General features: G+C 40.7%; 91 protein-coding genes and 1 riboswitch (1 of these 92 running past the window's edge). Of the genes, 47 read left to right on the forward strand and 44 right to left on the reverse strand.

Annotated elements, in window-relative coordinates; all coding sequences use genetic code 11:
• Positions 1-117 precede the first annotated feature (117 nt).
• Positions 118-849: a LytR/AlgR family response regulator transcription factor gene (locus tag ACFSKL_RS10650; RefSeq protein WP_376886089.1), complete on the reverse strand. Its 732-nt coding sequence runs from the start codon at positions 847-849 to the stop codon at positions 118-120.
• Positions 850-1484: 635 nt separating this feature from the next.
• Here ACFSKL_RS10650 and ACFSKL_RS10655 point away from each other — a divergent pair.
• Both ACFSKL_RS10655 and ACFSKL_RS10660 read left to right on the forward strand, forming a co-directional pair.
• Positions 1485-3413, forward strand: a complete 1929-nt coding sequence (locus tag ACFSKL_RS10655; RefSeq protein WP_376886091.1) for an ABC-F family ATP-binding cassette domain-containing protein — start codon at positions 1485-1487, stop codon at positions 3411-3413.
• 239 nt (positions 3414-3652) lie between these two features.
• Positions 3653-4921, forward strand: a complete 1269-nt coding sequence (locus ACFSKL_RS10660; RefSeq protein ID WP_376886093.1) for a type IX secretion system plug protein — start codon at positions 3653-3655, stop codon at positions 4919-4921.
• A 252-nt stretch (positions 4922-5173) separates the two neighbouring features.
• On the opposite strand, the gene cas6 is transcribed toward ACFSKL_RS10660, so the two are convergent.
• The 5 genes from cas6 to ACFSKL_RS10685 all read right to left on the reverse strand — a co-directional run bounded on the left by cas6 (position 5174) and on the right by ACFSKL_RS10685 (position 9316).
• Positions 5174-6049 carry a CRISPR-associated endoribonuclease Cas6 gene (gene cas6, locus ACFSKL_RS10665; RefSeq protein WP_376886095.1) on the reverse strand — a complete coding sequence of 292 codons (876 nt, stop codon included), beginning with the start codon at positions 6047-6049 and terminating at the stop codon, positions 5174-5176.
• 97 nt (positions 6050-6146) lie between these two features.
• Positions 6147-7244: a redox-regulated ATPase YchF gene (gene ychF / locus ACFSKL_RS10670; protein WP_376886097.1), complete on the reverse strand. Its 1098-nt coding sequence runs from the start codon at positions 7242-7244 to the stop codon at positions 6147-6149.
• A gap of 10 nt (positions 7245-7254) precedes the next feature.
• Entirely contained in the window at positions 7255-8337 is a 1083-nt protein-coding gene (locus ACFSKL_RS10675; RefSeq protein WP_376886099.1) for an AI-2E family transporter, read from the reverse strand.
• Positions 8338-8461: 124 nt separating this feature from the next.
• Complete coding sequence (locus ACFSKL_RS10680) at positions 8462-8791, reverse strand: DUF3276 family protein (RefSeq protein ID WP_376886101.1); 330 nt, start codon at positions 8789-8791, stop codon at positions 8462-8464.
• A 177-nt stretch (positions 8792-8968) separates the two neighbouring features.
• Positions 8969-9316 carry a 4Fe-4S binding protein gene (locus ACFSKL_RS10685; protein WP_376886103.1) on the reverse strand — a complete coding sequence of 116 codons (348 nt, stop codon included), beginning with the start codon at positions 9314-9316 and terminating at the stop codon, positions 8969-8971.
• A gap of 151 nt (positions 9317-9467) precedes the next feature.
• Between ACFSKL_RS10685 and ACFSKL_RS10690 the strand changes: the two genes are divergently transcribed.
• Positions 9468-10481 (forward strand): acyl-CoA reductase, encoded by a 1014-nt coding sequence (locus ACFSKL_RS10690; protein WP_376886104.1) that lies wholly within the window; start codon positions 9468-9470, stop codon positions 10479-10481.
• On the opposite strand, the gene ACFSKL_RS10695 is transcribed toward ACFSKL_RS10690, so the two are convergent.
• Positions 10436-12229: a sensor histidine kinase gene (locus tag ACFSKL_RS10695; RefSeq protein ID WP_376886107.1), complete on the reverse strand. Its 1794-nt coding sequence runs from the start codon at positions 12227-12229 to the stop codon at positions 10436-10438. The two genes, ACFSKL_RS10690 and ACFSKL_RS10695, sit on opposite strands and share 46 nt — an antisense overlap.
• A gap of 407 nt (positions 12230-12636) precedes the next feature.
• On the opposite strand from ACFSKL_RS10695, the gene ACFSKL_RS10700 reads away from it, so the two are divergent.
• The 3 genes from ACFSKL_RS10700 (at position 12637) to ACFSKL_RS10710 (ending at position 19092) form a co-directional block, all read left to right on the forward strand.
• Positions 12637-14898 carry an aconitate hydratase gene (locus ACFSKL_RS10700; protein ID WP_376886109.1) on the forward strand — a complete coding sequence of 754 codons (2262 nt, stop codon included), beginning with the start codon at positions 12637-12639 and terminating at the stop codon, positions 14896-14898.
• A gap of 231 nt (positions 14899-15129) precedes the next feature.
• Positions 15130-16353 carry a porin gene (locus ACFSKL_RS10705; RefSeq protein WP_376886111.1) on the forward strand — a complete coding sequence of 408 codons (1224 nt, stop codon included), beginning with the start codon at positions 15130-15132 and terminating at the stop codon, positions 16351-16353.
• 195 nt (positions 16354-16548) lie between these two features.
• Positions 16549-19092, forward strand: coding sequence for an ATP-binding protein (locus tag ACFSKL_RS10710; protein ID WP_376886113.1), 2544 nt, complete (start codon positions 16549-16551; stop codon positions 19090-19092).
• An 83-nt stretch (positions 19093-19175) separates the two neighbouring features.
• Here ACFSKL_RS10710 and ACFSKL_RS10715 read toward each other — a convergent pair whose 3' ends face one another.
• Together ACFSKL_RS10715 and ACFSKL_RS10720 are read right to left on the reverse strand one after the other, a co-directional pair.
• Positions 19176-20108 carry a tetratricopeptide repeat protein gene (locus ACFSKL_RS10715; RefSeq protein WP_376886114.1) on the reverse strand — a complete coding sequence of 311 codons (933 nt, stop codon included), beginning with the start codon at positions 20106-20108 and terminating at the stop codon, positions 19176-19178.
• The gene (locus ACFSKL_RS10720; RefSeq protein ID WP_376886116.1) at positions 20101-21186 is read right to left on the reverse strand and encodes an AI-2E family transporter; all 1086 of its coding nucleotides are present in this window, start codon (positions 21184-21186) and stop codon (positions 20101-20103) included. The genes ACFSKL_RS10715 and ACFSKL_RS10720 overlap by 8 nt, the downstream gene beginning before the upstream one ends.
• Before the next feature lie 105 nt (positions 21187-21291).
• Here ACFSKL_RS10720 and ACFSKL_RS10725 point away from each other — a divergent pair, with 105 nt between their 5' ends.
• Positions 21292-22305: a cation diffusion facilitator family transporter gene (locus tag ACFSKL_RS10725; RefSeq protein WP_376886432.1), complete on the forward strand. Its 1014-nt coding sequence runs from the start codon at positions 21292-21294 to the stop codon at positions 22303-22305.
• Between the two features lie 341 nt (positions 22306-22646).
• Here the strand turns inward: ACFSKL_RS10725 and ACFSKL_RS10730 are convergent, their stop codons facing one another.
• From ACFSKL_RS10730 to ACFSKL_RS10740, 3 genes are all read right to left on the reverse strand, one after another.
• Positions 22647-24674, reverse strand: a complete 2028-nt coding sequence (locus ACFSKL_RS10730; RefSeq protein ID WP_376886118.1) for a M3 family metallopeptidase — start codon at positions 24672-24674, stop codon at positions 22647-22649.
• A gap of 269 nt (positions 24675-24943) precedes the next feature.
• Positions 24944-26293 (reverse strand): tetratricopeptide repeat protein, encoded by a 1350-nt coding sequence (locus tag ACFSKL_RS10735; protein WP_376886119.1) that lies wholly within the window; start codon positions 26291-26293, stop codon positions 24944-24946.
• 203 nt (positions 26294-26496) lie between these two features.
• Positions 26497-27144, reverse strand: coding sequence for a sulfate ABC transporter permease (locus ACFSKL_RS10740; RefSeq protein WP_376886121.1), 648 nt, complete (start codon positions 27142-27144; stop codon positions 26497-26499).
• A 79-nt stretch (positions 27145-27223) separates the two neighbouring features.
• Between ACFSKL_RS10740 and ACFSKL_RS10745 the strand changes: the two genes are divergently transcribed.
• The 5 genes from ACFSKL_RS10745 (at position 27224) to ACFSKL_RS10765 (ending at position 31741) form a co-directional block, all read left to right on the forward strand.
• The gene (locus tag ACFSKL_RS10745) at positions 27224-28426 is read left to right on the forward strand and encodes a tetratricopeptide repeat protein (RefSeq protein ID WP_376886123.1); all 1203 of its coding nucleotides are present in this window, start codon (positions 27224-27226) and stop codon (positions 28424-28426) included.
• A 211-nt stretch (positions 28427-28637) separates the two neighbouring features.
• Positions 28638-29120 (forward strand): Lrp/AsnC family transcriptional regulator, encoded by a 483-nt coding sequence (locus ACFSKL_RS10750; protein ID WP_376886125.1) that lies wholly within the window; start codon positions 28638-28640, stop codon positions 29118-29120.
• A 71-nt stretch (positions 29121-29191) separates the two neighbouring features.
• A complete protein-coding gene (locus ACFSKL_RS10755; RefSeq protein WP_376886127.1) occupies positions 29192-29731 on the forward strand; it encodes an NUDIX domain-containing protein in 540 nt (179 codons plus the stop codon).
• A gap of 25 nt (positions 29732-29756) precedes the next feature.
• The gene (locus tag ACFSKL_RS10760; protein WP_376886128.1) at positions 29757-31106 is read left to right on the forward strand and encodes an MATE family efflux transporter; all 1350 of its coding nucleotides are present in this window, start codon (positions 29757-29759) and stop codon (positions 31104-31106) included.
• Between the two features lie 86 nt (positions 31107-31192).
• Positions 31193-31741: an acyl-CoA thioesterase gene (locus ACFSKL_RS10765; protein WP_376886130.1), complete on the forward strand. Its 549-nt coding sequence runs from the start codon at positions 31193-31195 to the stop codon at positions 31739-31741.
• Here ACFSKL_RS10765 and ACFSKL_RS10770 read toward each other — a convergent pair.
• The 18 genes from ACFSKL_RS10770 to pdxA all read right to left on the reverse strand — a co-directional run bounded on the left by ACFSKL_RS10770 (position 31738) and on the right by pdxA (position 48582).
• Positions 31738-32487 carry a lysoplasmalogenase gene (locus ACFSKL_RS10770; RefSeq protein WP_376886132.1) on the reverse strand — a complete coding sequence of 250 codons (750 nt, stop codon included), beginning with the start codon at positions 32485-32487 and terminating at the stop codon, positions 31738-31740. The two genes, ACFSKL_RS10765 and ACFSKL_RS10770, sit on opposite strands and share 4 nt — an antisense overlap.
• A gap of 183 nt (positions 32488-32670) precedes the next feature.
• The gene (locus ACFSKL_RS10775) at positions 32671-33855 is read right to left on the reverse strand and encodes an MFS transporter (protein ID WP_376886134.1); all 1185 of its coding nucleotides are present in this window, start codon (positions 33853-33855) and stop codon (positions 32671-32673) included.
• 412 nt (positions 33856-34267) lie between these two features.
• A protein-coding gene (prfB, locus tag ACFSKL_RS10780) for a peptide chain release factor 2 (RefSeq protein ID WP_376886136.1) occupies positions 34268-35369 on the reverse strand; the annotation gives its coding sequence in 2 pieces (ribosomal slippage) (positions 34268-35308 and positions 35310-35369; 1101 coding nt in all).
• 61 nt (positions 35370-35430) lie between these two features.
• Complete coding sequence (locus ACFSKL_RS10785; protein ID WP_376886138.1) at positions 35431-35949, reverse strand: hypothetical protein; 519 nt, start codon at positions 35947-35949, stop codon at positions 35431-35433.
• 119 nt (positions 35950-36068) lie between these two features.
• Positions 36069-37136, reverse strand: coding sequence for a branched-chain amino acid aminotransferase (locus ACFSKL_RS10790; protein ID WP_376886139.1), 1068 nt, complete (start codon positions 37134-37136; stop codon positions 36069-36071).
• A gap of 5 nt (positions 37137-37141) precedes the next feature.
• Complete coding sequence (locus ACFSKL_RS10795) at positions 37142-37690, reverse strand: cob(I)yrinic acid a,c-diamide adenosyltransferase (protein ID WP_376886141.1); 549 nt, start codon at positions 37688-37690, stop codon at positions 37142-37144.
• Between the two features lie 81 nt (positions 37691-37771).
• A complete protein-coding gene (locus tag ACFSKL_RS10800; protein ID WP_376886142.1) occupies positions 37772-38494 on the reverse strand; it encodes an ABC transporter ATP-binding protein in 723 nt (240 codons plus the stop codon).
• Between the two features lie 77 nt (positions 38495-38571).
• On the reverse strand, positions 38572-41385 hold the full coding sequence (locus ACFSKL_RS10805; protein WP_376886144.1) for a tetratricopeptide repeat protein: 2814 nt from the start codon (positions 41383-41385) through the stop codon (positions 38572-38574).
• Positions 41382-41669, reverse strand: a complete 288-nt coding sequence (gene gatC / locus ACFSKL_RS10810; protein WP_376886146.1) for an Asp-tRNA(Asn)/Glu-tRNA(Gln) amidotransferase subunit GatC — start codon at positions 41667-41669, stop codon at positions 41382-41384. The genes ACFSKL_RS10805 and gatC overlap by 4 nt, the downstream gene beginning before the upstream one ends.
• A 13-nt stretch (positions 41670-41682) precedes the next feature.
• Positions 41683-42420: a lysophospholipid acyltransferase family protein gene (locus ACFSKL_RS10815; RefSeq protein ID WP_376886147.1), complete on the reverse strand. Its 738-nt coding sequence runs from the start codon at positions 42418-42420 to the stop codon at positions 41683-41685.
• Position 42421: 1 nt separating this feature from the next.
• Positions 42422-42793, reverse strand: a complete 372-nt coding sequence (locus tag ACFSKL_RS10820) for a globin domain-containing protein (protein WP_376886149.1) — start codon at positions 42791-42793, stop codon at positions 42422-42424.
• Between the two features lie 76 nt (positions 42794-42869).
• Positions 42870-44219, reverse strand: a complete 1350-nt coding sequence (gene accC, locus ACFSKL_RS10825; protein ID WP_376886151.1) for an acetyl-CoA carboxylase biotin carboxylase subunit — start codon at positions 44217-44219, stop codon at positions 42870-42872.
• Positions 44220-44249: 30 nt separating this feature from the next.
• The gene (accB, locus tag ACFSKL_RS10830; RefSeq protein ID WP_376886152.1) at positions 44250-44723 is read right to left on the reverse strand and encodes an acetyl-CoA carboxylase biotin carboxyl carrier protein; all 474 of its coding nucleotides are present in this window, start codon (positions 44721-44723) and stop codon (positions 44250-44252) included.
• Between the two features lie 101 nt (positions 44724-44824).
• On the reverse strand, positions 44825-45388 hold the full coding sequence (gene efp / locus ACFSKL_RS10835; RefSeq protein ID WP_376886154.1) for an elongation factor P: 564 nt from the start codon (positions 45386-45388) through the stop codon (positions 44825-44827).
• A gap of 25 nt (positions 45389-45413) precedes the next feature.
• On the reverse strand, positions 45414-46412 hold the full coding sequence (locus ACFSKL_RS10840) for a beta-ketoacyl-ACP synthase III (RefSeq protein ID WP_376886157.1): 999 nt from the start codon (positions 46410-46412) through the stop codon (positions 45414-45416).
• Between the two features lie 284 nt (positions 46413-46696).
• Positions 46697-46888 carry a 50S ribosomal protein L32 gene (gene rpmF, locus ACFSKL_RS10845; RefSeq protein WP_188441423.1) on the reverse strand — a complete coding sequence of 64 codons (192 nt, stop codon included), beginning with the start codon at positions 46886-46888 and terminating at the stop codon, positions 46697-46699.
• A gap of 17 nt (positions 46889-46905) precedes the next feature.
• A complete protein-coding gene (locus ACFSKL_RS10850) occupies positions 46906-47481 on the reverse strand; it encodes a YceD family protein (protein WP_376886159.1) in 576 nt (191 codons plus the stop codon).
• A 78-nt stretch (positions 47482-47559) separates the two neighbouring features.
• A complete protein-coding gene (gene pdxA / locus ACFSKL_RS10855; RefSeq protein WP_376886160.1) occupies positions 47560-48582 on the reverse strand; it encodes a 4-hydroxythreonine-4-phosphate dehydrogenase PdxA in 1023 nt (340 codons plus the stop codon).
• A gap of 141 nt (positions 48583-48723) precedes the next feature.
• Between pdxA and rsmA the strand changes: the two genes are divergently transcribed.
• The 12 genes from rsmA (at position 48724) to ACFSKL_RS10915 (ending at position 65257) form a co-directional block, all read left to right on the forward strand.
• The gene (rsmA, locus tag ACFSKL_RS10860) at positions 48724-49506 is read left to right on the forward strand and encodes a 16S rRNA (adenine(1518)-N(6)/adenine(1519)-N(6))-dimethyltransferase RsmA (RefSeq protein ID WP_376886162.1); all 783 of its coding nucleotides are present in this window, start codon (positions 48724-48726) and stop codon (positions 49504-49506) included.
• Positions 49494-50861 (forward strand): magnesium transporter, encoded by a 1368-nt coding sequence (mgtE, locus tag ACFSKL_RS10865; protein WP_376886164.1) that lies wholly within the window; start codon positions 49494-49496, stop codon positions 50859-50861. The genes rsmA and mgtE overlap by 13 nt, the downstream gene beginning before the upstream one ends.
• A gap of 619 nt (positions 50862-51480) precedes the next feature.
• Positions 51481-52020: a DUF1572 domain-containing protein gene (locus ACFSKL_RS10870; RefSeq protein WP_376886433.1), complete on the forward strand. Its 540-nt coding sequence runs from the start codon at positions 51481-51483 to the stop codon at positions 52018-52020.
• A gap of 229 nt (positions 52021-52249) precedes the next feature.
• Positions 52250-53200, forward strand: coding sequence for an NAD(P)-dependent oxidoreductase (locus ACFSKL_RS10875; RefSeq protein WP_376886166.1), 951 nt, complete (start codon positions 52250-52252; stop codon positions 53198-53200).
• A 270-nt stretch (positions 53201-53470) separates the two neighbouring features.
• Positions 53471-53944 carry a transcription elongation factor GreA gene (greA, locus tag ACFSKL_RS10880; protein WP_376886167.1) on the forward strand — a complete coding sequence of 158 codons (474 nt, stop codon included), beginning with the start codon at positions 53471-53473 and terminating at the stop codon, positions 53942-53944.
• 49 nt (positions 53945-53993) lie between these two features.
• Positions 53994-54386 (forward strand): HIT family protein, encoded by a 393-nt coding sequence (locus tag ACFSKL_RS10885; protein ID WP_376886169.1) that lies wholly within the window; start codon positions 53994-53996, stop codon positions 54384-54386.
• 891 nt (positions 54387-55277) lie between these two features.
• On the forward strand, positions 55278-57503 hold the full coding sequence (locus ACFSKL_RS10890) for a sodium-translocating pyrophosphatase (protein WP_376886171.1): 2226 nt from the start codon (positions 55278-55280) through the stop codon (positions 57501-57503).
• Positions 57504-57748: 245 nt separating this feature from the next.
• The gene (locus ACFSKL_RS10895; protein ID WP_376886173.1) at positions 57749-60952 is read left to right on the forward strand and encodes a SusC/RagA family TonB-linked outer membrane protein; all 3204 of its coding nucleotides are present in this window, start codon (positions 57749-57751) and stop codon (positions 60950-60952) included.
• Between the two features lie 17 nt (positions 60953-60969).
• Positions 60970-62415 (forward strand): SusD/RagB family nutrient-binding outer membrane lipoprotein, encoded by a 1446-nt coding sequence (locus tag ACFSKL_RS10900; protein ID WP_376886175.1) that lies wholly within the window; start codon positions 60970-60972, stop codon positions 62413-62415.
• Between the two features lie 26 nt (positions 62416-62441).
• Positions 62442-62858 (forward strand): hypothetical protein, encoded by a 417-nt coding sequence (locus tag ACFSKL_RS10905; protein WP_376886178.1) that lies wholly within the window; start codon positions 62442-62444, stop codon positions 62856-62858.
• Between the two features lie 178 nt (positions 62859-63036).
• The gene (locus ACFSKL_RS10910) at positions 63037-64182 is read left to right on the forward strand and encodes a geranylgeranyl reductase family protein (RefSeq protein WP_376886180.1); all 1146 of its coding nucleotides are present in this window, start codon (positions 63037-63039) and stop codon (positions 64180-64182) included.
• A gap of 439 nt (positions 64183-64621) precedes the next feature.
• The gene (locus ACFSKL_RS10915) at positions 64622-65257 is read left to right on the forward strand and encodes a response regulator (protein WP_376886182.1); all 636 of its coding nucleotides are present in this window, start codon (positions 64622-64624) and stop codon (positions 65255-65257) included.
• A 337-nt stretch (positions 65258-65594) separates the two neighbouring features.
• Here the strand turns inward: ACFSKL_RS10915 and ACFSKL_RS10920 are convergent, their stop codons facing one another.
• The gene (locus tag ACFSKL_RS10920) at positions 65595-68654 is read right to left on the reverse strand and encodes a sensor histidine kinase (protein ID WP_376886183.1); all 3060 of its coding nucleotides are present in this window, start codon (positions 68652-68654) and stop codon (positions 65595-65597) included.
• A gap of 493 nt (positions 68655-69147) precedes the next feature.
• Here ACFSKL_RS10920 and ACFSKL_RS10925 point away from each other — a divergent pair, with 493 nt between their 5' ends.
• From ACFSKL_RS10925 to ACFSKL_RS10985, 13 genes are all read left to right on the forward strand, one after another.
• The gene (locus ACFSKL_RS10925; protein WP_376886185.1) at positions 69148-69453 is read left to right on the forward strand and encodes a hypothetical protein; all 306 of its coding nucleotides are present in this window, start codon (positions 69148-69150) and stop codon (positions 69451-69453) included.
• 3 nt (positions 69454-69456) lie between these two features.
• Positions 69457-70434, forward strand: coding sequence for a PorP/SprF family type IX secretion system membrane protein (locus tag ACFSKL_RS10930; RefSeq protein ID WP_376886186.1), 978 nt, complete (start codon positions 69457-69459; stop codon positions 70432-70434).
• 1 nt (position 70435) lies between these two features.
• Complete coding sequence (locus tag ACFSKL_RS10935) at positions 70436-72790, forward strand: OmpA family protein (protein WP_376886188.1); 2355 nt, start codon at positions 70436-70438, stop codon at positions 72788-72790.
• Positions 72787-74367, forward strand: a complete 1581-nt coding sequence (locus tag ACFSKL_RS10940; protein WP_376886189.1) for a T9SS type B sorting domain-containing protein — start codon at positions 72787-72789, stop codon at positions 74365-74367. Before ACFSKL_RS10935 ends, ACFSKL_RS10940 begins: the two co-directional genes overlap by 4 nt.
• Positions 74368-74435: 68 nt before the next feature.
• Positions 74436-79337 carry a collagen-like domain-containing protein gene (locus ACFSKL_RS10945; protein WP_376886191.1) on the forward strand — a complete coding sequence of 1634 codons (4902 nt, stop codon included), beginning with the start codon at positions 74436-74438 and terminating at the stop codon, positions 79335-79337.
• Positions 79338-79447: 110 nt separating this feature from the next.
• Positions 79448-80230 carry a hypothetical protein gene (locus ACFSKL_RS10950; RefSeq protein WP_376886193.1) on the forward strand — a complete coding sequence of 261 codons (783 nt, stop codon included), beginning with the start codon at positions 79448-79450 and terminating at the stop codon, positions 80228-80230.
• Between the two features lie 83 nt (positions 80231-80313).
• Positions 80314-81045, forward strand: coding sequence for a hypothetical protein (locus ACFSKL_RS10955; protein WP_376886195.1), 732 nt, complete (start codon positions 80314-80316; stop codon positions 81043-81045).
• 7 nt (positions 81046-81052) lie between these two features.
• Positions 81053-81754 (forward strand): hypothetical protein, encoded by a 702-nt coding sequence (locus ACFSKL_RS10960; RefSeq protein ID WP_376886198.1) that lies wholly within the window; start codon positions 81053-81055, stop codon positions 81752-81754.
• A gap of 3 nt (positions 81755-81757) precedes the next feature.
• A complete protein-coding gene (locus ACFSKL_RS10965) occupies positions 81758-82567 on the forward strand; it encodes a hypothetical protein (protein ID WP_376886201.1) in 810 nt (269 codons plus the stop codon).
• Between the two features lie 72 nt (positions 82568-82639).
• Entirely contained in the window at positions 82640-82960 is a 321-nt protein-coding gene (locus ACFSKL_RS10970; RefSeq protein ID WP_376886202.1) for a hypothetical protein, read from the forward strand.
• A gap of 135 nt (positions 82961-83095) precedes the next feature.
• Positions 83096-84124, forward strand: coding sequence for a hypothetical protein (locus ACFSKL_RS10975; protein WP_376886203.1), 1029 nt, complete (start codon positions 83096-83098; stop codon positions 84122-84124).
• 118 nt (positions 84125-84242) lie between these two features.
• Positions 84243-85283: a hypothetical protein gene (locus ACFSKL_RS10980; protein WP_376886205.1), complete on the forward strand. Its 1041-nt coding sequence runs from the start codon at positions 84243-84245 to the stop codon at positions 85281-85283.
• A 591-nt stretch (positions 85284-85874) separates the two neighbouring features.
• Complete coding sequence (locus ACFSKL_RS10985; RefSeq protein ID WP_376886207.1) at positions 85875-87089, forward strand: sensor histidine kinase; 1215 nt, start codon at positions 85875-85877, stop codon at positions 87087-87089.
• Between the two features lie 41 nt (positions 87090-87130).
• Here the strand turns inward: ACFSKL_RS10985 and ACFSKL_RS10990 are convergent, their stop codons facing one another.
• Both ACFSKL_RS10990 and ACFSKL_RS10995 read right to left on the reverse strand, forming a co-directional pair.
• Positions 87131-88273: a 1-acyl-sn-glycerol-3-phosphate acyltransferase gene (locus ACFSKL_RS10990; RefSeq protein ID WP_376886209.1), complete on the reverse strand. Its 1143-nt coding sequence runs from the start codon at positions 88271-88273 to the stop codon at positions 87131-87133.
• Between the two features lie 1048 nt (positions 88274-89321).
• A complete protein-coding gene (locus ACFSKL_RS10995; RefSeq protein ID WP_376886212.1) occupies positions 89322-94067 on the reverse strand; it encodes a chitobiase/beta-hexosaminidase C-terminal domain-containing protein in 4746 nt (1581 codons plus the stop codon).
• A gap of 340 nt (positions 94068-94407) precedes the next feature.
• Positions 94408-94501, forward strand: a riboswitch (TPP riboswitch).
• A gap of 76 nt (positions 94502-94577) precedes the next feature.
• On the opposite strand from ACFSKL_RS10995, the gene thiM reads away from it, so the two are divergent.
• The 8 genes from thiM (at position 94578) to ACFSKL_RS11035 (ending at position 105022) form a co-directional block, all read left to right on the forward strand.
• Entirely contained in the window at positions 94578-95369 is a 792-nt protein-coding gene (gene thiM / locus ACFSKL_RS11000) for a hydroxyethylthiazole kinase (protein ID WP_376886214.1), read from the forward strand.
• A complete protein-coding gene (thiE, locus tag ACFSKL_RS11005; protein WP_376886216.1) occupies positions 95369-96013 on the forward strand; it encodes a thiamine phosphate synthase in 645 nt (214 codons plus the stop codon). Before thiM ends, thiE begins: the two co-directional genes overlap by 1 nt.
• A gap of 2 nt (positions 96014-96015) precedes the next feature.
• Entirely contained in the window at positions 96016-96843 is an 828-nt protein-coding gene (thiD, locus tag ACFSKL_RS11010; RefSeq protein ID WP_376886218.1) for a bifunctional hydroxymethylpyrimidine kinase/phosphomethylpyrimidine kinase, read from the forward strand.
• Complete coding sequence (gene tenA / locus ACFSKL_RS11015) at positions 96830-97486, forward strand: thiaminase II (protein ID WP_376886220.1); 657 nt, start codon at positions 96830-96832, stop codon at positions 97484-97486. Before thiD ends, tenA begins: the two co-directional genes overlap by 14 nt.
• A gap of 528 nt (positions 97487-98014) precedes the next feature.
• Positions 98015-102316, forward strand: a complete 4302-nt coding sequence (locus ACFSKL_RS11020; protein WP_376886222.1) for a DUF7507 domain-containing protein — start codon at positions 98015-98017, stop codon at positions 102314-102316.
• Between the two features lie 166 nt (positions 102317-102482).
• Positions 102483-103811 (forward strand): Gfo/Idh/MocA family protein, encoded by a 1329-nt coding sequence (locus ACFSKL_RS11025; RefSeq protein WP_376886223.1) that lies wholly within the window; start codon positions 102483-102485, stop codon positions 103809-103811.
• 205 nt (positions 103812-104016) lie between these two features.
• On the forward strand, positions 104017-104352 hold the full coding sequence (locus tag ACFSKL_RS11030; RefSeq protein ID WP_376886225.1) for a zinc ribbon domain-containing protein YjdM: 336 nt from the start codon (positions 104017-104019) through the stop codon (positions 104350-104352).
• Between the two features lie 262 nt (positions 104353-104614).
• The gene (locus ACFSKL_RS11035) at positions 104615-105022 is read left to right on the forward strand and encodes a LytR/AlgR family response regulator transcription factor (RefSeq protein WP_376886228.1); all 408 of its coding nucleotides are present in this window, start codon (positions 104615-104617) and stop codon (positions 105020-105022) included.
• A 12-nt stretch (positions 105023-105034) separates the two neighbouring features.
• Here ACFSKL_RS11035 and ACFSKL_RS11040 read toward each other — a convergent pair whose 3' ends face one another.
• Positions 105035-106255: an S-adenosylmethionine:tRNA ribosyltransferase-isomerase gene (locus tag ACFSKL_RS11040; RefSeq protein WP_376886230.1), complete on the reverse strand. Its 1221-nt coding sequence runs from the start codon at positions 106253-106255 to the stop codon at positions 105035-105037.
• Between the two features lie 220 nt (positions 106256-106475).
• Here ACFSKL_RS11040 and ACFSKL_RS11045 point away from each other — a divergent pair, with 220 nt between their 5' ends.
• Together ACFSKL_RS11045 and ACFSKL_RS11050 are read left to right on the forward strand one after the other, a co-directional pair.
• Positions 106476-107561 (forward strand): o-succinylbenzoate synthase, encoded by a 1086-nt coding sequence (locus tag ACFSKL_RS11045; protein WP_376886232.1) that lies wholly within the window; start codon positions 106476-106478, stop codon positions 107559-107561.
• An 84-nt stretch (positions 107562-107645) separates the two neighbouring features.
• Positions 107646-108485 carry a mechanosensitive ion channel family protein gene (locus tag ACFSKL_RS11050; protein WP_376886235.1) on the forward strand — a complete coding sequence of 280 codons (840 nt, stop codon included), beginning with the start codon at positions 107646-107648 and terminating at the stop codon, positions 108483-108485.
• A gap of 92 nt (positions 108486-108577) precedes the next feature.
• Here ACFSKL_RS11050 and ACFSKL_RS11055 read toward each other — a convergent pair whose 3' ends face one another.
• The 10 genes from ACFSKL_RS11055 to ACFSKL_RS11100 form a co-directional block, all read right to left on the reverse strand.
• On the reverse strand, positions 108578-108769 hold the full coding sequence (locus ACFSKL_RS11055; protein ID WP_014773567.1) for a cold-shock protein: 192 nt from the start codon (positions 108767-108769) through the stop codon (positions 108578-108580).
• 107 nt (positions 108770-108876) lie between these two features.
• On the reverse strand, positions 108877-109911 hold the full coding sequence (gene asnA, locus ACFSKL_RS11060) for an aspartate--ammonia ligase (protein WP_376886238.1): 1035 nt from the start codon (positions 109909-109911) through the stop codon (positions 108877-108879).
• Between the two features lie 110 nt (positions 109912-110021).
• Entirely contained in the window at positions 110022-111173 is a 1152-nt protein-coding gene (locus ACFSKL_RS11065; RefSeq protein ID WP_376886239.1) for a lactonase family protein, read from the reverse strand.
• 167 nt (positions 111174-111340) lie between these two features.
• Positions 111341-111739 carry a monovalent cation/H(+) antiporter subunit G gene (gene mnhG, locus ACFSKL_RS11070; RefSeq protein WP_376886241.1) on the reverse strand — a complete coding sequence of 133 codons (399 nt, stop codon included), beginning with the start codon at positions 111737-111739 and terminating at the stop codon, positions 111341-111343.
• Complete coding sequence (locus tag ACFSKL_RS11075) at positions 111732-112007, reverse strand: cation:proton antiporter (protein ID WP_376886243.1); 276 nt, start codon at positions 112005-112007, stop codon at positions 111732-111734. Before ACFSKL_RS11075 ends, mnhG begins: the two co-directional genes overlap by 8 nt.
• Positions 112004-112483: a Na+/H+ antiporter subunit E gene (locus ACFSKL_RS11080; protein WP_376886246.1), complete on the reverse strand. Its 480-nt coding sequence runs from the start codon at positions 112481-112483 to the stop codon at positions 112004-112006. Before ACFSKL_RS11080 ends, ACFSKL_RS11075 begins: the two co-directional genes overlap by 4 nt.
• Positions 112480-114003 carry a proton-conducting transporter transmembrane domain-containing protein gene (locus ACFSKL_RS11085; protein ID WP_376886249.1) on the reverse strand — a complete coding sequence of 508 codons (1524 nt, stop codon included), beginning with the start codon at positions 114001-114003 and terminating at the stop codon, positions 112480-112482. The genes ACFSKL_RS11080 and ACFSKL_RS11085 overlap by 4 nt, the downstream gene beginning before the upstream one ends.
• Complete coding sequence (locus ACFSKL_RS11090) at positions 113996-114352, reverse strand: Na+/H+ antiporter subunit C (RefSeq protein WP_376886251.1); 357 nt, start codon at positions 114350-114352, stop codon at positions 113996-113998. Before ACFSKL_RS11090 ends, ACFSKL_RS11085 begins: the two co-directional genes overlap by 8 nt.
• Positions 114353-114355: 3 nt before the next feature.
• The gene (locus ACFSKL_RS11095) at positions 114356-114766 is read right to left on the reverse strand and encodes a Na+/H+ antiporter subunit B (protein ID WP_376886252.1); all 411 of its coding nucleotides are present in this window, start codon (positions 114764-114766) and stop codon (positions 114356-114358) included.
• A 121-nt stretch (positions 114767-114887) separates the two neighbouring features.
• A protein-coding gene (locus ACFSKL_RS11100) for a putative monovalent cation/H+ antiporter subunit A (RefSeq protein ID WP_376886255.1) crosses the window boundary here: on the reverse strand, positions 114888-115343 show its 3' portion. The gene runs 1851 nt beyond the window's last position; 456 of the gene's 2307 nt are visible here — the last part of the coding sequence; its start codon lies off the right edge, out of view; the stop codon is at positions 114888-114890.

Genomic DNA, 115343 nt, shown 5'->3' on the forward strand with positions numbered 1-115343 from the left:
GACACGGAAGGCGAGAGGCGGGAGTTTGTGGACTACATGGGCATCAGCATCGGAAAGCTCGACGATGAGATCAGGATGGTCTACGACAGGATCGAAAGCGTGGACTAGCGGGCTGGGTCAGGAATTGATCTTGGTGATCCTGTTTTGAAGCTCCGCATAATGGTTCTTCCCTATCGGGATGTTGTGGTTGCCGATTATCAACTCCTTCGAATTGATGGCATCGATGTTTTTTAGGTTGATGATAAAAGATTTGTGAACCCTTAAGAAAACCCCACAAGGCAAATTGCTGATAATATCTTTGATAGGACTTCTTAATGTGAATTCTTTGTCTTTGGTGATTACTCTGGTATAACTACCTTCAGTTTTTATAAAATCAATTTCAAATACTTTGATTTTTTTCAACCAGCCCCTATCCCTTATATAAAGAATTTCATTATCTATTTTATTTTCAGGCTCTTGATTGACTGTACTTTTGACATAGTGGTTGTTAAGAATGATCTCTATCGTGATGATAAGGGTTTCTTTACTGAACGGCTTAACGATAAAAGCTTCAGGGTTTACATCCTTCACCCTTTCTATTGTTGCTTTATCATTGAATGAAGAGATAAAAATTATTGGTGTAGCAGTAATTTCCCGTATCCTTGTTGCTACCATTATACCATCTTTTTCATTTTGAAGCTTGATGTCCATCAAAAATAAATCAGGCTCGAAAGATTCGATTTCCTCCTCTATATTGATTCCATTGGGCAAAACTTTGATGTTATCAAAACCGCTGATCACGAGCAGTTCCTTAATGGTCTCTGCCAAGATTACATTATCTTCAATTAGCAATATCTTATTTCTCTTCATTTTTTTGTTTTTTTAACCCTAGCCTCTTAGAAATGCAAGCGAATTATATAATTGAGTATAAGTTACCAAAATTAATAAATGATTAACTTAAATTCTGATATGTGAAGCAGTTTTTTGTTAATTATTGGTGTAATCTGTAGGATATTTTTTCATAAACTGTGTTTTTTTTATTTTTAGTGTAATTACTCCTTAATGTATGATTAATTTTAATCAAAGTCAATTACAACCAGAAGTATATTAATTGTATAATTTATTCAATTATATATTTTACCATAATAGATAATGCTATAGACCTGCACCAAAATTACCCATCTTAAGGCTTCGAAAAAATACCAAGTACTTGGTATTTTTCATGATAATGACGTGAAATTTTGCTTTATGTTCTAGCGTTTTACCTGAAACCACACCTGTTTTTCTTTAATTTAAATGACTATCCGCTTTCTTGCACGTAGCCAAACAAAATATTGATGGGTGAGCGATTTGAGTTTCTGTTGTCTATGCCACGGCGCACAAGTTATTGACGAGTATCCGCATAGGATAAAGTCATTTCTATCACAACGTGCAACATTGCGGATACTCATATTAATTTATCAAGCTTCTTTCTATATCATTGGTAGATTGTCTATTTTTGCGCTATGTTATCTATCAACAATCTATCGTACTTTATCGGAGGCAGGGCACTTTATGAAAATGCTTCTCTACATATAAAACCAAAAGACAAAATAGGGCTCGTCGGTCTCAACGGGACGGGAAAGTCAACTTTACTGAAAATCATCAATGGAGATTACCAACCTTCCTCAGGCGATGTGCAAAAAGCAAAAGACTGCACGATCGGATTTTTGAATCAGGATTTGCTTTCTTATCAATCGGAGGACTCGATTTTGGATGTTGCATTGGAAGCTTTTCAGGAGACACTCCGCCTGCAGGAAGAAATAGATGCTGTCCTCAAGCAGATGGAAACAGACTATTCTGATGAGATCATCAATAAATTGGCAAAACTTCAAGACCAATTTGAAGCCAATGAAGGCTACACCATCAAAGCCAAAGCAGAAGAGGTTTTGGAAGGGATTGGGTTTAATACCAAGGATTTGCAAAGACCTTTGAAGACGTTTTCCGGAGGATGGAGAATGCGGGTGATGTTGGCAAAATTACTGCTGGAAAAGCCTTCCTTGTTGATGCTCGATGAACCTACCAACCACTTGGATTTACCTTCGATCCAATGGGTAGAGAATTACCTAAAGACTTATGAAGGGGCTGTGGTAGTAGTTTCCCATGATCAGGATTTCTTGGACAATTGCATTGATTCGACGGTTGAGGTATCCAATGGTAGTTTGACACTTTATTCGGGAAACTACTCTTTCTATAAGGAAGAGAAGAAAGAAAGAATGGAGATCCAGCAGAATGCTTATGAAAACCAACAGCAAATGATCAAGCAGACTGAAAAGTTTATCGAGCGATTCCGAGCCAAAGCAACCAAATCCAACCAAGTTCAGTCAAGGGTAAAGGCTTTGGATCGGTTGGATCGGGTCAATGAGGTGGTGGATGACAACATTTCTGTGAATTTTAAATTCAAATTTTCCCAAAAATCAGGTCGTGACATTGTCTCTTTGGAGCATGTGTCAAAGGCATACGGTGATTTGGTGATTTTGAAAAATACTACAGCCCGTATAGAGCGTGGTGATAAAATAGCACTTATTGGTGCCAACGGTAAGGGTAAATCAACCTTGCTTAGGATTATTGATGGTACTGAGCCGATTGAAGGAAAGCGCGAGCATGGTTACAATGTGATCAAATCTTTCTATGCCCAGCATCAGTTGGAGGCTTTGAATGTCAACAATGAGATTCTGCAGGAAATGTCACAAGCCGGATCTTCGAAATCTGAACAGGAATTGAGAACTGTACTTGGATGTTTTCTGTTTTCCAATGATGATGTGTTCAAAAAAATCAAAGTACTCTCAGGTGGTGAAAAATCCAGGGTGGCTTTGGCAAAAACCCTGATTTCAGAAGCCAATTTCCTTTTGTTGGATGAACCTACCAACCACTTGGATATGCAGTCAGTAAATATCCTGATCCAAGCACTGGAACAATATGAAGGTACTTTTATTACGGTTTCCCATGATAGGCATTTTATCAAGGGTGTTGCCAATAAAATTTGGTACATAGAAAACAACGAAATAAAGGAATACTTGGGTACATATCAGGAGTTTGTAGACTGGAAAGCAAAGCAGGAAACTGTAGCTACTCCAAAGCAAGAAAAGATAGAAGTTCCAAAAGTTGAGAAAAAAAAACGTGAGGATAACAGTTTCGAATCCACCCTCTTGAAAAAAGAGTTGAAGAAAAAAGAACAGGATTTGGAGAGGATTGAATTGGAGATAGGGAAGCTCGAAGAGATAAAATCCTCATTGGAGATAGAAATGGCAAAACCTGAAGTGTATTCCGATGTTGAAAAATTGGAAAAATTGAACCAAGATTATACCAAACTGAAATCAAAAGAATCCCTACTAAACAAGGATTGGGAAAAGTTGGCGGAAGTTATAGAAGAACTTCAAGGACAAGTTTCTTAAGGATTTGGATGTTGATTTGTAATACAAACTGGATTTTAATCAAAATAAAACCCCAATGCCAAACTCCTAAATTGGAGTTTGGCATCGTTTTTTAGGGGATTGGTTATTACTTAGGTTTCAAAATATTGCCATAAATCAAACAAATGATTACCTTGAGTTATGCGGTAAATTAATTGAGGTGTCGATTTGTAGACGCAGCAGGATTTTAAAAAAACAATACCAATCAAAATTGAACGATAATGCTAAAAAGAATTCTATTATTCACTTTTTCCATTTCCTTCATTGCGCAGGGATATTCCCAAAATGTACTGGTGGATAAGGTTTTTGAAGATAATATCCAGTCGGTGCGACTTTTTCCCAAGACCCAGGATTTCGGAAGCCAGATGAGTTCCCCAGCGATCTCTTTACAAGCCGCCACGCCCTTGCTACTTTCTTTTGATGACATTGCCTATGATCCTGACATGTATTCTGCAAAGATCATCCATTGTGATATGGATTGGACACCATCGGATTTGAAGGAAAATGATTACTTGGATCAGTTCAATGAATTCAATGTCAACGATTATAATTATTCGATAGATACAAGGATTCCATATATCCATTTCAATTTTGTATTGCCTCGGGTCACCAAAAGTGGAAATTATGTGGTACAGGTTTATAGGGCAAGAGACACTGACCAGACAATTATTACGAAGAGGTTTATGGTTTTCGACAATTCTATCCAAGTAGGGGCAAAGGTAGTCCCACCCAGCCAAACCGAGTATAGGAGAAAACAACAACAGATCAACCTGAACATCAATTATAAAGCGAGGGAGGTTTTAGACCCAAGGAATAGCCTTAAGGTTTTGATTCGTCAAAACCAGAGATGGGATAATCAGAAATCAGACCTTGTTCCAACAATGGTTAGAGAGGATTTGAAGACTGTAGAATACCAACTTTTTGATGGTTCAAATTCATTTTTTGCAGGGAACGAATTCAGGTTTGTAGACCTTCGCTATGTCCGAGCGAGAGGGAATAATGTTGCCAAGGTTGAAATGGAGGAAGATGTGGTCTTCGCAGAAGTGATGACAGAAAAAGCAAGGCCAAATGCGGCCTATTCCCAGTATCTAGACCTTAATGGCCAGTATGCAATATTTAATTTTGAAAGGCAAAACCACGACCTTGAAGGTGAATATATATTGGCGACATTCAATCTAAGTGCTGAAGGGATAAAAGAAACGCCATATTTGGTGGGGAGTTTGACAAATTGGGGGTTTCATCCTGACGCCAAAATGACTTTGAATTCAAAGACTAAGACCTATCAATCCACATTGTTGCTCAAGCAGGGATGGTATGATTATCAATTTGCCTACAAGTCATCAGAAGGTTGGGACATGTCGCCTATAGAAGGGGATCATTTTGAGACAGAAAATGAGTACGAAGTATTTGTTTATTTTAGAGACGTTGGCTCAAGATACGACGAGCTGGTTGGGTATATCAATGTCAACCCGAATAAAAGAAGACTTTAAATATAAGACACAAGATGCAAGAGTCAAGCCATGAGACACGAGAGTCAAGCCGTGAGATTCAAAACATCAAGATGTATTTAACCACGAAGTGCCTGCCTGTTGCAGACAGGGTTGAACTTCTCTAACTAAAAGAAAAAAAGTGTCAACTAATTTCAGGACGTGACAGGTTTTAGAATTCAATATATTATTGTGGATTTTTACCTCAATCAAAAAAATAGCCCAATCAATCGATTGGGCTATTTAAGTTAGCAATTAAGCTTCTTCAGTTCCTTGTTCTCCTTCACCTTCTTGAGGTTTTTGTCTCTCATGGGACTTGTAAGGAATAAATCCTTCCCTCTTGAATTTGTAAGGTTCTGTTCTTTGGTTATGGCCGTGGTTTGCAAGGTCAAGCATTCCAAAGCCTTTGTGGGTAAATGCACCCAAACCACATTTGAACACGAAATCCTGTACTTCCGGTGCAGCATACAAAGTAAAAGGAAGTGTATATCCTCTCACTTCATATTTGACATCCATGTCATATACAGAATAGATTCTAGCAAATTTCTTTTGCTGTTCTCTTAGCTTATTTACATAATTCATGTCCGGTACCACTTGGAACTTGTAGAACGATTCCATCTGCTCTTGGGAATACCAACCGGATCTTTCCATTCTGGTCAGGGTAGATTCATATAGCAGATCAGAAAATTCATCTGAATCTGGATTGATAAATCTTTTGCCTGACTCATCATTGAAGGATGGGGTCAATAGTACCAAAGGCGAGATACAAACGAACTTGTTTGAAGTCTCCAATTCTGGCTCTGTCTCTTGCTCTGTGTATTCAGGAGAGATGACAAGATTTCCTAACTCAATTTTCGGAGTTGCGAATACTTGCTCAAGTAGATAGTCAATAAAATCTTCATTGGGTGATGAAAGCACTAGAGTGACTAAACTCGAGTAATAGTGTAATCCGCTTCTACTTACTTTGGTCTGTCCTTTGAGGCCAGAGAAGTTGAAGTAATTGTAGTTGAAAAACTCCTCACGGCCACCTTTTACGATCAGCCCCTTGAGAAATTGCGCCAGAATGTACTGGTGGTGAAATGGTAAATATGCACCTTTGTTTTTTAACGAAAATATTAATCTTATTCTCACAGTTTTTAAAAATAAAATTGAAACAATTAATTAAATTATTTTTTTGTTGTGTTTTTTACGGGTTCTTGCAAAAGTACAAATTTTTTTCAAAGTTTTATCATACATTGAACCTAAAATGCATAATATCACCATCTTGGACTACATATTCTTTGCCTTCGATAGAAATCTTGCCATTTTCCCTACATGCTGCCTCTGTTTTAAACTTTTCATACTCAGGTAGTTTTATAACTTCAGCCTTGATAAAACCCCTTTCGAAGTCTGTATGGATTACGCCGGCAGCCTGAGGTGCTTTCCAACCTTTTTTAATCGTCCAAGCCCTAACTTCCTGAACTCCCGCCGTAAAATAGGTGATTAAGTTGAGCAATGAATAAGCCCCGGCGATCAGTCTGTTCAATCCACTCTCTTCAAGTCCATATTCGGATAGAAACATGGCTTTCTCATCTGCATCTTCAAACTCAGCGATTTGGGCCTCAAGAGCAGCGCATAGTATGATTACCTCTGCATTTTCCTCTTTTACATCTTCCTTCAGTTTCTCAACAAACTCATTGCCAGTCAAGATGCTTTCTTCATCCACATTTGCGACATACAATACCGGTTTGATTGTCAGTAGATGCAGGTCTTTCACCGCTTCCAAATCTTCTTTTTCAACATCGACTGCACGGGCATTTTTGCCGTTGACAAGGGCATTCTTGAACAGCATCAATGTCTCCAGTTCTTTTCTTGCCTTTGCATCGCCTGATTTGGCTATTTTTTCGACCTTTTGGATTTTCTTATCTACAGATTCCAAGTCTTTTAACTGCAATTCCGTATCGATCACTTCTTTGTCAAATACAGGGTCAACTCCGCCTGCCACGTGGACGATATTGTCGTCGTTGAAGCACCTGATCACATGGATGATTGCATCCACTTCCCTGATGTTTGCCAAAAACTTATTTCCTAACCCTTCACCTTTACTGGCACCTTTTACTAGACCTGCAATGTCCACAAACTCGATTACCGTTGGCAAGACACGTTGGGGGGAAACAAGATTTTCGAGGATTTGAAGTCTTCTGTCAGGGACGGTTACCACACCGACGTTTGGTTCGATAGTACAAAAAGGGAAATTTGCCGCCTCCGCTTTTGCACTTGATAATGCGTTGAATAAGGTTGATTTCCCAACATTGGGTAATCCTACGATGCCACACTGTAAAGCCATTATGAATTTTTTATAATTTGAATATTTTATATGCCTTATACCCTTTGTAGAATTCCATGATGGCAACCCTAAAAACGGTATAGACTGGTATTGCGAAGATCATACCGGGGATGCCGGCGATTTTTGCTCCGGCAAAGATAACAACAAAAATCTCAAGTGGATGTGCTTTTACAGATTTAGAGAAAATCAAAGGTTGCAGGATGATATTATCGGCCAGCTGAACTATCGAAAATACAGAAAGTATTTTGATGATAAACAAGGTGACCTCTGTAGTTTCCCCAAAGCTCGAAGTAGTCAAACCAACCAATACTCCAAATGTAGCTCCCAAAAGAGGTCCCGCATAAGGGATAAGGTTGGCTACGGCAGCAAAGAACGCGATGGTTAAGGCATATTCAATGCCCAAAATTGACAATCCTACTGAGGCAATCGTGAATATTGCAGTCATTTGGATCAATAAACCGATAAGGTAATTCGACAACAATGTCTCTATTTTATTGAAAGTAGATACATAGAGCTCAAAATAGGCATTTGGTACCAAGTTGATAATATTCCTACGCAATAGGCCATTTTCCAACAAAAGAAAAAAAGTGATGAACGTGATGGCCATCACCCCTATCAAAATATTGCTGGTGGTATTGACCACTGTATTGACAAAACCCTGGATGTTGATGATGTTGAAACTGGAGATGAGGTTTTCCCTTACCTGCAGGATCAAAAATCCAGGCTCACTTTGGATTAATTTGTATCTGATGAGAAAATCTTCAATTTTGCCTGCCGGATTCTGGATTTGATCATAAAGAAATTCCAAATCATACGTAGCAATTATCTGTATTTGGGTACTGATCAGTGGTACAAAAAGCAAACCCACTATGACGATAAAATTAACGATCACAAAAAAGGAAACCAGTATGGCAAACCATCTGGGAACATGTCTCCCCATCAGGTGGATGGCATTGATTCTATTGGTGAGTGGGCGTAATACGGCCGATAATATAATTGAAAAGATGATATAGAAGGCAATATTGGAAAAGTACCAACCTATTATGAGAAATAGAATGGTGATGATTGAAACATAAATAAATACCTTTTTCATGGATCAAAATAAAAAAGAGAAAGAAACAAAATGGGAAGATGAGGGTACACCGTCCTGTTTTGGGTATTTTACAATGCCCAATTGTGTTTCTTTCTCGGTTATGGTCAATGTGAATTGAAGGGGACTATTCCCACTTCAATTCATCATCATACTCTGACTCTGTTTCTTCTTCATCAAACTGAGAAAAATCAAAATCAGGTAAAAGATCATTTTTTACATGGTCTACCGCACCCTGTAATGCTTCAATAAATTTACCGAAATCCTCTTTGTAAAGAAAAATCTTGTGCTTTTCAAAAGTAAATGAATCACCATTCATTCTTCTTTTACTTTCGGTGATGGTGAGATAATAGTCATTCGATCTGGTTGATTTTACATCAAAGAAATAGGTTCTTTTACCAGCCTTTACTCTCTTTGAGAAGATTTCTTCTCTGTCATTTCCTCTGTTGTCTTCCACAGCCCTAAGTTTTTTTGTTCGTATAAGGAATTAAATCAGAAGGCAAGATAATCGAATTCATCAAAGAAATTCAATAGACGATTCAGTTTTTTTTTGGAAGGGGATTAAGTGTTTGGGTTTATCTCCTTGTTTTTCAAGGAGATAAGGTTAAAAACAATAAAGAGGGATATACCCTCTTTATTCTCCATGCATGAAAATTTTCTTTTCCAAAAGGGTCTCTTCGGATTCTTGATGGTCGGGATCATCTACACAGCAGTCTACTGGACATACAGCAGCACACTGTGGTTCTTCGTGAAAGCCCGTACATTCTGTACATTTTTCAGTTACAATATAGTAGAATTCATCTGATACTGGTTCTTGCTTTTCTGAGGCATCCACTACAGTTCCATCTGGTAGGGTAACTTCTTTGAGTGTAGTACCACCAGCCCACGTCCACTCTATTCCACCTTCATATATTGCTGTATTCGGACATTCTGGTTCACATGCACCACAATTGATGCATTCATCCGTAATCATTATTGCCATGGCTAATTTTTAATTTTTATTTTGGTTCCAAAATTAATACGCAAATAGCATAACCACCAAGGAAAAGTTGTTATGCTAAATAATTTATATTTAATCTAACTAAGATTTTTTTCTCCTAAATAAGATAACTTTGCAGCTCAAAGATAGTGAAATGACATTAGAAGAAAGAATTTTAGCCTTTGTTCAGTTAGGAAAATTAATATCAAGCCTCAATTCAGATGAATTTGATGCGCTTGCTTGGCGGGTGGAGAATAACAATAGCTGGTTTACACCGGAGCATACTAAGTCTGCCCTGAATGGCTTGGAGGTGTTTTTGGATGAAAAAAAACTTAGGGAATGGACGGCAAAGTACACTATAAACGAGAATGCCTCACCTAAGGAAATTGGGATATTGATGGCTGGAAATATTCCTGCAGTAGGGTTTCATGACTTGCTATGTGTTTTGATTGTCGGACACAAGGCATCTGTCAAATTGAGCACTTCCGATACTGTGTTGATCCAGTGGTTGGCAAATGAGCTGGTAGCAATCCAGCCAGAGTTCGGCAAATTGATCAGTTTTGAAGAAATGCTCAAGGGAAAGGATGCCTACATTGCTACCGGAAGTGATAATTCGGCACGATATTTCAATTACTACTTTGGTAAATACCCCAGTATTATAAGGAAAAACAGAACTTCGATTGGGATTTTGGATGGAAAGGAAAGTCCTGCTGATTTTGTGTCCCTGGCAAAAGACATTTTCCAGTATTTTGGATTGGGCTGTAGGAATGTGTCCAAGATATATGTCCCACATAAAGAAGTCTTGGTTAAGTTTTTGGATGCAATCGATGGATTCCAAATTCTCGCCAGCAACCATAAATACATCAACAATTACGATTACAACAAATCGATATACCTTGTAAATGGGGAAGAGCATTTGGACAATGGCTTCCTGCTGCTGAGACAAAGCAAAGATTTGGTGTCTCCTATTTCGGTGGTCTATTATGAAACCTACGATTCTTTGGAGTCGTTGGAAAATGAAATTTCTACAATCAGTGAAAAGATTCAGTGTATAGTCAGCAAAGATGCCTGGTATGCCGGCAGTAGTGGATTTGGGCTGGCCCAAACACCGGCTTTGGATGATTATGCCGATGGGATCGATACATTGGAGTTTTTGATCGGGTTGTGATTTGAAGGAAGCAAAATCTCAAATTTGCTTCCTTGATTCGGATCACTTTGTATGTTCAAGGAGCCTCCGTGTTTTTTGATGTAATCTTTGACCAATAGCAATCCAAGCCCTGTCCCTGTTTCGTTGCTCTTTCCTACGGTGGTGAAGCTCACACCATCTTCTAATTTCTTTAGGTTCTCTTCACTGATTCCTGATCCAGTGTCCATGATCTTTACTTCAAGTTCATTGTCTTTTTGGACAGCATAAATGGCTACATGGTCTCCAGAACCCGAGAATTTCAGCGCATTGCTTATCAGGTTTCGAATCACCAAATCGATCATATGTTTGTCTCCGAATGCGTAAAGGTCTTTCTCTACCTTGACCTCAAATTTTATGTTTTTTTCTTTGGCCAAATTTTCAAATAGAAGATATTGCTGGTTGATCAGGAGAGACAGGTTAAACCTTTTTTTGTCCACAAATTCACCCTTTAGCTGGGTAGAAGTCCAAGCCAATAGATTTTCCAGTAACAATGAAACAGAATCCATGCTTTTGGATACTTCCGGGAGGATATTTTGAAACTCTTCTTGGCTGATGCTGCCATTGGCAGTGAGTTTGATCAGTTCATTTGCACCTAGGATAGGGCCTTTTAGGTCATGTGACACAATGGAAAACAGCTTGTCCTTTAAGTTGTTTAATTTCAGGAGCTCATGAGTTTGGTCGATTAGTTTTTCCCTTATTTTTTTTTCTTCCGTAACGTCGTCAAACTGAAGCATCAGCCCACTAAAAATACTTTTTTTGTTCAAGAGTGGAATTACTTTCAAATTGAAATCTTTTGGACTGTTGGAAAAATACATTTTTAAATCCAAAGAGCATTTGGTTTGTGCATACGAACTTTTGAGGATATCTTCATAGTCGCCAAATATTGAGCTTATGGATTTTCCAATTAGGTTTGTTTTTGGATTTCCGAGAATTCGCAGCATGGAAGGGTTGAAATCTATCACCCTGTTTTTAGGGTCAAGGACCAAGATGCCTGTTGTCATTGCCAATATAACCCTGTCTCTGGCAATTGGTTTGATGTCAAACAAGTCAAATTTGAGGAGTCCAATTCCAATAATGATGTAGAGAAACAAAAATGAGTAGGGGGTCAAGTCTATGTGGCCAAATGGCCTGTATCCCAAAAGATACATGAGGTTGATAATCCAGGGTAAAAATCCACTAGCTATAATTATGTAAGTTTGGTTTTTGAAAATAGGGTCTGTGTTTTTGAATCTCTTAAACAAAATAAGGTTGCCGAATGCCAGCGTAATGTAGAAATAGACCATGTGAACGTAATACCATACACCCCGTGTAATATCCAAAAGTGGAAATGGTCCAGAATACGAAACGTCTACGTTTTTGTAAAACAGATAATGGTGATGGTTGGTAAATACCAATATATAGGTCACCAAGGGTATCAAAAACAGGAATATGAATACACCTTTGGTCAGCCACTTTTCCAAGCCAGCGTATTTTAGACAAAACCAAATCCAAACGCCTGGCACAAATGCAATACCAATATATTCAATTTTGATCCAGAAAAGCATGTCTTCAAGGGTTGTGCTTGCCAGCTCGAAACCATATGCAAGCGACCAAAGGGAAACAAAAAGCATTGTGAACGCAAACCATTTTACATAGTCGTTCAGCCTAAAGATGATTATACTGGATAAGACTGTTACAATAAAGCCAGACACCAATAGCGTTAAAGAAAAGACATTGAATTCTAAGTTCATCTACTTCTTTTTAGGATACATTGAGTTAATCTGTCCCTTTGCCACGAAATATTTGAAGCCAGGTAGTTTTAGGGGCAAATAAAATTGAGTTATGATTTGATGGGGTGATTGGTACTTTTGTTACTTCAACTTAGAAGTCGCAATCCATATTTCCAAAAGAAATGGTTGATATTATTGCAAAAGCTGACATAAGTCATGATTTTCTACTTTGGTTGAGACAGACAGTGACTATAAGATGCATATTGCAGAACAAATATAAACAAAATGGCATCTAGATATAAAGCCTTTTTTAAAGTCTATATAAATTACCAACTCATATTTTATTTTGCTTCTATTTTTGCCCTTATTTTTTATCTTTGCGATCGATTTAAATAAACCTTATCAACACTCTAAACCATACATTTCCAATGGCATTTGATATAGAAATGATTAAGGCGGTCTACGAAAAATATCCAGCAAGGATAGAAGCTGCAAGAAAAGCGGTAGGTAGGCCACTTACATTGACAGAAAAAATATTATACGCACATCTTACCGAAGGTGAAGCAAATACAGCATATGAAAGAGGTGTTTCGTATGTTGACTTTCAGCCAGACAGGGTAGCAATGCAGGATGCGACTGCCCAAATGGCACTTTTGCAGTTTATGCAAGCCGGTAGGGATCAGGTAGCTGTACCTTCTACAGTACACTGTGACCACTTGATCCAAGCAGAAGTTGGGGCTGTGGCAGATTTGACAAAAGCAAAAGACAAAAACAGGGAGGTATATGAATTTTTATCTTCTGTTTCCAATAAATACGGTATTGGTTTCTGGAAGCCTGGAGCTGGTATCATCCATCAGGTAGTATTGGAAAACTATGCATTCCCTGGAGGTATGATGATCGGTACAGATTCCCATACTCCAAATGCAGGTGGCCTTGGAATGATCGCAATTGGTGTTGGTGGTGCAGATGCCTGTGATGTAATGGCAGGTCTTCCTTGGGAACTGAAATTCCCGAAATTGATAGGTGTGAAGCTGACTGGGAAATTGTCCGGTTGGACTTCTGCAAAAGATGTGATTTTGAAAGTTGCAGGTATTTTGACCGTAAAAGGTGGTACTGGTGCAATTGTAGAATATTTTGGTGAAGGTGCAAATTCCCTATCAGCCACTGGCAAGGGTACCATTTGTAATATGGGAGCTGAAATCGGTGCAACGACATCTATTTTTGGTTATGACGAAAAAACTGCCGCTTACCTAAAAGGTACTGATAGAGCTGATATTGTAGCATTGGCAGATGGCATCAAAGAGCATTTGAATGGAGATGATGCTGTATATGCGACTCCAGAGAAATATTTTGACCAAGTAATCGAGATCAACCTTTCTGAATTGGAGCCACATGTCAATGGTCCATTTACCCCAGATTTGGCTTGGCCTTTGTCCAAATTTGCTGCAGCTGTAAAAGAAAACGGTTGGCCTGCAAAATTGGAAGTGGGTTTGATCGGTTCTTGTACAAACTCTTCCTATGAAGATATTTCCCGTGCTGCTTCATTGGCACAGCAAGCAGTTGATAAGAAATTGATTGCCAAGTCAGAATATACCATTACACCGGGTTCTGAGCAGGTAAGATTTACGGTAGAAAGAGATGGTTTCTTGAATATTTTCGACCAAATGGGCGGTGTCGTATTGGCGAATGCTTGTGGTCCTTGTATTGGCCAGTGGGCCAGACATGGTGCAGAAAAGCAGGAAAAGAACTCGATCATCACTTCATTCAACAGAAACTTCGCAAAAAGAGCTGATGGCAATCCAAACACACACTCTTTTGTAGCTTCTCCAGAGATCGTTACTGCATTGGCTATTGCCGGTGATTTGACTTTCAACCCGATGACTGATTCTTTGACAAACGAAGATGGTGTACAGGTGAAGTTGGAAGAGCCTTCAGGATTGGAATTGCCTACCAAAGGTTTTGCCGTAGAAGATGCAGGTTATCAAGCGCCAGCTGAAGATGGCTCTTCAGTAGATGTTATAGTAGATGCCCAGTCTGAAAGACTCCAGTTGTTGGAGCCATTCGCTCCATGGGAGGGAAGTGATTTGACTGGCTTGAAACTTCTGATCAAGGCGAAAGGAAAATGTACTACTGACCACATTTCAATGGCTGGCCCATGGCTGAGATTCAGGGGACATTTGGATAATATCTCCAACAATATGCTGATTGGTGCGGTAAACTTTTATAATGAAGAGACCAACAAAGTCAAAAACCAATTGAATGGCGAATATGGTGAGGTACCTGCCGTACAGCGTCAATACAAGCAGTTTGGGGTTGGTTCTATTGTGGTAGGTGATGAAAACTATGGAGAGGGTTCTTCAAGGGAGCACGCAGCGATGGAGCCTAGATTCCTTGGTGTGAGAGCTATTTTGGTGAAATCATTTGCCAGAATCCACGAGACCAATTTGAAAAAACAAGGGATGTTGGCTTTGACTTTTGCAAATCCGGCTGATTATGATTTGGTCCAAGAAGATGACAATATAGATATCGTAGGTTTGGATTCTTTTGCTCCAGGCAAGTCATTGACAGTGGTATTGAACCATGCTGATGGAAGTAAAGATGAAATCAAAGTGAACCATACCTATAATGCAGGACAGATTGGCTGGTTCAAGGCAGGCTCTGCTTTGAACTTGATCAAAGGTGATGCATAATAAATAGTTGCATGTATTTCCGATTTCATACCAATAGCCACCTAAAATAATGTATCCATATTATTTCCAGGGGAAGTTGACAATTATCCGCATGATTTCAGATGCATAATTTAACAACTGGTATCATTGCGGGTAATCATGATAGTTATTTAATGATATGATAAAAAAGCTGTGGGGTCCCACAGCTTTTTTATTTGCCTATTTGCTTTAAATTTGGAAAAAAATGCAACCATGGGAAAAATTGTTTTTAATGTTATATTCTTGGGAATTGTTTCCTTATTTTTTGTAATCTCCAATACCAATGACCTGTATGGACAGACTGTTGAGTCAGATGAAAGGGCACTTTTGAATGTCGATGAAGGGATCAGGTTTTCAAAAGATTCACTTTTCTTGATGAACCTGAGGTTTAGGATGCAGAACCGTGCTGGATTCAACTCGGTCTACAATGGGAGTGACCTGAGTGTAGAACAATTTGAAATGAGGGTAAGGAGGCTCAGACTCAGGTTGGATGGCTATGTCTTGAATCCTAAATTCCAATACTATATCCAGTTGGCATTTTCTAAAGCTGATTTGGATTTGGAGACTGGGGACATTGCCCAACCTATTAGGGATGCGATTTTATATTATACGGTAAACAGGAATCTGTATTTTGGATTCGGGCAATCTAAATTGCCCGGAAACCGGGAAAGGGTAATAAGCTCTGGGAATCTCCAGTTTGCTGATAGGTCGATAGCAAACAGTCTATTTACATTGGACAGGGATTTTGGGATGTTTGGATATTATACATTAAGGACAAAGGGTGAGTCTGTTTTTCTCCTCAAAGGTGCAGTGTCCACTGGTGACGGGAGAAATGCATCAGCAGTAAACAATGGCCTTTCGTACACAGGGAGAGTTGAGGCATTGCCATTTGGATTGTTTGGCAATAGTGGGGATTATTCGGAAGGCGACCTGGAGTTTGAGGTCAATCCTAAGCTATCGATAGGATTGACACTTTCGGAGAATCAGAAAGCTATCAGGACTGGTGGACAATTGGGCGCAGAGCTATACCAGGCAAGAACATTGAACAGCTTGATTATAGATGCGATGTTTAAGTATAGGGGCTGGGCAGTCATGTCTGAATATATGGGAAGATCAGCCCATGATCCGATCACTACGAATGATTCCGGTGATGTTAGGTTTGTAGTAGTGGGAAAAGGCATGAATACCCATCTGAGTAAAATGGTTAGTCCCAAATCGGAATTGGCGCTTAGGTATGCATTTGTAATTCCCGATGAATCCATCAGTATGTATTTGGATAGGGTAGATGAATCGCTTTTGGGGTTCACCCATTATTTGAACGGTCATAGGATAAAAATTCAGGCAAACATCGGTTATCGGTGGCTTGAAGGATTGTACCAAATAGAGAATTCCGGGAATTCCTGGACAGGGATGTTTCAGGTAGAATTTGGGATTTAAGGAAATTTAGAATATTAATCAATATTTATAAAGCAAAAAACTTGCTATGAAAAACAAATAGATGTATGTTTACGGATCGGAATACGATAATGCTTAATATCACTAGACTAAGTATTTGGTTTTTTCTGATCTGGATCTATGAAGGAAAGGGGTATAAATAGTACATTCAAAAAGATAATATATGAATCTTCCGAGATGGTATTTCTAGCGGATGATACTTTTCCATATAATATCTTTTACACAAACCAACTGTTTGATGAGCAGATTGGGAATGGGCTATTGGAGATGAATCTCTTGGGTTTGGGTTTGGATATCAATTCTTATATTTTTAAGGAAGAATTGATCATCAAGTTTGAAGGAAAGGAGTTTTCATTCAATTTGGAACTTCCCCAGCAGAATGGATCAAATTACTTCCTGTTTTACAAGGGAAGGGAGATTCGGGAAAAAGGACTGCCATCAAGAATGGAAGCCCAACAGTTTTTTCAAAACAGTACAGATCTAATAGGGATTGGTCAAGATAGTTTTTTGACTTGGGTAAGCGATTCATTTACAGATGTTTTGGGTTATGTTCCGGATGAATTGGTCAATTTGGATTTATGTCAATTTTTCCATGAGGAAGACTTAACGCTTGCGAAAGACTTTCTTTTCCAGGCCAAGAATGGCGGGGGAAACACCCGGTTTACGGCAAGGATATTAGGCAAAGATGGCCTGTATAAACACATTGATTGGCATATCCGATCCAATAACAATAAGTTTTACGCTACGGGAAGGGTTGTCCCAGAACAGCAAATCAAGCGGGCACAACAAGAGAAGCAGCTCTTGGAAGAGTTGGGCTTGTTCAAAGAACTTTTTGACCTTTCCCCTGAAGCGATATTGATTACAGGCGTTTCGGGAGAGATTGTTTTTACCAACCAGCAGGCGCAGGAGCGATTGGGGATTTTTGATGGGATTGTTTCACGCCCTATGATCAACACATATGATTCCAAGTTCACGACTGATGCTGCTTGGATATCCCATGTCAAGCAACTCGAACAGGAAAAGAGTATCAGGTATAGGAGCGAATTGATCCATACGAAAGGCAAGGAATTTCCGGTAGAAGTAAGTTGCAATTTGATTGAGGTACATGGGGAAAAGTATATCATATCATTTTCCCGGGATATTACAGAAAGGATTCAGTTGGAGAAGTCGCTCCAGGATTCTTCTGATTTTTTACTTCACCTAACAGAGCAGGTTCCAGGGGCACTTTATCAATTTGTATTGGATAGAGCAGGGGAGATGAAGTTTTCATATTTGAGTCCAGGGATAAAGACGATCTTTGATTTGGGAGAAAATGAGATCAACAGCGTGAATGACATTGGCTTGATCATTTCCAAAATCCATCCGGAGGATATTGCGAAGGTTTTGATGACTTCGGTTGCATCTGCCAAAAAATCAACCCCATGGTCTTGTCAATTTAGGGTAAGGAATAATGGAGAAGGAGGCTACAAATGGGTGATGGGTGCTGCAAAACCTGAGTGTATGGAATCAGGAGATGTAGTATGGTATGGTTATCTTTCGGATATTACTGAGCAAAAAGAGTTTGAAGAATCCCTAAAGCATGCAAGGGAAGTAGCAGAAAAGGCAAGCAGTGTCAAGTCTGAATTTTTGTCTATGATTAGCCATGAATTGCGGACACCTCTGAATGCCATCTCTGGCTCGGTCTACTCATTACTCCAAGATGATCACACGAGTGCCCAAAAGTCAGCTTTGACCACCATTAATTTTGCAGTAGACAATTTGATTATCATGATCAATGATCTGTTGGATTTCCAAAAAATTGAAGCCGGAAAATTGAACCTTGAAATGAACCCTTTGAATGTGGAAGAAGTAATTCGCCAAGTGGTCAAAGGTTTGGAATTCCACGCCAATGATACCCAAAATGAGCTGAATATGCATCTTGATGAAGCTATCAATATGCATGTTTTGGGTGATAAGGTGAGGCTTGCACAGATTATGAACAACCTGATTACGAATGCCTTGAAATTTACCCAGAAGGGAAAAGTAGATGTTTTCGTAAAACTAAAATCCATTATAGGGAATAAAGTGAACATTTATTTTGAAGTAAGGGATACTGGGATTGGGATTGCCAATGAGCATTTGGGTAAGATTTTTGATGATTTTGACCAAATCCATCATTCGTTTAGCAAAAAATACGGTGGTACTGGGTTAGGTCTTTCGATCACAAAGAAGCTGTTGAACAGAATGAACAGCAATATTCAAGTAGAATCAGAAATTGGGGTAGGAACAAGCTTCTATTTTGAAATTGAATTTGAGAAAGTTTCTCTATTGGAAACCAGTATTGTAAATAATGTTCCAAAGCATGAAGCAGACTTGTCTTCATTGAAGATTTTAATGGCGGAAGACAATGATGTCAACGCTTTGGTATTGGGAAAAATCATCAAAAAATGGGGTTTTCAGCATGATAGGGTGGTGAATGGGAAAGAGGCGATAGATGCCGTGGAATCAGGCGGGTATGATGTTGTATTGATGGATATTCAAATGCCTGTCATGGATGGTTTTGAAGCCACGTCGAACATTAAATCCTTTTCTTCCATACCTGTGATTGCCTTGACTGCTGCGGCAAAACTGGAACTCATCGATGATATTTCCAAAATCGGATTTGATGGTCTTGTTTCCAAGCCTATTGATGCAGAGGAATTGTTCAAAAAAATCAAAGAGGTTTTGATGTTGGAAATCTAGTGTTGGTATCAGTTGACAGATGAGCGCCAACTGTTGAGTCTATCATTTTGGGATTCTTAAACCCCATGTTGTTGGGATACACATTATAGGTTTTGTGCCAGTCCATAGAATTTGTTTGCAAGAGGCATGTCTGGATCGTTTTTAAGGGCATCTTCCAAGTATTTGGTAGCAAGACTTTTGTCACCTTTGAAATAATAATATATCCCTTTGTTTCTCCAGGCGAAAGCGTTTCTGGGGTTTTGTTTCAAACTGAAATTGATATCCTCCAATCCCAAATCCAAATCACCCAAAAACAAGCGGTATAATCCTCTGTTATTGTAATAAAATGACTCTTTGGGGTTGATTTTGATGGCTCTTTCCACCCAATTAAGAGCTTCATTGTAGTTTCCTTCTTCAAAAACAACCATAGATCTCAGATTGTAGATATTGGCTTCATTGGGGTTGTCTTTTTCTGCTTTTTCAAGAAGTTCCACCGCTATGTCCAAATCATTTTGGTAGTAATGGATGGTCGCTTTGTTGACCAATAGGTCGTTGTTGTTTGGATTGAGTGAAATCCCCTTTTCAAAAGCCGCTAAGGCCAATTGATGGTCTTTGAGTTGCTCATGGACTAGCCCGAGAAGAAAATATGTCTTCCAGCTTTTAGGATTGGTCTTTTCCAGGTTTTTGGCATCGTCCAAGGCTTTGTAATATTCCCCGTTGTCCAAGTAGGCAATGCCTCTTTGGAAATATACAAGTGTGTCCATTTCAGAACCTATGGAAATGATCTTTGAATAATCTGATATGGCCAGTTCAAAATTGTTTTGCTTTTCATAGACGATAGCTCGGTTGAGTAGGGCATCCAAGTATCCTTCGTCTATTTTCAATGCTTCCGAATAGTAGTCTAATGCTCCTTGGAGATCATTCTCTTTTAGCTTTTCATTTCCCTTCAACAAAAACCTGCCCTTTTTGTCTTCAATGGAGTCACATGATGTACAGATGCACAGCATGAACGTAAGAAACAGGGTATATTTAATCAAGTTGTTTATCGACATCTTCATTTGATTTCTCTTCTCCAAAAAGGAAGGCATAAGGGTTGGTAGCTTCACTCAATTCAAATATTTTTCTCAATACCGCCAATGTAGGTATAATCAAAATCATTCCAATGACTCCCCAGATAGAAGCACCTACCAATAAACCGATAAAGGTGATGAATGCATTGAGGTTTACATTGTTTCCAACAATTTTTGGTGTCAAAAAATTACTCTCTATCAATTGTATGATCAGAAAAGCAACTACCACGGCAGCGGGATAGAACAGGCTATCTTTGGTCAGGAAAGCGAATATGGTAGGCAATACTGCGCCAAGGACAGGGCCAAGATAGGGGATAATGTTCAGCAATGCAGCGAATACGGCAAAAAACACGGCATGTTTGATGCCCAAGCCCAAAAGGATGGCAACATTCAATACTGCCAAAATCGCCATTACCTTAAATATCCCGATTATGTAGTTTTGGACGAGTTTTCTTAGTTCCCTGATCTCACTTTTGATATGGGCTTGTTTTTTTTCTTTGAACAATTGCACAATGAAATCTGTCAAGTGATCTCTATACAATAAAAAGAAGAAAGTGAATACAGGCAAAAGTACAATTCCTGATAGAGAGCCTACAGTATTTAAGATGGATTCTGCCAGATTAGAGCTGTTCGATTGTAAGAGTTCGATGATATATTCCTGGTCTATCCCTTGGCCCACACCGGTCTCTACCTGAAAATTCTCCAATACCCAAGAGTCAAAATCACTCAGGTATTTATTCAATTTATCACCAACATTTTCCAGGTCCTTTGTGAAACTTGCTACCTGCAAAATAATAAAAGTCAAAAAACCGAGTAATATGATCAGCCCCGAGATAAGTGAAATCAATGCACTGAGCACTCTGGATACTTTTTTCCCTTCGAGCCAATTGCCAATTGGTGTTAATAGTATAGCAATGAAACCACCTAGGAACAAGGGAACTAATAGGCTCTTTCCAATAATCAGGATATAAACTATGGTAATGATCAGCATCAATACCAATAAAGCTTTGATATATGACGGTATTACTAGCTTTTGTTCGTTCATAGAATGAATGTACGCCTAAGTGAAATGTTTATAAAGAACCCTAATATTGGAATTATTGATGAGTTTACAATAAAATAAATCCTATTTTTGGAACTCAAATACAATATGATTAAAGTGAATAGAGAAAAATCAAGGTGGATAATTATTTCTTTCGTGGTGAGTGTCATTTTGTTGATAGTGAAATTTTACTCCTACTATCTGACCAATTCTACGGCGATATTGACGGATGCGTTGGAAAGTATTGTCAATGTAGTCACTGCAAGCTTTGCATCATATAGTATTTATTTAAGTTCGATACCCAAAGATGACAACCATCCCTATGGGCATGGCAAGATCGAGTTCTTCAGTGCAGGAATAGAAGGGGTTTTGATCATGATGGCAGGCTTATTCATCATTTATCAAGCAGTGTATAATTTCTTCTTCCCTCATGAATTGGAAATGCTTTTGGAGGGGATGGCTTTGATAGGTTTTTCGGGCTTGGCGAATGGCTTTTTGGGCTTGAAGCTTAAAAAAGAAGGGAAAAAGCTCAACAGTCTGACCTTGGTAGCCAACGGGAAGCATTTGATTACCGATACCATCTCCAGTTTTGTTTTGATTGTTGGTGTGGCTATTATATTTTTCACGGGGTTTTATGTGCTGGACTCCATCCTGTCTATTTTGTTCTCATTCTATATTATATACTCTGGTTATTTTTTGGTGAGGAAATCAGTCGCTGGATTGATGGATGAGACTAATCCTGTGGCAGTATCAGAAACAGTCGGTGTTTTGAATAAGGAAAGAAAAGATTCTTGGATAGATATCCATAATATGCGTGTCCAACAATACGGTGGGGACCGACATATTGATTTACACCTGACGCTCCCTTATTACTTCGATTTGCGCGAAGTGCATGAAGAAGTGGAAAAAGTGGAATCTGCATTGGAAAATGAGTTTTCGGGTGTATTGGAAGTGTTTGTGCATTCTGATCCATGTATTCCCGAAAAATGTTGTCATTATTGCCAGATGAAATCCTGCCCTGTCAGGCAATCAGAAATCAGAACAAAGATCCATTGGACGGCAGGAAATATGTCCAAGAACCAAAAGCATTATCATGAATTGGCAGATGGCCAATCCTCCTAAGTGTTTCCTGATTGCATGGTTTCGGCAACGAAGCTGGGTTGCAATTATTTTATTTTCGTGGTATTTTCTGTAATTTAATTGCGGAAATTGTTGAAAATCAGCAGATAATAATGTATATTCAACAAAAAAACGATCATGAATGAGGATAAACAATTTAGGATACTATTGGCAATATCTTCAATAGTATGGTTAGTCTTGGTGGGATTCATTATTGTGATGTAGGACTTAGACTATAATGCTCAAAGGTCTGTTTAAATGCAGTAGATTTTTTAGATAAAAAAATAGGATGTAAAAGCATACATCCTATTTTTTGTAAAAGGGTTATCTATCCAGTTTATTCCTCAAATCAAACCAGCCCTTTTGAGCAAAGCCTCTGGTTTCGGATCTCTTCCCCTGAATCTTTTATAAAGGATAGAGGGATGGACTTTGCCACCTGCAGAGAGAATATTGTCCCTGAATGACTTTGCTGTTTGCGGATCGAAAATCCCTTTCTCCTGGAAAAGCTCAAAAGCATCCGCATCCAATACTTCAGCCCACTTATAGCTATAGTAACCAGCTGCATATCCCCCTTGGAATATATGAGAGAAAGAAGTGCTCATCAGTGTCCCTTCCACATCAGGCAATAGGGAAGTGTCCTTCATCTGTTTCTTCTCAAATTCTACTATATCTGCAATCAAGCTTGGGTCGGTACTGTGGTAAGCCATGTCCAGCAATGCAAAACTAATCTGTCTTACAGTTTGATACCCTTGTTGAAAGTTTGATGCATTTTTGATTTTGTCGATCAGTTCAGTCGGGATTTTTTCTCCGCTTTCATAGTGTTTTGCAAAAAGATCCAAACACTCTTTTTCATAACACCAATTTTCAAATATTTGGGAAGGAAGTTCAACAAAATCCCAGTAGACACTTGTGCCGGATAGCGATTCGTAAGTTCCGTTGGCTAATATGCCATGTAGCGCATGCCCAAATTCGTGGAAAAGTGTGGTGACTTCATTGAATGTCAGCAAAGCAGGCTTCGTCTTTGTTGGTTTTGAGAAGTTACACACAATCGATATATGTGGCCTTTGGTCTTTTCCATCGATCAGTTTTTGACCTCTATAGCTTGTCATCCAGGCGCCATTTCTTTTTCCAGCCCTAGGAAAAAAGTCAGCGTAAAAGACCGCTACATGATTGTCCTGCTGATCTTTTACTTCATATGCAGTTACGTCTGGATGGTAGACTTGGATTGCTTTGTTTATCTCGAATTTCAATCCATAGAGTTTTCCTGCGGTCTCGAAGACACCGTTGATTGCATTTTCAAGTTTGAAATATGGTCTGAGCAACTCGTCGTCCACCTCATACTTTTCTTTTTTCAATTTCTCGGAATAATATCCAAAATCCCACTTTTCCAACTTGTCGATTCCGTCAAGTTTTCTTGCGAAATCGGCGACTTCTTCGACTTCTTCGATGGCTTTTGGTTTTGCTTTTCCCAACAGGTTTTTCAAAAAATCAAGTACTGAAGCACCATTTTTTGCCATTCTTTCTTCCAACACGAAGTCTGAATATGATTTGTAGCCCAATAAAGCAGCACGTTCTGATTTTAACTCCAGCATTTCTTTGATGTATTGTTTGTTGTCCAATTCATCATTTTTGGATGCCTTTGTGTTGTATGCCAAAAAGAGTTCTTTTCTTAAATCCCTGTCATCAGCATAGGTCATAAATGGGACATAGCTTGGGAAGTCCAGTGTAAAGATCCATTTTTCGGGCATTCCCTTTTCTTCGGCAGCTTGGGCAGCAGCTTCTTTGATGGAATCAGGCAAGCCTCCGAGTCTGTTCCCATCTTCTACGATCAGCTGATATTTATTGGTCTCAGCCAATACATTTTCACCAAACTTCAAACCTAGCTGGGAAAGCTTGTTGTCAATGTCCCTCAGTTGGGATTTTTGTTTTTCATTCAATTTTGCGCCATTTCTTACAAAGGATTTGTAAGTTTTGTCAAGAAGAGTTTCCTGTTCCTCATTAAGGTTAAGCTGTTCTTTTTGGTCATAGACCTGTTGGATTTTTTGGAATAGTTCTTCATCCAGCAAAACATCATTGCCATGTGCTGTGAGCAGAGGGGATATTTCCCTTGCCAAAGCTTGTATTTGGTAGTTCGTTTCGGCTGAATTGAGATTGAAGAAAATACCAGAGATGATGTTCAGCTTATCTCCGGCATGGTCCAATGCTACAATGGTATTCTCAAAATCTGCGGTAGACTTATTTTTGATGTTTTCTATTTCCGCTTTTGCCAATTGAATTGCCTCTTTTACAGCTGGTAAAAAATCCTCGTTTTTGATTTTTTCAAAAGGAGCTGTCTCAAAAGGTGTATCGAATTTTTCCAATAATGGATTCATATTGTTTTTATGATTTTGTTAATTGTAAGACTAACGATTCTAAGGTCGCAAAGTTAAAAATATTCAAGCCAATGACCCTAAAATTTAAAACCACATTGTTTTTATGGTTAGCTGCATTTATTTTTATGTATCTACGCTACTTTACCACAAGCCAAACAAAGTTTCTCCAACATCGGATTTTCATTTCTGTTGACTGTCCTCCGTAGACGATTATCCGCAACATTATGCCTTGCTTATTTCCTTACTAGCAAAGTAGCGGATAATCATATTTATTTATCTGTATATCCGATATTTTCCCTTTGTTCCATATTGAATCGATATAATAGTTGGTTTACAAATTTAAGTTCAGTCTGGACATCTTCCCCTGAATTTTCCAGCTCAACCAGATTTGATTTGTAACGCTGAAAAGCATCCCTTGCATTGTCAAAATCATCCATTCGCATGTATATCAGCCCCGCTTCCAAATCAAGTTCCTTCAATTTCTTAGGTGCTAGTTTTTCTGCTTCTTTGACGTATGTCAAGGCTTGTAGGTTAGTGTCCAGGTCATTTCCCAGCTTTCTGTATAGTTTGCTCAACAACAAATACTCTTCTTCGGTAGCCATTCCAAATGACTCCATTTTATTTGCAAGCTTCAAAGCATACTCATAGTTTTTACTATGGAATTCCTGCCAGGCAGTATAACTTACCGCATTTGAGATTTTCGCCAGAAACAATTTATTGTTGTCATTGAATAGCCCTGCATTCTTTGACCAATATTCTTCCGAAACCTTGGACACGAGCTTGTTTTGCGCATCATTATATTTTGCTCCTATTCTCTGGAGGTTTTCGACTGTCATGTAAGAGGCAGCCAAGCCTAAATTCAGAGCATCATCAAAGTTATAATAGGTGCCATTCTTTTCGTTGCCATAAGCGATTACAGCTGCTGAGGCAAAGGTGGCAATTGCCCCCCAAGTCCTTGCCCTGTTTTCAGTTTTTATGGCATGGTTTAAGTTCACAAGATTGTGTTCCAATACGATATGGGAAATACATTCTGTTAGCATTTGGGTAAGTTCTTTTTCGGAGTTGGCCATAGAAATAGCACCTGTAGTCATGACTATCATCCCATTTTCAAAAGAAAAGTATTGTGGTTCGGTAGATTTGAGAATTATCAGATTGAAAACCCTGTTTTTATCCTTCATCAAATGCTCAGGGTGGATCTTGAATATCAATTGGTAGATATAATCGTATAAAAGCTCATCTTCAAAGATGAGATTGTTGCCTTTGACCTCTTCGAAGAATACCATTGCATCCTCATACAGTGCCTGCCTATTTTCACTTTGCCAGCCTTTTTCACTTATATCCAATGCCCTGCTTTCAAACCATAGGTTTTCCCAAAAGTTGAAATCATTTGTGAATAAATCCACCCGGTCTTCATTGACAAAAATATTTCCAAAAGAGGTCTTTACAAGGTATTGTGTCTTTCCCGAAAAGTCGTTGGATTTCAGCCCATGTACTTTCACAGTATCACCTACTTGGAATAAGTCAAATTTCCTGTTGACGATGCCTTCTTTATACAATTGTGCAAAAATGGAACCAGTGAAAATGAAAATGGCCGAGAGGGTAAGCAGAGATTTCTTCATGGCAATAAATTGGAAGTTAGTTAATGTCCAAACGTCAAAATATTGATAAAGGTTGATGCTTTAGGTCAATAAAAGCCAAAATAGGTACGATTTCAATCATTCGGGTGGTTGCAAAAAAGGAGGTGCCTTCCATGGCTTCTTCGGTATCAGATACGCATATGTCGAAATAGGGTAGAGATGAAGCCAAGGCTGCCACCTAGAGGTTACTTATAAACCAATATATAGAATCCCAACCAGAGAAATAACATCAGCACATACCCTACAAGAACAATCATGCCTGACTCTTTGAGACTTCTCTTGCTATAGGTATGGACACCAAGTGTCAATGCCACCCAATATAGGATTTCGAATAGATTGATTGTTTGAAGTGGATACAGGTATTTTCGGTCGATTTCCGATGTGTCCAAAAGATGCTGCAAAGAAAATGGATAGAAATCCTTGATTTCCTGAAAGGTCACATTGTCTGAAGGTGCCAGAAAAACAAATAGTTTGATCAGCTCAGGGAAGATAAAGATGGTTTCAGCTACCAATGCAAATGTCCATAGTTGACGGAAAGAGATTTTATAACCAAGAGCAAACGATCCAGTCCAAAGAACAAAGGTGGTCAGGGTAAACTTCCACAGCAAAGCAAATGGAGTCCATATGTAATGAAGTGCATTGAAAATATGGAAGAAGGTAAGTGACCCATCTTGGGATAATTGTTCGTGGCCAGGGATAGCTTCCAGGATGATTTCGTTGGTGAGGTACCTGATGATGATAAATATTGCAACGACAAAGACAAAAAATATCCTTTTATCGAAATTAATTGCCTCTTCAATGCGTTGTGCAAGTTGAGATTTGGGTTTTACCATCAAATGAAAATTAAATATTCCCAAAATTAATTTTTTGTTTGGAATACCTGATAGTTTTGCAGTTAAATTAACAGTGAAGATGAAGTTGAAAGTATTTATATTCAGTTTGCTCATTCCAATAATACTGGGAAGTGCAAATGCCCAACAAAGTGAGGAGATGGATCTTACTGCAGAAAAATCTGCGGCATCAGAATATTTGCTGTTGGATAAAGGACTTCAATTTAGGATAACAGAAGCGGTAAACAGTCTCTATAATTTTGATTTTGAAACAGCAGAGAGGGGGTTTAGGGTTATGCAATACCAATATCCGGATCATCCTTTGCCCTATTTTTTGCTGGGGCTGAGTACTTGGTGGAAAATCACGCCAGATCTTGAAAACAAGCGGTACGATGCGCTGTTTTTCAAGCAGATGGATTTAGCTATCCAAAAGGCTGAGGATTTGTACAAAAAAGATCCCACAAATAAAGAAGCCTCCTTTTTTCTTTCTGGGGCCTATGGGTTTCAGGGCAGGTTACATAGCGAAAGAAGGAACTGGACCAAAGCAACATTAGCTGGAAAAAATGCCATGAAATACCTTAACTTGAGTAAGGGTGATGATGAATTGAATCCGGAATTGCTTTTGGGAGATGCGTTGTTCAATTATTTTTCGGTTTGGATTCCAGAGCATTACCCATTGTTGAAGCCTGTTTTGGCATTTTTCCCAAAAGGAAACAAAGCCTTGGGTTTGCAGCAATTGGAAGATGTGGGTAAAAATGCCTTTTATGCGCGGGTTGAAGCCCAATATTTTTTGTTTAGGCTTTATGCTTCGGAAGAAAAACAACCATACAAGGCATTGGCAATTACTGAATATCTTGTGAATAAATATCCAAACAACCCCTATTTCCATAGATCCCATGCAAGGCACCTATATGCCGTAGGCCGGATCAATGAATCCAAAGATGTATCTGAAGAGATACTCCGGAGAATAGACGATAAATGGACTGGTTATGAATCCAATAGTGGTCGTTATGCTGCTTTTTATATTGCCCAGTACAATGAAAGGGTGAACAATAAAGCTGAGGCAAAGAAATACTACGAGAAAACTTTGTCTTATGGAGAGGAATCTGAGAGCCAGGAAAGCGGTTATTATCTGTATTCGCTGATTGCTTTGGGAAAGATTGCAAATGAGCAAAAAGACAAGAAAAAAGCGAAGCAATATTTCAATTTGGTAAAAAAATATGCAAAGAGAAAACACCCTGCGCACAAAGAAGCTAGAGATTATATCAAAAAGAATAAACTTTAATTAAAATTCTACGTTAAGCTTATTTTAAAATCAAGAGATAATTTGAATATTATCAAGTTCTCATGGTTTATCAGTTGATTTGTTTTATTAAAATACGTTAAGAAATAACAATATTTTGTAAGAGCGGTCGTTTTTTGTTGAAATAGTCTTTAAAATAAATTCAAATTATATTAACTTTGCGCAACATAAAATTTTGCAAATTCTTCATATTATGGATAACAGCATTAGAATTAAATTTGATAAGATAGATAGGAAGATTTTAGAAATCCTTCAAGCAAATGCCAAAATTACCAATGCACAGCTTTCAAAGGATATAGGTCTTTCTCCAGCACCTACATTGGAAAGGGTAAAAAAATTAGAACAATCAGGAATCATCAAGAGCTATCATGCCAAATTGGATCCGGAGAGGATCGGTCTTGGTGTGAGTACATTTGTTTTGGTAAGCCTTATTGGGCACAACAAAGGAAATATCGATGCTTTTATGAAAGAGATCAATGGTATCCAAGAGGTGATCGAATGTCATCACATCACTGGTACTGGGGATTTTATCTTGAAAATCATAGCAAAAGATATCACGGCATATCAGAAGCTCATGCTTGAGAAAGTAAGTGAAATCAGAGAAGTTGATTCTATGCAATCAATGGTTATCCTTTCTACATTTAAGGACAGTAAAGTATTGCCTATCCCGGTTTAAGTTTTTTGGAAAACCAATCAAAAGGGAGGCTAGCAATAGCCTCCCTTTTTTATTGAATAAATAGATAAACAATGAAAAACCCTTGGACTACAAAAAGTATCAAGACAATCCATGAGAATCCTTGGATCAGGTTGGAGCACCATGAAGTAACCATCCCTTCTGGCAAAGATGGGATATATGGGAAAGTTTGTTTCAAAAACAAAGCAATCGCAATTATCCCGGTAGATCAAGATGGGAATACTTGGCTTGTCGGACAATTCAGATATACCCTCAATGCCTATTCGTGGGAAATCCCAATGGGTGGTGGATTACTGGAACATGACTTCTTGGACAGTGCAAAGAGAGAGCTAAAGGAAGAAACAGGCTTATCTGCTGCGAAATGGACCAATATAATGACACTACATACTTCTAATTCTGTCACAGATGAGGAAGGTTTTGTATACTTGGCAGAAGACCTGACTCCAGGGGAAACAGAATTTGAAGAAACAGAACAAATAGAAGTCTTGAAATTGCCATTGCGTGATGCAATCCAAAAAGTCATGAACGGTGAGATAACAGATGCAATATCCATTGCGGGTTTGCTCAAAGTTGCCAGAATTTTCAATATTTGAAACCAGTATAATTTGATTTTAAAAGATGTCTAATTTTAACTTTAAAGACCATTTTTCCAAAACTTTTATCCTTGCTTATCCAGTGATGTTGAGTCAGTTGGGACAAGTTTTGGTTGGGGTGGCGGATAGTATGATGGTGGGGCGTTTGGGGGCAGAGCCTTTGGCAGCAGCTTCCCTTGCAAACAGTATTTTCTTCGTTTTGTTGATGTTTGGGATTGGTGTGTCCATGGCCGTAACACCTTTGGTGGCAATGGCAGATGGAAAAAACAAAAGCAATAGGATTGGTAGATTGTTTAGGCATGGTTTTACGATCAATATGGCAACCGGTTCGGTATTGTTTCTGGTGATTGTTTTATTCTCCCCCTTGTTGAAGTACATGAACCAGCCTGAGCAAGTTGTGGAATTGGCGATACCATATTTGGCAATCATCACCCTTTCTATCCTTCCATTTATGTTTTTTCAGACTTTCAAGCAGTTTGCTGAGGGGCTTTCACAAACAAAACAGGCTATGTTTATTACCCTTGTCTGTAATGGGCTCAACGTTTTTTTGAACTGGGTGATGATCTATGGGAACTTGGGGTTCCCTGCACTTGGGCTGAATGGTGCTGGTTGGGCGACATTGATTTCCAGGGTTTTGATGGGGATCATTATAGCCTATTATGTATTTAAGTCGAAGAGATACCGATCGTACAATATTGGGTTTAGGATAAAAAGTTTTTCTTTCCCAATGATCTCTAAGATGTTGAGAATAGGGGTGCCTACTGGTTTTCAGTTCATTTTCGAAGTGGGGGCATTTAGTACGGCAGCCATTATGATGGGATGGATAGGGGTGACAGCCCTTGCAGCACACCAGATTGCCATCAACTTGGCTTCCATTAGTTATATGATGGCTTCTGGATTATCGGCGGCTGCCATGGTACGGGTTGGCAATCAGTTGGGAAGGAAAGATATCAAAACCTTAAGGGAGGCTGGTTTTACCGTATTTGGGATGACAGCAATATTCATGCTCTGCTCGGCGGTGTTGTTCATTGCATTTAGGGAGTTTCTCCCATCTCTTTACATAGACGATGATACGGTGATTCAGATGAGTGCGAGTCTACTGATTATAGCTGGTCTTTTCCAGTTGTCAGATGGTATCCAGGTGGTAGGCTTGGGTGCACTTAGGGGAATGGCAGATGTGAGGATACCAACTGTAATCACCCTGATAGCATATTGGGTTATAGGGTTGCCTTTGGGATATGTTTTTGCTTTTGTATTTGATATGCAGGCGAAGGGTATTTGGTATGGCTTGTTGATCGGATTGACCGTCACCGGGTTTATGCTGCTTTATAGATTCCATGCTTTAAGTGCAAAACTCCTCAAGAAAACAGAATAATGTTTGGGTTTGAAACCTGATTGAATGTTAGTGTTTCAGCCATTTTTTTTTGTGCTACCATTGTACGTATTTTGAAAAAAAAAAATATGATAGCAGCACGACCATCCAGTTTTTCAAGGGTAATCATCACAGAATTGATGATACCTTCATATGCTAATTTCGGAGGTAAGATCCATGGGGGGATATTACTTTCTTTGATGGATAAAGTAGCATATGCCACTGCTTCCAAACACAGTGGGGCATACTGTGTCACCGTATCTGTAGATACAGTGGATTTTTTGCAGCCTGTTGAGGTAGGGGAGTTGGTGTCTTTGATGGGATCTGTGAATTACGTCGGAAACAGTTCGATGGTGATAGGTATCAAGGTGATTTCGGAAAATGTAAAGACCGGAGTAGTCAAGCATACCAATACCTGCTATTTCACAATGGTTGCAAAAAATGAGGAAGACAGGCCTACCACTGTCCCTGCCCTGATATTGGAGAATAAAACCGACGTAAGGAGATTTATTGAAGCGATTTTCAGAAAAGGCTTCAAGAAAGACTATGAAACCAACCTGAATAAAATCAAAAAAACTTGGGACAAGCAAGAGATAGCCAGCCTACTTGAAAAGGAGCGTTGTATCAACCAATCCTAATATTTATACGAGTTCAGGGATTTTAGGAATTTGGTATTTTGTTTTTGTGATCTTTTCTTTTTTGCCTCATTTTCTATTTGGAGCATCATACCACAGATGATCAATAAATGCCCGAGGATGTAGGTTAACAAAATCAGAAAATGGTTGAAGGTATTTGCTAAATACAAATCTCCTCCCATCAAGGTGTCCCCGATAAAAAAGGATGAAACCCCCAGGATTGTAATGATAAAGCTTATTTTGGAGACATAGAATCTTCTGTTCAGAGCAAGGATGATTGTAGTCGTACTTATAATGGCGTATATGATCGCCGGAACCGCATAAACTCCCAGGTTTGGAAATGCCATAAGCGTAGCCAAAGTGGCGAAAATAACGGTAAGGGCTTCTGGCCAGCGGTTAACCAGCTTGATTTTTTTTTGTTCGAAGTTTTGTACTGAAGAATAATACAGATAACCGTAAGCGGTTTGGGCTACAATGTAGGTGCACAATCCAATCATCTTGAAGAGGGATTCATCTACTTTAAGCATCAATAGTATATCACCAAGAAAGGAAAAAAAAGTAGCCACCATCAATGGAGGGATCAGTTGGTGTTTTGTGAGCTTGAACCTGATGATCAAAAACAACAAAATAATAGGCACGATCAAAGGTTTGGTGATCAAAAATCCCAATTCAATTTCCATGGCAAGAAATGAGAGACATAGAATGGAAACCAATATGTAAATCAGGAATAGTCTTGGGTGGATGGTCATTTTGAAACCAAATATGCGTAATGTGAAAATGAATTTAAATCAAATAATCGAAATTATTAATAAATATTATTAATAATTTGTTAGCTTTTATTCTGAAATGAAGATGTAAATTTTGTTTTTGATTTTCCTCATTGGAAACTATAAAAATTTAACTTTGTCATACTAAAATTGCACTTTTATGATTTAGGAATCCTTTTCTAGAATTATTGGTTTTTTGGATAATGTAAATAAATAGATTATTGCTAAAAATGAAGTTATTGAGCCAAGGGAAAACACCAGGAAAAAATTCTCAGGCTTGTTGTTGTACACAAAACCGGAAACCAATGCACCTATTCCAATCCCAGCTTCCAATGCGATATACATCGTAGCCAATGCCCTTCCCCTGAACTTGTCCAAGGAAAGATCTATCGTCCAGGCTGTGATTGTCGGGGAGTTCATCCCTACAGATGCACCAAAGATAACTGCTCCAAAAAGCAACGTTCCCTTTGTCTGGGCCAGCGCTATGACCATCATGGCAATAGACATAGACAATGTAGCCACTTTCATTACTGGGACTCTTCCATATTTGTCGGAAGCTTTTCCTGCGATTACCCTGATCCCCAAAGATGCCAATGTAAATACAGCAAAGAATAACCCCTTGTTTTTTATCCCGAGAAATGCCGAATAATCTGGAATGATGGTCAAAACAATGCCAAAAGAGAATACAGTCAGGAATAATACAACAGATGGGGTGAGAACCCGCTTTTCTATGATTTCGTGTCGGTTGAGCTTGAAATGATCCAAAGAAAGGTTTTCTCTTTCTTTTAGTGTTTCTTTTAGTCTCAAAAGAATCAAAATGGACAGAATGGCTGTAAATGCCGATGTATAAAATAGTGGATTTATACCCCATTCGGCAGCAATGTATCCTCCTAGTGCCGGTCCTGCAGCCATCCCCATGGAGCCAAATAGAGATTGTATCCCCATGGCTTCTCCTCTTTTGTTGAAGGGAATGATGTCTGCCACATATGCCGAAGTTCCTGTCGGGGTGAAGCCAGTAGAAAAGCCATGGACAAAACGCAAAAACAAGAAGCCAATAACAGATGTGATAAAGGGGTAAAGCAAACTGACCAAAAAACATACAATTGCACCAAAAATCATCACTGGGATTCTTCCGATTCTGTCTGCCAACTTACCACTGAATGGTCTAGATAACCCTGCAGTAAGTGTAAACAATGAAATGATCAGCCCTTTGTAATCTTCTCCTCCCAAAGATGAAAGATAGGAGGGGAGCTCAGGGATGATCATATTGAAGCTCGCAAAAAATAGAAATGAACTCAAGCAAAGCGTGAAAAAATTAAGGTCGAAAAAGGGAGGTAATATCCTTCGCATGTCTTTGCCTTTTACTTCTGATTGGATAAATGAAGAAACCTCTCAGGGAAAATACTTGATACAGCTTTGTATATCATGTATCCCTAAGAGGTTTTTTTGTTTTGGATAGAGTTATATACAATATCTCCACTCTGAATATAAGCTACTTGCCGCTTACAATCTTTAATAGATAACCCTGGGGGAAAATCCTTCGCCTTTAGGTGAAGACTTTTTTTAATATTTTTGTGTCCTTTGTGTATTCATAGTGTTCCGTGTGGTTAAGTTTTTTCACCACAAAGCACACAAATGTTTCACAAAGTCCAGCTTTTGTCTCTAATATTGGATGAATCTTTTTCGGCTTTAGTCGAAACAAAACTACTATCGGTTTTTAATCGATAGTAGTTTTGTTGGTTTATTCCAGATTCAACCACCCTTATTCTTTGTTGGCCTCTTCTTCGCTTTGGGCAAGTAGGAAAGCCTTGATGAACTCATTGACATTACCATCCAGTACTGCTTGGGCATCAGATGTTTCGTGTCCTGTCCTTGCATCTTTTACCAACTTGTAGGGATGCAGTACATAGTTTCTGATTTGGGAACCAAAGTCAATCCGCATTTTTCCAGACTCTACTTTTGCCCTTTCAGCATTCCGCTTTTCCATTTCCATCTGATAAAGTCGGGATTTTAGCATTTGCATGGCTTTCTCCCTGTTGGCTAGCTGGGATCTTTCAATCTGGCAGACTACCACAATTCCTGTAGGTTTGTGCGTAAGCTGGACTTTCGTCTCCACTTTGTTTACATTTTGTCCACCTGCACCACCTGATCTGGAAGTATGCAGCTCCACATCACTTGGGTTGATTTCAATCTCTATGGTGTCGTCTATTACGGGGTATACATACACGGAAGCAAAGGATGTGTGCCTTCTTCCACTACTGTCAAAAGGTGAGATCCTCACCAATCGATGTACTCCGATTTCAGATTTCAGGAACCCATAGGCAAGAGGACCATCAAACTCCAAAGTCACTGATTTGATGCCTGCAACTTCACCTTCTTGCAAATCCACTTCCCGAACCTTGTATCCGTTTTTTTCACCCCACATGATATACATCCTCATCAGGATAGATGCCCAGTCATTGCTTTCTGTACCACCTGCCCCGGGATTGATTTCCATGAGTGCGCTCAGCTGATCTTCCTCACTGCTGAGCATTTTTTTCAACTCCAAATCCTCTACATTCTGATAGACTTTGCTGTATTCAGCTTTCAGCTCCTCTTCAGGAACTTCATCCATAGAATAGAATTCATACAGTACATCCAAGTCTTGAATTCCGGTCTCCACCTTTTCATAGGCATTGGTCCAGGATTTTTTCCCTTGGATTACTTTCATTGTTTTTTCGGCTTCTTCGGGATTGTTCCAAAAGTCAGCCTGTGCCGATACGGCCTCTAAATCTTCTATCTCTGCAATCTTACGATCGTAGTCAAAGATACCTCCTCAAAGCCAAAACGCGGGCTTTCAAGTCTTTCAACTGGTCTGATGTCATAAATTTATTTAGTTTTCGAATGCAAAAATCGGAAAAATTAATCTGGAAACCTATTCATTTTCTAATCTCCGTACAGGATTACCAATTGGATTTTATTCCTTTTCGTGTTTTTAAAATGTCTGTATCTCAATTTGGAGAGTACAAACCCTGTGGCAAACAACGTCCCTGTACCAACCAGAACCCCTGAACTTATGCTTAGGGATTTATCGTGGTAGACTGAATTGATGGCTTCTGCCGACAGCAAAATTACACCAGCTCCATAGCTCATGTAACTGAGGTTCTGAAGTGTACCATTTCTGGTGTCTTTGTTCAATACATCAACAGCGGTGATGTCCTCTGGCTTGAGGATGTTCTCCGAAAGGACAATGATGTCTAGCTGGATATCTTTGATTACATCTGTAATATAATAATCATTGTTTTTGCTTTTATAAGTGAAAAGCTCACCGATTTCATATTTTAAGCTTGTTTTCTGCCTAGAACCTTTTTGGAGTAAAATGAATTTTTGGGCGCAGATATTGTCAACACTAACTATGAAAATTAGGAGAGTACTTGCCAATATTTTGAAAACAGACAACTTCATGTTTTTTTAGTTTGTAGATATCCATTTATCAAACGAAAATCTAAGGCATAAGGGTTATAAAAAAAGAAAAGTGTCAAAATTGACCTTTGACACTTTTCCAATTGAATATTTGGTTGGGATTATACTTTGATGATCCAATTATGTTTGTCTTCGATCTTCCCGTATTTGATACCATCCAGCATAGCTAAAACCTTGTTGCTGAATGCTGTTTCGTCTTTTTGTGGCAATTCATAATCATTGCCATTGATATGGATTTTGGCAATATGTGCGATGGTGGCCGCTGTACCGGTACCAAATGCTTCAGCCAATGTCCCACTTCTCAAGGCATCTTCCAGTTCCGTCACCCTGAGGAATCTTTCCTCTACTTTCACTCCCATTTCCTTTGCAAGGGTCAGCACACTGTCCCTGGTGATTCCCTTGAGAATCGTTCCAGTAGAAGTTGGTGCAGTGATCAGTGTATCATTGACCATGAACATCACGTTCATGGTCCCACTTTCCTCAATATGTTGGTGTGACTTGCCATCTGTCCAAAGCAGTTGGTCATAACCTTGCTTTTGGGCTTGGAGGGCAGGGTAAAGTGACCCAGCATAATTTCCGGCTGCTTTTGCGAATCCGGTTCCACCTTCAGTCGCTCTAGTATATTGACATTCTACTTTGACAGATACAGGCTTTGAGTAATAATTGCCTACTGGGCAAGTGAAAATCATAAACTTATATTTCTCCGAAGGTCTGATTCCCAGATAATCATCTGTAGCGAAGACAAAGGGCCTAATGTAGAGAGAGCAACCAGGCTTATTTGGGATCCAGTCTTTATCTATTTCCAAAAGTTGGAGAAGTCCATCCATAAAGATGTGCTCGGGAACTTCTGGTATACACATTCTTTTGGCAGATTCATTGAGCCTTTTCTGGTTTGCATCAGCCCTGAAAACCAAAGTCTCACCAGCCTCATTTTTATAAGCCTTCATTCCTTCGAATACAGACTGTCCATAATGCAAGGTGGCATTGGCAGGGTTAAGCTGAAGTGGAGCGTAAGGCTCGATTCGGAAATCCCCCCATTCTCCATTTTCATAATCTGCTACAAACATGTGGTCACTGATAGTCTGACCAAATTTCAGGTCTTCAAAATCGGTTTGGGTTAATTTTGAAGCATTCGTTTTGTTGATTTCTATGGTTAAAGTTGTGTTCATAACATTTATGATCTTGGATTCCATGTTACTTCTTCTACTTCTAGTTCTACCGCCATAAGCCGTCCCAGAACAAAGAGATAATCTGAAAGCCTGTTTAAATAACTCAAAATTGTTTCTTCTACGGGTTCTATTTCCATCAGGGTAATGACACAGCGTTCCGCCCTTCTACAGACCGTTCGTGCCAAATGGCAAAAAGAGATAGATTGATGACCTCCGGGAAGAATGAAATTCCGCAGTGGCGGAAGTTTTTCTTCCATGAGATCAATCTCTTTTTCCAAAAGCGCTATGTCTTCATGGTGAAGGTCAGGCTTTTTTACATTTGACTTCCCATGTTCAGTAGCCAACGTAGCTCCCAAGGTAAACAACCTGTCCTGAATTTTTTTCAGGATGAAGTTTCTTGATTTGTTGATTTCCTGATCCCTGAGCAACCCAATGTAAGCATTCAGCTCATCCACGGTTCCATACGCATCGATTTTGATGTGCCCTTTGGATACACGTTTTCCTCCAAGGAGAGATGTAGTTCCGGCATCACCGGTCTTTGTATAAATCTTCATTAATTACACGAGATAAGCTTCCTGTCGGTAAAAATGTACCTTTATACAAAAGTAAGAATCTATTTATAAAAAGATGCTTTTTTACTCGTCTAATTCTACTGTGACGGCCCTTGTCGGATTAAGGTTGACTTCATCTGATTCTACCAGTCCATCCCTGAGCCTGATCACCCGATGGGCATAGTGGGCAATGTCATCCTCATGTGTAACCATGATGATGGTATTGCCTTTTTGATGCAATTCATGGAAAAGCTCCATGATACTGTAGGAGGTTTTGGTATCCAAATTCCCCGTTGGTTCATCGGCAAGTATTATACTGGGGTCATTGACCAATGCCCTGGCAATGGCTACCCTCTGTCTTTGGCCACCCGAAAGCTCATTGGGTTTGTGGTGGACCCTGTCTGCCAACCCAACATTCTTCAGTGCCAAAAAAGCCTTGTCTTCCCTGTCAGACTTGTTGTATCCTGCATAAATCAATGGCAATGCTACATTCTCAAGACATGTGGCTCTCGGGAGAAGGTTGAAAGTTTGGAAAACGAAGCCGATCTCTTTATTCCTGATTTCTGCCAATTCATTTTCGGACATGTCACTGACATCCTTCTCGTTCAAAACATAAGTTCCTGCAGTTGGGGTATCCAAGCATCCAATGATATTCATCAAAGTGGATTTGCCTGAGCCGGAAGGTCCCATGAAGGCTACATATTCCCCTTTGTTGACCGAAATAGAAACTGACTTCAAAGCCCTGACTACTTCAGCTCCCATTTTGTATGTCTTTTGAATATCGCTTGTTTCTATGATTCTTTTCATGGTCAATTTGTTTGGATGCTTGAATTTAGTTTAAATGATTAAAAAGCAAAAATTAATTTGACTAACGGTGAAACTATTTATAGGTTTTCCATCATTAATTTTTCCAATTCCTCATATGTGAGCCATTCTGACATGTCTTCTATCGCTTTGGTACCATAATTTCCCAGGCCATTATTACGGCTCTCCCTAACAAATGCCATCCATAGCAATGGATCTTTGTTGAATTGGATGGCTTCTTGGAGAATTTCATAGCGTTTGAGGGATTCTTTTTCCCGAAGGGCTGCCTGCAATACCATTGGTGTCAGGTAAGCATTCTTTGTTTTAGGAAGTTGAGGTTTCAATAGCCTCTCAATTTTTTCTGATTGGACATGTTCGTTGCCTTCCTGAAGTATTGAGAGCAGTTCCTGAAATTCTTCCTTTGTCCAGGTGGCCTGACTTCCATTGACCAATATTTTTTCCAATTCATTGACCTCATGTTGGTTCAGTCCGTGGCATTTATATAGGATAATATAATTGGCCAATTCAGTTTTGAATGTTTCGGTAGTCAAACCACGAAGTGTCTCCAATAACCTATCCGTTGTACTTTGGTGGAATCTGCTCAGAATCCTGTATAGTTTAGTCTGGTCATTTTCTATCAATCCACCATTTTCGTCCCATTTCATCCAATTTGGAAATTGCAAACTTGCTTTTTGTTGCAATCCCGCTGCTACCTCTGGTTTTCCGTTGAAATAGAGAATGGCTAAGTGATGCGGTTTGAAATGAAGGTAGCCATCCGATGCGGCGACTGTCAGGTCGACGGCTGCCTTTCTGAAATCCAACTGGCTTGCCAAAATATCTGCTGATATCACGTGGTACTTTGCAGCATCATTGGGGAAGGTATAGGATGCACCTGACAAATACTTCAGGGTTTCGTTGATTCTATTCTCTTGGTATACCCTGACCAATCTGGTTTCCCAATAATTCCGTTCCTCATAACTCGTCTGTTGCTGGCTGATCAGATTGTTTAGGATGCTTAGGTCTTGGTCAAAATCGGTGACTGCTTGGTTGGAAAATTGGTTCCGAAGCAGGGATGAAGTGATGACAAATTGATCAGGTAGTTTTTCCGTGTCTAGAACAAATTCCGCAAAATCCCCCAATTTGTTTGCTTTTGCCAACTGGTTTATTTGTACTATAAGGTTTTTGGATGCATTCTCTGGTGTTTTGCTTTCCAAATTATGCTTGACCTCCAATGCCAACATATTGGCATGGATTGCATGGTCTTTCGAATCGATCTTTCCCAAGGTTTCCATTGCCTTCCCGGCTTGGTCGGTTTTTGAATAGAGCAAGGCCAAATTATTCAACAGCATAGGCTGGTTTGGATAATATTCCAATCCTTTTTCCAAATAGAAAATTGCATCAATGGTTTTGTCTGCCTGATGCAGTCTTGAGCTTATCAAAAGGATATTGGGGATATTTGGAGCATAGTCGAAGCTTTCTTCCAAGTGCCTCAATGCGGTATTTTGTTGTTTGTCCTGGAGGTATAGGTGGGCAACGGTGTTTTTTGCACGGTCATTTTTGAAATAATTCATCCAAGAATCTTCATAAAGGATCCTTGCGTGCTGAGGCCTACCCGATTGGTAAAAATAATCAGCCGTCAAGTTTGAGGAAGCTGCTTTCAACTGTAATGCAATGACTGCATCCGCAAAGATCACCAAGATGACTATGAACATGGTTGCTCCAATCCGCATGTGGAAATATGCAAAAAACTGCGGTTTGAAAATCACTTTTTCAATGGCTTCCCCACTGTTCAAAATGCTGGAAAAATTGGTCATGATGTAAGCAAAGAACAGAAGGGAGAGCGAAATTTGTCCGTACAGAAATGTATGGTTGAAAAACTCAATCAATGGCTCATTGTAGGTGTGGATTGCCTTGCCCCAGGTCCAAGTGGCAATCCCAAACCCTACCAGATAAAATGACTTCCCGATCAGTGGATCCCCATAAACCTGTTGTGTTTGGCTGATTTTGTAATCCAAAACAAAATATCCGATAATACCTGCAATAAGCATGAGTATTATTGGAGGGATCGTTGGGAAGGGGAGGTTCACTTCCCCCATTGTCGCCAGTAATGTGTAGAGAACCAGCAAGAAATAGAGGATTGAAATTGCTGTGATGTGCAAACTGATTTTAAGTTTGACATCTTGGTTGAGTTTGATTAGAAAAATACTGCTGCCGGATACAACGGCATGGCCGATATGCAGCATAAAGAGTACAGCAATAAATGCAATCGGCAATGTTATGTTTTCTGACAGAAATAGTTTGGAAGCTTCCATGTTAGTCAAATACAAAAGCAAGGAAAGGGTGCCTATGAGGCTGGGTAACACAACCAGTAAGCGTTTGGAAAGATTCCAGTCTTCACAATAGAAATGGATGATTGTCATTGGAATCAATGTTCCAATGAGAAGAATAATCAATGGGTAGTTTGTGGAAAGTCCCCCGATGTTCAATCCATTGACTCCTGAAAATGTAAAAAAAAATATAATCCCAGCACTTCCTGCGATAAAGTACATTTTCTTCAAGGTACTGATCAATGCCAAACCCAAACCTACAAACAGAACCATCAAAGCTCCAAAAAACAAGCTGAATGTACTGCTGAGGATTGGGGGAAGGGATTCGTAATTTTGGAAAAGGAGGAAGTTCTCAATCTCCAGATTGATGATATCAGTGCCTACCTTGAAATAGGATAGGGGGATGTTGATTTTTTCTGCGAAAACCCCCGGTAGGATCGTCATGCCTCCATTATCCCAGACAAACAGGTGCAACAACAGGAAAAGGCCTCCCAGTGCTGCTAACAAAGCGGGAAGGCCTTTGAATAAGATAGTATCTAAATTCCTGGAGAGTTTCAATGACATCATTCCATCACCTTAGGAACCCTGAAATAATCTGAGTCACGTTGTGGGGCATTCTTAAGACCACTTTCATGGGAAAGGTGTTCTCCGACTTTGTCTTCCCTCAATACATTCACCTCAGAGGACATGGTTGTGATTGGCTCAATATTGTCTGTGTCCAATTCGTTTAGTTGCTCCACCCAATCCAAAATCTGACTCATGTCTTGGGTCATTTTTTCAGCACTTTTTTCGTCAAATTCCAATCTAGCAAGGTGTGCTATTTTTTTCAGTGAATCTACGTCTATTTTCATATTATCTTAAAGCTTATTTTTCTGTTTTATTGTCTTTCCAAAGTTGATTTTGAATGATGTGGTAGGCTTGCTCCCTTATCATCGGAATATCTTTGGAAGTCAGGCCATCTGTAAGGATTGGTTTATGAAACACGATTTTACCTGCTTTGAAATTCAGAAGCAGTTTTTTTTCGTCGGGCAAAATTAAATGATTATAAGATAAAGTTACAGGAATTATAGGGATTTGTTTGTCAATCGCCAAAGTAAATGCTCCATCCTTGAACCTGTTGAGTAGTGGTGGTTGGGCAGAAGTCATCCCCCCTTCGGGGAAAATCACGATACTGCTTCCATTGTCTATTGCTTTTTTTGCCCTGATCAAGACTTCCCCCCGGCTTCTAACACTCTCCCGGTTGACGGCAATGTGGAGATTTTTGAAATAATAACCGAATAGGGGGATTTTTCTCAGGGAACTTTTGCCGATAAATACCACATCACCTGGGACGAAACCCATCATGGCGATATCTATATATGAAAAATGGTTGGCGATAAATACATATGGCTGTCCTTTTTTGACATGTTTTTTTCCCTCAAATCTCACTGGAAGGCAAATCAGTACAAAATATAGATTTGCCCAAAATCTATTGATCTTCCTGCCGTATTTCTGCTGTCCCGGTATCCATATCGTAATCAGCAACAGCGGAAACAAGAGTAGAAAACTCACGCAGAATGCAATGAAGGCATAGATGGTATAGAGTGTCCTAAGGAAATGCATCTTACTTATTGATCATATGGTTGGCGACTTGCACAAAATAACGCATCATGGCCTCTTTGGTATTTTGGTCCATTTCAATTTTCTCCATTGCCGCAAACATGCAGTTGAGCCAACTGTTTCTCAAGTCTCCACCTATTTCCCATTGAAAATGCCGTTTTCGAAGCATGGGATGGCCACGTTGCTCTGAATAGGTCTGTGGTCCACCGAATACTTGCTGCAAAAACAAGAACAACCTTTCTTCCGCAGGAGCCAAATCCTCCGGGTATAGTTTCAACAAACTGGGGGTGTTGGATACACCTTCATAAAAATAGTGTGCTAAATCCCTGATTTTATCCTCGCCTAGCGCTTGATAGATCGATTGAAATTCATGCATTGGGTGACAAGTATGTTTAGTTTATAAAAAAAGACTGCCATGAAGACAGTCTTTTTGTTATTGCTTGTTGCGTAAATCACTTTTTGATAACAGAGAAATCAAAGTCCTCCAAAAACTTGGTTGTAAAATCACCAGCTTTGAATTTTTCGTCATCCAAGAGTGCAATATGGAACGGAATGGTGGTCTTGATTCCATCAATCACAAACTCCTCTAAAGCTCTTTTCATCCTGACGATTACCTCTTCCCTAGATTGGCCACTTACGATTAGTTTGGCAATCATAGAATCATAATTGGGCGGAATGACATATCCTGCATACACATGGCTATCAATTCTTACCCCTCTTCCACCAGGAAGATGTAGGTTTACAATCTTGCCCGGGCTTGGCCTGAATCCGTTGGCAGGATCTTCGGCGTTGATTCTACATTCCATGGCATATAGCTTGGGGAAGTAGTTTTTGCCGGAGATTTTTTCTCCTGCAGCTACTTTGATCTGCTCTTTGATCAAGTCAAAGTCAGTGACTTCTTCTGTGATCGGATGCTCTACCTGGATACGGGTGTTCATTTCCATAAAGTAGAAGTTCCTGTTCTTGTCAACCAAGAATTCTATGGTACCTGCGCCTTCGTAGCCAATCGCTTCTGCCCCTTTGATGGCAGCAGCACCCATGGCTTCTCTCAACTCGTCTGTGATGAAAGGGGAGGGGGTTTCTTCTACCAGTTTTTGGTGTCTTCTCTGGATCGAACAGTCTCTTTCAGATAAGTGACATGCTTTGCCGTTGCTGTCACCTACGATTTGGATTTCTATGTGTCTTGGTTCTTCTACAAACTTTTCCAAGTAAAGGCCATCATTTCCAAAAGCTGCACCCGATTCCTGACGTGCGTCATCCCATGCTTTTTTGAATTCACTTTCTTGCTTGACGATACGCATACCACGACCACCACCACCAGCCGTAGCTTTTAGGATCACAGGGTAGCCCATATCATTGGCAAGTTTGATTCCCTGTTCGATGGATTCAAGCAATCCTTCTGAACCGGGGATGGTAGGTACACCAGCTTCTTTCATGGTTGCCTTGGCCGTAGCTTTGTCACCCATTCTATTGATCATGTCGGGGCTTGCTCCGATGAATTTGATCTTGTATTCTTCACAGATTCTCGAAAACTCAGCATTCTCGGAAAGGAATCCATAACCTGGATGGATTGCATCTGCATTGGTGATCTCTGCCGCTGCGATTATTCTGGGAATATTGAGGTAAGATTCCTTGCTTGGTGCAGGGCCGATGCAAACTGCTTCATCTGCGAACCTGACATGCAAGCTGTCTTTGTCTGCCGTAGAATATACTGCTACAGTTTTGATCCCCATTTCCTTACAGGTACGGATGATCCTGAGTGCAATTTCCCCTCTGTTGGCTATTAGTATTTTTTTAAACACAATTAATCAGTTTTGTGAAACAAAAAGAAATTATCCTGCTGGATCAACCAAGAATAATGGCTGGTCATATTCTACAGGTGTAGCGTTGTCAACCAATATTTTGACAATCTTGCCCGAAATCTCAGATTCAATTTCATTAAAAAGCTTCATTGCTTCTATGATGCAAACAGTCTGCCCAGCTTTGACACTATCCCCAACATTGACAAAATTATCAGAATCAGGGTTTGGTGTTCTGTAGAAAGTCCCAATCATTGGAGATTTTATTTCCAGGTACTTAGAAGTATCTTCTTTTGGGGCTGCAGCCGGTGTAGGTGGAGTCACCGGAGGGGCAGCTTCTACAGCTGCAGGGGTTGGAGCTGGTGCTGATACAGGTACAGAAGAAATGATCTGGGTTTCACTGTTTTTTTTGATTGAGAGTTTGAACTCGTCAGTCTCAATTTTTACCTCGGCTAGGCCAGAATTTGATATAAAATCTATTAAATCTTGAATTTCCTTTGCTTTCATAAGTTATCTAGTTTTCGGAAACCATTTATAGGTTTCTGTTTTTGATTGGGTCAAAAATCGTATTGATATGTAATTTAGCTAAATCAAGCAGTTTTACGAAATTATTTTACTCTTTCGGAATAGGAGCCATCTCTCGTGTCCACTTTGATCATAATATCTTGCTCCACAAAGAGCGGCACCATCACTGTGGCACCCGTCTCAACGATAGCAGGCTTTAGGGCATTTGTAGCAGTGTCTCCCTTGATGCCAGGTTCGGTATAAGTAATCATCAATTCCACAAAAGGAGGGAGCTCGACAGTCAATGGAGTCTCGGTCTCGGCATGGATAAGTACATCCACCATTTGTCCTTCCTTCATCAAATTGGCCCTTTCGATCAATTTTTCATCAATCCGGATTTGCTCGTAGGTATCATTATCCATAAAATGTAAGCCCATATCATCGGCATACAAATATTGATGGGATCTTTTTTCCACACGGGCAGTTGTGACTTTTTCACCGGCGTTGAAAGTCTTATCCAATACTTTTCCATTGGTCAGACTTTTCATTTTGGTTCTGACAAATGCAGCACCTTTACCTGGTTTGACGTGCTGAAATTCTGTGATGGTATAGATGTCATGATTGAATTCAAGACATAATCCATTTTTAAAATCTGCGGTACTTGCCATTATTGATTAACTTATAGGTTTAAATTTATTTTGGGTCGTAGCCCCATTTCAGGTAGATAGAACCCCACGTGAATCCACCACCAAATGCGGCTAGGATGATATTGTCTCCTTTTTTCAATTGGGATTCATAGTCCCAAAGACACAATGGTAGGGTGCCTGCGGTAGTGTTTCCATACTTTTCGATGTTCATCATTACCTTGTCAGGGCCTACACCCATCCTATTGGCAGTGGCATCGATGATTCTTTTGTTTGCTTGGTGCGGTACGAGCCAGGAGACATCTTCCGGGGTTAGCCCATTTTTCTCCATGATTTTGGCACTCACTTCAGCCATATTGGTCACGGCAAATTTGAATACCGTAGAGCCTTCTTGAAAAGCAAAGTGTTCTCTTGCATTCACTGTTTCTATTGTCGCGGGTTTTCTGCTTCCTCCAGCTTTCATGTGAAGGTAAGGTGCACCGGATCCATCTGCATGTAGCATGCTGTCCATGATTCCGACATCTTCGGTGGTAGATTCCAAAAGTACAGCGCCACCACCATCTCCAAAAATAATACAGGTTGCCCTGTCTGTGTAGTCTATGATAGATGACATTTTATCTGCACCTACGATGATCACTTTTTTGTGCATGCCTGTTTCGATAAACTGACTCCCCATCGTCAAGGCATATAAGAAACCAGAGCAAGCTGCGGAAATATCGAAACTGAAGCTGTTTTTTGCGCCTACGTTATCTGCGATGATATTTGCAGTAGCGGGAAATGGCATGTCTGGAGTGACTGTGGCACAGATGATAAGATCGATGTCTTCTGGGTTGGTATTGGTCTTCTTAAGCAATCCTTTTACAGATTCGCTTCCGATGACAGATGTGCCTTGATTTTCCCCTTTTAAAATTCTCCTTTCTTTGATTCCTGTTCGGCTGACAATCCATTCATCGTTGGTGTCCACCATGGTTTCCAATTCTTGATTGGTCAGGACATATTCAGGGACCCAGCCATGGACTCCGGTAATTACTGCTCTTGTTTTTTTCATTAAGTGTATGGTTTAGACAGCCCATTGATGTTTTGGGTACATTTATGGTGCTGACTTACAAGTTTTTGTCTTGTTGGAAAAGGTTTGTCAAGACATTCTTGCTCTGTTTAAGGTTTCAAAAATATTTAAAATGTGCTGTACCACCAAGCTTTTTGAATTTTGAATTGGATTGTTACACGGTTACTTCCTTATAATCAAGGGTATATCCCCTCAATTAAAAGAAAAAATCCATTCCGATGCTTCGAAATGGATTTTCTATAAAAGGCCTTTTATATTGATATGAATTATGCGAGAACTTCCTTCTCCATAATTACCTGTCCTTTGTAATAAAGTTTACCGTCAAGCCAAAAAGCTCTGTGTGGTAAATGGAATTCACCAGTAGTAGGACACTGTGCCAATGCAGGAGCAGTTAGCTTATAATGTGTTCTTCTCTTGTCTCTTCTGGTTTTCGAAATTTTTCGTTTAGGATGCGCCATCTCTATGTAATTTTAGATTAATCTTTTTTCTTTAAATTTTTTAATTTTTCCCACCTGGGATCTGTGTTTTCATCTGAGTCATCTTCCGTTTCATTTTCGTCCGAAAATTTCCCGTCAGATATTTCATTTGAGATATATACCAACTCACCGTCTCCTTCAAAATCCTCTTCATCCATTTCTTCTGCATAATCTGGATGAATTTTCTTTGCCGGTATGGCAAGTAAGATAAATTCGTATATCAATTGGGCTACATTGATACTAGGTGTATCTCTTGTAATCATCAATACGTCATCAGTGATTTCAATTTCCTCGATACCGTACTTATAGATGATCTTTGCTTCTGTAGACAATGGAAAACCAAACTCTTCCAGACTTCTATCACAAGTCAATATGACATCACCTTTGATTTCAAATGTTGCCTCCATCAGAGAAGTTAGCTTGTCTAGATGAACCGTTGCTTGGAGCGTTCCCCCATGCAAAAATTCAGAAGCTTCGAAATGCTCGAAAAACTCTTTGTCAACCGCAAAGGTAAATTCATGCTTACCTTCTTTGAGTTTGATGATGTCTATGTTATAGTTTTTCAAGAATTTCATCTGACCTCCCCTTATTTCAAGACCGCAAATTTAGGCATTCCTTTTAGAAATATGAAATTTGCCATCAAAATATTTTCATTAATCTTCTTCTTCCCAATTACCTTTGTTTTTGATGATGTCATATGCCTGCATGATAGCTGCCCGCATGGAGCCTTCATCTGCCATGTTTTTTCCTGCTATATTATATGCTGTGCCATGATCTGGCGATGTCCTGACGATCGGAAGGCCTGCCGTGAAATTGACACCTGTCTCAAAAGCCAGTGACTTGAAGGGGATCAAACCTTGGTCATGATACATGGCCAATACCCCATCAAATTTCTTCTGATGCATCATCCCAAAGAATCCGTCCGCAGAATATGGCCCAAAAACCAAATGACCTTTGTCTTTGAACTCCCGGATGACAGGTTGGATGATACTGATCTCTTCATCACCCAGCAAGCCTTCTTCTCCAGCGTGTGGGTTGAGTCCGAGTACTGCGATCCTGGGCTTGTTGATCGCAAAATCATCCGTCAATGACCTGAGCATGAGGTTGAGTTTTGTCCGTATACTCTCAGTATTGACATGCTGGGCCACATCTTTTAAAGGGATGTGTCCGGTGACTATACCCACACGGACATCTTCGGCCACCAAAAACATCAAGCTGTCTTTCGCGCCAAAGGAAGCAGTCAGGTATTCAGTATGGCCGACAAATTTCAGTTCTTTTGTATTGATGTTGTTTTTGTTCAGCGGTGCAGTTACCAAAGCATCAATTTTGTTGGCTTTCAAATCTTGGATTGCATGATCCAAAGCAGCTAAGGCCAATTTCCCAGCCTCATGTGTTTCTACCCCGGGTAGTACCTCGGGGCTTTCGTCCACGACATTGATCAGGTTTATTTTTTTGTGGTGGACTTCATCGATGGATTTGATTTGCATGAAATTGAAATCCTCCAATTCCAGTTGCTTTCGATAAAAAGTAATTGCCTTTCCATGGGCATATATCACTGGAGTGACCAATTTTTGTATTCTATTGTCAAGAAGTGCTTTCATGGTGACTTCTGCACCGATACCATTGATATCTCCAATACTGATTCCTATGACGGGCTTATTTTTCCTTTGATTCATCTATTCGAGGCTTACCTTATTTATATTTGTTCCTACATTCGACATGTGCCACAAGACTTCCTCAATCAAATAATTTTAGACCTTTGTGATTATTGTCGTATTTTTGACCTGCAATTTATATAAAAATATTAGAGATAACGCATGGAAAAAGTCAAACCTAAAAAACACCTTGGTCAGCATTTTCTTACTGATCTGAGTATAGCGGAGAATATCGCCAAGGCAGTCACTGGGCATGGAGGGGTTAAGAAAGTCCTCGAAATAGGCCCTGGCATGGGAGTGTTGACTGATTTTCTGTTGGTTCAAAACTGGGATTTGTATTTGGTTGATATAGATAAGGAATCTATCGCATACCTAAACCTCAAATATCCGCAGCTCTCTGATAAGATCATTGATGGGGATTATTTGAAGGAAAATTTCGAACCGATCATGAATGGTCCCTATGCTGTTGCAGGAAACTTTCCATATAATATTTCTTCACAGATATTTTTCAAAATACTGGAAGTGAGAAATCAGGTGACAGAAGTGGTATGTATGTTGCAGAAAGAAGTGGCAGAGCGGATTGCTTCGCCAAAAGGGAACAAAAGCTATGGGATCTTGTCTGTGTTGCTTCAGGCATTTTATGATATAGAATATCTATTCACAGTTCCCCCAGGTGTATTCAACCCTCCACCCAAGGTGAATTCCGGGGTGATCAGGCTTACAAGGAATAGTACAAATAAATTAGATTGTGACGAAAAACTCTTTTTTAGAGTCGTAAAACAAGGTTTTAGTACCAGGCGAAAGACATTGAGAAATGCCATCAAAAGCATGGGGATCTCTGATGAGCTCAAAGCAGATCCGGTTTTGGATCTGAGGGCTGAGCAGCTTGGGGTAGAGGATTTTGTCGCATTAACCAATAAAATTCAGGAATCTTGGAACCAATAAAAATTTTTGAGTTATCAAAAGAGTACTTGGAAAGCCTCCGGGCTGCCATAGAACTCGAAGACAATGATTTCATCAAGGAATCTCTTGATGGGGTCAATGAGGCTGATATTGCTGCACTTCTGGATGAGTTGAATATAGATGAGGCGCTCTATGTGCTGCGCTTGTCTGAGGCAAATGTAGCAGCCGACATATTGATTGAGTTGGATGAGGACTCTTTGATCAAAGTTGTCCGGGAAATGGAAGCCCCTGAACTTGCGCATTATATAGATCAAATGGACTCTGATGATGGGGTTGATATCTTGAATCTGTTTTCTGTAAGGGAGCGGGAAGATATCATCAGCTATTTGCAGGAAAAGGAAAAGTCTGCGCATATTCTTGATCTCCTCCGTTATGATGAGGATAGTGCGGGTGGTTTGATGGCAAAGGAATTTATAAAAGCCAATCAAAACTGGAATGTGATCCAGACAATCGAAGAAATAAGAAGGCAGGCGGAAAAAGTTGAGAAAATCTTTTCGATCTACGTGGTAGACAACAAACAGCACCTGTTGGGAAGGGTTTCTTTGAAAAAAATCATCTTGGCTTCTTCAGAAACAAAAATAGCGGATATCTATGAACCTGAAGTTGTCTCCATTCCGACACACATGGACGAAGAAGAGGTAGCTGAAATCATGCGGAAGTATGATTTGGAATCTGTTCCGGTGGTAAACTCAAAAAACAAATTGGTTGGAAGAATTACTGTCGATGATATCTTGGATGTGATCCGTGAGCAATCCGAAGAGGACATACAGGCAATGACCGGTATTTCTTCCGATGTAGAAGAATCGGATAGTATTTTTAAGATTTCCAAAGCTAGGCTTCCTTGGCTTCTGATAGGGGTAATAGGGGGCTTGTTGGGATCTCAGATTATAGATATTTTCGAGGATGGATTGCGAGAATACGTGACGCTTGCAGCATTTATCCCTCTTGTAGCAGCTACCGGAGGAAATGTAGGTATCCAATCCTCTTCGTTGGTCGTACAGACACTGGCTACCAAGTCGGTATTCGATGATACGCCTTGGCAGCGGTTTATCAAAGGCTTTTTGATAGCCTTGTTGAATGGGGTCGTGTTGGGGGTTTTTGTGTTTCTGGTAGTCGTTTTTGTCCTAGGCAATGAGCGGATATTTGGATTGACGATAGGGTTTTCCATGTTTTGTGTGGTGCTGATGGCTTCATTTATGGGGACTGTGACACCACTTGTGCTGAACAGGTTTGGTATTAACCCAGCGATGGCATCAGGCCCATTTATCACCACAGCAAATGACCTTCTTGGATTGGCAATCTATTTTGGGATAGCGATGTGGTTTTTGAAGCTCTAGGGAGAGAAGCAAGAGACAAGAAGCAAGATTCAAGACAGGGAAACCACGAAGTGCCTGCCTGCTGCAGGCAGGGTTAAATTTCGATTAGCCCTGTATGAAATGCAGGGAAAATGATATGAATATTCCATCATGGTTCATTCAACCCTGAAAGGGTTGAATTTCTTCAATTCCAAGTAAAAGTATCAAGTAAAATCAGGACGTGACAATCTCGCAAAGGTCTCAAAGGTGCAAGTTACTCTAAGTAAATAGTAATAAGATGTGAGACAGAGACACAAGAAACGAGACACAAGTGACAATCGAGAGAGAAAAAGGGATACAAACCCCGAATGGGGTTAAACCTTGAGTAGCCCCGTATGAAATGCGGGGAATTTGGAAAGAGTACCCTTCATGGTTTTATCAACCCCGAAGTGGGTTGAACTTCTTCAATTAAATGAAAAAAAGTGTCAAGTAAAATCAGGATGTGACAGAGACGAGAAGCAAGATGCAAGACACAAGACGTGAACCCAATACGAGAATAGACAGATTGCTTTTGCCCTGAAGGAGAATTTGAATGACATTTAGATTTAATAGGTGAACAGACATATAAAACGAAGGACTGGATTTGGAAACCGGAAAAGATATGCCAAGTGATTATCTGGAAAGTGTAAAAAAACAATTTGAGTATTACAAAATGCTTGGGGAAAAGATTTTTGCCCAACTTTCTGATGAACAACTTTTCTTGCAGCTAAATGAAGAAAGCAATAGCATCTCGACAATCGTTAAACACCTGTCAGGAAACATGCTTTCACGTTGGACGGATTTCTTGACTACAGATGGTGAAAAAGAATGGAGAAAAAGAGATGGTGAATTTGAGAATGATATTAAAACCCGAACTGAACTTGTCTCAAAATGGAATGAAGGTTGGACTTGTCTTTTTGATACAATAAAGTCATTGACAGAAAATGACCTGACCAAAAAAGTTTATATCAGAAATGAAAGACATTCAGTTGTGGACGCTATCAATAGGCAGTTGGCCCATTATCCTTATCATATAGGGCAGATAGTTTTCATCGGAAAAATCCTGCTCAATGATAAATGGGAATCACTATCCATACCAAAAGGGAAATCAAAAGAATATAATGCCAAGAAATTTTCACAATCAAACAAAAAAGAAGATTGAACATCATGCCTTATAAATGATAGTAGGTGAATTCTTGATTCATCATTTGGAGTTCTAAATTATTGATTTTAGAAAAACATCGAATTTCGACTATTAAATATCGAATTGCAAAAAAAAAACAAGTGTTAGGTATTAAGATCAAGGATTTGCCAACAACCTTCCAACCTTTCAACCTTAATAACTCATTCAACCACTATTCCAACTATACAACACAACCCGATCAAAAAGAATGACCCAAAACAATAAAGTACTGATTATAGATGAAATGCACCTCTCAATCATCCCACTATTGGAAGCAGAAGGATATGAGGTGGACTATAGGCCTGAGATCAAAAGAGAAGAGATTATTGGCAAAGTGGCTGATTATGTAGGTTTGATTATCCGTTCCAAGACACCTATGGATAGAATGCTTTTGGAAAATGCTGTGAATTTAAAATTCATAGGCAGGGCAGGGGCAGGTTTGGACCAGATTGATTTGCCCTATTTGGCAGAGAGGGGAATCAAACTGCACAACGCACCGGAAGGAAATAGAGATGCTGTAGGGGAACATGCGATTGGAAGTCTATTGGCACTTTTCAATCATGTAAATAAAGCTGACCAAGAAGTCAGAAGAGGGGTTTGGGATAGAGAAGGCAATCGTGGAGAAGAACTTTCTGGGAAAATAATCGGAGTGTTTGGTTATGGGAATATGGGGCAGTCATTTGCCCGAAAGCTGAAAGGTTTTGATGTCAAAGTCTTGGCTTTTGACAAATACAAGCATGGTTTTGGAAAAGGAGATGTAGAGGAGTCAACTTTTGAAGAAATCCAAAATGAAGCCGATGTCCTGAGTATACATGTACCGTTGACACTTGAGACAAGAGGTTTTTTTACATTGGATATCCTTAAAGGTTTTTCGAAACCCATCTATCTTATCAATACGGCAAGGGGAGAAGTGATTTCTTTTGAGACGCTCAACCAAGCATTTGATCTGGGGTTGTTGAGCGGGGCTGTGTTGGATGTTTTGGAAAATGAAAAATTCAAGACATTTACTACCCAGCAAAAGGCATTGTTCGAAAAACTTGCTGCCAGGGAAAATGTAATCTTCAGTCCCCATGTGGCTGGATGGACTTTTCAATCCTACGAAAAGATCAACCAGGTGCTTGTAGAAAAGATAAAGGAAGGAAACGGTTTCCTTGAATGAAGCAAGGCTATATGATTTCAGTTTTAGCCAATTGCTTGATGGTTAGGCCTAGGTTCATCAGGTTATTGTAAGTGCTTGAACATGAATTGAAATATGAAATATGCGAAAGTTGACCTAGAATCATATTCATTTTTCTTTTTGTCCTAAAATTGCTTTCTCTCCTCAAACTTTATATATTTGCATCATACATAGCGAAAACAGCATAGGAGAAACGGTTTCAGAAATGAGACCGTTCTTTTATTTTTCATAGCCATAGTAAAATTTAATGACATGGGAACGATACAATATTACACAGAAGAAGGTTTGAAGAAATTGAAGGATGAACTTCAGGAACTGAAAACCAAAGGCAGACAAGATATTGCCAAGCAGATCGCAGAGGCAAGGGACAAGGGGGACTTAAGTGAGAATGCAGAATATGATGCAGCCAAAGATGCCCAAGGATTGTTGGAACTTAAAATAGCCAAATTAGAGGGGGTTGTAGGGAATGCGCGTATTATGGACAGTTCAAAGATGGATGCGTCCAAAGTAGGTATTCTTAGCACCGTAAAGATCAAGAATGTCAAAAACGGCATGACAGTCACCTACACATTGGTGTCTGAAGAGGAAGCTGATCTGAAAGCTGGAAAAATCTCGTTGGCATCGCCGTTTGGTAAGGGGTTGAATGGAAAAGCAGTAGGTGATATTGCCCAGATCAATGCCCCGGCAGGTGTATTGGAATTTGAGATTTTAGATATTTCTTATTAATATTATTTTATCCCGATGGTTTTGCCTCGGGATTTTTTATTTTTGGACTATGGCTACAATTTTCACAAAAATCATCAACAAAGAAATCCCGGCAGAAATCATAGCCGAGGATGATCATTACATAGCATTCTTGGATATCATGCCTTTGGTCAAAGGGCATGTATTGGTGGTACCCAAGCAAGAAGTGGATTATATTTTTAATCTGGAAGATGATGTATTGGCAGGATTACATGTTTTTTCCAAGAAAGTAGCAAAAGCTATAGATAAAACCATCAAGTGTACAAGAGTTGGCGTTGCAGTGATTGGCTTGGAAGTTCCCCATGTCCATGTTCATTTAGTTCCACTGAGGACTATGGACGACATCAACTTCACCCGTCCAAAACTTAAATTGACTTCGGAAGAATTGAAGGAGATAGGAGATGTGATTAGAAGTGGCTTTTAAGATTCGAGAAGAGAGAGACGAGAAGCGAGAGACAGAGATACAAGACAAAAGAATCGATATAAGCTTCGCGATATAAATAGATAAAAGCCTCTTCCTGACGGAAGACAAGTTCGGCGATATATATAGGGTCGAGTTCAAATAACGATTGTGATTACAAAAAGTGTCAACTATTTTCAGGGCGTGACAGGTTATTTGTGTGGATGGAACACTGGTGACGCAGATTGGGCTGATGCCCACAGATAATAGGTTAGTAAGGTAAGTAAGATACTGGTATAAGTATAAAATCAGTGATGTCCCACCATTCTCACAATCTTCCAAAACCTTTTAACTTTTAAACTTACTAACCTTTTAACCTATACTAAACCTTCCCAACTTTCCAACAATCGATCCAATGGTTCAGGTCTTTCCATTTGTACCTAAGGCTTTTCGGTATTCAAATTGAAGACCATAACAATTTTAAATCTGCAAGGATGGAACACTGGTGACGCAGATTGTGATGTTGAGCGCAGATTTAGTGGGTGATTTTTTACCACAAGGGACACGAAGGTTTTCACAAGGTGCACAAGGATGACGCTTTGTTTTTTTGATTGGATTATCAGAGATCGTTTGTGATCATAGGTAGTTCACGCGGTGGCCGCAACGATTTTCGTTGTGAGACATGCCAAAAAAATCACCCCTCAACTCTATGAATTTTAAATTAATTCAGGAACAATGGACAACCTTCCAACCTTTCAACCTTAATAACCTTATCAATCCGCCATGGCGGACAAGTTCTTAAAATCTTCCATTCACTGCCTTATACACCAAAGATTATTTGCTGTTTGTTGCTTGCTAATTGAATAATAATATATTTGTTGGATAGTATTAAAAACAATAAACCAAAATAAGCTTATGGAAGAAGTATTAATTTACTTAGTCCCCGTATTGGGGATAGTCGGCCTGATTGTGATGGCTATAAAATCTGCATGGGTCACCAAGCAGGAGACAGGAGATGAGACAATGGTCGAATTGGCAGGTCATATTGCCAAAGGGGCCATGGCATTTCTAAAAGCAGAATGGAAAGTGCTGTTCTATTTTGTAGTAATTGCAGGGATTATTTTGGGATGGTCGGGAACCTTGGTAGCTAATTCAAGCTGGATCATCGCTGTATCTTTTGTTATTGGGGCGTTTTTATCGGCATTTGCTGGATATTTGGGGATGAACATCGCTACTAAAGCGAATGTAAGGACTACCCAAGCAGCCAAAACAAGTTTGAAGAAAGCACTGAGTGTGTCTTTCACAGGTGGATCGGTAATGGGTATCGGAGTTGCTGGATTAGCTGTGCTCGGGATGGGGTCTTTGTTTATAGTATTTTACAATATGTTTGTAGTCTCTACAGGAGGAGATGTCAATGGAGATGCCATGGCAACAGCTTTGGAAGTTTTGGCAGGCTTCTCTCTGGGTGCTGAATCCATAGCACTTTTTGCGAGAGTAGGTGGAGGCATATATACAAAAGCTGCTGATGTAGGTGCTGATTTGGTTGGAAAAGTGGAAGCAGGAATTCCTGAAGATGATGTAAGAAACCCAGCGACAATTGCTGACAATGTTGGGGACAATGTGGGTGATGTGGCAGGAATGGGGGCTGACCTGTTTGGTTCTTATGTCGCTACTATTTTGGCATCCATGGTTTTGGGGAGAGAGATAGTTTCGAATGATAATTTTGGTGGTATAGCCCCGATTTTATTGCCATTGGTGATCGCTGGTATGGGATTGATGTTTTCCATATCTGGGACGTTTTTCGTCAAGATTTCCAAAGACACCGATAGTGTACAGGCAGCATTGAACAAGGGGAATTGGATTTCTATTTTATTGACTGTAGGAGCATCTTTTTTCTTGATAGACTATATGCTACCAGATGGAGAGTTGGTTCTTTCCAGGGGAGGGTCAATCTCATTTACAAAAATGGGTGTCTTCGGTGCTGTGGTCATTGGCTTGATAGTAGGCGCGTTGATGAGTATTATTACAGAGTATTATACCTCTATGGGTAAACGACCAGTGAATTCCATTATCAAGCAGTCGTCCACGGGGCATGCTACCAATATCATTGGTGGACTTTCTGTTGGGATGGAATCGACAGTATTGCCGATTTTGGTATTGGCAGGGGGGATATACGGATCGTTTATGGCAGCAGGACTTTATGGAGTGGCAATAGCGGCAGCAGGAATGATGGCGACTACAGCCATGCAGTTGGCCATTGATGCCTTTGGTCCGATTGCAGATAATGCGGGAGGTATTGCCGAGATGTCAGGATTGCCAAAAGAGGTCCGTGAGCGGACGGATATTTTGGATGCGGTAGGGAATACGACCGCCGCAGCAGGCAAAGGTTTTGCGATTGCTTCTGCAGCTTTGACTGCATTGGCATTGTTTGCCGCCTATGTGGGTCTGGCGGGAATTAGTTCCATAGATATTTACAAGGCAGATGTGCTTTCCGGTTTGTTTGTTGGAGCGATGATTCCGTTTATTTTTTCTTCTTTGGCGATAGCTGCCGTGGGAAGGGCAGCGATGGATATGGTCAACGAAGTGAGGAGACAATTCCGTGAGATACCAGGAATCATGGAATACAAAGCCAAGCCTGAATATGAGAAGTGTGTAGAGATCTCTACCAAAGCTTCGATCAGGGAAATGGTGGCGCCTGGGGCTATTGCTATTCTGTCGCCGATCATTGTAGGATTTGCCTTTGGTCCAGAGGTGTTGGGTGGTTTGCTTGCGGGGATTACAGTGTCGGGTGTATTGATGGGGATTTTCCAAAACAATGCAGGTGGTGCATGGGACAATGCCAAGAAGTCATTTGAGAAAGGTGTTGAGATTGATGGGGTGATGCAATACAAAGGTTCTGATGCCCACAAAGCTTCAGTGACTGGAGATACTGTCGGAGATCCTTTTAAAGACACCTCAGGACCTTCCATGAATATCCTCATCAAGTTGACTTCAATAGTTGCGTTGGTGATTGCACCACATATTTCAGAAGTGCCACATGGCAGTGTAGCAGCATTGGAAAAGGAAGAATTGAAAAAGGAAATCACTTACGTGGAAAGCAAAGTAGCAGAAAAATCACCAAAGGTTGAAATGATAAAATAAGGTCGTTCTAGCTTGTTGTCAATAAGGCTGTTTTCGAAAGGAAGCAGCCTTTTCTTTTCTAAAAAAATCATTAAACTTTCTGATTTTGTGAGAAAAATATTTTAAGATCAATGGTAGAATATTTCGGTTTTCTTTCATTATTAAGTATCTTTCTTGTGTAGATGTTCGGATTTTAATCAAATAAGTAATATATGGTTGGATTTGACAATCTATGTTGCTATCGCTAACCCTATAAACAATTTTACATGATCAGAAAATGTACTAGTAGATTATTCTTCCTGTTATTGCTGTTTGGTATGAGTTCATTGCATGCCCAACAGCTGACTGTATCAGGAAAAGTGACATCACAGGAAGATGGAGGACCACTTCCCGGTGTCAGTATTTTGGTTCAAGGAACAACTATTGGAGCAGTCACGGATATTGATGGTACATATACCATACAAGTCCCTGCCGGAGTTGAAACGTTAGAGTTTTCTTATATTGGATTTGTAAGACAAAATATTGCTATCCGCAACAGGAGTACCATCAATGTTGAAATGGCACCTGATATATCACAGCTATCAGAGGTAGTGGTTACGGCATTTGGGTTGACACAGGAAAAAAAGAAACTGGCTTTTTCGCAGCAGGAAGTAGGTTCTTCTGAAATTGTGGCATCTAGGGAACAAAATGTGGTGGATGCATTGAATGCTAAAGTTGCAGGTGTTCAGGTTACTCGTCAAGGAGGCTCGGCTGGTGCAGGTTCGAGCATAGTAATTCGTGGGATTCAGTCGATTTCAGGGCAAAATCAACCTCTTTTTGTAGTAGATGGGGTTCCCGTCAATAACTCCTTTAGGGCTTCGATAGGTACTTCTGGGGGTGTGGATTATGCGAATAGGGCTATTGATATCAACCCAAATGATATCGAAAGTATCTCTGTATTGAAAGGTCCCGCCGCCACTTCCCTTTATGGTATCCAAGGAGCAACAGGTGTAGTATTGATAACTACCAAGAAGGGCTCTAGGAAAAAAGGGTTCTCAGTGGATATCACCTCCAATACTTCTACTGACCGGATAATGAACTATTTTCCAGCACAACTTCGGTACAGTCAGGGAGATAATGGTGTGTATAGTGGAGGGACTACATTCAATCACTATGGTGCACCTATATCTACTTTGAGATATGATGAAAACACCCCTTTCGCCAAGGATCCACGGGGGACAATTGTAGACATGAATCATCCGAATGCAGGAGCTAGAGTCCCTGTTTATGATAATCAGAAATTGTTTTTCCAAAATGGATTTACCAATGATACCCATGTCTCTGTATCAGCCTCCAATGACAAGTCCAATTTTTATCTTTCTGCTGGAAACATGTATCAGGAGGGTATTATCCCAAACAACACATTCAACAGGACATCCTTCAAACTTTCGGCAGATTCAAAGCTGAGTGATATTGTGAAAATAGGTGGTTCTGTAAACTATATCAACAGTACAAGTACAAAGTTTGGTAGGGGAGACAATTTCTCAGATGCTATTCAAGGCTTATACAGAACCCCTCCATCATTTGATAATTCGGCTGGCTTTGTATATCCAAGTGGAGTGCAAAGAAATTTTAGGGGAGTATTGGATGGCTCAGCTCCATTCAGTCCAGACAACCCCTTTTGGACTGTCAACAATAACCCTTACAATGATAACGTCAACAGGTTTATTTCCTATTTGCAAACAGACATAACTCCTGCTTCATGGTTGACAATCACACACAGGCTGGGATTTGATTTTGCACATGATGAAAGGACACAGATTTGGGCACCATCTTCTTCAGGTGGCGCTGCAATTTCCGCAAGCGGTGCATTGGGTGGCAGAATGTATGAAGATACCTATACGGACAGAATCCTCAACTCAGATTTGATAGTTTCTGCGACCAAAGACTTCAGTGAAAGTTTCACTTCAACATTTTTGGTGGGACACAATATGTTTTCTTCCAATACAGCAAGCCTATTCATGAACGGGACTAATTTTGCTATTCCTGGGTTGTACAATATCGCCAATACCCAAGAGAATCCTATTTTCACCAAAAATGATACTAGAAGAATGACCCAAGCTGTATTTGGAAGGGCAAATTTCGGATATCTCAATTCCATTTTCTTGGAATTGTCGGTGAGAAACGAATGGGCTTCAACACTTCCTGCCAACAATAGGTCATTTACTTATGGGAGTGCAGGCTTGAGCGTAGTCTTGACGGATTTGCTGAAAATAGAAAGCAGTACTTTTAGCTATGCCAAAATAAGAGGTTCGTATGCCGGTGCGGGAAATATTCCTCCAGCATATACTACTGAGACGTTTTATAATATCGCTACTACAGGTACCAGATATGCAGGTGGTATAAGATTCCCATTAGACGGTATTGGTGGGGTGTTGTTAAGTCCATCTGCTGGAAATTCAAATTTAAGGGCAGAATTTACCAACACTTTCGAAATAGGTACAGATATCCGGTTGTTTGAAAATAGGGTGGGTTTGGATGTGACTTATTACAATGCAATAAGCCGTGACCAGATAGTTTCTGTGCCAGTGCCGGCCTCTACCGGGTATACTACCCAACTGATCAATGCAGGTGAAATCCAAAATAGAGGAATTGAGGCAGTATTGACAAGTACAGTTCTGGACAGGGGTGATTTTTCTTGGGACATGATTGTCAATTTTACAAGAAACAGAAATTTCGTAAATGCCTTGCCAAATGATGAGCCAATTGTAGATAATTTATTCGGTGCAAGGATACAAAGGAGATTGGTTCCCGGAGAGCAGTTTGGGCTGTTTTATGGCAATGGTTATCTGAGAAATGACAATGGTGATATTTTGATAAATCCCCAAGGATTCCCAATTATGGATTCCCAGCAAAAAATGTTGGGAAATCCAAATCCAGATTACCTGATTGGTTGGAGGAACAATTTCAACTACAAAAACTTCAGTCTTTCCATGTTATGGGATGTGCGGAAAGGAGGGGATGTTGTGAATGTAACCGCATATTGGATGGGGAATGGTTCTGGTGTAGCAGAACATACATTGGATAGAAACAAAGTAGTAATCTTCAACGGAATAATTCAAAATCCCGGAGCAGACAATGACGGGCAGCCCAACAATATTCCGGTTACATTGAATCAAGCTGCATTCCAAGGAACAGGGGCAGCAACATCATTTGGTAGGGAATTGGCCGAGAGATGGGTACAAGATGGTTCCTGGATAAGACTACGGGACATTACATTGTCTTACAGCTTGTCACCTGATGCAGCAAGAAAATTAGGCATGAGTAGGGCCTCGCTTGGTGTTTATGGTAGGAATCTACTGTTATTTTCAAATTACGGAGGCATCGATCCGGAAACAAACCTGGCTGGACCGAATAGCGTAGTTGGCCTGGATGCGTTCACTACTCCGAACATGAGGAGTTATGGTGTTACCTTAAATATGTCCTTCTAACCTTTAACATGAAAGCAATGAAAAATAAAATATTCCCATTCATACTTTTGCTCTTTGTGTTGCTCTCCTGCGAAAGTTTTGACGAAATCAATACCAATCCAAATCAAGCAACAGATGCATCCATCCAGGTAATTTTTCCTGCGGTGACAGCTTCTTTTGCTTATGGGTTGAATGGAGAGTCTGCACAATTTACAAGCATATTGATGCAATACCTCACAGGGGTATTAGGTGATCAGCAACAGGTTAATAATTATGCGTTTATAGCTGATATGAGTGACGCAACTTGGAATAGATTCTATACAAACTGTCTTCTCAACATCAATAATATCAAATTGAAGTCGACAGAAATAGGTGCTACCGATTATTTAGGTGCGGCAAAAATCATGGAGGCGATCATTGTTGGTTACTCAATAGATCTTTGGAATGATATTCCCTATTCTGAGGCCTTACAACTGGATGAAATCCGCCAGCCAAGCTTTGATGATGCAGCAACACTATACCAAAGAGTCCAGCAGCTTCTTGACGAGGGGATCGCTGACCTCAATGCGGAAAGCTCAACGAGTCCAAGTACCAATGATTTGATTTATAACGCGGCCAACGAAACCCAGTGGAGAGCAAATTCCAAACCTAAATGGATTATGCTTGCCCGGGCTATGAAGGCAAGGTATCACAACCATTTGAGTAAAGTAGACCCCCAAGGTTCAGCTACTGCCACACTTGCTGCCATAGACGCTGGTACCTTCGCTTCCAATGCAGACCAACCAAATGTATTGTTTGGTTCTGAGTTTGCAGGTCCCTGGTTTCCTTTCTTCCAAACTACATTTGGAGAAAATAATGTGGCCATAAGCCAAAGGATTATTGATTTGCTGAGAGATAGAGTAGCACCGGGGGTGGATGATCCCAGGCTGCCTTTCTATGTGTCGGCGACTACTGGTGGACTCTATCTAGGTACACCAAATGGATCTGCGTCTAAGCCACAGGGCTCTGTGATACCCGGGCCTTACCTTAATAGAAGGGAGGCTCCAACCCCAATTTTGAACTATTCAGAACTGAAATTTATCGAAGCTGAGGCAGCATTGAGAGCAGGTCAGGCTGGTAGGGCAGCTACAGCCTACAACGCAGCCGTTTCAGCCTCTTTGCAAAGAGTTACTGGGACTGCCAACCCACTTTATATACTATTGTATGGTAGTGAAACAGGCATCACTTTGACATTCGAAAAAATCATGACCGAAAAACACATAGATATGTTTCTTCAGGCAGAAGCCTGGACAGATTGGAGAAGGTCTACACCTGAGGGAGCAGCAAATACAGTTTCGGGAATTCCGATGCTTGAACCGTCTCCTTCCAATTCTACACAGGGGGCGTTTCCAAGAAGGTTTATTTATCCGAATAGGGAAGTAGTGAACAACTCTTCAAATGTACCGAATGTGACCAATCAAGACAGAGTCTTTTGGGATAGGTAATTGCAAACATCTAAATGAATTACAAAATGAAAAAGATACTAAACATAATAGCCATATTTCTTATGATTGGATTCACTAGCTCGTGCATCTTGGAAGATGTCGAGCCAGAATATGATGTGGTAGGTGCAGTAGGGACTATTTCGGCATTGTCTGTATCCAATACGAGCCCATCGGAAGGTCAGACAGTGACATTCTCAGTGACGATCTATTCGGAACATGAAAATGCAACAGAACTTCGAATGAATAGGATCTCAGGTGGTAACCCTACCAATATTACAACGAGGACTTTTTCCAGCTGGAACAAAGAAGATTCTTATGTGGAGACATTTCAGTATGAAATACCCACAGGTACTTCAGGAACGGCAATCACCATTCAATTCGAATTGGTAACTGAAAGTGGCTTTTCTGCCACAAGGAATATTGTAGTAAATGTACAAAGCTAAGTTAGGAGCTTGTTTCTGATATAAAAAAGACCGCCCAGCTGGGCGGTCTTTTTTATACTTTGATTTTTCGGGAATAAAGCATTTTACTGATGAAATTTCACTGTAATGTTATTTGTTGATTCTCAGATATATCAAAAATTCATCTTTTTCCCAATCCAATACTTTCATATCTTTCGGCATGAAACATTTCGACGTGGTAGTGGTAGGTTCTGGCCCTGCGGGTGGCATGGCAGCCTACGAAGCTTCAAAGGCTGGGTTAAAAGTAGCGATTCTTGAAAAAGAAACCTTGCCTCGGTACAAGACATGTGGAGGTGGATTGGTCTTCAGGGGTAGGGAAATGTTGCCTTTTGACCTGTCTACTGTTATAGAAAAGGAATATGATGATTTATTCATTTATTTTGACCACTTGGATGAGCCACTTTTTGCCAAGAGAAACTATCCGATAGTCACGATGGTGATGCGAGATAAATTTGACAAGCTTATAATAGATGAAGCAAAAAATAAAGGTGCGGTCTTGCTGGAAAACCACCAACTCAAAAAAATAGATTTTTCCGAAAACATCCTGCTTTCCACTTCACAGGGAGAGATTTCAGCTACCTATGTCATCGCAGCAGATGGGGTTTTGGGACCCACAGCCAAATTGGCGGGATGGTCTGAGACAAGACAGTTGATTCCTGCCTTGGAATACGAATTGGAAGTAGATGAGGACACCTATGCGCGCTTATCCAAAGAGGCAAGGTTTGACATTGACATTATCCCAAAAGGTTACGGCTGGTGTTTCCCTAAGAAAAACCATCTTTCAATAGGGGTGGGGACTTTCAAAAAACGAAAGATCAACCTGAGGGAACATTATCAAAATTACCTGGAAGTATTGGGCATAAATGAAATAGTGTCTGAGCAAGCCCATGGATTTCAAGTGCCTATTTCCCCTAGAACCGATGGATTTGTGAAAAACAATGTTTTTCTAACAGGCGACGCTGCAGGATTTGCAGATCCCTTGACAGCAGAGGGGATTACAAATTCTCTTTATTCTGGGGCACTTGCAGGCAAAGCCATTGCAGATAATTTTGCCAATGAAGAGAAAGCTGCAAAACAATATTTGGAAAGTCTGAATGAAAGGCTCTTGCCAGAACTGAAATTTGCTGGATATTTGGCACATTTATTTTACAATCAAAAAACAATCAGAAACTATATAATGAAATCCAATGGCCAAAGGTATTGTGATAAAATCACCGATATCTATACCGGACATTTGGAGCTGAACAGGGATATCAAAGATCGGATTATCAAAAATCTGGGCTTGGGTTTCTTGGTAAAGAATTAAGGTTTTGAGATTTTTATTTTGCAAGATTTTGTTTCTGGCAGATCATTTAGATTCATAGCTTATCGTTTAGGCAGATGTGAATTCACCCACCATAATTTTTCTGTGTGAGACATGATATTGATTTATATAAAGAATTGATTGTAATTCTTATTTTATATGGGTTTCGGTTTGCAATTAAATCCAGAAATTATATATATTGCCAATAGACACCCAAAATCCCCACCTATTTGTTTTTGAATGAATGGGTTAATTACTCTTTAGAAAAGCATGGGGTGATATTCATAATATATTTTAAAAGAGGTTACTGATTGTGTCCTCCTTTTTTGGGAATAACTGTTTAATTGATAAATTACGTTATTGATTAAACAATTATCCAATATCTACTTATTTTAAAATTGACAATTTATAATTTACAGAACATAGGAAATTCATATTGGACATGAAAAGAAGTTTTTTGGTAGTGGATGATCATGCAATTGTACGGTATGGAGTGGCGTTGTTATTGAAAAAGTGGTATTTGAACCCTGTTATATACCAGGTAGGCAATTTGAAAGACGCATTGGGAATATTGGGGGGAAAGCAAGTGGATCTGGTCTTTTTGGATATCAATATCCCCGATGGCAGAGGGACTGATATGGTGCATGATATTAAGAAAGTTAATGATCTGACGAAAATCCTTGTGTTTTCAGCATTGGATGAAGAGCATTTCGCTTCCAGATATTTATTGGCAGGAGTGGATGGGTATGTCCATAAATTTTCCGAAGAAAAAGTGATACAGATTGCCATAGACATCATATTGCGTTCTGGAAAATACGTAAGTGCGAAGGCCAAAGAGGCATTGCTCGGGGCTGTACTCAACCAAGAGATTGCGAATCCACTTGACAGGCTTTCGGCTAGGGAATTGGAAATTGCGAGCCTTTTGGTAAAAGGATTTGGTAATTTGGAGATCAGCAACAGGTTCAATATTCATGCGTCAACAGTAAGTACTTATAAGTCAAGGATATATGAAAAGCTGAATGTAGATAATATTATCTCATTGGCCGAGTTGTTTGCCGTCAACAGGAATGTGGGATGAAGAAAGAAGAGGAGAATTGCCAAAGAAGCGAGAGACAAGAAGCAAGACACAAGAGGCGAGAAGCGAGATTCAAGACGTGAGACTCAAGACAAAGAAAGGTCTCGCAGAGATCTCAAAGATGCGCTGAGGATAGTAGATGCGGGATTACAATCAAGTATCTGGCGAATTCTTGATTCATTATTCGAGTTCAAAATTCATAATTTAAAAAATGTCGAATTGTGAAGTCCTATAGGAAAAACAAGTCTCAAAAAACAATGAAAAAAGTATCAACCAATTTCAGGACGTGACATTTCTGAAGCCTGATTGAAACGACGCTTTTCTTACTTCGATATTAAATTCAGGGTAGGGGGAAGCGCAAGGTGATTTTCGTGCCTCTCTGCGGTGTGCTTTTGATTTCCATGGTGCCGTTCATGATCAATACCAGATCGATTACCATAGGCAGGCCCAAACCGATGCCTTGCTGTTCTGAAACAATCTCTTCGCCTCGAAACAAGCGTAAGTAATAGCCTACCTCTTGGGAAGGCATCCCCCGTCCTGTATCAGTTACTTCCAAAGTCAAGTATTTGTTGGAGATATAGCAGTAAATATTCACTTTTCCATTTATGGTGTTTTTGAGGGCATTATCCAATAGGTTGTGAATGATGATGGAAAGGAAGTTGCTGTTTACCCCTGTCCTCAAGTCGTTTTTTACGCTCAAAATAACCTTGGTCTTCTGAAGTTTGGCAGCCACCTTAAAAATCCTGATCTTGGCTTGTATCAAATCAGTGATGAGATAGTGGGGATTTTCGTTGTCTTCGGGATTTTTTTTGTGCTTGATGTGGCGAATATTTTGTTCTACAAAGTCAAACAAACTTATTATGGTCTGTTGGATGATCTGTACAGCTTCATTCAGGGCAGGATCTTTCTTGTCCAAGTCTTCTTCGACGTTCTGGATATATATGGAAAGATATCGGAGTGGGGTTCGGATGTCATGGCTGATGAGTTGGGTGAGTTTTTTTTGGGTGGTCAGCTGTTTTTTTTGCTGGTCTACACTTTTCCGGAGGGATAGGTTGATGAATTTCAGTTGACGGGTTTTTTCCGCAACTTTTTTTTCCAGAAGACTATTTGCATGGTAAAGATAGCGTGCCCTTATCCTAAACAGTATATATACTGCAAATACTCCAGCGACCAATGATAAAACCTTAAACCAGATAGTCTGCCAGAATGCGGGTCGGATAATGATGACTAGATGCAAAGAGTCATCTAATTCTTCGGATATGGCGGTTTTCCGGATCGAAAGCAAATATTTACCGGGAGGTATGGTGGAGAAAATGATTTCTTCGTGCCGCTCTAAGGGAACCCAATATTTATTTGACCCAGGGGTCAAAGTATATTCCAGAATGAGATTTTTGGAATTGCCAAAAAAAGGGACACTGACATCTATGGAAAGTCTACTGAATGTTTTGTCTAATATCAAGGTGTCTTCGATAGGAAGTTGGCGATTGTCTACCTGTATCTTATCAAAGTATATTTTTTCTTTTGGGAATCTAGGTTGTAGCTTTTTCGGGGAAAATATAACCATGCCGTCCATGGAAGGAAAGGATAGGATATCCTGGTCTTTAAGGAAAATCCCGCAGGGTACGCAGCCACCATTAAACTCGGTGTTCCGTAGTCCATAGGTTTTGTTGAAGTGGTGGTAGTAAACATGTTCGATTTCCCCTTTGATGTATTTTTCCAAATGACTCCGTTTGACATGGAAGAGACCCTTGTTTGAACTGATCCAAAAATACCCATCAGAATCTTCCAATATGCAATGTGAAGTACGTAGGTAGCCCATGGGATCGGTAGGCAATGAAGTGAATTTCCCAGCATGGTAGTGAAACATACCGTTGGAATAGGTGTTGATCCAAATCTCCCCATTCCTGTCTTCATAGATGCTTCTGACCAATATATCATCCATGCCTTCCAGCTTTTCAAGGATGCCGGATACTGGATCCAAAATGTAAAGACCATTGTTGCTCCCTAAGAGGAATGCACTTTTTGTTTCCAGAAAACAGGTGATTTCGAATGCTCCCTTCGATACAAGTTCTGGGGCACCCCCAACCATTTTATAGAGAGAACCCTTTTTTCCAAAAGCAGTGGATATCCATAAAGTTCCACTTTTATCCCTGTACAAATGGGAGACCCTTTGTTCAAAGGTCCATTTATTGATAACAGACACATTGGGGTTACCAGATTCAAGGGATAGGTAATACAGTTGATGGTTATTTTTTGTCCAGATTTTCCTATTGTTTTCCACAATCAGGTTGTACTTGTCGCTAAAGGGTAATAGGTCGTAAGTGTGGGTGATATTTCCTTGTAAATCAAGAACCTCTCCTTGGGAAGTAAGGATTTTGTTGTCTTCCAAAAGAGCTTGGGCATAGAACACCTTATTGTCAGAAGGAGATTGGTGATTGTGGATCTGTATTGGAGAAATCACTCCCAGGCCCCGGGAAACACTTCCGAGATAGATATTTTGGGTTGGAGGATCAAAATAGATTGTATTGATGAATGACTTCTCAAAAGAATAACCATCCAGAACAAGTTGTTTTTGGATTTGACCGTTCTTATAGGAAAGCAGGTAAAGTTGCTGGTTAAGGTAATAGAAAGCCTGGTTCATAGGCCAGTTTACAATGAACGAACCCTCATTGGAAAAATGACTATCGGCTTTTTCCAATGTCTTATTTTGCTCTGGTACAAGCCAAACATCCCCTTTTTTGTCTGTCAGGAAAACCTGACCATCTATCTTGAAAAAGTGCAAGAAATTTTCACGGTCAAAACTGATCTCAGCAGTCATTTCATGATTGGCATTATAATACCTGATAAGGTTATCATAAAGGATGAGATAATTACCGTTATCGGTTTCAAAAAAATAATTGTTATCCCTTACTTCAGTAGAAAGAAAAGCTGTACGCCCCAACGTGTGGGCGTATAAGAAAGGATCGTTAAGGTGTGGGATATCTTGAATGAAATTCTGGATTCGGGTAACTTTCCTATTGGATATGACGAATATTTCTTTTTCATTGAAACATCCAAATATACTGTCCTGGCTTATCTTGCTGAAATAATAAAGCCTCGTACGGTTATATTCTGGTTTACCGGTGTCACTATCATCCAAGACTTTGAAATCCAGACCATCATAACGCACTATCCCTCCCTCCGTAAATAACCATAAGTACCCATAGGCATCTTTGATGATACCTTTTATACTCTGTTGGGGTAAATGGTCATCATCTGTTCCGTACCATACCTCGGTATATTGGGACTGGGCAAAGGAAACGGAGGGAATGTGAATACACAGTACCATAGATACAAACAACATACTTTTGACCAAGACCGTAACTGGTTTTGAGGTTAGAGACCTATAACTGGGAGACATGTGATTCGCGTAATAATTTCTTGTGGTGTTGATTAATATCGTAATGGAAGCCAGAAGATGTTTTTTATATATCGTGTGCTGATCAGAATTTTTATATCCAACCTGGCCAAATATAAATGCTGTTTTCTGGTAGTCCACACGATTGTAGGCAAACGGGATATTGGATTGTAAATAACAACCTTAGGCAGGAAATTCAGAATGTACATTGGTGTGGGTGATTCCAATAAAACAAATGTACAGGCTTAAAGAAAAATACATATAAACATTTTGTAGTAATAATTCTACAAGACAATCAACAATGTCTACAGTAAAGTTTGAATGTCGCGTGTATATTGCTGATAATTAGATGGTTATATATTTACGACAACAATATTTTTAAATAACAAAAACTGCTGAATATATGTTGAAAAAATACTTTCAAGCTTCTTTCGGGCATAAAAGATCTCCCTTTTTCGGTTACTTAAAGCTACCTGAAAAAATAAACGGGAGAGTAATGTTTTTATTTTATTCTCCTCCTCCATTCTTTGGGCAAGCGACCGATTTGTATGCAGTGACGATTAGTCCAAATATCAAATCCTCTCCCTTTTCCGATTTCGAAAACCAACTCAATATACAGGTGATCAATGACCGGGAATGGGATGTTTTGGGAGGTCATATGTTTGAAGATGACAATTATAAAAGCGGCTGCAACAACAATGTGCTTTCTGCCGGGACATACTTCCAGATGCCGGCAGTACATGGGCAGAAGGATCCGGGAGATATATCGAAGGGATGGACACAGGTAATCAAAGAAGACTAAACCATGAGAAAACTACTGATCATCACTATTTCACTGCTGGTTTTTGATTCCGGTATTACTGGGAAGAAGCTGTATGCCCAGCAGCTTCCCCAGTTCAGCCAATACATGTTCAATGGGATGCACATTAATCCTGGTTATGCAGGCTACAAGCAGGAGGGGTATGTACAGGCAACTTACCGTTCCCAATGGACTGGTTTCCCAGGGGCACCAAAGACACTCTCGGTATCGGCTGATTTCAGTGCCAATGAAGGTACGATGGGATTTGGTGTCATGCTCCTGAATGATGAATTGGGTCCAGCAAGGACTACAGGTGGCTTGTTGACCTATGCCTACAGAATACAGACAGGACACAATTCATTTCTGGGTTTGGGTGTAAGCGCAGGTGCGACGGAGTATGCAATCGACCGATCCAAGCTGGATCCGAATGACTGGGAAGACGAAGTGCTTATGGGTGGGATTGCAAACCTGTTTACACCAAACCTGAATATGGGGATGTTTTTCAACACGGCAAATTTCTATGCGGGTCTGAGCGCATACAACATGGTCGGAAAGCGTCAATTGGAACGGGAAGACATCGCTTTGGCTTACCATGATTTCCATTATTATCTGACTGTTGGGGGGATGGTTCCTCTGTCCAATGCTGTTAAAGTACGTCCTTCCATACTGGTGAAGGAAGTCAAGGGGGCACCTACAAACATCGACATGAATGCCATGTTTTTGTTTTATGAAAGATTTTGGGTCGGTGGTTCCTATCGATCCAATGTGAAATGGTGGAAAGACAATGTCGATCCGCGACTGACCAACCGGAATGCCGTTGCGCTGATCTTTGAGGTTTTCGCAACGGACAACTTACGGTTTGGGTATGCCTATGACCAAAACCTGAATACTTTGTCGGATATGAGACATAATTCGCACGAAGTGTCACTGGGTTATTATTTGTCACCAAGAAATGCAAGAATGAGAAACCAAAGATGGTTCTGATATGAGAAAGAATTTTACAATACTACTGATATTTCTGTTTTCGACTGGTTTTTTCCAGGAGGGCTATGCCCAGAAATCAATGCTCAGGTACGCTGACCAGCAGTGGGACTTGGGTAATTACCACCATTCAGCAGATGTCTACACCAAGGCATTTGGCAGAAAGGAGACCTACCGGGCTGCAAAGGGGGCAGCATTAAGTTTTGATAAGCTCAAAGATTATGGGCAATCCTACAATTGGTGGCAAAACGTCGTAAAACAAGGGGATGATATTACTGACGAGGATGTTGGAAATTACTTGATGGCAGCGTATTCCATTGAAAAGCAAGATGAGGCTTTGGCTTTTTTGGATAAAAATGGACGTGCCATAGATGGGCTGGATACTGATCGTATTGCTATGATTCTGGCATCCTTCGAGAATAACAGCAATATTGAGCTGGAGTATTTTAAGGAAATAAATTCTCCTACTGCTGCTGATTTTACCGGTGCCAAGGATAGGGATGGTAATCTATATTTTGTGTCTGATAGGGAAAAGGTTGTAGATAGCAAACCCATGCCCTTGATAAGGTTTGATGCCAAAAACAAAATATATGACAAGAATATCTACAATTGGACTGGAAGGGAATACCTGAGGATTTATAGATATGGTAAGGATGGAAGTATTCAGGAGCTGGGATTTGACAGAAATGATCTCCTGCATCTCAGTGATCCCGCCATAGCAGTGATCGGTGAAGAGGAATATCTGTTTTTCTCGGCGACTAAGGATATTCCCAAAGTTAAAAAGAAAAAAGACCACACAGTCCATCCTGAGCTTTTTTATGGAAAGCTGGTTGATGGGAATGTAACAGATATTATGGAGTTTCCATATAACAATTCCTTGGAATATAGTGTGATAACCCCATTTTTTGATCCTCAAACCGATAGGCTGTATTTTGCCTCGGATATGGAAGGGGGGCAAGGTGGATTTGATTTGTATTTTGTGGAACTGATAGGGGAACTTGGATTTTCTTCCCCGGTCAATCTAGGTGAAGTTGTCAATTCCAATGGAAATGAAAGAGATCCTTACGTTTATGAAGATAAGCTGTACTTTTCCTCTGATGGCCATATTGGGTTGGGGGGCTTCGATATTTTTCAGGCAGATATTATAGGAGGTGATGGATTCTCCAATCTGTCAAATATGGAAGCACCTATAAATTCTTTGAAAGATGATTTCGGATACAGAAAATTTGATCAAAGGGAGATTTACTTGAGCTCCAATAGATTGGGGGACGAAGGTTTGGATGATATATACAAACATGGCAAGTTGCTCAGGAGGTTTATGGTAAGTGTGATAGATTGTGAAGGGGAGCTTGTCAAAGATTCAGACTTGAATGTCCTTTTTGGAGAAGGGGAGACTTTGGAAATGAATGTCAATGGGGAAGGGGTATACCTGGCTGAACTTGAGTCTGATACCGATTATTTTTTGACATTGTCCAAAAAGGGTCATTTTTCGATCAAAGACAACAATATCACTACAAAAAACAATGATGATGAGTTGATAGAGAGGAATTATAGACTGATAAGGAATCCTTTTGATAAGAAGGTGTATTCTGATATTATTTACTATAATTTGGACAAAAGTGATGTTAGGAATGATGCCGCCAAAAGACTTGAAATACTTGCCTCCATCATGGGGAAGTATGATTTTTTGAAATTGAAAGTTTCATCCCATACAGATTCGAGGGCCTCTGATACATACAATCTGGCACTAAGTGAGAGAAGGGCTGAATCTGTTTTGGAGGACCTTTATGAGAAAGGTGTCGACAAAGATAGGGTTTCCTTGGAATGGCATGGAGAGGATAGGCTGGTAAATGATTGTCCAGATGGGGTGGATTGTCCTGAAGATTTGCATCAGCTAAACAGAAGAAGTGAATTGGTACTTTCGGTATCATTCGAAGAAGGCACTTTGTTGCCGGAGGATTTTTTGGATATGGATTGGTGCAATGAAACAAGCTTGATCGGCAAACTGCAGAAGGAGATCGAAATCCCCATTGTCTATTTCGATTTTGACAAATTTGATATACGCCTAGAACACAAAATGGAATTGGAAAGGCTGATACTTTTATTGTCTAGCAACGAAAACATCAGCCTGAAACTGGAAGGCCATACCGATATAAGAGGTAGTGAAGTGTACAACCAGGGACTGTCGGAGCGTCGTGCGGAAGTAGTGATGCAATATTTGATAGACAGGGGCATCAGTAAAGATAGGTTGGACTACGAATGGTTTGGAAAGACAAAGCCTGTATATGATTGTGTAGGAGAGCCATGTACCCCTGCTATGCACCAATTGAATAGAAGAACTGAAATCAAAGTGAAATGATGAGAAATAGAAAGATTTATTCCTATGTTCTGATGCTTTCCCTGATCGGAACCGTGCAAATGCTGGGATTTTATGTCCAGGCTCAGACTGTCAATACGGGGCAGTTGACAATAAGCCCTGAAACGGTAGTTTCCACGCTGTTTGATTTGGACAACAAGCAGGGAGGGAGGTTGGTAAATGATGGAGAACTGTACATCTATGCCCATTTCAACAATGATGGTGAGGTTAGCTTTACACAAGGAAACGAGGGATTGACCCGTTTTGAAGGCAGTACAGGAGTGCAGGAGATTATGGGAAGCCAATTGAGCCGGCTGTATCACGTCCTGTTTAGAAATGGACAGGATCCACAGGCATTTCATCTGTTTGGAAACCTCAGTATATCTGGGGAGTCTAGGTTCATGGAAGGAATCGTCTTGTCAGATGGACTGGGTGGGGTGACTATTTTTGAAGAAGGTGCAAGCCATATAGGTACTTCGGATATCAGCCATGTGGACGGGTATGTCCGGAAGAATGGGCAGGGGGATTTTGCCTATCCAATTGGTGATGGCGGTTATTTTCGTTTTGCAGCTATTTCTTCTCCAAATGAAGAAGCAAGCTCATTTCAGGCCAAGTATTTTTTGGATGATCCTCAGGCACTTTATCCCAGGGAACAAAAAGAAGATCATATCCAATTGATCAATGACGCTGAATATTGGGAGTTGGGCAAGTTGTCCGGAGATCCCGATGTGAAGCTTACCTTGTCTTGGAGAGATGTTACTACTCCGGCCTTCATTTTAGGAGATGGGAATGTACAGGTACATATTGTCAGATGGGATGATGCTGTGGAGCAGTGGGAAGACTTAGGCGGAGAAATCGATGCCAATGCACAGACAGTAACCACTCCCGTGGAACTTGATGACTATGGGGTGTTCACCATGGCCACTGTTTTAAGCAGTGTCACCAATATGGGAATTACCAAAACTTCCTTTGACAAAAGCATCTGGGAGGGGGACGATTTTGAATATGAAATACTGGTGCAGAACAACAGTGATACGGAAGCAACCAATGTAGTGGTGGTGGATAACCTACCTCCAGGCCTCTCTTTTGTGAAAATGGAAACTTCGTCAGCATTTGGCTTGATGGAACCGGAGTTCAATATCAGCGGACAGACCCTGATATGGAATATCCCTCATTTTATGCCTGGGGATGAGTTGGTGATCCAGTTGACAGTGAAAGCCGGAAATGCCGGAAACATCGTCAACCTTGCCGAAGTCAGCTCTACAGAAGAAGATGGGGATATGACTGATAATGCAGATACAGACAGCAATGTGGTCAAGTCCTTTTTTATACCCAATGTGATCACGCCCAATGGCGATAGGGATAATGACTCTTTCGAAATAAAGGGGCTGAAAAGATTTGCCAAAAACAAGATTGTCATTTTTAACAGATGGGGTGATCATGTCTTTGTTAGGGAAGACTATCAAAATGACTGGCAAGCCGAAGGGCAGGTTTCAGGTACCTACTTCTATGTGTTGGAAGTGGAGGAAGCAAATGGGGAGACCAAAGAATTTAAAGGCTGGATTCAGGTATTAAAATAATGGTCAAACCGACAACAATCTATTCAATTAAGGATATGCAAAGTTCAAGAAATAAAACTGTTTACTATATGAAAAATCTATTACTGTTATTAGGGCTACTGCTCGCGGTAGGGTATGCCAATGCGCAGGTGGGGATAGGTACCCCAATGCCAAATTCATCCTCACAACTCGATGTGATGGCTTCCGATAAAGGGATTCTTATCCCTAGAGTGGAACTGAATGGTTCAACCGATGCTACCGCTATCGCCAACGGCAATGTCAATAGCCTATTGGTCTTCAATACTGCAACTGTTGAAGATATTACGCCAGGTTTTTATTATTGGTATAATGATAGGTGGCTCAGGATGGTAAATTCAGGTGAGATAGAGGATGCTGTCGAACTCCCGGATAATATTGTGGTATATAACCCTGTCTCCAATGAGTTTATCTACCTAGACGGTGAGGGTAATACACAAGTTATAGACTTTGAAGAGATCGTCCGGATGAATGAGACTGTCACGACTTTGGCAGACAACGGAGACGGGACTTACACACATACCAGTGAAGACGGAACGGTAACAGTTGTAGACGTACCAGCCTCGGTGGTCAACCAGTTTGGGGATATCGTCAACAGCGGACCTGTAACCATCAACGGCGATACTTTTAATTCCATAGAAGAGTACATCGAGAATATCGTGGCACAGAATGAGACTGTCACGACCTTGGCGGATAACGGAGACGGGACTTACACACATACCAGTGAAGACGGAACGGTAACAGTTGTAGATGTACCAGCCTCGGTGGTCAACCAGTTTGGGGATATCGTCAACAGCGGACCTGTAACCATCAACGGCGATACTTTTAATTCCATAGAAGAGTACATCGAGAATATTGTGGCGCAGAATGAGACCATTACTGTTTTAGTTGACAATGGAGACGGAACCATTTCGTACGTTAATGAAGCAGGAACACAGGTTACAATAGACATGGCACAAGGTCCTCAGGGCGAACAAGGACCAGCAGGTGCAGATGGATCGAATGGTCTTTCAGCTTATGAGATCTGGATCAATGAAGGGAATACAGGTACAGAACAGGAGTTCTTGGATGGACTTCAAGGCGAGCAGGGAATCCAGGGCGAACAAGGACCAGTAGGAGCAGATGGCTCGAATGGTCTTTCTGCTTATGAGATCTGGATCAACGAAGGAAATACAGGCACAGAACAGGAGTTCTTGGATGGACTTCAAGGCGAGCAGGGAATCCAGGGCGAACAAGGACCAGCAGGTGCAGATGGCTCGAATGGTCTTTCAGCTTATGAGATATGGATCAACGAAGGGAATACAGGTACAGAACAGGAGTTCTTGGATGGACTTCAAGGCGAGCAGGGAATCCAGGGCGAAGAAGGACCAGCAGGTGCAGATGGCTCGAATGGTCTTTCGGCTTATGAGATATGGATCAACGAAGGGAATACAGGTACAGAACAGGAGTTCTTGGATGGGCTTCAAGGCGAGCAGGGAATCCAGGGCGAACAAGGACCAGCAGGAGCAGATGGAACAAATGGTCTTTCGGCTTTTGAGATCTGGATCAACGAAGGGAATACAGGTACAGAACAGGAGTTCTTGGATGGGCTTCAAGGCGAGCAGGGAATCCAGGGCGAACAAGGACCAGCGGGAGCAGATGGCTCGAATGGTCTTTCAGCTTATGAGATCTGGATCAACGAAGGAAATACAGGTACAGAGCAGGAGTTCTTGGATGGACTTCAAGGCGAGCAGGGAATCCAGGGCGAACAAGGACCAGCAGGAGCAGATGGAACAAATGGTCTTTCAGCTTACGAGATCTGGATCAACGAAGGAAATACAGGCACAGAACAAGAATTTATAGACTCTTTAGAAGGTGCACAAGGTCCTCAGGGTGAACAAGGAATCCAAGGTGAGCAGGGAATCCAAGGTGAACAAGGTCCAGCGGGTGCGGATGGAGCAGATGGCCTTTCTGCTTACGAAATCTGGATCAACGAGGGGAATACAGGAACCGAGCAGGAGTTTATAGACTCTTTAGAGGGAGCCCAAGGCGAGCAGGGAATTCAGGGTGAACAAGGTCCTCAGGGTGAGCAAGGAATCCAGGGTGAACAAGGACCAGCAGGTGCAGATGGCTCGAATGGTCTTTCAGCTTACGAGATCTGGATCAACGAAGGGAATACAGGCACGGAACAAGAATTTATAGACTCTTTAGAGGGAGCCCAAGGCGAACAGGGAATTCAGGGTGAGCAAGGAATCCAAGGTGTGCAAGGTATTCAAGGCGAACAAGGTCCAGCGGGTGCAGATGGGGCAGATGGCCTTTCCGCTTATGAGATCTGGATCAACGAAGGAAATACAGGAACCGAGCAGGAGTTTATAGACTCTTTAGAGGGAGCCCAAGGCGAACAGGGACCTCAAGGCGAGCAGGGGATTCAGGGTGAGCAAGGAATCCAGGGCGAACAAGGTCCAGCGGGTGCAGATGGCCTTTCTGCTTACGAAATCTGGATCAACGAAGGGAATACAGGCACAGAACAAGAATTTATAGACTCTTTAGAAGGTGCACAAGGTCCTCAGGGTGAACAAGGAATCCAAGGTGAGCAAGGCATTCAGGGTGAACAAGGACCAGCAGGTGCAGATGGCTCGAATGGTCTTTCAGCTTATGAGATCTGGATCAATGAAGGGAATACAGGCACAGAACAAGAATTTATAGACTCTTTAGAAGGTGCACAAGGTCCTCAGGGTGCACAAGGAATCCAAGGTGAGCAAGGCATTCAGGGTGAACAAGGACCAGCAGGTGCAGATGGCTCGAATGGCCTTTCGGCTTATGAGATCTGGATCAACGAAGGAAATACAGGTACAGAACAGGAATTTATAGACTCTCTAGAGGGGACCCAAGGCGAGCAGGGAATTCAGGGTGAGCAAGGAATCCAGGGCGAACAAGGTCCAGCGGGTGCAGATGGAGCAGATGGCCTTTCGGCTTATGAGATCTGGATCAACGAAGGAAATACAGGGACCGAGCAGGAGTTTATAGACTCTCTAGAGGGAGCCCAAGGCGAACAGGGTCCTCAGGGTGAACAAGGAATCCAAGGTGAACAAGGAGTCCAAGGTGAGCAAGGCATTCAAGGCGAACAAGGTCCAGCGGGTGCGGATGGAGCAGATGGCCTTTCTGCTTACGAAATCTGGATCAACGAAGGAAATACAGGAACCGAGCAGGAGTTTATAGACTCTCTAGAGGGGGCGCAAGGCGAACAGGGACCTCAAGGCGAACAGGGAATCCAAGGTGAACAAGGTCCTCAGGGTGAGCAAGGAATCCAGGGTGAACAAGGTCCAGCAGGTGCAGATGGAGCAGATGGTCTTTCCGCTTATGAGATCTGGATCAACGAAGGGAATACCGGAACGGAACAGGAATTTATAGACTCTCTAGAGGGAGCCCAAGGCGAACAGGGCCCTCAAGGCGAGCAGGGAATTCAGGGTGAACAGGGTCCTCAGGGCGAGCAAGGTATTCAAGGGGAGCAAGGACCAGCGGGTGCAGATGGAGCAGATGGACTTTCGGCTTACGAGATCTGGATCAACGAAGGAAATACAGGCACGGAACAAGAATTTATAGACTCTTTAGAAGGTGCACAAGGTCCTCAGGGCGAACAGGGCCCTCAAGGTGAACAAGGCGTCCAAGGCGAACAGGGAATCCAAGGTGAACAAGGCGTCCAAGGCGAACAGGGAATCCAAGGTGAGCAAGGTATTCAGGGCGAACAAGGTCCAGCGGGTGCAGATGGAGCAGATGGCCTTTCCGCTTACGAGATCTGGATCAACGAGGGGAATACAGGAACCGAGCAGGAGTTTATAGACTCTCTAGAGGGAGCCCAAGGCGAACAGGGCCCTCAAGGTGAGCAAGGTATTCAAGGGGAACAAGGTCCAGCGGGTGCGGATGGAGCAGATGGCCTTTCTGCTTACGAAATCTGGATCAACGAAGGAAATACAGGCACGGAACAAGAATTTATAGACTCTCTAGAGGGGGCTCAAGGCGAGCAGGGAATTCAGGGTGAACAAGGTCCTCAGGGTGAGCAAGGAATCCAGGGAGAGCAAGGTATCCAAGGTGAAGTAGGTCCTCAGGGTGAAGTAGGTCCCCAGGGCGAACAAGGTGTCCAAGGAGAAGTAGGCCCACAAGGTGAGCAAGGAATCCAGGGAGAGCAAGGTATCCAAGGTGAAGTAGGTCCTCAGGGAGAACAAGGTATCCAGGGTGAACAAGGTCCTCAAGGTATCCAAGGCGAACAGGGCCCTGCTGGTTTGGATGGATCGACTATAGTAACATCAGGAACGGATATCACTGTAACCGGAGATGGAACCCCAGGTGACCCTTATGTGATCAACTCCACTGCGGATTTTACCGAAACCAATACCGCATTGACGTTTGATGCCGATACGAATATTTTAACCTATACAAACGAGGATGCTGACAATGCTCCGATAGACTTGTCTACTCTTGCGGTGGAACCTTGGTTAAACCAAGCAGATGGAGAGAAGGCAACTGCCAATACCCAGGATATCTACCAAATGGGTAAGATCGGTATTGGTACCGATGATATGCTTGGTACAACCAACCCTGATGTAGTACTGGCAATAAACGGTGCTATGTTGACTACTACCTCGATTTATGCGGATTATGTATTTGAAGATTATTTTGAAGGAGTTTCAGAACTAAAATCAGATTATGTCTTCAAATCGTTGGGTGATGTGGAAAAATTCATCAACGAAAACCGTCATTTACCTGGCATTACCAAGATAGATGCATTGGTGAAAAACGAAAGGGGAGACTATATCATCAATGCTTCTGAGCTTTCTGTACAGGTACTGGAAAAAGTAGAGGAACTCTACCTGCATACTATAGAGCAGCAGCGCTTGCTGGAAGCCAGAGAAGCAGAGATCAGGGAATTACGTGAGCGGATCGAAAGACTGGAAAAACTGCTTCTGGGAAAAGAGTAAGCCTTGCTCGGTAGAGAACTTTTCCAAAGTTTGAAAACTTTGGAAAAGCTCGTCTCTCTGACGGGACAGATGGAATATTAAAGAAACGAACATTAGCCAAATCTTACGTCATGAAATACCATATCCTATGTCTATGGACCGTGTTTTTCCTGTTTGCGACTATTTCCCATGCCCAGACAAGAATTGGGACAACCACGCCTGGCGCAACGCTGGAAGTGGCGGGAAATCCTGCCAATACAAGCGCTATGGATGGAATAATACCCCCAAAAATAACGGGTAACCAACTGGCTGCAAAAACTTATACAGCCGCTCAGATAGGTGCTATTGTCTATGCAACCTCCGCACCGGATTCACAAACCGGGCAAGTGGTCAATGTAAATCAGGAAGGTGTATATGCCTTTAACGGTACTGAATGGGTAAAACTTGCAGCCACTACAGTGGGATTTATACCAACTGTGGTCGCTACTGGCAAAAGTGTTCCTTTTACAGAGTTTCAGCCTACAGGGACTGCGATGATATTGACCAACGAAGTATCCATGCGGACAGGTAGCGGATTGGACGGATCTGGTACTTTTACAGCAACTAATCCCGGCTTTTATCAAATCAATATTCATGCAGAATATAGATCCAATTTAGGTCAGAACATAACATTCTTTATTGGTAATTCTGCCTGTGCAGACGCATGTACTGACTCAAATGGAATTAGCTTAAACAACTATTTAACCCGGGGAGGGAGTGCTTTTTGGAACTCATTAAATGCCAGTGGGATCCTTTACCTCAATCCCGGTGAGTCCATAGGTCCTGTAATCCTTGCTAGAGGAGGAGGAGCTAGCTTTGATCCAGAGCATAGGGCAAGGAACTTCAATATTGTCATACAACATGTAGGTTTATAAAAAGGGAAAAGTAAGACCTTAGACTGTCAGGATGGGACAGAAGTAATGTCAAAAGGAAATAACCATCAATGAAATTGAATGTCATGAAAGATTATGTAAGGAAATATCATATGCTATGCCCATGGATAGTTTTTTTTCTGGCTACAGTGGTCTCCCATGCCCAAACGGGAATTGGAACCACCGACCCACATCCTTCTGCAGCCTTGGAACTTAGTTCCACCGATAAAGGACTGTTGATCCCAAGAATGACAGCCGCACAGCGTGATGCCATTCCGAATCCCGCAGCCGGACTGGAGGTTTATGTGACCAACCAACAGGCCAAGTATTATTTTGACGGCGTGAGTTGGGTGAGGTCTTATGAGACTAAATTCTCCTCCTCTTATCAAATCTATACTTTCGGAGATATGGAGACTGGGACGGGAGCAGATTCCCAGGGGGCTAAACAGATGGATGGATTGAGTATTATTTTCAGGGCCTCGGATGCGGATTATGCCGAGATAATGAATTCTCAGACAGTCAGGATTCTGGAAACGGGAACCTATGTTCTGGAGCTTACCGGAGTCATGAAAAGAATTGTTGCGGATGTCCAGTTCTCGGGCAGAACCATGCTGAGGAGAAATGGCGCAAACCTGAAGCTCTCCGACGCATCGATCGGGGCCTCCCCGGAAGGAGCTAGGAACAGTACAGGGATGGGAATTACAATGGTAGCGGATTTGGTGGCCGGCGACCTGCTCACTCTATGGTATAGGAAAACGGACGCTTCTGATGGCCATAATATCGGATTCCAAAACAATATGCTTACTATTAAAAGATAAATCGAAGATGAGAAGAAACTTACAATGTCTCTTATTGGTGTTATGGTTCAGTGTTTTGATGGCAAATGCACAGACAGGAATAGGAACTACCGTCCCGGACGCCTCCTCCGTACTTGATGTGGTATCTACTGACAAGGGCATACTGTACCCGCGGATGACTACTGCCCAAAGACTGGCTATTCCTGATCCCGCCGAAGGTTTGCAGGTATATGATCTGGATTTTCATTGCCTTATGCTGTATGCCGATGGACGTTGGGACTGCTTTCCCCGTCAGGAAGTGCTGACCTCACAAATGGTGGGCATTGTACGGTTTGATGCCATTCCCAATGCCGGAAGTGTAGCTACATCCGGGGGCAAAACGATCCTATACAATCCGAATGGTATCATCACGGACGGAGCCAACAGCCAAAGGCTACGAGTGACCAGACCGGGGAAATACGAAATCACGCTCCATTCCCGTATTCACAAACCTTCTGATCCAGGCGTAACCTGGCAATCCATAGGACTGTACTCCGAATCCGATCCGGAGAACTTCGTGGAAGGTTTTATCGATATTCCTTTCAGCTACCCCGGAGACAACAATACAATGGCCAAGGGAATCATAGACATCAGCAATGGGGAGGAATTTGTGTTCCGCTATACCCGTCAGGCTACTACCATTTCACACGGTGTTTATAACCCATTTGTCATTATAAAAGTAATCGAATAAAACATGCAAATACAACGTCATTTAATGAATACCCCTCCTTATTTAAAGTTGGTCTTTGCTACAGCCTTTTTCTGGGGGTTGTCTCTTTTGGGAATTACCGTATCTGCGCAGCAGACAGGAATCCGTACCCATACGCCTCATCCTTCAGCGGTATTGGATCTACAGTCCACGGATAAGGGAGTATTGTCCCCCAGACTTTCCACCGCTCAGAAAGATGCCATAGTTGATCCTGCGGAAGGATTGGTGGTATATGATACAGACCTGAAGGCCTATACTTTTTTTGATGGGACACAGTGGGTGCTTCCGGAAGTGGATTATACTTTCCCGGACAGGGTCTATACCATTGTGGGATATCCCTATATCGAAACCCGCACCGATGGAGGAACCGCCAATGTGGAGACTAATCTCAAATTTCAGCAGGTAACGGTAAGTCCGGCTTCGATTGTAAAAGAGTCGGGACACGATATACTGAGCCTGTCGGGAAACAGGATAGTATTCAATCAGGCGGGGAGATACTTGATAAGAGTCAGTGGTGATTTTTTCAAAATTACGCCGGCTTATTCCCAAAATGTGAAAGGAAGGATCATCATCGGTTTGCAAGAAAACACTGCCCAACTGATCAATACGTTTTTTCACCTGCCCAGTGTCGGCAGTGCCCGCTCTTCCAGGGTCAATGTGACCGTAGTGGATATGGAAGTGGGGAGTACACTATATCTGCTGGTGAAAAAAGACCGGTTTGAAGATGATCCCAATATCGCTGAGGCCCGGGCTGCTTGGGACGAAATGCTGCTTGAAATAGAACTGTTGCCGTAAGTACGGTTGTAGGTGATCGATCCATCGAAGTTGGCTTTGTTGGTTGTAAGAAAATAGATAAATGAAGGAAAAATGAAAAAGAAAAGTATTGTCTGGCTTTCCGATAGGCAGGGAGTTGTCAAGTCCCTTTCCCTTCCGGATTCCATTTTCGAAACCTTGGGGGTTTATCGGTTTGAAGAAGAAAGTATCCAGGAAATATGGAGAAACCTTATGCTTAGACCTGATGTCGTCTTTTTTGACGAGCATAAAAATAGGGATAAGTTTGCCAAAAAAGTCAATGAAATGGACGGTGATACATCCTTGTTCTTTTTGTATCAAAAAGAAATCAACCTTTCAGTCTACTTTAAGAATACCTATCATCCAACCTTTGTCAAGATCTCAGGACTTATATAATATGGCGAAACAATGCATATACAGACCATTACCATTTTAAATCAAATAGATAATTTACTCAGATATGGATTTTTATTGATATAGATAAACAGTTCTATCAAATTTCCATTTAAACTTAACACTTATTAAATAAGGATGAAAAATGTACTCTCTAGCATTGTTATATTGCTTGTCTGCAATATAGCATCAGCCCAGGTCGGCATAAATACCACGGAGCCAAAAGCAACACTTGATGTCACAGCAAAAATGACTGACGGGAGCAGTGCTGAAGGTGTTCTTCTACCCAGACTTACAGGTGACCAGATACAATCAGCGGATGCTGTGTACGGTACCGAGCAAATAGGGACTTTAATCTATGCTACGGAGGCAGTAACTGTGGCCAGTACAAAAACAGCTAATATTACGGCGGCAGGGTATTATTTTTTTGATGGAATCATCTGGCAGAAAGTAGGCAATGATGCCTTCAATTATACAGCGGGAAACGGGCTTACTTTAAACGGTACGGAAACGGAGTTAGGGGGGACGCTCAATAAGGGTACTATTGTAGCACAGGGGGATTTTCCCCTTGCCTTTACTTCATCAGCCATCAACGGCTTTTCTGTTGACGGTACCACATTGTCAGTTGATGCTGCCAACAACAGAGTGGGTATCGGAACCACAACTCCGACAGCACAATTGGATATAAACGGACAGGTGAAGATTACTGACGGGACCGAAGAAGCTGGAAAGGTATTGACTTCCGATGCGGTTGGTGCGGCAAGCTGGCAGAATCCACTGGCCGGTTCAATGATTGAAGGAACTATAGGGAATCTAGTCAACGTTTCATCTTCTGCTGCAACGCACACCTATTCAGGCGGATCTATAACTTTTCCCAGAGCGGGTACCTACATGGTTTATGCCAGGTGGAGAATGTTATCGCCTTCGACAAGCCATCCCAGTGGCACACATGCTTTTGTCAACACTGCCTTGTCAACCAGCACTTCAAGTAATACCCAAGCCGGTATGGCGGCTCAATGGGTATTTGTCACCAATGGATCACAAAATACCATTCCTGGATTTAGAGTTACAGTTACAAGTGGACAAACTCTCTATTTTTGGTTTCATACAGGCTTTTTCACTGGAGACCTTGATTTTAGGGAAACATATGCTGTCGGGCCGTTTTAAATCAATAGTGTCAATATTGAATAATTTAAAAGTGACATTTTATCAGGTTTGGATTATTATGAAAACCATAAATGGTTCTGTCAAATTTCCATTTAAACTTAACACTTATTAAATAACGATGAAAAAAGTACTCTCTAGCATTGTTCTATTGCTTGTCTGCAATATAGCATCAGCCCAGGTCGGCATAAATACCACGGAGCCAAAAGCAACACTTGATGTCACAGCAAAAATGACTGACGGGAGCAGTGCTGAAGGTGTTCTTCTACCCAGACTTACAGGTGACCAGATACAATCAGCGGATGCTGTGTACGGTCCAGACCAGATAGGGGCTTTAATTTATGCTACGGAGGCAGTAACTGTGGCCAGTACAAAAACAGCTAATATTACGGCGGCAGGATATTATTTTTTTGATGGAATCATCTGGCAGAAAGTAGGCAATGATGCCTTCAATTATACAGCGGGAAACGGACTTACTTTAAACGGTACGGAAACGGAGTTGGGGGGTACGCTCAATAAGGGTACTATTGTAGCGCAGGGGGATTTTCCGCTTGCCTTTACTTCTTCAGCCACCAACGGCTTTTCTGTTGACGGTACCACATTGTCAGTAGATGCTGCAAACCACCGTGTGGGTATAGGTACGGCATCCCCTACGGTTCCCTTGGAAATCAACAACGGTACAACAGCAGGAGCCCTTAAGATTGTGGACGGAACACAGGGATTTGGCAAAGTCTTGGGCAGTGATGCTGATGGTGTAGCTACCTGGTCCACCACGGTGATGACTGCATTTGCCGATGATTGGACTCCGGCTGCAGGAACTCTTGTAAATCCTTTTGGAGGTGGTGCCGGAGGAGCAAATTTAAATACGGGACTGACTGTGGTCATTCCTGAAAAAGGATGGTATTTTTTTCGTTGCGGTCTTACAATTCGGTCAGGATGCAATGATTATTGGTTTTATATCAATGGAATTGGTGAAGTTTGGAGAGGATATTGTAATGTCTCAGATATCCAAATGATGTCTCCCCGGGATCAGAGTCGGGTACTTTATTTCGCAACTCCGGGGACATACACTGTTTTTGCCGGGAAAACTAACCCAGTTGTTCCTGACTTTAACATAGGAAACCCGGCATTTTATCTTGATTTTGTGAAGTTCCAAAACTAGCAGACGAAGAAGGGGGTTAAGCAGGGTCAAGATTCAAATATGGCAGGTATTCATACTTTGTGACTTAATGCCTCACTCTGTGGGAAAACCCCTCGCCTTTAAGCGAAGACTTTAGTGTTTTTTTCTTGGTGAACTTGGTGGTAAAAATTATAACCACAAAGATCACCAAGTTTTTCACAAACACTAAGTCTCGGATGCACCTTAGCTGCCTTTAGGCGAAACCAAACCTATCGGTCTTTAGCCGATAGTAGTTTAGTTACATTCTTGTACACATATGGGAAATAAGTAGAGAATTTTTCCACAATGGTGATGGTAGTTTTCAAAAACAGTCATCAAGTGTAGGTGTATGAAAGTCCGGTCCTTTGTGAAATATTTCGAAAAGAGCTTCAAAACATGTTAACCCATTGGTTTCCCCTACGAAAGGAGGTACTCTTGAACTCTAAAAAACAACCCTAAAAAATATTAGAAGACTTTATTTTAATTTTCTTTATTTAGTCAGATGACAGTAATAATTATATGAAAAATTTACTGGATTTTTTAGAGTTAATTCATATATTTTAATTTCTATTAAATTAAATTTTGTCAATAACAATGAAAGTTTACACACCCCCAATACCTGAAAAGGAGTTTGAAAGAGTACTACAATTAAGCGAATATGATTTGGATTATACTGAGCTCGACCAGCAGTTTAAAGACCTGACCAAGCTTGCGGCAAGAGTAGCAGGGACAGATATTTCTTTGGTGAATTTGATCGACTCTTTTACCCAATGGTCAGTTTCTGCCTATGGTTTTCCCACCTCCCAGACACCGAGAGAGGAAAGTGTATGCCAATATACCATAATGGGAAATGACCACTTTGAGATTATGGATTTGTCTGCAGATGAAAGGTTTTTGGATAAAATATTTGTAAAGGAAGATCCAAAGTTAAGATACTATATGGGAATTCCCCTGACTACGGCTGAAGGGAATAATTTAGGTGCACTCTGTGTAGTGGATACAGAGATAAGGAGCCTATCCCAAGAGAAAATCGAAATGTTGAAAATCATTGCCGATGAGATTGTCAACAGATTAAAAATCCTAAAGGCTGTCCATGATCTCAAGGGAAGGATGTTGGAGATCAAAGAAAACCAAAAAAAGGTAGCCCATGATATCAGGGGGCCGATTGGAGGGATCATAGGCTTAGCCAAAGTGATCCAAGACCAAGGCAAGCAAAACCAGTTGGAAGAGGTGCTTGAATTTATCAGTTTGATACAAAGAAGTGGTACGTCAGTATTGGAGTTGGCTGATGAGATTCTTTCCCAAGACTATGCTAAGCCTGAAAAGGAGAAAATAGCAATCAACCATGCCGTTGAATTCAGCCTTGAGACACTCAAAGAAAAATTGCTTGACATGTACAGTGTCCAAGCTGTTCAAAAAAATGTAAAGTTCTCAGTTTCCAATAAGGATGGAAAAGACCATGTACCTTTTCCAAAGAACAAACTTCTTCAGATAGTAGGCAATTTGGTATCCAATGCCATCAAGTTTACTCCCGAAAAAGGCTTTGTAAATGTCACGTTGGATTTGGCGGTGTCGGAAAATTCCAAAAATTTGGTGATGGTAGTTGAGGACTCAGGTGTAGGGATTTCAGTAGAAAAAATCAATGAGATCTTGCGGGGAGCTGCAAATTCTACTTTGGGTACCGGAGGGGAAAAAGGTTTTGGCTTTGGGCTGACCTTGGTAAAACACTTGATAGATAAAATCAACGGAACTATTGCTATAGATTCCTCAAAACTTGGTACAAAATTTACGGTAACCTTACCTGTTTGAGAAAGAACACACCCAAGTCAATCTGAAATTGAAAAAGGAGATCAGTCAATGATCTCCTTTAATCCCCTTTTCTGGTTATTCACTGGATTTGCATACATTGCCAAAAAACTCTTGACAGCCATTGGGTCGTTGGTGTCTACCCCTTTTCTGAATCTTTTTTCAAATACTTCCTTTTCATGTTCGGTGTACATGCTTTGGTATTCATTGTCACCAAACAGCAAGTCATGGGCAATGTAATTTGTAGGCCAGAGTTTGTATCCTGACAGAATATTTCTGTCTACCAAGTCAGCTATAGCTTGGAATTGCCTGTTTGGGTTGCTTTCTTCAGCCCCAATATTTTCAATTTCCTCATTGAGGATATTTCCTACGTGGATATGGATCCTTTTTTTCTGTCCCATGATCCCATTCAGTAGTGTGAAAAAGTCTTCATTTTCCCCTTTGACATAAATCTCAGACTTTGCTTTTGCCAAAAGTTCGGGCATTTTCAAGACATCTGTTGGATCGTATTCATAGGAAATAGATATGGGTACAATGTTGAGGCTTTTGAAGTAGTCAATGATATTCTCTTCTTCAGAAGCCATAGAGATCATTTTGAGTACCCCTTTATGGGTCTCGTCATTTCCATCCTTGGTTCTTCCCTCTCTTTGTGCAATCCATACAGATCTGTTTTCTCTCAACAAGGCATTTTTGATGAAGGCAGAAGTCACTTTGGAGCTTTCCAAAAGTTCCCTTGCCGGCAAGCCTCTCTTAATGGTAAAATTTCTCGTCATCCTCGACAATGAATTGAGAAAAGGTTTTTTTACCAAATTATCCCCAATGGCTGTAGTAGTCATGGAAAGGCCATTCTCGTACAAGCTCGCGTTGAATAGGGAGGTGTCTAGAATGATGTCTCTGTGATTGGAAATAAACAGGTACGATTGGTTCTTCTCCAGTTTGTCAAATCCGGAAGTACTGAGCCCTTCAGAGCTTTTTTCCAATACTTTTTGAACTGCCGGGTAAATAAAGTTGATCTGAAAATCCCTGATTGAATGGCAATGCAGCATCAGGTCTTTCCAATATTCGTCAGATGCATCTGGAAAAGTAAAATTCATCATAGCCTTCAACATGGGATGATGGATGATCTCCTTGATGGCATCATTCACTTCCGTATCATAAAAAGGTCTAATATCTTCAAAAGGTGACATGCTTATCTAATTAGTGCAATGCAAATAAACAAAAAAATGATGAAACAGATGGTTTTAATAAATGTGTAAAATGAAATTGGAGCAGGAAATCTGAGAAAGTTTTAAAGTACTATTTCCCATAATATAGAAAAGAGGCTGTATCATAAGGAGTAAAGCCATCATTTCATAAATGTAAATTCTGTGTATCCATCACGTAATAAAACAAGAAGGGAGAAAGTTATGCCTTTCTCCCTTCTCTTTGTCTCGTCCTGAAAATACTTGACACTTTTTGTAATCACAATCGTCATTTGAACTCGACCCTAAATATATCGCCGAACTTGTCTTCCGTCAGGAAGAGGCTTTTATCTATTTATATCGCGAAGCTTATATCGATTCTTTTGTCTTGCATCTTGTTTCTATGTCTCGTCCTGAATTTACTTGACACTTTTTTTATTGTTTTTCTTTTCATCATCTTAAAAGCCTCTTAGTCCAAGTAAAGAGACCTCTCCTGCCGTCGAGGTGACTTAGTGGTCATTTCGAATTTATCTCACGATAGGGAGACAGTAGAGAGAAATCTCGAACTGAAATCAAGACATCCTTTTCATGTTTCACATACTTGTCCATTGTCACGTACTGACTTTACTTGACACTTTTTTCTAGTGATTAGAGAAGTTCAACCCTGCCTGACGTCAGGCAGGCCCATTCGGGGTTAATACCCCTTTTCTTCTCTCGATTCTCACTTGTATCTTGTTTCTCGTCTCTTGTCTCTCGCTTCTTGTTTCTATGTCTCGTCTTGAAAATACTTGACACTTTTTGTAATCACAATCGTCATTTGAACTCGACCCTAAATATATCGCCGAACTTGTCTTCCGTCAGGAAGAGGCTTTTATCTATTTATATCGCGAAGCTTATATCGATTCTTTTGTCTTGTATCTCTGTCTCTCGCTTCTCGTCTCACGCTTCTCTCTCTCAAGTCTTTGTCTCTAAGATTCTACGCAACACAATATAAGGTGAGCCAATCCCAAATATCAATTTTGGGATTGGCTCTTTTTATTCTGGTTTCAAATAATTACTTGATGATCAGTCGCTCCAATGAAGTACTTCCAAATCCATCGGTAATGATGATCAGGTATATCCCTTTAGCCAATGTGCTAACATCAAACTGAACAAGTTTTTCATCAGAAAGCCTTGATTGGATCAAAACTCCGCTCGCAGTTCTCAGTTCAATGTTTTGTAAGCCCTCCATTTTTTTCAATTCAATGAATACAAATTTGTTTGCTGGATTTGGAAATACTTTGACCTTGTTTTGGTTCCCTTTTACCGGGAAGGAAAACGGTTCGGATTCCGCAGAGCATCCATTGGCATCTGTGACAAGCACGGTGTAGATACCAGCTCCATTGATTCTGGATTCATTCGATGTAGTGTTAGGGATCAGCACGCCATTTTTGAACCATTGGTAAGATTGCCCTCCTTCGTAGGTGAACAGCTTCCCTTTGTCAAATGCGATGATTGGTATTGGCAAGACTTTGATGCCGATCGATACCGCCTCTGTCGCTATAGGGTCACATACATTGGAATCCAAAATTGCCCTGACCATAGAACTCTCTACAAGGTTTTCCAGCTCAATGCTGGTCAGTTCTGCAGATCCATCTATTCCTGTCCAAGTATAGCCTTCATCTGTAGATATTTCCCAACCTACCACGCTGTCATAGTTTCCACCGCTTAGCTCGAAAGTGACATTGTTGCTTCCTGCGCATACTTCAGATTCTGAAGCGATGACCATAGCAGATTCAATATCGCATTTTAAGGTAAATCGGGTTTTGACAGGAAGGTGGTCAGAAGTTGTGTTGTCATAATTTGGTATCAAATCATATGGAGCCACAATCCTTTCGGAATTCACAATCCAATTGTTGTTGAGTTCATTTGAGATAATCTGATGATCGATTACATTTTCGAATGAAGGGTATGTTCTTAATCCTGCATTGCTCAAGCTGATCGTGATAGGGGTGTAGCTTGCCGAATCATTGATGTAATTGATAAATGACGTCTCCGATGTATTGACCGTTGCTGCATTCTGATCAGCAACAGTTTCATCCAGATCATCATTGAAATCCCCCAAAAGAATCAATGGTACATCAGGGTAATAGGTGTCAAGGGAATCTTTCAATACATTGACATCATACCTTCTCATGGCATATCTAGGATTGGCAGCGCTTTCTCCACCACCGTTGGATCTTGTATGGACATTGACCAAATTGATGTTTTGTTGTACACCATTGATATTGGTTCGTACTTCAAACAAATATGGAAGTCTGCCACTTGCCCAGAACCTGTCAGCACCTGAAGGGTAATTCACCAAATCAGCTGGGTTCACATCTTTCAGTAGTACTCTTGTCGTCACGGAATCCACCGTGGCTGTTTTGTATAGATAAGTGAGCTTTTGTGCTTCACTGAAATCACCTGCTTGGGATACTGCTGGTGAATGGAAACCTCTATAGCCAGGGAGTGCATCTACCAATTCGTAGAATTTGTCTAGGTTTGTGATCTCTTGGAAAGCATAGACATCGGCATCCAAATCTTCGATGACGGTTTTTACATTTTGTAGCTGAAGATCCACATTTGTAGGTCCCTGTCCCGAATTGGAAGATCCAAACCATTCGATATTCCAATTGACAACATCGAAAGTCTTGTCTTTTTCTATTGTTGCACCTGTGAGGTAGCCTTTGGATTCTGTGATGTCTCCATTTTCGCTTTCGAACTTGATTGGGCTTGCAAAAGCCCCTTCCTGATTTGGTCTGAACCTAATTGTGACTGTATTCAGATTTGCCAATTCGGCTGGAGTGTATGTCAAAATACTTGCGTAATCAGCTCCGTTTTTAGAAAATTCAAATGCCTCGGTCGCTGAAATCGTCAGATTATCCACTGCATTTGAAAGACTGAAATTGAATGTCTTGGTAACTGCTGACGGTGTATTGACAGGAGTAATCCCAAAATGGAAATAGTCCACATTTCCAAGACTGTTGGAGAAGAAAGGAGATGCCGGAATATCAGAACTGAACAGTTCAAAATCATCCAAAGTCCATCTTGCTGCCCCTGTTTCTGGAGATGAATAGTATACAAATGCAATTCTGATACTTTGGTCCAAATAAGTTGAAAGATCAATTTCCCCAGAGTATGTCCACTGATCGGCATTTGCAAACCTATCGCTCAATTCCGTCCATGTTGCTGTATTAGGATCTCCACTTTCGTAATCTGTAGAAACCATCAATTTCAATCTTGGGCCTTGGAATGCTACCCTGCTCCAGAAGGACATCAATGGGATGTTGAAGCCGCTCAAATCAAAGCTTGGAGTGATTACCCAGTCTTCATTGAGGACAGCCCCACCGGCAAAGCCATTGATCTGCAAGCCTGATGGCGCAGATGCAGTAGGTGTCGTACCTGCCCTGCCAAAAGTTGTACATGCCCATACCTGATCTCCCAATACGCTTATTGCAGACCAGCCTGAAGGGAGGTTTGGACAGGATGCATTGAAATCTTCGGAGATATTGAATGGATCAAAAACCGAAGCTGAGACAGGCAGGGAAACTGGCAATGTTCCAGTTGTCTGCTGTATGATTGAGCTACTGAATACACCTTCTGTGCTGTTGTCGATTTTCACAGAAATTGTTTGGCTAGAAGCCAATTCAGCGAGTGAGTAAACTATGGAATTTGTGAAGTTTATCCCGTCTTTGGAAACACTGAACGGTGAAGTACTGCTCACAGTGACATCCCCCTCCAAATTAGATCCAGACAACTCGTATGTTAGGACAGGTGATTCATCCGCCAAGCTTACAATGCCAAAATCAAGCGAGCTAGGATCGACTGTCAATGTTGGGATGATTACCCCGGCTGCATCTTTGACAACTCCAGAGAATGCAACAGGGAGCGATCCTTCGGAAGAGAAGTAATTGGTAACCCTTAGTGTTCCCCCGGCTGCTACAGTGCCACCATTGGCTGATATATCACTGGTGGAGATTATCCTGAATTCAACTTCGCCTGACAAGTTTTGCAGTCCTGACAAATCTATCACCTGATTTACAAAAGTACCTGTATGTGTCCATTCTGCCAATCTAGCCGTAAATCCATCCCCGCTGTATACCAATGCCAGATCCCTAGGACCTGTATTGGAAGAGGTAGAACCCAACTGGAGTGCGGAGAGATCGATTAATTTGTCTGGAGCTACCGTGAACCCAAAAGTAAAGTATCTGTTTTCCCCTGCATTCCAACCGTTGGAGCTGATGGAGTTGACAGCAGCAGCTGGGTTGATTCCAGATCCACGAGCAAAATCACTGGCAAGAACCCCAGAGGTGAGTGTGTTTCCTTCCGTGAAAGCCTGATTGCCCGGTTGTCCTGTGAAATCCCAATTGACAAATTCTATGGGGTCTAGACTTACTGGAACACTGATGTCTAAGGCTGTCAGTCCAATCTGACGGCTTCCACCACCGGCATTGAATCCCCGGTCGGAAGACCAAGAAATATTCACCAACTCATTTGGAAGGATATTCAGCCCATCTATAAGTGCGATAACAGGTTTGTCGATTCCATCGGAAGTACTGTAGGCAAGATCAGGGATTTCAATGCCATTTACAGATACCGTCCATTCAGGGAATCTTGTTTGGTCTACTCTGCCCACTTTTCCTTCATAGGAGATTTCCAATTCATTGATTGTAGAACCAGTCGTGTTTTCCAGAGTCAATGTCGCTTCTATTACCCCGGAGGTACCGGTATGCTGATAACCCAATACATCACCCCCTCTAAAACCACCTGCTGTTCCTGTACCAAAAGCACCATTATAATTCAAAACTGAACCTGAAAAAGACCATTCCCCATTTGAGCCGAAGCTGGATACAGGATTGCTTAGGTTCACAAATTGCGCAAAATCTTGGTTGTATGGTATGCTGCCAGCAGGTGCTTGTGGAAGTGAAATGGTAAATGCGGCAGTTGCTACCTCACTTACATTGAAGCCATCTTTGAAAGCGATTGCAGAGATCGTTGTCGTTTCTTCGATTTGGATAGGGGAGATATATTGTGTACTTCCCAGATTTGGAACACTTCCATCCAGCGTGTAATAAATTGTCGCTCCATCAGTGTCTGTAACCAAAGTGACTGATTGTGCTTCCTCAAATGATCCGCCATTTGGGCTGATCGATGGTGTAGCTGTAGTTGGAAGTGGTTCGGAGGAAGATTCATTTCCACTGATAAAAATTTCATCAATCGCACTGGTGCCTGTATTGGCAATGGGGCTTCCATTTACAGCAATGCCAGAAACCAGCAATGATCTAATATAGACCAAAGGTGAATTGTCCAATACTGATGGCAACGCTAAGCTGTTCAAAACTCCGGAAGTGAAGTTGTTGGCTACCGTGATTGTACCAGAAGGTATATCTGACCAAGAGGAACCGTCTGTGCTATATTGCAGTTGGAAATCCCTTGGCCCTGTATTTGAGCTCCTTTGTTTCAAGGAGACGGTAAGGTTTTCAAACCCAATGGTGTTGACTGGGATTATCCAGGCTTTTTCAGGTTCTGATCCAGCCCAGGCACTTGATGTGATTGCTCTTCCGGGTGACCCAGCAATATATCCTGTGATATTTGCTCCGGTTACGGAGATTTGTTGTACACCGACATTGTTGGTGTTGCCTTGGTCAGCAAGTGGAGACTCTTCTCCTGTTACAGTACCAAATGTCCAGCCTGCTATCGTGGCTGTTTGGGCATAAAGCTCAAACATTCCCATAAATAACCAGACGAGCAATAGTGTTTTGTGTAGAGATTTTTTCATGTAAAAGGGTTTTAAGAATTGACTTCTTTTGGATTAGACAGTATAAATGCTTTTAAAATTAGCGAATTCAATTTAAAATGTTTTGAAAATAGTTGTTATGAAATGATTAATATGATTATCCGCTACTTTTCCAGTAAATAAATAACAAAGGCATAATGTTGCGGATAATCGTCAACAGACAGCAGACAACAGTTCACACTTGTGGCCGCGGAGTAGTCAACAGAACCACATATCATTCATCCAACAATCTATTGTTTGGCTACGTGCAAGAAAGCGGATAGTCATAAAATATAAATCGCTATTTAGTTTTTTTTGAAAGGGATTGGGAATAATTTAGCATATGAAACTTTGGGGGTGCCTGTTCAGGCTGAGATCATACCCTTTGAACTTGATACTGGATCATGCCAGCGGAAGAAATAAGTCATCTCAATACAATGCCAGTGGCATTGGTTGATCTTTTCCAGCATTTAAAGTTGGACTCTGAAGTTTTCAAACCTTAAAATTGAAAAAATGAAAGAGTCTATCAGTCATTGTTTTGAAACTTTAAAAGAGAAATCACCTTTAGTCCAAAGTATCACCAATTTTGTGGTCATGAACAATACAGCCAATGCTTTGCTGTCTTTGGGAGCTTCCCCGATCATGGCGCATGCCAAGTCTGAGGTGCTGGACATGGTAGGTATTGTGAATGCCTTGGTCATCAACATTGGGACTTTGGATGAATATTGGGTAGAAAGTATGCTTTTGGCAGCCCAAAGAGCCAATGATTTAGGCAAACCTTGGGTTTTGGATCCGGTGGGTGCTGGTGCTACTCCCTATAGAAATGAGACTATTGGCAAATTACTGGCATTGAAGCCAAGTGTCATCAGAGGCAATGCTTCAGAAATCCTTTCACTGGCACAGGTTAACATCAAAAGCAGGGGTGTGGATAGCATCCATGACTCTGGTGAAGCTGTACAGGCAGCAATTAACCTTTCCAAAGAGGTTGGTTGTATAGTTTGTGTCTCAGGTGCGAAGGACTTTATTGTTGGAGGAGAAAGAGTGGTTTCTTTGGACAATGGTCACCCTATGATGGCAAAGGTTACGGGGATGGGGTGTACAGCTTCAGCTATAGTTGGCGCATTTTCAGGGGTTGAGAAAGACCTTTTTTTGGCAACTACAGCAGCCATGGCTGTATTGGGGGTTGCTGGTGAAATAGCAGCCGAAAAATCAGATGGGCCTGGTACCTTACAGTTGCACCTGTATGATACCTTGTATAATTTGACCAGTGGGGAATTGATGAAAAGGATGAAGGTTGAATTCTGATGGAAACCGATTTTCCATATAGACTTTATTTGGTGACAGACGAACAAGCATGCCTTGGCAGGGATTTTTTTTGGGTAGTGGAAGAGGCGATCAAAGGTGGGGTAGACATTGTCCAGCTACGGGAAAAAGAACTGTCTTTGGATAGTTTTATCCAAAAGGCAGAAAAGTTGAAGACACTTTGTGACCGGTATAATGTTCCCCTGATAATCAATGATAATATCCTGGTGGCAGCAAAAGTACAGTCTTTTGGAGTTCACCTAGGGCAATCTGATGAACCGTTGGAGCGTGTTTGGGAGTTGCTGGGAACTAATTTTCCTATTGGGATTTCTGTAGAATCCATGGAGGATTTGGAAAAACCAAGTTCCAAAAAAGCATGGTATCTGGGTGTTAGCCCGATATTTTCCACACCTACCAAGGAAGATACGATTTCCGAATGGGGATTGGAAGGGCTTGCAAAACTGAGGTCTCTGACCAATAAAAAATTGGTGGCGATCGGAAACGTCAAGACTCAAAACGCAAAAGAGATTATTTCACACGGAGCAGATTGTTTGGCTGTGGTGTCGGGGATCTGTAGTGCGGTAAGTCCAGCGGTTGCAGCTGAATCATTCAGAAAAGAAATAGAACAAGGATTGAAGTTTAGATGAATATGAAAACATACGTACCGGTATTGAGTATAGCAGGATCTGATAGTAGTGGAGGAGCTGGGATCCAGGCTGATTTGAAGACCATTTCAGCGCTTGGATGCTATGGGATGACCGTGATTACTGCCACTACAGCCCAAAACACAAAAGGAGTGAATGCCATTCATAGCATACCGGCATCACATATCGGTGAGCAGTTGCGGGCTGTTATGGAAGATATCAAACCAAAAGCGATCAAGATAGGAATGCTTGATAGGCCTGGGGTGGTAGAAGTGTTGGTGGAGATTTTGAAAGGGTATCCCGAAATCCCGATCGTATTCGATCCTGTGATGGTTTCTACTTCTGGGCACAAGCTGATCCAAGATGAAACAGTAAAAGCCATTAAGGAAAAGCTTTTCCCTTTAGTTACATTGTTGACCCCGAATATGGATGAAACTTCGATTTTATTTGGAAAAGAAGTCAGTGATTTGGAATCTATGAAAGCTGCTGGGGAATCACTTTTGAATGAACTCCCCACAGCACTTTTGATTAAGGGGGGGCATATGGACCAATCAGTCATTTATGATCTTTTGTACTCAAAAAGCACTGGATTGAAAATTCTCAAAAGTGAAAAGATCAATTCCAAGAATGTCCATGGGACGGGGTGTTCACTTTCTTCGGCCATAGCAGTTGGTTTGGCTTTGGGAATGGATATGGAAACTGCGGTTGCTTTTGGAAGGGATTATGTCAATCAGGCAATTTATTATGGACAACAAATAAAAACAGGCAATGGAAGTGGGCCACTGAATCATTTTTACAATCCTCAAAAACAAATAACCAATGAAATGGACTGAAAAAGCATGGGATAGAATAGTCCCTATTTATGAACAGATAATCACCATGCCATTCAACCAGGAGCTACTTCAAGGTAGTTTGTCCAAAGAGAGATTTAAGTTTTATATGGCCCAAGATGCATATTATTTGGGGGAGTTTGGAAAGGCATTGAGTACGATATCTGGTAGATTAAGGGATTTGGATCAGGTATTGGCATTTTCCCAATTTGCTTCCGGTGCCATTGTGGTTGAAAGGGCTTTGCACGAAGGGTATTTCAAAACCTTGGGGATTCCCGATCAAATCAACCCATCACCAACTTGCCTTTTGTATACGAATTACCTTTTGTCCAAGTCAGCTTATTCAAATGTTGAGGTGGCTGTGGCGGCGGTTTTGCCTTGTTTTTGGATTTACAAGAAGGTAGGGGATCATATTTACTCCCAACAGGAGACGGTCAAAGATAATCCATATAAAAATTGGATAGACACCTACGCTGGTGAAGATTTTGCCAAATCTGTACAGCATGCTTTGGAAATAGCGGATCAATTGGCCAGTCAGTCAAGTGAAAAGCTTCAAGAAGAAATGCTGGAGGCATTTGAGATGGCAACAAGGTTGGAATGGATGTTCTGGGATTCTGCCTATAAAATGGAAAAGTGGTCGATTTAAAAATTTGATTCTTTTACTACAAACCTGAGTTCGACTATTCTCACTTTGTCAACCTGCCTGCAGGAACGGTTTTAAATGGTGAGAACTACGAAAAGAAGGTGCGTGAAGTAATATTGGCATATTGTGGATTGAAAAAGTGAAGTAGATTGCCGTTTAAAACCGAATAGTCAGCTCAGTCAATAAAAACACCCATTTACTGCGTTAAATTTTTGAGCGATAGCTTAGGCTATCCCTCAAAAATTTGCCTTGTAACTGGATATTTTTATTGATTTTGACTTTGTGATAACAATCGAACTCAGGTTATAAAGGTTTCGCATATCCACAACTCAAAATTAATTTTTAGTACATATATCAATTGTTTAAAACTATTTGTTATTTTCATGGCGAAAATTACCAGATGATCGATATTGGATTTTCCTACTTAAGGTTTTGAGATAATAAAGGTTACGTGTTGGTTTGTTCCTAAAACTATTAAAGGAGATTGCCTATAATTTTATATATACACCTTTATTATATCATAAAATACCAATGAAAATCAGGATTGATAGATTTCTTGTGGAGGATAATGTTTTGAGACTTTTAGCTATCCATTTTTTAATGTTATCAGTACTGTTTTTACAGATTCCAAGTTTGATTGCCCAGAATGATAACCGTGTCCCATTTCGGCATAAGGTTGGAAATCCAGCCCCGGCAGGAAACCTTTTTCGGATAAAAGGCGATTTTTCGATTATCGGGAATTCAAATCTTACATTGGTGAATTATACTGATACAACTGACAATTCAGCCAATAGTGTCAAATTTATTGATATTGATGGTGATTACCGGACATTCAATTCATCTGCGGCCACGCTTCAGTTTTCGGAAGAGAATAATGCAGATCCAAATTGTTCTGAGATTTTATATGCTGGATTGTATTGGTCAGGAAGGGTTGGGTTAGACAAAGGTTTAGACTTTGAACTGTCTCAAAACATTAAACCCGGAATCCCCAAGACAATAAATGGTGAAGAACAGATTATTGGTTATTTTGATGAAATCAATTATTTGGATCAATTTTTATCCATTTCTGAAAATTATGATAACCAGGGAGAAGGCTTTCCTGTATTTTCATTTTATTATTTGGATGATGGCATGGTTTTCCAATACCAAATCAAATTTACTTCCGAAATTGGCAATGAAGTCCAGTATTCCATCAATGACGGAGATTGGATTTCTGTTGAAAATCTATCCGTTGCGAAGACAGATACGGTCTACACAGCTACATTCAAACCAATAGTTTTTGAATTTGGTGGGGTAGAATTTTCTGTTGGCAAACTGAGTAGGTTGGAATTTAACCCTTCCAATTATGCACTTTCAGACCATTCATTTTTGCATATGGTCACAAATGGGGTGCATACGCCAATGTTAGAGCATACAGTCCATTTTGATAAAAGAAAGGTTAAACTCAAAGGGCCATCAGAGACTGAGTATACGGAAATCACTGCTGATGGAAATGCCATATTATACCCTCTTGATGAGCTTGCAAATATTTTTGTGGGGTATTCAGATGTGACAGACTATGTCAAGCGAAATGGGTTGGGGGAATATACTGTTGCGGATATTGCTTTGGAAGAAGGTCAAGGAGATAATGTGGGATTCTATGGCCATTGGGGGATAATCGTTGTTTACCAAAACTCCAAAATGGATTGGCGTGACGTGACAATTTTTGATGGTTATTCATTTGTACAATCGCTCAATGGCCAAGAACATGTTGGAGAAGTAGAAATTGAAGGTTTTGGGGCAGTCAAATCCGGACAGGTTGATCTCAAACTTGGGTTGATGGCGGGTGAAGGGGATAGGTCTATTGGTGGTGATTTTTTGGAAATAATCAATAAAGATGGCGAATGGGTAAGGCTGAGCCATCCGAAAAATACTCCCGAAAACTTCTTTAATTCGACCATTTATACACCTGTACGCAATTCACTGGGAAATGTGGTTCCAACACCCAGAAATCCAGAGTTTAGCAATAACATCGGCGTGGATATTGTGCAATGGGATATATCTAACCCAAGCAATTCTATCATTGCCAACGACCAGACTTCTACGAGATTTAGGTTTGGCACCCGACAGGATCTTTATACGATTTATGCTTTTGCATTTTCTGTATTGAGTTATGTTCCGGAGGTTCAGGTGCTCAATCAGGTAGAGGGTATAGATGGAATGCCATTGGGAGATGACCCGGTGATTGAGCCTGGTCAAGAAATAACTTTTTTGGCAGAAATAAGGAATAAAGGTTCAGAAGAGGTTTCAGATACAAAAATAGTGATCCCGATTCCATACACTGCAACTTTCGTCAGTGCTTCTACAATTCCCGCAAACTATGGGAATGTCACATTCGATCCAGATATGGGCATTGGCGGTTCCATTATTTGGGATTTGGGAGATTTGCCATTGTTGGCCGATGTGAATGAAGTACTTGCTTCACTGAAATATACGTTAAAGATAACTGAAGATTGCGCCATTTTGGCCAATACGAGTTGTGAAGCAAGTATTTCTATGACCGGAAATGTATCAGGTATTGGAAAGGTTTCCCAAAATGTTTTTACTGATTTGCCATTCGTAAGTGGGATAAGGGAAGGGGAGTGTGTGGGTGAAGAAATCTTTGAGCCTCTGAATATTCCAATTGTGGGAAGGGCGGAGTTTGCTTTGCAAAATTGTCCGGATTTTGAAGACTTTTCTAGCCTTAAGGGTATTGTTTTACCTGTTTTTTGTCACCGGGACACACCTGTTGGGTTGTCGGATTTTATAACTCCAACTAAGGAAGGGTACAGTATTTATTTTTTCAGCCAAGAGATTGGGGGAAATGCCCTTACTGAATATTTTGTCAACACATCTGTAGTAGGGACTGAAAAAATTTGGGTTTCGGAAGGGCCGGCCGATGCTTGTTTAGGTATTCGAACCCCCATAACATTGGAAGTGATTGCCAAATCACCGATGCCCGTCTCTTATGATATAACAGGATGTTTGGGAGGTGATCCTATCGCATATGCTGTAAGTTTCCATGAAGGATATGTTTTGAATTATTACCTTGATGATAATCCTATTTCCAAACCTCTAAATTCTGTTCCTTTTGTAAGCCCAAGTGAAGACGGTACTTTTTCTGTTTGGGTAAGTCAATTTAAAGAAGGGGAATGTGAAAGTAATAGAAAAAAAGTTGAAATCAGGGTGTTTGATTGTAGTTTGATATCTGATATTAAAGTGACAATAGTCCCAAGCATTGAAATTTATGATTATGAAGGACAGGTTGTTACTTATTTTGTCATAGTTGAAAATACGGGTGGTTTAGAATTGACAAATGTTTTTGTCACAGAGTATTTGAGAGGGAATGATTGGAGAATACCATACATGGCTCCTGGTGAAAAGTTGGAATATTCTTTTCAATATTCCATTTCAGAGGAAAATATGATAGTGGGGGCAGTTGAGGCGAATGCTTATGCATCTGGAGGTAGTCTGAACAATGGTTTTATAGATGATTCAGACAAAGCTACCATCTTTAAGTTACCCTTGGAGTTCATGGACTACATAGTTACAACAACCCCTGCTTCTTGTGTGGTAGGCAATGGGGAATCGGGGGCAATTTATGTTGAATTCCTCAAAGGACCTCAGGTAGGCTATTTCGAAATTAGGGATTTGCAAGACAATCAATTGATGAGACAGTTTTTTTATGATTCAAATGTTGTCAAAATTGATCTTCTACCTGGTGAGTATAAATTGATTTTAACGACTGCAATGGGTTTTGAAATTCAAGAATCTGAAGTGTTTACAGTGAAGGATAAAGAATCCGTCAATTTTTCAATCGATGAGGAAGTTTTTTCTTGTATAGATTATTCGTTTTATCCTAGTTCTAATGAAGAATTAGTCTATGAAGTAGTTGCATCCAATGGTTCAAGAATTCTTTTAAATTCAGACCAGATGTTTGTTTTTTCTAAATCTGATTCATATAAAATTGTAGGAAAAGATCCAGCTGGGATAAAATGTGCTGTAGAGAAGACAATGGATGTGGTTATTCAAGAACCCATCCAATTGAATCTTCAATTCTCCTCCTTCTGTCAAAATGATTTATTCACCAATGTAACGCTGCTCAATGATGTGGATGAAAATTCAGTGAAGTGGTACAAGGTTGATAATCTGTTGGTTGATCCATTGGTGGAATTTGATGGCAATTTGTCTTTAATGGTTGAGCAAGCTGGGGATTATATGGTGACACTTACCAATGCTGATGGTTGTGTTATTGGAAAACGGGAGTTTGAATTGAAGCGGACATTTTCTGACCCACCAAAGTTGGGTGCTGTTTATTCTATCTGTCCTACCAAGGAAGGAAGTCAAACCATCTCAATTGATAGACAATTTGTAGAAAACCACTGGTATTTGGACGGTCAAGAACTGAGCCAGGATCTTGTTTTATCACCTACAGAAGAAGGTTTGTACAGACTTGTAGCCAAAGATCAGTCTGGATGTGAGTTTATCATGGATTTTGAGGTAGAGATAAAATGCGAACCGACACTCCGGTATTCCAATGCCATCAGGCCTGGAGAAGCAGGACATGGGTTGATTATTTATCCGGACAATCTGATTGAAGAGATAGAGATACAGATCTTCAACAGATGGGGGGAATTGATATTTTTCTGTCAGGACAAAAATCTCAGATATAGGGAAAAATCGACGTGTTTCTGGGATGGTCTTATCAATGGCAAACCAGCGATTATTGGGAATTATTCTTTGGTGATCCAATACAAGGTGAAAGGAGAGGATTTTGTCAATGTGATGCATGATATGTTATTTATTTTGAACTGATGGCTTGAAAGTTCTAAAAACTTCTTAAAATAAGTGTATTATTTGATTAAATAATTTTGATAAATAGACCTAAAGTGTATATTTGACACTTGATAGGAATGAAACCGATTTCATTTTATTCTATTTGTATTATACCTTTACCCTATAACCTAAAACAACCTAACCGATGAATTCAAGAAGAAAATTTTTGCAAAAAAGCCTTCTGGCAACAGCAGGTATTTCGCTTTCCAATGTAGTATCAGCAGATCAGTTTTTCAGAAGCATAAAGAGTGTTGGCCCAAATGACCAGATCAATGTAGGACTGATAGGATGTAAAGGGATGGGCTGGTCAAATGTCAATTCCATGCTCAAGATGCCTCAGGTCAATTGTATTGCTTTGGCTGATATAGATAGCAATGTCTTGGATCAACGAGCCGAGGATGTGTTGAAGGCACGTGGCAAAAAACCAATATTGTACAAAGACTACAGAAAGATGCTCGAAAACAAAGACATCGATGTAGTTGTCATCGGCACGCCAGACCATTGGCATTGTCTGAACTTGGTGGACAGTCTTGAGGCTGGGAAGCATGTGTATGTTGAGAAGCCATTGGCCAATTCCATCGAAGAGTGTAGGGTCATGGTGGAGGCTACCAAGCGATATGGCAAATTGGTACAAGTAGGTCAATGGCAAAGAAGTGGATCCCAATATAGTGAAGCGATAGATTTTGTAAAATCCGGTCAATTGGGTAACATCCGATTGGTGAAGTGCTGGGCATACCAGGGGTGGATGAATCCTGTTCCCGTCAAGAATGATGGATCTATTCCCAATGGAGTGGATTATGATATGTGGTTGGGACCTGCCCCAAAAAGGTCCTTCAATGAAAATAGGTTCCATTTCAATTTCAGGTGGTTTTGGGATTACGCAGGAGGCTTGATGACGGATTGGGGAGTGCATGAGATTGATATTGCCCTTTTTGCGATGGGAGTGAGTGCCCCGAAATCGGTTATGGCTTCTGGAGGAAAACTAGCTTATCCTGATGATGCATCAGAAACTCCGGACACATTGCAAACCATCTATGAATATGAAGGGTTCAACATGCTCTGGGAACATGCTACCGGAATAGACGGAGGGAATTATGGATACACGGAAGGCATCGCATTTATTGGGAACAATGCCACACTTGTAGTGAATAGGGGGGGATGGGAGATCATCTCTGAGAAAGAGGGGGATAAACCAAAACTGGAAGCCATGTCAAAAGTAAAACCCCAAGGGAATGCCTTAGACTTGCATATGGTGAATTTTGTAGACTCGATTACCAAAAATGATGCATCATTATTGAATTGTGGTGTGGAAACGGGAAGTGTAGCTGCCATCAATGCACACATGGGGAATATAGCTTACAAGACTGGGGAAAAGATATATTGGAATGATGAAAAGGGGTTGTTTACAAGTTCAAAAGCCAATAAACTGATCAAAGCCCAATATCATAATGGTTGGAAATTGCCAAAAGTTTGATTTTCTGATGTGATATATCAGGGAAATCGCTTTTATCCAAAAAAACTTCGAGGGTTTGAACTTAATCACCTTGGTATGTGTCCCCACAGACCAAAAGAGATAATCTGAAATGGAAACTCCTCGTTATGATATTGTTAAAAGCAATTTCCCTGAATCAGGATCTTTTTTTTAAATGATTGGCGCGAAGATTTATTATCTTTGCGCCATGGAAAATATACCCCCTTGCCCTGCCTGCAATTCCCCTTATGGATATGAAACAGACAATGGACTGACTTGTCCAGAATGTGGATTTGAATGGAAAATCGAAGAGCCGATTGAAGAAGCTGGTTTGCTGGTGAAAGATTCAAATGGCGCCATTCTAGCAGATGGAGATTCTGTGGTAGTCATCAAAGACCTGCCAGTCAAAGGTGCTCCAAAGCCAATAAAGGCGGGTACAAAAGTAAAGAGCATACGCCTCGTTGAGGGGGATCACAACATTGATTGTAAGATTGATGGTTTTGGGTCCATGGCCTTGAAATCTGAATTTGTGAAAAAAGCTTAGTAAAGATCCTTCTGTTTAACCCTATCTGACTTTTTCAGCAGATCCTAATGTACATGCTTTAAATTCTGCTACTGTCGACTGTCAACCGTCGACGATTATCGACAACATTATAGTTTTGTTATTCCCTTACTGGCAAAGTAGCGGATAATCATTTTTTGTTTTTTCAAAACTTATACCATTACATTTTGTTAATTGGTTATTGGGTTTGTTTCATGGTGAAAATCATGAAGTTCCGCTATTGTAGAAATAATCAATAATGTAAATGAAAGGATCAGCAGAAAAACACAACATGGACGGCAATATCCATCCTTTGAGCGATTTTGAATCAGGCTTGTTGATCAAAGATGCCTTATTTGTTAGAAGCAAGGGCAATCTTGTCAAAGTTAAGTTTGAAGATATTCTTTGGATGAAGGGAGATGGTAATTATACGACCTTGGTCACAAGGTCGAGTGTGTATTCCCTCAGAAACATACTAAAAGACTTTGAGAATGTACTCCCTGAGTCTGACTTTATGCGGGTTCACAAAAGTTATATTGTAAGGTTGGAAGAGATAATTACCATCAACCCAAGAGAGTTGGGTGTAGGCAAGGACCTTGTGCCAGTAGGGAGGACATATTACCAAGATCTCACAAAAGGTATCATTCGACTAAGTTCCGGCAACTCGGATTAGTTTACTTGAAGCTTATTTTCCCCAAAGCAAGCTACTGTCGCCATAGCTCAGGAATCTATATTCCCTTTCCAATGCTTCTTGGTAGATGTTTTTCCATTTTTCTCCAACAAAGGCAGCTACCAGAAGTATCAAAGTAGATCCAGGTTGATGGAAATTCGTCACCAATCCATCACATACCCGGAAGGTGTATCCTGGCATGATGAAGATTTCAGTACTTCCAGTGATTTCTTCCAGGCCATTGTCTTTCATGTAATCCAGGATTCTTCCAAAACTCTCCTGACGGCTTGGTAGGCTCTCAAAATCTTGGTATGGGTAAAGCTTTGGGATCAGAAATTCTTGTGGATTTCCTATTGTCAACTGTACCCCAAACCAATATAGGCTTTCCAAAGAGCGCATGGAAGTAGTGCCTACAGGAATGATTTTATCAGTTTGGCGGGCTATTTTTTCCAAAATGGATTTCGATACCACCACTTGTTCACTGTGCATGTTGTGTTCCGCAATGTTTTCCGATTTGATGGGTTGGAATGTACCCGCGCCAACATGGAGGGTTAAGAAATCCTCATCAACGCCATTTTTTCTTAGCCTATCTAAAATTTCATCGGTGAAATGTAATCCTGCCGTTGGGGCGGCTACAGCACCTTCTTGCTTGGAATAGACCGTTTGGTATCGGGGGCGATCTTCATCGGTGGGCTTTCTGTTCAGATAGGGAGGTAGAGGGACTTCTCCAGATGCCTCTACGATGGACACAAATGGAATGGCTTCTTTCCATGTGAATTTCACGACTCTATTTTCTCTGTCAATCAGTGAGGCGTTGAGTTGGATTCGGTTCCCTTGATAGAGTACTTCTCCGCTGAGGATCTCGTCAGCCTTCCACTTTTTCAAGTTTCCGATCATGCATTCCCAAGATACAGAATCGGTATTGATCATGACCTCATTGATGACTGTAGTTGGCGCTATGGGTTTGAGGAGAAAAATTTCAATCTTTGCCCCACTAGCCCTTTGGAATAGCAGCCTTGCAGGAATCACTTTGGTGTTGTTGAACACCATCAGACTGCCAGAAGGGATCAGTTCTGCCAGGTTTTTGAATCTCAAATGCTCAATATTGCCATCTTTATAGTGGAGAAGTTTTGAATCATCCCTGTTTTCAAGTGGGAATTTTGCGATTTTCTCATAGGGTAAAGTATATTCGTAATCTGATAACTTCAGTTCGGCAGCAGAGATTGATAAATCCATAAAATCCAATTGGCTTGTTGTTTGATTTCGGATGCAAATATAAAGCATATTATTTCTCTGGATGATCGAACACTTGATTATTAACCATGTTGATACTAAAGAACGTCAATGCTCCTTACTCCAAATAAATACAAGCTTGGGGAATTGATGTAATCCCCAACAGAATTTAACCTTGTGTCAAAACAGCTTGTAACCACATTAAAAAACAGTAGCCTATTCTATGGACCAACTAGAGAATTTAGTCTTTTCATGCGAAAAATATGTGTTGGATTTTAAATTTGATGCCGGTACTTCTAGGGGAGTGCTCAGAAGAAAAGAAACATTTTTCCTCAAAGCATCCTCAAAGTATCACCCAAATATAGTTGGAATTGGAGAGGCTGGACCACTCCCGAAATTGAGTATTGATGATCTGCCTGATTTTGAAGGGCAATTAGTATCCCTTTGCAAGCAGTTGACCCAACTGAATTTTTCTATATATAAGGATGAAATCTTTGATTTTGTGAAGCAGTATATCCCCGAATCATTTCCCAGCATTAGGTTTGCTTTTGAAACAGCATTGCTTGATTTGACCAATGGAGGGAAGCGGTTGGTTTTTGATTCATCTTTTGTAAAAGAACGAAGAGCTATTCCAATCAACGGATTGATCTGGATGGGAGATAGGAACTTTATGTTGGAGCAGATTGACAAAAAGCTAAGGGAAGGTTACGATTGCATCAAAATGAAAATTGGGGCGATAGATTTTGACCAAGAGTGTGATTTGCTGGAGTATATCAGGAGTAAGTATGATAAAGGGAAAATTACTTTGAGGGTAGATGCAAATGGGGCGTTTTCAGCTGAAGAAGCGTTGGGGAAATTGGATCGCTTGGAAAAGTTTGATTTGCATAGCATCGAGCAGCCCATCAAGCAAGGTCAGGTTGAGGCAATGGGAAGGTTGTGTGGTGAATCTCCTGTGCCAATCGCGCTTGACGAAGAGCTTATAGGGATCCATACACTGGAAGATAGGCAAAGCTTGCTAAAAGCAATCAAGCCCCAGTACATTATTTTGAAGCCCACTCTTGTTGGTGGGTTTAGATCTTGTGATGAATGGATCAGGTTGGCAGAATCTATGGGGATAGGCTGGTGGATGACTTCAGCGCTTGAAAGCAATATAGGTTTGAATGCCATTTCCCAATACACTGCTACACTGCCTAACGATATGCCACAGGGGCTTGGCACCGGGCAGTTGTATTTGAATAATATTGATTCCCCTTTGCTGATAGAGTCAGGTACGCTGGTGTATGATCAGAATATTGCGTGGGGAGTTTGAAATCAAAGTGGTCGTAAAACTGTAAACTCTTGCTTTTAAGGCCAAGTTTTTATTAGATTGGATTGGAAAAATAAAAATTAATCGATGTATCAAGCATTCAAAAACAGCATCCAAGATCTTTATAGGGATTTGGTAGAGCTGACACCAGTTATTTTTGTATCTGTATTAGTTTTATTGGTTGGGTTGCTAGTCATCAGTAGTATCAAGAAACTAATCTTCAGAAAAGTCATCTCCAGGGCCAAAGACACTGTTGGGGCTCGATTTGTTGCAGATATTATCATATTTATATTTTATATCATTCTGATATTTTTCGTTTTTAGGACGCTTGGTCTCAGTGCGTTCACCCAGACAATTATAGGGGCGGCAGGTTTGACCACCTTCATTATCGGTTTTGCACTGAAGGATATAGGGGAGAATTTTTTGGCAGGTATCGTTATGATATTTGATAGACCATTTGAAATGGGTGATTTGGTCGAGATAGAGGGGAGGGTAGGCAGAGTGATCAGGATTTCCATTAGAGAAACTACGATCAAGACAGTAGATGGAAAAGATGTTTATATTCCAAATTCTGATATTGTCAAAAAGCATTTCATCAATTACACCATTGATGATCAACTACGGGAGAGTTTTGACATCAGTATAAACAACACAAACAATATCAGAGAGGTAATGGGGATGATTATGAAGGAATTATCCTCAGTCCCCAACCTGCTGCCCAATAAAACGCCTTCTGTATCGATCAAGAATTTTGACCAAGGTACTGTTCAGCTGAGCGTTTCTTTTTGGTATGGGCTTCTTGGTTCCCAAGCAAGAAATGCCAGGCTTAAAAACGAAGTCATGCTAAGGGTAATAGAAGCCCTCAAGAGTAATAAGGTTGAGTTCCCAAACCATATCCAGGATGTCAATATCCAAAAGGATGCTTAATGTTTTTTGGTTAAACGATGGATGGGTAGGCACAAAAAAAAAGCGGTCCAAACCTTCGTTTGAACCGCTTTTGAGGTTGTCAATGTTATATGTTAAGCTAACTTTACATTCACAGCGTTAAGACCTTTTCTTCCTTCTTTAAGGTCGAAAGTAACTTCGTCGTCTTCTCTAATTTCGTCAACTAATCCTGAGATGTGTACAAAATACTCTTTAGAAGATTCATCGTCTACGATAAAACCGAATCCCTTGGACTCATTAAAAAATTTAACTTTTCCTGTGTTCATGATATTGTAATTGTATTTTTATATAATATTCCAAAGGTACGCATACTTTTCACAATAAAAACTATTCGGTAAAATATTTTTCGGTTAATTTAATGTTACGCATTAATTTATATCAAATCAATCCCGCTTTTCTTACAATTTTCCATAACATCTTTTGGCCATATTCCTGACTGAACTTCCCCGATATGGATTTTTTTCAACAAATACATACACAGTCGGGATTGACCGATTCCACCACCCACACTTTCTGTAAGTTTTCCTTCCAAAAGGCTGCTATGGAAAAGCAGTTTCTTTCTGTCTTCAGCCTTGGCGATTTCCAATTGGCGTTCGAGGCTCTCCTGATCCACTCTGATACCCATTGAGCTGATTTCAAATGAATTTTCCAATGCAGGGTTCCAGACTAGGATATCTCCATTCAATCCAAAGTGACCATCTTCATTTGCACTGCTCCAGTCATCGTAATCAGGAGCTCTGCCATCATGTGGCTCACCATGTGATAGGACACCACCGATTCCAATCAAGAATACAGCTCCATATGTTTTGGCTGCTTGGTACTCTCTTTCTTTTGGAGTCATATCAGGGTATTGCTGAAGCAACTCCTCTGCGTGCATAAAGTGTATGTTTTCGGGAAGATTAGGGGTCAAGCCAGGAAATAGATTGAATAACCCAAGTTCCACAGACTTGATGGCTGCATAAATTTCCTGAACAGTTTCCTTCAAAAAAGTCAAGTTTCTATCCTTGGCCCCAATAGATTTTTCCCAGTCCCATTGATCCACATAGAGTGAATGGATTGGAGAATAGTCTTCATCGGGTCTGAGCGCCCGCATGTCTGTGACGATTCCTTCACCTATAGGAAATTCCAGTTCCGAAAGTGTCCACCTCTTCCATTTCGCAAGAGAATGTACAACTACTGCGCTTTGGTCATTCTGGTTCTTTATAGGGAAGCTTACAGGTCTTTCTATTCCATTGAGGTCATCATTGATACCTGTACCATCCATGATGGCAATGGGACAGCTTACTTTGAATAGGTTCAGTTTCTGACCCAATATTTTTGGGAACTCTGTCTTGATAAAATCAATGGCAGATTCTGTTTCCCGTCTTGATAAAATGGTTTGGTAGGTTGTTTTGGAGAATGTTGTCATAACTGTTTTTTGTGAATTCAAATGAATAGACCACAAAACTATAAAAATGATAATGATATTGAATTATTTTAGAGAAAAAGTGAAAAATATGGAAAAAATTTATCAAAATCCTATCTGATCGGAAGTACATATGAAGGCTTTTTGAATGCTACTTTCTGTACCTCTTCTTTGATCAAGCCTGATTTTTGGTCCATTTCAAATACAATAATCCCGTCAGAACCTTGGTGGGCTACTACCAGGAAGTTGCCGTCTGGACTGAAATCAAAATTTCTCGGTGTCTCCCCTTTGGTGGATGTTCTTTGGATAAGTATAAGCCTATCGTTCAGGTCTTTTTCATAGACTGAGATCTCATTGGCATCCCCTCTGTTGGAAGCATACACAAACTTACCATCCTTAGAGAACTTTATCTCTGCTGCACCAACTGATCCTTCAAAATGTGGATGGGTCAAAGGCAGCACTTCAAGATTGTGGATCACGCCGTTTTCATAGGAATAGACTCCCAGTTCTGCAGATAGTTCATGGATGAGATAAATCAGATCACCGGATTCATTGAGTAAAAGATGTCTCGGGCCAGAGCCTGCTTCTACTTCGAAATAGGCAGGTTTTGCATGTTGAAAAGGAACAGTTAAGTCAGGGTTGAAATCATATAAATGTATCTTGTCAGTCCCCAAATCAGCAACTAGCAGCTGCTTCCCATTTGGATGGAATACAGTACTGTGCACATGGGGTTTTTCCTGTCGTGAACCGACAATGCTTTTCCCTTCGTGTTGAATGGTCTGTACTTGGGTCAAGACACCAGCTTCGTTTTTGAATACAGAAAAATTGCCTCCCGAATAATTTCCTACAACAAGAAATTTCTCGCTTGGATCCATTGCAAGGTGACAAGGGTGGTTTCCTTCTGTGTCGACTGTACTCAATAGTTTCAATGACTTCTGATCAAGATCCAATTCAAATGATTTCACTTTTCCACCTTGGTCTCCAGCCGTTTCTTCCACGGCAAACAGAATAGTTTGGTCTTTGTTGGTCAATAAAAAAGAAGGATTCTTGATTCCATTTCCTATAATATCTACTGAAATATCATTACTGACAGGGTCAAATTTCAGAAGCCCAATACCATCAGTTTCATGTTCGGTATAGCCACCGATCAAAAATCTATAATGATCATTTACTTCCACAACATGTTCAGTTTGGTTTTTTTTACAAGCCATTGTCATCAAACTCAAGGCTGCAAAACAGAATAGTTTATAAATTGGTCTATGCATAAAATCCTTATATGTATATCTGATTTCTTACCAATAGCCAAACAAATTGATATGTTTTAAGTTAGTTGACACACTAATAACCAATCGACTAATAACCGATAACGATTATCCGTATGATTTTATTCGGAAATTCACCTACCGGTGTCATTACGGATAATCATAAATCCTTATTTGGCTTTTCCTCCGTCCTTGTTGTTCCTTAGCGATTTTTGGTCTTCACTGTGTAATTTATGGGTTTTTGAATCATATTGGCCTTCAAGTTCGTCAATTTTTGATTTATCCCACATTTTGACACCTGTGAAGTAAGAAGCCCTTCCGATCATATGTGCGCCAACAGGGGCAGTAAGCAGCATAAACACGATGATAGCCAATACCCGGGCTGTGATGGCACTGTCATTGAAATAAAATGCCGATGCGAGCAGGATCAAACCGATACCGAGCGTAGCTGCTTTTGTTGTGACAGAGATTCTCAAATACAAATCAGGCATTTTGACCACCCCAACGGCGGCCAAGAGGATAAAAATCGTACCCAGTGAACTCAATGCGATAATGATGATATCAGTCATTTTTTTCTCGTTTTTCTAAGTAATAAGCAAATGCCACTGTTCCCAAAAATGCGATCAATGCCAATATCATGGCAATGTCCAAAAAGGCTGGCTGGTTGGTATGGATACTGTACACGGCTATGATCCCTATACCTGTGGTCAGCAATAGATCCAATGCCACAACACGGTCTGACAATCTGGGTCCCATCAAAAACCGAATGAAGATGATCAGGATCGATATACTCAGTACCGGAAGAATAATGTAATATAAATAGTCGTAAACACTCATCTCATTATGTCTAATAATCTTTTTTCAAATCCATTTTTTATAGCGGCGATAAACTCCTTTTTGTCTTTCACGTACATCGCATGCACATACAGGACTTTCTTGTCATCTGAGACATCTAGGCTCAGAGTGCCCGGGGTGAGGGAGATCAAGTTTGCCAACAGCGTGATCTCTATATCAGATTCGGCATCCAGCGGTATCTTTACGATCCCTGGCTCCATATAATGCTTTGGAGTGATCACATCATAGGCGACCTCTATATTTGCCTTGATCAATTCGTAGAGAAAGAAAAAGATAAAGCCAATCAATTTTGGTCCCCTGTTGAAATATTTGTTTTCCCTTCTATCTGTGGAGATGATCCACAAGAGAAAGAAGCTGAGAAGAAAACCAAAGAAGAAGTTCTCAACCGTGAAATTACCGGTGATGGCAACCCAAATAAGTGAAAGCAATAAATTGCTTAGGAATCTAGTCTTGATCATGGCATTTCTGTTTTAGTTCCCAATACGGCTTCAATATATGCAGAAGGGTTCATCAGTTCACTGGAAATTTGCTTGCTCAATACGATAATATGCTCCGCCGCCAAGCCAATGTACAATGAAATTATCGTCAATATAACTATGGGGATAATCATTGCCCATTGTTTTAGAGGTTTCAGCTCTTTGAAATATTTTACATTGATCTTTTTTGGCAAATCTCCAGCTTCTTTCCAGAATACCTCTGACCATAGTTTTGCGATCACCCAGAGTGTCAGAAAACTTCCCAAAAGTATAAAGCCAACCAAAGTATATTGCCCTTCCAAATAACCTCCTTGGATAAGGAATAATTTTGCCCAAAATCCCGATAATGGAGGGATGCCCACCAAGGAGAACAGAGGGATGGCTATCAGCAGTGAATATTTGGGATATTTTTTGTAGATACCTCCGAGCTTTTCTATGTTCAATGTCCCTTTTAATTTGAATATCAGACCAGAAATGAGGAACAGGTTAGTCTTGACAATGATGTCATGGATCAGGTAGAAAATAGCACCGAGGATAGCCAGTTCGGTATAGATCCCCAAGCCTGCAATCATAAATCCAATGTGGCATACGATGAGGTAGGAGAATATTTTTCTCATATTGACCTGCAAAATTGCTCCCAAACCTCCGGATAGGATTGTCAATGCAGCCATCACGATCAACAGATTGCTGAGAAATTCGTCTGGAATAAATATCAAAGTAAATATCCTGATCAATGCATAAACCCCAACTTTGGTCAGCAGTCCACCAAATATAGCTGAAATGGCAGGCGGTGGAGTGTGGTAGGATGCCGGCAACCAGAAGTATAAGGGAAATATAGCCGACTTGATCCCAAACCCGACCAAGAATAATATCGCAACGACATTGACCAATCCGCGGTTTTCGATTTGCGCTACCTGTCCGGAAAGGTCAGCCATGTTCAGACTTCCAGCCATTCCATAAAGAATCGCAATGGCTGTCAGGAAGATGGCAGAGGCAAGTAGGTTCATCGTCACATACTTCATCGCTCCTTCAATCTGCGCTTTTTCACCACCAATTGTAATCAATACAAATGATGCGATGATGATGATCTCAAACCATACATAGAGGTTGAATATATCACCTGTCAAGAAAGCACCTTGCAAGCCCATCAAGAGGAAATTGAGGATAGGGAAAAAGCCGAATTTCAACCGGGCATTCCGGATACTTCCTGTAGAGAAAACTGCCACTGCCATCCCGGAAATCGCAGTCAACAGCACCATAGTGGCACTGAAAATATCCGCAACAAAGGTAATCCCGAATGGTGCCTGCCATTCCCCGGCCTGCATCGTGAGAATGCCTCGGTTATAGACTTCATTGAATAGCCAAATAGCTATTCCTACCGATACAAGGCTGCAAATGATCGTTATCAAGCGTTGGACATTGACCCGAAACCAGAAAAACATCAGCAGTACTGCCGTGAAAAGTTGGAAAATTACGGGTAAAACTATGTATGGATTATTCATATATTTCGTCAGTAGTATTCAATTCATCCAAATCGTCTGTAGCAGTGATTTTGTAAGCTCTCTTGACAAGAATGATTGCAAATGATTGTAAGCCAAAACTGATCACAATAGCCGTCAATATCAAAGCCTGAGGCACTGGATCTGCGTAGATTTCTGTGAGCATTTTTGATGCGGAGTCGATAATGGGTGGTTTTCCCTTTACGATTCTTCCCAAAAGGAATATCAGCATATTGGCGCCATTTCCCAATAGGATAAGCCCTATGATCAATTTTACCATACTCCTCCTCAGCATCATATAAATGCCCGCTGCGTAAAGGAGTCCTATAAGCATTACTAATAAAAGTTCCATATTTTAGAGTGTTTCGGAGATTGTGAATATGATGGTTAATGTAACCCCAATGACTACCAGATACACACCGGTGTCAAAAAACAATGCTGAACCTACCATCCCTATGACTGAGAATGGTTCCTCAAACCAAAGACCCGTCATGAAACTTTCACCAATAAATAATGGTGCCGCTCCGCTCATCAATGCAATAGCCAAACCGATTGGCATCAGGAATCCGGGGTGAAATTTGATGATGGATTTTGTCTGATCAATGCCATTGGCAAATGAATGGATTACAAATGCAATGGAAGCAATCAGCCCGCCTACAAATCCACCTCCCGGAAGGTAATGCCCCCTCAGCAAAATAAAGATCGAAAACAAGACCAACAGGGGAAGCAGGTAAGTTGATGCTGTTTTAAAAATAATTGTTTTCATGTGTTTATAATTTGTCTTTTAATGGTCACATGGAATCTTCGCATTGCCCCCGATAGATATCGGGGGCATCTCCCTATGTGACATTTTCGTCATGCCTGAGTCAGACAGGCTCGATTTCATATTACTCTTTCTCTATACTTTTTAGTCTCAATTTCAACAAGCTGAATACGCCGATGGCTGCGATCACCAATACCGTGATCTCTACAATGGTATCAAAACCCCTAAAGTCAACCAGGATTACATTGACCACATTTTTTCCCTTAGCCAATAGATAGGCACTTTCTGCATAGAAGATGGATGTTTCCCGATTCAATGGTTCTGACAAAACCTCTAATGTCAAGATCGCAATCAAGGTTCCAAACAAGATGGATAATATGCCATCCCTTACCCTGACTTTTACAGAAGAGAATGTCTTGTACTTGGGTAGGTTGTATATCACCAAGACAAACAGAATGACTGTCAAGGTATCGATCGAAAATTGGGTCATCGCCAAATCAGGCGCTGAATAAAACAGGAATATCAAACAGATGGCATATCCGATGACTCCCAAAGAAGCGACAGCCACCAGTCTTGATTT

The organism is Belliella marina (genome assembly GCF_042682445.1).
Lineage (GTDB): Bacteria > Bacteroidota > Bacteroidia > Cytophagales > Cyclobacteriaceae > Belliella > Belliella marina.

Bases quoted from the DNA above. Each gene is read 5' to 3' on its own strand.
- ACFSKL_RS10800 (WP_376886142.1), bottom strand. From the start codon at position 38,494: ATGAAAAGAATCATAGAAACAAGCGATATTCAAAAGACATACAAAATG.
- ACFSKL_RS10905 (WP_376886178.1), top strand. From the start codon at position 62,442: ATGAAAAAGATACTAAACATAATAGCCATATTTCTTATGATTGGATTC.
- ACFSKL_RS10980 (WP_376886205.1), top strand. From the start codon at position 84,243: ATGAAAAAAGTACTCTCTAGCATTGTTCTATTGCTTGTCTGCAATATA.
- ACFSKL_RS10925 (WP_376886185.1), top strand. From the start codon at position 69,148: ATGTTTTTATTTTATTCTCCTCCTCCATTCTTTGGGCAAGCGACCGAT.
- ACFSKL_RS11075 (WP_376886243.1), bottom strand. From the start codon at position 112,007: ATGAGTGTTTACGACTATTTATATTACATTATTCTTCCGGTACTGAGT.
- ACFSKL_RS10740 (WP_376886121.1), bottom strand. From the start codon at position 27,144: ATGGTAAAACCCAAATCTCAACTTGCACAACGCATTGAAGAGGCAATT.
- ACFSKL_RS10760 (WP_376886128.1), top strand. From the start codon at position 29,757: ATGTCTAATTTTAACTTTAAAGACCATTTTTCCAAAACTTTTATCCTT.
- ACFSKL_RS10805 (WP_376886144.1), bottom strand. From the start codon at position 41,385: ATGATGTCATTGAAACTCTCCAGGAATTTAGATACTATCTTATTCAAA.
- ACFSKL_RS10930 (WP_376886186.1), top strand. From the start codon at position 69,457: ATGAGAAAACTACTGATCATCACTATTTCACTGCTGGTTTTTGATTCC.
- ACFSKL_RS11035 (WP_376886228.1), top strand. From the start codon at position 104,615: ATGAAAGGATCAGCAGAAAAACACAACATGGACGGCAATATCCATCCT.
- ACFSKL_RS10785 (WP_376886138.1), bottom strand. From the start codon at position 35,949: ATGAAGTTGTCTGTTTTCAAAATATTGGCAAGTACTCTCCTAATTTTC.
- ACFSKL_RS10650 (WP_376886089.1), bottom strand. From the start codon at position 849: ATGAAGAGAAATAAGATATTGCTAATTGAAGATAATGTAATCTTGGCA.
- ACFSKL_RS10945 (WP_376886191.1), top strand. From the start codon at position 74,436: ATGAAAAATCTATTACTGTTATTAGGGCTACTGCTCGCGGTAGGGTAT.
- ACFSKL_RS10705 (WP_376886111.1), top strand. From the start codon at position 15,130: ATGGGAAAAATTGTTTTTAATGTTATATTCTTGGGAATTGTTTCCTTA.
- ACFSKL_RS10960 (WP_376886198.1), top strand. From the start codon at position 81,053: ATGAGAAGAAACTTACAATGTCTCTTATTGGTGTTATGGTTCAGTGTT.
- ACFSKL_RS10975 (WP_376886203.1), top strand. From the start codon at position 83,096: ATGAAAAATGTACTCTCTAGCATTGTTATATTGCTTGTCTGCAATATA.
- ACFSKL_RS10795 (WP_376886141.1), bottom strand. From the start codon at position 37,690: ATGAAGATTTATACAAAGACCGGTGATGCCGGAACTACATCTCTCCTT.
- ACFSKL_RS10885 (WP_376886169.1), top strand. From the start codon at position 53,994: ATGGCTACAATTTTCACAAAAATCATCAACAAAGAAATCCCGGCAGAA.
- ACFSKL_RS10730 (WP_376886118.1), bottom strand. From the start codon at position 24,674: ATGAATCCATTATTGGAAAAATTCGATACACCTTTTGAGACAGCTCCT.
- thiD (WP_376886218.1), top strand. From the start codon at position 96,016: ATGAAAACATACGTACCGGTATTGAGTATAGCAGGATCTGATAGTAGT.
- ACFSKL_RS11045 (WP_376886232.1), top strand. From the start codon at position 106,476: ATGGACCAACTAGAGAATTTAGTCTTTTCATGCGAAAAATATGTGTTG.
- ACFSKL_RS11065 (WP_376886239.1), bottom strand. From the start codon at position 111,173: ATGCATAGACCAATTTATAAACTATTCTGTTTTGCAGCCTTGAGTTTG.
- ACFSKL_RS10685 (WP_376886103.1), bottom strand. From the start codon at position 9,316: ATGGCAATAATGATTACGGATGAATGCATCAATTGTGGTGCATGTGAA.
- ACFSKL_RS11095 (WP_376886252.1), bottom strand. From the start codon at position 114,766: ATGAAAACAATTATTTTTAAAACAGCATCAACTTACCTGCTTCCCCTG.
- ACFSKL_RS10985 (WP_376886207.1), top strand. From the start codon at position 85,875: ATGAAAGTTTACACACCCCCAATACCTGAAAAGGAGTTTGAAAGAGTA.
- rpmF (WP_188441423.1), bottom strand. From the start codon at position 46,888: ATGGCGCATCCTAAACGAAAAATTTCGAAAACCAGAAGAGACAAGAGA.
- ACFSKL_RS11080 (WP_376886246.1), bottom strand. From the start codon at position 112,483: ATGATCAAGACTAGATTCCTAAGCAATTTATTGCTTTCACTTATTTGG.
- ACFSKL_RS10720 (WP_376886116.1), bottom strand. From the start codon at position 21,186: ATGAACGAACAAAAGCTAGTAATACCGTCATATATCAAAGCTTTATTG.
- ACFSKL_RS10965 (WP_376886201.1), top strand. From the start codon at position 81,758: ATGCAAATACAACGTCATTTAATGAATACCCCTCCTTATTTAAAGTTG.
- ychF (WP_376886097.1), bottom strand. From the start codon at position 7,244: ATGGCTTTACAGTGTGGCATCGTAGGATTACCCAATGTTGGGAAATCA.
- thiE (WP_376886216.1), top strand. From the start codon at position 95,369: ATGGAAACCGATTTTCCATATAGACTTTATTTGGTGACAGACGAACAA.
- ACFSKL_RS11020 (WP_376886222.1), top strand. From the start codon at position 98,015: ATGAAAATCAGGATTGATAGATTTCTTGTGGAGGATAATGTTTTGAGA.
- ACFSKL_RS10995 (WP_376886212.1), bottom strand. From the start codon at position 94,067: ATGAAAAAATCTCTACACAAAACACTATTGCTCGTCTGGTTATTTATG.
- ACFSKL_RS10920 (WP_376886183.1), bottom strand. From the start codon at position 68,654: ATGTCTCCCAGTTATAGGTCTCTAACCTCAAAACCAGTTACGGTCTTG.
- ACFSKL_RS10890 (WP_376886171.1), top strand. From the start codon at position 55,278: ATGGAAGAAGTATTAATTTACTTAGTCCCCGTATTGGGGATAGTCGGC.
- pdxA (WP_376886160.1), bottom strand. From the start codon at position 48,582: ATGAATCAAAGGAAAAATAAGCCCGTCATAGGAATCAGTATTGGAGAT.
- rsmA (WP_376886162.1), top strand. From the start codon at position 48,724: ATGGAAAAAGTCAAACCTAAAAAACACCTTGGTCAGCATTTTCTTACT.
- ACFSKL_RS10840 (WP_376886157.1), bottom strand. From the start codon at position 46,412: ATGAAAAAAACAAGAGCAGTAATTACCGGAGTCCATGGCTGGGTCCCT.
- ACFSKL_RS10895 (WP_376886173.1), top strand. From the start codon at position 57,749: ATGATCAGAAAATGTACTAGTAGATTATTCTTCCTGTTATTGCTGTTT.
- ACFSKL_RS11030 (WP_376886225.1), top strand. From the start codon at position 104,017: ATGGAAAATATACCCCCTTGCCCTGCCTGCAATTCCCCTTATGGATAT.
- ACFSKL_RS10770 (WP_376886132.1), bottom strand. From the start codon at position 32,487: ATGACCATCCACCCAAGACTATTCCTGATTTACATATTGGTTTCCATT.
- ACFSKL_RS10915 (WP_376886182.1), top strand. From the start codon at position 64,622: ATGAAAAGAAGTTTTTTGGTAGTGGATGATCATGCAATTGTACGGTAT.
- ACFSKL_RS10955 (WP_376886195.1), top strand. From the start codon at position 80,314: ATGAAAGATTATGTAAGGAAATATCATATGCTATGCCCATGGATAGTT.
- ACFSKL_RS10700 (WP_376886109.1), top strand. From the start codon at position 12,637: ATGGCATTTGATATAGAAATGATTAAGGCGGTCTACGAAAAATATCCA.
- ACFSKL_RS10755 (WP_376886127.1), top strand. From the start codon at position 29,192: ATGAAAAACCCTTGGACTACAAAAAGTATCAAGACAATCCATGAGAAT.
- greA (WP_376886167.1), top strand. From the start codon at position 53,471: ATGGGAACGATACAATATTACACAGAAGAAGGTTTGAAGAAATTGAAG.
- ACFSKL_RS10950 (WP_376886193.1), top strand. From the start codon at position 79,448: ATGAAATACCATATCCTATGTCTATGGACCGTGTTTTTCCTGTTTGCG.
- ACFSKL_RS10870 (WP_376886433.1), top strand. From the start codon at position 51,481: ATGCCAAGTGATTATCTGGAAAGTGTAAAAAAACAATTTGAGTATTAC.
- accB (WP_376886152.1), bottom strand. From the start codon at position 44,723: ATGAAAGCAAAGGAAATTCAAGATTTAATAGATTTTATATCAAATTCT.
- ACFSKL_RS11090 (WP_376886251.1), bottom strand. From the start codon at position 114,352: ATGGAACTTTTATTAGTAATGCTTATAGGACTCCTTTACGCAGCGGGC.
- ACFSKL_RS10690 (WP_376886104.1), top strand. From the start codon at position 9,468: ATGACATTAGAAGAAAGAATTTTAGCCTTTGTTCAGTTAGGAAAATTA.
- tenA (WP_376886220.1), top strand. From the start codon at position 96,830: ATGAAATGGACTGAAAAAGCATGGGATAGAATAGTCCCTATTTATGAA.
- ACFSKL_RS10765 (WP_376886130.1), top strand. From the start codon at position 31,193: ATGATAGCAGCACGACCATCCAGTTTTTCAAGGGTAATCATCACAGAA.
- ACFSKL_RS10900 (WP_376886175.1), top strand. From the start codon at position 60,970: ATGAAAAATAAAATATTCCCATTCATACTTTTGCTCTTTGTGTTGCTC.
- ACFSKL_RS10790 (WP_376886139.1), bottom strand. From the start codon at position 37,136: ATGAACACAACTTTAACCATAGAAATCAACAAAACGAATGCTTCAAAA.
- ACFSKL_RS10850 (WP_376886159.1), bottom strand. From the start codon at position 47,481: ATGAAATTCTTGAAAAACTATAACATAGACATCATCAAACTCAAAGAA.
- ACFSKL_RS10710 (WP_376886113.1), top strand. From the start codon at position 16,549: ATGGTATTTCTAGCGGATGATACTTTTCCATATAATATCTTTTACACA.
- thiM (WP_376886214.1), top strand. From the start codon at position 94,578: ATGAAAGAGTCTATCAGTCATTGTTTTGAAACTTTAAAAGAGAAATCA.
- ACFSKL_RS10745 (WP_376886123.1), top strand. From the start codon at position 27,224: ATGAAGTTGAAAGTATTTATATTCAGTTTGCTCATTCCAATAATACTG.
- ACFSKL_RS10820 (WP_376886149.1), bottom strand. From the start codon at position 42,793: ATGCATGAATTTCAATCGATCTATCAAGCGCTAGGCGAGGATAAAATC.
- ACFSKL_RS10990 (WP_376886209.1), bottom strand. From the start codon at position 88,273: ATGTCACCTTTTGAAGATATTAGACCTTTTTATGATACGGAAGTGAAT.
- ACFSKL_RS10660 (WP_376886093.1), top strand. From the start codon at position 3,653: ATGCTAAAAAGAATTCTATTATTCACTTTTTCCATTTCCTTCATTGCG.
- ACFSKL_RS10815 (WP_376886147.1), bottom strand. From the start codon at position 42,420: ATGCATTTCCTTAGGACACTCTATACCATCTATGCCTTCATTGCATTC.
- ACFSKL_RS10910 (WP_376886180.1), top strand. From the start codon at position 63,037: ATGAAACATTTCGACGTGGTAGTGGTAGGTTCTGGCCCTGCGGGTGGC.
- ACFSKL_RS11040 (WP_376886230.1), bottom strand. From the start codon at position 106,255: ATGGATTTATCAATCTCTGCTGCCGAACTGAAGTTATCAGATTACGAA.
- ACFSKL_RS10935 (WP_376886188.1), top strand. From the start codon at position 70,436: ATGAGAAAGAATTTTACAATACTACTGATATTTCTGTTTTCGACTGGT.
- ACFSKL_RS10725 (WP_376886432.1), top strand. From the start codon at position 21,292: ATGATTAAAGTGAATAGAGAAAAATCAAGGTGGATAATTATTTCTTTC.
- ACFSKL_RS11085 (WP_376886249.1), bottom strand. From the start codon at position 114,003: ATGAATAATCCATACATAGTTTTACCCGTAATTTTCCAACTTTTCACG.
- ACFSKL_RS10675 (WP_376886099.1), bottom strand. From the start codon at position 8,337: ATGAAAAAGGTATTTATTTATGTTTCAATCATCACCATTCTATTTCTC.
- ACFSKL_RS10940 (WP_376886189.1), top strand. From the start codon at position 72,787: ATGATGAGAAATAGAAAGATTTATTCCTATGTTCTGATGCTTTCCCTG.
- ACFSKL_RS11025 (WP_376886223.1), top strand. From the start codon at position 102,483: ATGAATTCAAGAAGAAAATTTTTGCAAAAAAGCCTTCTGGCAACAGCA.
- efp (WP_376886154.1), bottom strand. From the start codon at position 45,388: ATGGCAAGTACCGCAGATTTTAAAAATGGATTATGTCTTGAATTCAAT.
- gatC (WP_376886146.1), bottom strand. From the start codon at position 41,669: ATGAAAATAGACGTAGATTCACTGAAAAAAATAGCACACCTTGCTAGA.
- ACFSKL_RS10735 (WP_376886119.1), bottom strand. From the start codon at position 26,293: ATGAAGAAATCTCTGCTTACCCTCTCGGCCATTTTCATTTTCACTGGT.
- ACFSKL_RS10655 (WP_376886091.1), top strand. From the start codon at position 1,485: ATGTTATCTATCAACAATCTATCGTACTTTATCGGAGGCAGGGCACTT.
- asnA (WP_376886238.1), bottom strand. From the start codon at position 109,911: ATGACAACATTCTCCAAAACAACCTACCAAACCATTTTATCAAGACGG.
- ACFSKL_RS11055 (WP_014773567.1), bottom strand. From the start codon at position 108,769: ATGAACACAGGAAAAGTTAAATTTTTTAATGAGTCCAAGGGATTCGGT.
- ACFSKL_RS10750 (WP_376886125.1), top strand. From the start codon at position 28,638: ATGGATAACAGCATTAGAATTAAATTTGATAAGATAGATAGGAAGATT.
- ACFSKL_RS11050 (WP_376886235.1), top strand. From the start codon at position 107,646: ATGTATCAAGCATTCAAAAACAGCATCCAAGATCTTTATAGGGATTTG.
- mnhG (WP_376886241.1), bottom strand. From the start codon at position 111,739: ATGACTGATATCATCATTATCGCATTGAGTTCACTGGGTACGATTTTT.
- ACFSKL_RS10970 (WP_376886202.1), top strand. From the start codon at position 82,640: ATGAAAAAGAAAAGTATTGTCTGGCTTTCCGATAGGCAGGGAGTTGTC.
- ACFSKL_RS10695 (WP_376886107.1), bottom strand. From the start codon at position 12,229: ATGAACTTAGAATTCAATGTCTTTTCTTTAACGCTATTGGTGTCTGGC.
- ACFSKL_RS10775 (WP_376886134.1), bottom strand. From the start codon at position 33,855: ATGCGAAGGATATTACCTCCCTTTTTCGACCTTAATTTTTTCACGCTT.
- ACFSKL_RS10875 (WP_376886166.1), top strand. From the start codon at position 52,250: ATGACCCAAAACAATAAAGTACTGATTATAGATGAAATGCACCTCTCA.